This window comes from Pseudarthrobacter sp. B907, from assembly GCF_040137805.1.
Classification (GTDB): domain Bacteria; phylum Actinomycetota; class Actinomycetes; order Actinomycetales; family Micrococcaceae; genus Arthrobacter.
In genome coordinates this window covers 55636-138555 of sequence record NZ_JBEEQE010000010.1, presented here as the reverse complement: position 1 = coordinate 138555, position 82920 = coordinate 55636, and the positions used below count along the sequence as shown (strand labels likewise).

Genomic DNA, 82920 nt, shown 5'->3' with positions numbered 1-82920 from the left:
AAGACAATCTGTCTCACAACAGGCTGACAGAGAGGGGATTCCGGCAGCGTCCGTCCGAAAGCGTAGCGCCGGTCTGAAAGCGCAGCGGCAAGCTACCAGCCGCGGGCGCGCCACTCTTCCAGGTGCGGGCGTTCCGCGCCGAGGGTGGTGGGCTTGCCGTGGCCCGGGTGCACCACAGTGTCGTCCGGGTAAACGTCAAACAGCCGTTCCGTGACATCGCTGAGCAGCTGGGCAAACCTCTCGGGATCCTTTTGCGTGTTGCCTACGCCTCCGGGGAACAGCGAGTCGCCGGAGAAGATGTGCGCGGTGCCCTCCGGGTCCTGGTACACGAAGGCCACCGAGCCCGGGGTGTGGCCGCGCAGGTGCACCGCCGTCACGTCGAAACCGTCGAAGTTGCCGACGTTGCCGTGATCGAGCAAGACATCAACCTTCACCGGTAGCTCGGCGGCGTCATCCGTCCCCGCGGCTGTCTTTGCGCCTGTCGCTTCAACGAGGCCGGGGAGCGCACGGACGTGGTCCCAGTGCTGGTGCGTGGTGGCGATCAGCGTCAGTTTCGGCGTCGCGGCGGTGTCTGCGGCGGCGTCGGCCAGCAGCCCCTGGATCGCGGCCAGGTCATCCGCCGCATCGATCAGCAGCTGCGCGCCGGAGGCCTTGGCCGTGAGCAGGTACACGTTGTTGTCCATCTCGCTGACCGAAATCCGGCGGATGGTGATGTCACGAAGCGTGTGTATGAGCGAGTCCATGGGCTGCAGTCTACAGATTCGTCATTCACGGCCTTCGGACACCCAAGTGGGGTCCGCGGAGCGGGAACCGACGACGGTGTCCGCGGCGGCGTCGAGCCGTTCGAAGTGCGCCGGGGTCAGCTCGAGGGCCAGGGCGCCCAGGTTCTCATCGATCCGGTCCGCCTTGCGCGTGCCGGGGATCGGGACCACGGGCAGCCCGAGCTTCCGGCCCTGCGCAAGCAGCCAGGCCAGCGCCACCTGGGCCGGCGTCGCGGTCTTTCCGGGGCCGCTCAGCTCGGCGGCGACGGACTGGACCGCGGCCACCACGGCCTGGTTGGCGTCCAGGGCTGCGTCGGCGAAGCGCGGGATGTTGCGGCGGAAGTCGTTGCTGCCCAGCTTCGAGGCGTCCACGGTGCCGGTGAGGAATCCCCGGCCCAGCGGCGAATACGGCACAAAACCCACGCCGAGTTCGGCCGCGGCAGGCACGATGTTGCGTTCCACGTCGCGGCTCCAGATGGACCACTCGCTCTGGACTGCGGTGATCGGGTGGACGCTGCTGGCCTCCCGCAGCTCCTCGGCCGTCACCTCGGACAGACCCAGGTGCCGCACCTTGCCGGCCTGCACCAGCCCCGCCATGGCCTCCACGGTTTCCACAATCGGAACGCGGAGGTCACGGCGGTGCATGTAGTACAGGTCGATCGTGTCGGTGCCGAGGCGCTTCAGGCTGCGGTCCACGGACTGCCGCACGTAGGCGGCGTCGCCCCGGATGTCCGAATAGCCGGTGGCCGGCGTCCCCACCAGGCCGAACTTGGTGGCCAGCTGGACCTCGCCGCGGCGATCTTTGAGGAGTTGGGCGATCAGCTCCTCGTTGCTGCCGCCGCCGTAAATGTCCGCGGTGTCGATAAAGCTGACGCCCGCGTCCACCGCATGGTGCAGGGTGGCCAGCGCCTCGGCCGGATCCACCTCCCCGTACACCGGAGTCAGGGCCATGCCGCCGAACCCCAAGGGACTGACGCTGAGGCCGTCGCCGAGCCGGACTGTTGCTGAAGTCATCTTTGGTCTCCTGTCGCTGCGTCAATAGTGCCGTCCCTGCCAAGAACCCCGGCGGGCGCGTGGCTATTCCGGGCTCCGGCGCCACGTTCTCCCCACTTTTCACCGCTGCAGGGCCCCGACGACGGCGCGTTGCGGGGGACACGCCGTCGTACTGCCTTAAGGGTGGGGAGATTCCGCGGATTTCCCGGCCGGCAGCAGCTTTAGGCTGGCCGCGCAGCCGACGATTCCGGCGATAAACAGCAGTTTCAGCGGGCTGGCGGGCTCGACGCCGGTCGCCATGGCCCAGCCGACCGTCAGGGCCGCGCCGATCCCCACCCAGACGGCGTAGGCCGTGCCCAGCGGGATGCGCTTCACGGCCAGGCCCAGCCCCACCATGCTGAGCGTGGCGGTCACGGCGAAGACGAGGGTGGGGAGCGGCCGGGTGAAGCCGTCGGAGAGGCCCAAGGCTGTGGCCCAGACCGCCTCCAGCAAGGCGGAAACGAGCAGGATGAGCCAGGCCAGAGTCGTTGCAGGGGCTGTGGCGGCCGATGTCGGCGTACGCGGCGCTGCCATGGTTATGCCACCAGCTTCAGGCCGGCAACGCACGCGACGATGCCGCCGAGCAGCAGGATCCGCGCCGTCGTCGCGGGTTCCATGCGGGTGGCCATGGCGTAGGCGGAGGTCAGCACCACACCGACGCCCACCCAGACGGCGTAGGCCGTTCCCGTGGGGATGGATTGCATGGCGACGGCGAGCCCGCCGGTGCTGGCCAGGACGGAAACGAGGAAGACGGCGGCCGGCGCAATCCGGCGGCGGCCCGTGGCCTGCGCCGTCCGGTGCAGGGCAGCGGCCCAGACGGCTTCCAGCGAGCCGGAAAGAATGAGAATTAACCACGACATGACTTCTCCTGTGGCCAGTCTTGTCGCGTACCGGGTACTGATCCGTCGTCCGGAGGCCCAGGAAAGGGCCTTGATTCCAGCGTAGCAACGCCCGGGGCGGAAGGGCGAACCGCCGGCGAACTCCCGGTAGGTCCGGTGTGCCAGCATCCGGTCTGGGCTAGTCCGTCACGGGATCGATCGACACAACAGCCAGGAACCCGCGGCCCAGGATCTCGGGGGAGGCGCTGTCCGAACCCACGACGGCGTCATAGCGGTCCAGCGGCTCGGGCCCGGCTTCGGATGCGCTCCCGTCCGCGGTGCCTGGCGTGACGGCGGCCTGGCCCTGGAGCAGGATGCCCAGCTGGCCCTCGAACACGGGGTGCGCCCGTTTCTTCGACAGCTCGATGATGGAGGTGTAGCCCTTGAACGCCCCGCGTCGTGTGATGACGTTCAAATCGCGGACGTCACCCGTCGGCAGGGCCCCGGCGGCGGCCGCGTCGCCGGAGAACCGGAACGGCCGGTATTGCTCCAGCGGGTGCTCGGCACCGTCGACGCTCAGCAGCAACAGTTCGCCCTCGACCACGGTCAGGACGCGGTCCATCCCGGGGAACGCGGAGAACTCGCCGGCCCTGGTCATCTCCGCGATGCTCACCCGCCAATCCCAGCTGCTGTCCCCGGCGCCCTGAGAAGCAGGCTGCGGGAACCGGGCCACCTCGCGGGTCACGCCGCCCCCGTTGCGCCAGGGACGGGGCTTGAGCGCGGCGTAGCGGATGATCTCCATGGACCCAGCCTAGCCGTCAGCCCCGGGAGCCCCGGTAGCGTAACAACTGCGGTGCCGGGGCGGCCTTGCTAACGTCAAAGGACCAAAAGGTTACGAAGGGATCCGCGATGTTCGTCAAAGTGTGCGGCCTCAGCACCGCCGAATCGGTGCGGGCCGCGGTCGACGCCGGGGCGGATGCCGTCGGCTTCGTGCTGACCCCCAGCCCCCGCCAGGTAACCCCGGACCGTGCCCGGGAGCTCCTCTCCGGGGTGCCGGCCCGGCTGCCCGCCGTGGGCGTCTTCCGGCACGAGGAGGCGGCCGACGCCGTCGCGGTGGCCCGGGAAGCCGGCCTGAAATGGGTGCAGTTGCATGGCGAACGCGCCCCGTGGGATGTCCGGACCGTGCACGCGGCGGCCCTGAAGGTCATCCGGGCCATCACCATGGCCGACGCGCCCGAAGCTTTTGCCGACTGGGGAGAGGACCTGCTGCTCATCGACGCTGCCGTGCCCGGCTCCGGCGAGGCCTGGGATTACGCGTCCGTCCGCCGGCTGGGGCTGGAGGGCCGGAAGTGGCTGCTGGCCGGCGGCCTGGACCCGGCAAACGTGGCCGGGGCCGCCGCGGCTGCCGGCGCGTGGGGAGTGGACGTGTCCTCCGGCGTCGAACAGTCCCGAGGCGTCAAGGACCTTGCCAAGATCCGGGCGTTCGTGAAGGCGGCCAAGGCTGCCTGACCGGCACGCGGCGGCGGCCGGGAACGGATTCCCGGCCGCCGCGTGCGCCCTGCAACTAGGAGCGCTTGATGACTACGTCATCGATGTAGCAATCGCCCATCTGGCGGTTGTGTTCGGCCCCCAGTTGGACCTTGGTCAGCCCGCTGCCGGCCATGCTGACCGCGCTGCTGGAGTACTTCAGCACTCCGTCGAACCAGACCTGGATGGTCGACTTCGTGCCGTTGCTGGTGACCCGCATCTGGACCCGGTGCCAGGCGCTGAGGCTGATGCTTCCGGCGATCAGCTTGGTGTAGACGAACGTCCCGTTCGGGGCGGTCACTCGAAGCCACAGCTGGCCGTTGCTGTTGTAGCGGTAAACGTCGGCCACCCGGGTGCTGCCGGAGAAGACGCGGAAATAGGGCACGTCGTTGCCGGCCACTCCGGCCTGGGTGATGTTGAACCAGCCGTCCGCGTAGACGGTTTTGGTTCCGGCGGCCAGGGTCGGTGTGGAGAGGTTTGCCAGCGAACCGGCGTCCGTGGTGACGTGGAGTTTGGCCGAGCACGTCCCTGTCTTGGCCAACGGGCTCGTGACGGCCGCCGTGCCGGTACCGGACACCGTCGGAATGAAGGGTGCGAGGCTGCCGGACTCAAAGTTCGTGGCGACGGCGACGGTGCCGGGGAAGCTGTTCGTGGGCACGGGGGTGCCGGTCCTGCAGGTAGCCGCCGAGCTCGCCTGCGCCGTACCGAAGAGCATGCCCGTGACGAGCAGGCCGGTGGTGGCAATCGTGCCGAGTGCTTTTAGTTTTCTCATTGATCTACTCTCAGGATTTCGTGCGAGCGGTTACTTCATCTGATCCAACGGGTGCGAACCGCCGGCGCTGGTTTTTGGCAGCTCATTCGGCTGCCCGATCAGCGTCACGCCAAGAAAGGGTCATCGCGCCTCCGCCGGGGCGGGCCTGGTTCGCCGGTAGTCCACGGCCAGCAGGCCGAGGGTGACAAGGGCTAGGAGGCAGACCCCGGCCGGAGGGGCCCAGAGCCGCGCGTAGATCATGGCCGTGGCCACGAGCGTGGAGAGGGTGAGGCTGACGGCGACGGCGAGCGCAGTTGCCAGCGGGATCGCGCCGGCGGCCACCGTGGAGCTGGCCGGTCCGAACCGGATCAGGAGGACCAGCGCCGTGCCCGGCCCGGCCAGCAGGAACAGGCCGACGACGGCGAGCCGGAGTGACTCTGGCCCCACGAAAGAGAGCGGTATGGCCGCTACCGCCACGGCTGCCGTTGCGTAGCCCACGTGCGTGCGTTCAATTGCCATTTTTTGCTCCTTCGATGTGGAAGATGACCCCGCCGGCGTTTTCGCTGACCTTTTGCCAGCCCGGGCCGGTGCCGCAGGTGTCGATAAAGTGCTGAAGATCCCCTGCCCGCGTCGTGCCGCGCAGCTCCGCGGCGTGCTGCTGGGATACCGTGACGATCAGGTACGCTCCGGCACGCCTGGCGATCTGGTTTGCCGTGTCGCAGCTCAGCGGTGCAGCGTCGGGCCGGGGTTCGACGGCGGCCAGGGCGCGGTAGTCATAGCTGGCATAGTCCTGGTATTTCCAGGGGGTGTTGCGGATCGCCTCGATCAGCACGGAGCCGGGAGGTGCCGTCGCGTAAAGCCGGTCCACGAGCGCGATTTCGGCGCGTGAGAAGGTCTCCATGCTGTCATTGCCGTACCGCGTGACGAGCGTCGTTGTGGCCAACGCCGCGCCGAGCACTAGCAGTACCACACCGCGAACCAGACCGGGTCCGGCCGGCCGGTCCCACATCAGCGGGAGCACCACCAGGCACGCCGCGAACGGCAGGCTGAACAGGAAAAGCCGCAGCAACAGTTCGCCGCCGTAGGGCTGGACCGAAACCAGCAGGAGCGGAGCGAGGGCGCCAACCGCGGCGGCCAGCCACGGTGTGGCCCTCCGGTGGCCCATAACGGCGCCGATGATCGCCAGGATCCAGATCACCCCGACCTCCGCGATCCGGGTGTAGACCACGGCGAGGTGCGGACCGCTGCCGGAGATCCTGTCGTTCAGTGCCCCGAGCGTGTTCGCGCCAATGTCGCCGAAGGAGCCGAAGAGCTGGTCCTGGTGGCCTTGGAAATAGGCAGAGGCGACAAAAACGAGCCAAAACACCGGCAGGACCAAGGCCAGCAGCGGCAGGAACCGCGAGCGCAGCCGCCCAATCAGCATAAACGCCACGAGGACCGGGACAGCGGCGAACGGGGTGAGCTGGTGCGAAGCCGTCATGGCGAGCAGGATCAGTGCGCAGATTCCCATGAGGATCGCTGAGTCCCGCTGGGAGGGCTGGACCAGGCCCTGCCCCTGCGGCACCGACTTGTCCAGTTTGTCCACGGTCCGGGCGAGCGCCATGGTGAAGCGGTTCCCGCCGGTGGGCCAAGCCCAGCCGCTGAAGGTGCTCAGGAGGCAGGCGAAGAGTGTGACGAGCAGGATAAACGCGTAGGCCTGGGGCGCCAGGTAGTCCTGTCCGACCCAGCTGGTCAGGTAGAAGATCCAGACGCCGGCCCAGGCCTGTCGCCGGTTTGCCGTGAGCCGCGTGGCCAGGGCCAGCAGCGGGGCGAGCAGCAGAAGGTTGATGCCGACCGGTGCCCAGGTCGCGATCGTCATCAGGTCCTTCGCTCCGGTTGCGCCGGAGAGCATGCCCAGCAGGTCGAAGAAGCCCGGCCAGTTGAAATAGGCGTCCAGGTTCGGGTTCAGCTGCCCGGACTGGGCGATGCTGTCGGCAATGCCGAGGTGCCGGTAGCTCGCCTCAAGCCGGGGCAGGCCGTGGATGATCGGATCGGCTCCATGCAGGATGAGCACAGTGACCAGCACCTGGCCGGCAAGCAGCGCCGGGACATATTGCCGAAGGTTCAGGGACGCGACAAAGCCGGTCAGGCTGAGGGCCAGGGCCACGAAGTACACCGGGGGAAGCAGGGCGATGAGCCCGGCCCCGCCGGTCTGGGCCGGGTCGACCTCCCGCAGGCCCCAGATGCCCAGGACCAGGGCCAGGGCCGCGATCCCCGCCAGCGCGCCGATCTGCCAGAGCGGGCTTGACTCCACCCGGTGCTCGGCGGACGGAGGCGTGGCGCCATGTTTTGCGGGGTGTTTAGCCTCATCCCTGGGGCCCTCGTGGCGCCCATGCGCCGGGGGAGCAGCAGGGACAGCGGTAGAAGGTTCGGGTGTCATGATTTCTCGATTCCAGTGGGCTCGTTGAGTGCCGCTGAAGAGACCGGGTCAGGTGCAGCGGGCTTCACTCGGGTCAGAGTGATCAGACGCCAGACGGCGATGAGCGCCGCGGCCGCCTGGGCGGCGGACCAGAGCACGGATACGCCGGTAAGGCCAAATTGCTGGGCAACGGCGGCGGCCGGGATGACCACCAGCACGGCCGTAAGGACCGCGACGAATGTCGATTCCATCAGGCGCCCGCGGGCGCGGCACAGGCCGTAATAGACCTGGGTCACGCAGCTGAGCAGCAGTGCCGGTACCAGGACCGGCAACAGCACCCAGGCGGAGGCGTAGTGCGGACCGAGGAACTGCAGGAGGTAGGGACCCAACAGCAGGAGGATCAGCCCGGCCGCGAGGGTGAGCAGCAGGCTTGCGCGGATGGCGGAGGAAACCAGCCCCGGTCTGGACCGCGTTCCGGCCAGGGCTGTCTGGAGTGAAAACCCGGCCGACTGCGGGACGAAGAAGACCGCAGAGGCCATCATCCACACGATGTACCAGGCGGCGGTCGACCCCGGGCCGAGGGTGGCGGCGACGATCAGCGGCAGGAGGTAGCCCGGCGCCCGGTCCGCCAGCATCAGGGCGTGGTTGGGAAGTCCGGGCTGGAGCAGTCCGAGGGCGGACCGGGGGCGCAGGCCGTGCCGCCAGTCCGGTTCAAGCCGTGCCCGGCGCAGCTGCCGCAGCCCGGCGAGAACGCTGACCAGGGCCCCCGCGGCCACGGCGCCCACCACGACGGAGAGGTCCCGGATCCCGGCGGCGAAGGCCAGGCCGAGGACTCCCAGCTGCACCAGGCTCTGCAGCAGGCTGCGGACCAGGGCACGGTCCGCCCGCTCCTGGGCCACGCCGATGTGGTCCAGCTGGTAGGCCGCGCTGGCGAAGAATGCCGTCGCCAGGAAGATGATGGTGACAACCGGGTTGCGCCAGGCCTCGCCGACGCCGGTGCCCATCGAATAGGTGACCGCCGCGAGCACTCCGCCCACCAGCAACGCGGAAACCCCGACGGTCAGCAGGCTCGTTGCAGTCAGCCTCCGGCCGCCGTCGGGCTCGCCGGGCAGGAGGGTCAGGGTGGCCGGCCCGACGCCGAGCATGCCGAGTTGGACGGTGAGGAGGGCGGCGGACACCACGGCCGACCCGAGCCCGATCTGCTCCGGCGGCAGCAGGAGCGCGGCGAGCGCCCAGAACAGGAACCCCGTCACCATGGGGGCGATCCGGGCCGCCGCGAGCCAGGCCGCGTTGCCTCCGACGGAGAGCGGGCGCGACTGGGGGCGGAGGATCTCGCCGAACATAGCGCGGTAGTTGTAGAGCAGGAAGCCGGCCCAGTAGGGCAGGAAGCGGGGGGCGTGGACCAGGGACAGGCCGACGCCGCGCACGGAGGCCAGCAGCGGCAGGACGGCCAGCCAGCCCGCCCGGCCCGGATGCTTCCGGATGGTCCGGGCCATGCCGGCGCCGTCCTGGAGCCATTGGTCGCGGGCGCAGTCGAAGGTGTCGGCGAAGCGGTGCCGGACCACGGTCGTGGGGGAGACGCCGAGCTTGTAGCCGCCGTCCTCGAGCCGGATCCGCAATTCGATGTCCTCACCGGAACGGAAGTTGTCATCGAAGCCGACGGACAGCAGCACGTCCCGGCGCATCAGCGTGGCGCTGACACCGAACCAGGACCGGACACGGCTGTGGTTGTGGTGCCAGGCCAGGGCGGCGCCCCAGTAGCCCGGGCCGTCGGACTCGCTGGCCAGCCCGAACTGCAGGCCGTCGAAGGCGCCGTCGTCGAATTCGCGCAGCAGCCGCCTCAACGTGCCCGGCGGAAGCACAACGTCGGCGTCGATCAGGGCGACGACCTCGCAGCCCGCGTTTTGGACCCCCAGCATCCGCGCGGCCGGCAGGCCGCGGCCCTCGTCGGAGAGGACGCGGGCCCCGAGGGACCGGGCAATGCTGACAGTGTCGTCCAGCGAACAGCCGTCGACCACGATGATCTCGCGCGGGTGCTGGGCGCGAACCGACTCAAGGCATTCGCCCAGCCAGGCCGCGGCATTCCGCGCCGGAATGATCACCGACACTTCAAGGTCCCCCACTGGTCCGTACCTCACTCATCCAATTTCGAGCGGACCAGGTTGGCCACGTAGTCCGAGGTCCGGTCGGCGGACCAGTCCGCAGGGATCCGCAGGAGCGAGCAGGGCACGTCTTCCAGCGCCCGGCGCACCACCGCGGCCTTTTGCCCGAAATGGTCCTCGAGCGGGACCAGCCCGGTCGCGCCGAGTGCTTCGACCAGCCGGCGGGACACCATGGGCAGTTCGGAGTGGAAGTTGCCGATGATGCGGGAGGTCATCCACTCCCGGCTGCGGGCCTCCAGCCTTGCTTCGGCGCCATCGAACCGTTCGAGGAAGATTGCCAGCCGGGCCGGCGCGGCGGAGGAGATCCGTTCGGCTCCGAACACCTGGTCCGGGTGCACCATCCGGTGCTCGGGGGACCAGCGGCGGGTGAAGGCCGCGGTCTTCGGGTACCGGACGATGACCGGGTGCACGGCCGTCGCCAGGCGCGCGACGGGGTTGGTGAGCCAGCCCGGCGCCAGGGGCTTGCGGGTGCCGTGGAAGAGGTCGGGATAGATGGCGCGGTGGTGCGGCTTGATGAACATCGGCTTGGCGTAGCCCATGAGCATGCCGTCCGCGCCGGTGAAGGCCCAGTCGTCGGCCATAAACCGGACGCCGGGGGTGGCGACCAGCTTGGCGACGGTGCTGGTTTTGCCCACCCCGCCCCAGGCCGGCAACAGGACGCCGGAACCCCGGAAGTCCACGACGGCGGCGTGGATCATGGCGGCGTCCTCGCGGACGCAGAGCCGGTCCAGCAAGGGGATGACGGCAGTCAGGAGTTCCCCCTGGCCCTGGATACGGTAGCCGTCGCGGGTTTCGATGATCTGCACTCGGTCCGCGGGCAGGTACAGCGAATCGCCGGTAAAACGGTAGGCGTCCTCTGCATGCGACTGGCCGGGAACCTCCGACACGGCTCCGCTGATGTGCAGCCGAAGCGGCGCCCGGGAGCCGCGCAGGAAGGGCGCGAGCATGTCGCGCAGCTGGGACTCGCCCGGCGTGCCTGGCTCGACGTCGATGCCGACCAGCCCGTGGACGTCAAAGCTCGCGCCGGCGGCGGCGCCGGCAGGGTTGAGCACGTCCCGCTCCGACTGGCTCATGGTTCGAGCCTCCGGGAACCACGACCGCGGCCGCGGACGCAGTCGCCGGGCCCGCCTACTGAGATCGCTTTCACTGAACTTCCCTCCACAGATCGTCGGGTGCTGGCTGGCGTGTTTCCTGCTGGGCGGGGGCCGGAGGCAGCCGGCGCCCACGGACATACCCCAGGGCGGTCGTGGCGAGCACAGCCATCACCATGGCGGAGCGGCCGAGGCCGGCGAGGTCATTCCCGCGCACCGCGTCACGGATTCCGGCGAAGACGGCGCGCGGCAGGACCTGGCGGACATAGCGCCGTTCGGGGCCGAGCGCCCGCTTGTGCCCAACGAGCCGGCTGACCCGGGCCTTCGAAATGCCCTCGGACCAGGACCGCGCCAGCATGTACTTCAGCGTGCCGCGCTCCCTTGGGACGTGGTGGTGCACCACGGCGGCCGGTTCGTACACCACCCGCGAACCCGGGGCGCCGATCACAGCCCGGATGCACAGCTCCGTTTCTTCGCAGCCGAGGGGCTGCGCGTCCTGCCGGCCAAGCTCCGGGTTGAAGCCCCCGACACGCTTCAGCACGTCGGCCCGGAAGGACATGTTCGCGCCGATCACGTTGCGCACTTCGGCGGCGACTTTGGGCAGGCCGTGGTACGTGCAGCCAACGATCCAGTCCAGTTCCTCGGCGAAGTAGCGCGGCCGGCCGGCATCCCAGGCCGGCTGGACGCTGCCGCCGACTGCCAGCACATCATCGTCGTCGTACATGGCGGCGAGCCGCTCGAGCCAGTCCGGGTCGGCCTCGGCGTCGTCGTCCAGGAAGGCGACGATCTCGGCATTGGCGACGCCGGCGCCGGTGTTCCGGGCACCTGAGAGGCCCTTGGGCCCGGTGTTCTCCACGATCACGACGTCGGGAACGCTGAAGATGAGCCGCTTGTACAGCTCCACGTTGTAGTCGACGACGACGATCGTCTGCTGCGGGCTGTGCGTCTGGGGCCGTAGCGAATCGATGGCGCCGATGAGAAGGTCCCAGCGCTCTTCCGCGTAGGAGCAAATGACGACCGACACGCTCGGCAATCCCGGGATCTGGGACATCCTATTCCCCTACCGCTACGCCGAGCACGCTCCGCGGATCTGTGGGAATGTGCGGGAACGCTTTGTTCGGATACTTGTATTTGACCCGGCGCAGGGCCTCGGGCCGGGCGCCGGCGGTCGGGGCCTCCCAGCTGAGGCGTTCCCGGGCCAGGGTGCGCAGCACGCGCCACCCGTCCCGGAAGGTGTGGAGGTTTGAGTTCCCGGAGATCCGGGCCAGTTCGCGGCTGGGCACCTCGGCGATCCGCAGCCCGGCCCGGGAGGCGCGCACAATCAGCTCCGTTTCGATTTCGAATCCGTCCGACTGGAGTTCCAGCACTTCGACGCATTCCCGGCGCAGGGCGATGTAGCCGTAGCAGAGGTCGGAGAAGTCGCTGCCCAGGACGAGATTGGCCAGCGCGGTGAGCAGCCGGTTGCCGGTGGTCCGCAGCAGAGTGATGTCGTCGGAGCCGCCGCCGGTCACGTAGCGGGATCCCTTGACGAAGTCGTATTCGTGCTGCAGCGGGGCGACCAGCCACCCGATTTCCTGGGGGTCCATGCTGCCGTCCCCGTCCAGCATGACGATGATGTCGCCCGAGGCGGCGGCGAAACCTGCGCGGACGGCGGCACCTTTGCCTGCCCGGTGCTCGTCCACCACCACGATGTCCAGGCGCAGGGCCTTGGCCACCTCGACTGTGCTGTCGAGGGAGCGCCCGTCGACGATGACAACCTCGTCCACGTAGGAAGGCATGCGGCGAAGGACCCAGGGCAGGTTCATGGCCTCGTTTAGGGTGGGGATGACCACGCTGACGGAAGCTGGAATCATGGGCGGCGTCGTCTGAGGGCGCGATTTTGAAGCAAGATTTGGGATGGACATTAGCCTCACCACTCAATGACGTTGTTAGCTTTCGCCCCAACTGCAGTCATTCCCCGGTTGTCAGGAACCAGGATGTAGACCTACGTGCGTACTGCCCGTTGCGGCAACTTCCATGATTTCCCCCTTTCCATAGTCGACTCAGGAACTTGTAAAAACCTTGAGTTAACTTGAACTTTCAAGCTAAATCCGCGGGGTCTGCGGAACCGTTGATTGGCGCCGCCGTCGGTGCCAGACTGGCGCCATGCGGATACCCGGTGAAGGCGGCGCTACCCGACGGGCCAGGGGCCGGAAGCCCGATTTCAGGCGCCTGCTTGTGCCCGCCGTCGTCCTGTTGCTCGCCGGCTGCTCCAGCGGGGGCACGCCGAATCCTGCTCCATCGACGCCGCCGCCCGCACAGGGTGCCCGGTCGACGCCGTCCGCGCCTGCGACCGCGCCTGCCGCCGAGTCGGCGCCGCCCGCCGCTCCCGCCAAGCCGGCCCCGCCGCCAGCGCGCGCCAAGCCGGCCCCGCCGCCAGCCGTACTGTCCGACTTGGAACTGGCGGCAATGCAGAGCCTGCCGGTGGGGGATCTGCCGGGCTGGAAACAGGTCTTCACCGAGGACTTCACCCAGGGGGATGTCCCGCTAGGTGCCTTCCCGGGGCCCGCCTACCAGGGGCGCTGGAGTGCCGGCTACAAAGACGGGACGCCGGATACCGCGGGCCAGGCCAGCGGCGGCAAATCCGGCTACTACCCGAGCAGGGTGCTCAGCGTGAGCAACGGCGTCCTCGACTGGTTCATGCACTCGGAGAACGGGGTGTTCATGGGGGCCGCCCCGACGCCCAGGATTCCGAACGCCAGCACCGCGCCGCCGCGGGCGAACAGCCTGCTCTACGGCCGGGTTTCGGTCCGGTTCAGGGCCGATTCGCTGGCAGGGTACAAGACGGCTTGGCTCTTCTGGCCGGACAGCGGGGTCTGGCCGCGGGACGGCGAGATCGATTTTCCCGAAGGACAGCTGAGTGACATCATCTACGGCGCGGCGCACTATGCCGCACCGCAGGACGGGTTCGACAAGTTCGACTCGACGTCGACGTTCACGTCCTGGCACATCGCCACCACCGAATGGAGCCCGGGGCGGGTGGAGTTCCTGCTCGACGGACGCTCCCTGGGGGCCAGCACCACCCTTGTCCCGAGCACACCTATGCACTACATCCTGCAGACCGAGGCCTGCCTGCCGGCGTGCCCGGCGCCGCAGACCCAAGGGCACGTCCAGCTTGACTGGATCGCCGTCTGGTCACGCCTCTAGCGGACTACTTCCTGCGGATCTCAAAGGCGTCGGTGTGGCTGTAGCCTTCCGCCGGCACCAGCCTCGCGGTGAGGGAATCCCGGCCCGCCGTCACGTCCAGCGTGCCCAGGGTGGCATTGCGGTTCTTGCCTGACCAGCTGGCGAAATAGCCAACTTCCGGATCGTCGTCGTGGACGTTGTAATGTCCGATCCCGCCAATGCCGACGCCCACGAAGACCGTCCCGGCGCCCTGGACCATCGTGTCATCGGTGTCGGCCAGGCACTGGCTCGAGAACGACGCCGGGACCAGACCCGGGCAGCCGCCGGAGAGGCCCAGTTGGTGCGTTCGCTGGTAGACATGGTCGTGGCCGGCGAGGACCAGGTCCACCTTCTTCTCGATCAGCATGTTGGTAAATTCCTCACCGGGCTGGCAGCCGTAATTGCCCAGGCTGAAGCACGGGGCGTGCATCCCCACCACAGTCCACGGGATATTGCGGGACTTGGCCCCGTCCAGTGCCTCCGCGGTCCACCGCCAGCGCTCGCTGCCCCGGGAGTAGTCCAGCGGGTTCCCGCCCCGGAAGTCGATGCCGGGCGAGACCATCACGATCCGCACCACCGGGTCCTGTTGCGGGACATCCACGTACCACTGGGTGCCGTACTCGCCCTGCAGCCCGGGCAGCCTGTTGGGCAGGCACTTGACGATATTGGCGATGTCCCCCTCGTGGCCGTCGCTCTCATGGTTGCCGGTGACGACCTCGTACGGGAAGCCGGCGCCAAGCTTGTCGGTCACGAGGTCGCAGAACTGCTGCTCGATCCCCGCCATGTAGGTGTAATCACCAAGGCCCAGGTTCAGTTGCGGTTTGAGCTGCGCAATCACGTCCAGCACCTTCCGGGCGCCGTTTCCGACGCCGGTGTCCCCCTGGGCGGTGAAATGAACGGAGGAGCCCTCGATGGGCGGGGGCGAGGGCTCCGGCGGGGCCGCCGACGTCGGCTGGCCCGCAGAGCTGGACGGCGGAGGCTGCGGGGTCTCCGGGGTGCACGCTGACAGCATCAGGGCCGCCGTCAGCAGGCCCGCCGCAAGGCCGATCCTGTTCGGTGCGCGGGATGATCGGGCCACGATTCCTCACATCAAGAGTCTGAGCCCGGCCGGCGCGGCCGGGCAGCGACGGACGATTCGGCGACGGACAATTCGGCGGCTGCTAGGCCTAGGGTAAGCCCGGCAGCTCGGCCAAGGCCAGAGGTCTTTGGCCGGTTGGCCGCGGCCGTCGTGGGCGCGGGGCCGGCGGCCGCGGTACCTATCGCCGCCCGGGCTTCCTCGCTAGCATGCTTCTTGGGACTTCCGATTCCCGGCGGGCACGCCCGCCACCGATGCGAAGGAGAAATGGCGATGACCCTGCCCGAAGGATTGACCCCCGGCGTCTGGACCTTGGACATGTCCCACAGCGAGATCGGATTCAGCGTCCGCCACGCCGGAATCAGCAAGGTCCGCGGCCGCTTCAACGAGGCCTCGGCGGAAGCACGTGTGCGGGATTCGCTCGCCGACGCGAGCCTGCACGCCACGATCAAGACCGCCAGCTTTGACTCCGGCGACGCCAACCGGGACGGCCATGTGCGCGGACCCGACTTTTTCGACGTCGAGAACTTCCCCGAGATGACCTTCCGCGCAACCTCCATCAGGGGCGACGGCGAGGACTACGTGCTCACCGGCGACCTCACCATCCGCGGCGTGACCAAGCCCGTGGACCTCGAAGTCGAGTTCACCGGCATCGCGGTGGATCCGTTCGGCGCCACGCGGGCCGGTTTCAGCGCCGAGACGGACATCAGCCGCAAGGAATTCGGCCTGACCTGGAACGCCGCCCTCGAGGCCGGCGGCCTGTTGGTCAGCGACAAGGTCAAGATCAACGTCGAAGCGGCCATGGTCAAGCAGGCCTGATTCAGGGGCCGCTCAGGGCTAACCCCTGATCCGGATCCGCGGCCGGCGGGAGACAATGGTGCCATGAAGACACTGCTCAACATCATCTGGCTGGTTTTCGGCGGCCTCTGGCTGGCGCTGGGATACTTCCTGGCCGGCATCATCTGCTGCCTGCTGATCATCACCATCCCGTGGGGGCTGGCCTCGTTCCGGATCGCGTCCTACACCCTGTGGCCGTTCGGCCGCATGGTGGTGGACAGGCCGGGCGGGAACGGCGTCTTTACCCTGCTCGGAAATGTCATCTGGCTGCTGGTGGCCGGCATCTGGATCGCGATCGGGCATGTGGTCACGGCCTTCGCCATGGCGATCACCATCATCGGCATCCCGCTGGCCATCGCGAACCTCAAGCTCATCCCGGTGTCCCTGATGCCGCTGGGCAAGCAGATCGTTCCCACCGATCGGCCCTTTGTGACCGGCTACCGCTAGGGCCTGTCCGGGCGGACCACCCGGCACCCGAGGGAGAGTGCAATGCCAGAGCCAACGTTTCCGGAAGCGGCGCCCAGCGATGATGAGCTGATGCTGGTCATCACCCGCGAGTTCCAGGTCCCCATCACGGCGGTCTGGTCCGCCCTGACCGATCCGGACCAGGCGCCGGCGTGGTGGGGTCCGCGGGGGTTCCATGCCCCGCGGGAAAGCATTGACGCCGACCTGGAGGTCGGCGGCCTGTACCGGGCCTGCATGGTCCAGGACGCCACCGGGCAGGAGTACTGGTGGAGCGGGGTCCACACGGACATCGAGCCGCCCAGTCTGTTTGTATTCACCCATGCCTGGGACAAGCCGGACGGGACCAGGGGCTTCGAGACCGAGGTGACGTTCCGGCTGGAGGAGATCGACGGCGGCACCCGGATGACCTTCACTCAGGGGCCCTTTGACACGGCGGAGAACCGCGACAGCAACGGCTCCGGCTGGCGGGAGTCCTTCGACCGCCTCGCCGAACACCTCCGCCGCGGCGCATAGGAAAGCCAGGCAACGCGGGGTCACGTAGCGCCCATCCCGAGAGGATTTATGGGCGCTACGTGACCCCGCGTTGGGGTTAAGGCTGCGGTTTCAGGGCCGCGGACTCACGGATTTCGTAGCTGAGGTTCTGCAGGTCCTTATCGGCCTCATTGACCTGGATGCGGTAGCCGTCGGGGTCCAGGACGGTGAAGTACCGCCCGAAGGTTTCATCCATGACGGGCGAGGCCTCGTAGCCGGCCGCGGCCAGCCGCTCCGCCAGCGGCTCAAGCTTCTCATCGCTGATGAACTGCAGGGCCACCGCGCCGGCGTCGTCGTGTGTGCCGGGGTGCCGGGCGATGTGCAGCCCCAGCGAGCCGCCGACCGCGTTAAGGTCGGCCCAGGTGCCGCTGGTCGCCTCGGTCCGCTCGGCAAGCCCCAGCAGCGCGTAGAAGACGCGGGAGGCCTCGACGTCACGGACGAAGCGGATCGGGGTGATTCTCATTCGCGGTGGCCTTTCGTTGTGTCCAGGGTCCGGGCCAGGGCCTCTTCCACGAAGGCGGACAATGAGAGCCCCTCCTCGATGGCGGCGTGCTTGACCCGCTTCACCAGCGGTGCCGGCAGATAGACGTTGAACTGCACTTTCTCTGTCATGGCTAGAATGCTAGCAATCTAGCGTCCTGGCCGCAAGGGGTTTCTCAGCTAAGTTCGCCCTGCAGGTTCCGCCGCGCCGCGTCCTGCCACAGCTCCCGGCCGCGTGCGGTGTGGAAGAGCGGGTCCAGTTCCAGCAACCGGCGGACGACGGCGGCGCGTCCGGCAGCGAAATCGGCGTCGCCGATATGCGCGAAGTCTTCGCGGACGGCGGCGAGGTAGCGGGCGTAGGCCGCCGGCTCTCCGGCCAGGACGGAGAGGTCGGCGTCGCTGAGCAGTGCGGCGGCCCCGTCGTCGGGGTCCGGCCGGTGGTCCGCCGTCATCCTGACCAGCCGCGCGACCTCGTCCACCTCGTCCGCGGGCAGCCCGGCGTGCACCAGCCGCTCCTCGGCGAGCCGGGCCGACTCCTCCTCGTCCTCGCCGGCGATGCCGCGGTAGACAGCGTCGTGGAACCAGGCCGCGAGCAGCACCGTGCGGTCCGGCCGCGCCGGCTCGGCCAGCAGGTCCAGGGCCTCCAGCACGGCGAGCAGGTGGGTGCGGCCGTGGTACTTCCGGTGCTCCTCGCCCCAGCGGTCCAGCAGGTCCAGGAAGAGCGCGTCGTGGCCGAGGAGGACCTCGTTCCAGCGGGTGAGCAGCGGCAGCTTCAGGGACCCGTTGCGCCGCCTCGCCGGAATCCGCAGGCCGCTCGCGATCAGCTTGCGGACCAGGATCCTGCCCTCAACCGGAACGGCTCCGGCGGCCACGAGGGCGCCGTAGCGGGCTTCGGCGACGTCGTAATGGTCGCCGTCGAACGCCCGCTCCGGGATGCCGGCGGCCCGGGCGAAGGCATGCAGTTCCTCGAGCGAGCTGTCCGAGATGAGGTGCGAGAAGCGGGTTCCGTGGGCGGGCCACAGCGGCGGATCAAGGTAGACGGCCATGCAGGCAGTCTACGAGGCGGCCGGCTGGATGTTCTGGTTGCCGCGGAAGACGTTGCCCGGATCGAACTCGCGCTTTACCCGCGCCAGCCGGGCGTAGTTGTCCGCGCCAAAGGCCGCCCGGACGCGGTCCGCGCCCTCGTCCCCGACGAAGTTCAGCCAGACGCCGCCGTTGGCGTAGGGGGCAATGTCCTGGCGGAACTTCTTCACCCAGGCCTTGGCCTCCTGGCCGCCCTCCGGCGTCTCCTCGATGCCGAACGGGTGCGTGACCCACTTGGCGCCCCGGTTCTGCAGCGGGGTCTGGGCCGCCGCCGGTCCCGCGACGGCGCCGCCCCAGCGGGCCACCAACTGCTGGGAGTGCGCCCCCGGAAGGCGCCGCGCGGAGTCCACGATCACGTCCAGGGCGTCGTCTGGCAGTTCGTCGTGGTAGTCCGCGCTCCAGTAGTTGTAGAGGTTGGGCGGGTCGTCGATCATCGACTGGAAGTCGGCGTAGGCCATCTCCCCGACCAGGTCCACGGCCGGGCCCAGCTCACGGAACGGGACTGCGTTTTCCGCCCCTTCGGCGGGGTCACCCGCGAAGAGGTAGGCCAGTCCCACGGCCTGCTTGCCCACCATGTCCTCCGGGACAAAGGGTTCCGGCGGTGCCGTCAGGTACACGAGCGCACTGCCGACGGCGTCCGGCGCCGCCAGCGAGAGCTCCCGGTAGGCCCGGGCGAGGTCCGCGGACGCGGCGCCGGGCCAGAGCATCAGGCCGGCCTGCACCGTGGGCCCGAGTTCGTGCAGCCGGAAGGTGAAGCCGGTGGCGACGCCGAAGTTTCCGCCGCCGCCGTGCAGCGCCCAGAACAGTTCCGGGTTCTCCTGGGCGCTCGCGGTGACGCGCTCGCCGGCCGCCGTCACGAGGTCCACCGAGAGCAGGTTGTCGCAGGCGAAGCCGAACGAGCGTTCCAGCCAGCCCGAGCCGCCGCCGAGGGTGAATCCGGCCACCCCCGTGGTGGACGCCCGGCCGCCGGTGGTGGCGAGGCCGTGTTGCTGGGTGGCGCGGTCGAACTCGCCCCAGGTGACGCCGGCGCCCACCGCCACGGTCCGGTTCTCCGGGTCCACCGTGATGGACTTCATCGGACGGACGTCCACCACCAGGCCGTCGTCGTTGGTGGACATGCCGGCCACGGAATGGCCGCCCGCCCGGACCGCGACGTCGAGGCTGTTGTCCCGGGCGTAGGCCAGGGCGTCTGCCACGTCGGCGGCGTCCGCGCATCGGGCAATGACGGCCGGGTGCCGGTCGATCATCGCGTTGAAGAGTTTTCGAGTGTCGTCATAGTCCGTGCTGTCCGGCCTGACCCATTTCATGGCTGTGCTCCCTAGCCGACCGCGACTCCACCCCACCCCAAAATCCTACGGCGGATGCCCCGGCAGGGCTACAGCGGACGGTATCCCGGGTCTGCAGGCCCCCGGTGCAACAGGTTCCGGAAGATGAGCGCCTGGGACGGTCGTATTGACGCAAATGCGGGATAGAGTGAGCCTATGACTCGTATCCGCGTTTCCGAGGCGGCCCGGTTCCTCGGCGTCAGCGACGACACCGTTCGCCGCTGGACCGAGAACGGCAGCCTCACCCCGCTCAAGGATGAGGCGGGCCGGCTCGCCGTCGACGGCCTGGAACTTGCCACTCTCGCCCGGGACCAGGCGAAACTGCCGGAGGATCCCGCCCGGGCCGGAAGTTCGGCCCGGAACCGGTTCGTCGGGCTCGTCACTGCCATCACCGCGGACACCGTGATGGCCCAGGTGGAACTGCAGTGCGGGCCGTTCAGGGTTGTGTCCCTGATGAGCAGCGAAGCCGTCAGCGAACTCGGCCTGGAACTGGGCTCGGTGGCCACCGCCGTCGTCAAGGCCACCACGGTGATCATCGAAAGTCCGCACGGACGGGCGCTGATATGAGCCGGTTCCGCCGCGCCGCCGCCACAGCGCTGGCGGTGGCCCTGGCCGCCGCGGCCTCCGGCTGTGCCGCCCCGTCCGGCGGGGGCGCACCGGACAAGAACTTGACGGTGTTCGCGGCGGCCTCGCTGAAGGCGCCCTTCACTGCCCTGGCGACGAAGTTTGAGGCCGGCCACCCCGGGACCAGGGTCACGCTCAGCTTCGCCGGCTCCGCCGACCTTTCCACCCAGCTGGGCCAGGGCGCCCCCGCGGACGTCTTCGCCTCCGCGGACCAGAAGAACATGGCTAAAGTCGCCGGCGCCGCCCTGGTGGAGGGTGCACCCCGGGATTTTGCCAGCAACGTCCTGGCCATCGCCGTGCCGCCGGCCAACCCGGCGAACATCGGCTCGTTCGCCGACCTGGCCCGGCCCGGGACCAAGCTGGTGGTCTGCGCGGCCCAGGTTCCCTGCGGCGCCGCGGCCGCGACGATTGCGGCCAGGGCCGGCGTGGCGCTGAAGCCGGTCAGCGAGGAATCCGCCGTCACAGACGTGCTCGGCAAGGTCACCTCGGGGGAGGCCGACGCCGGGCTGGTCTACGTCACCGACGTCAAGGCCGCCGGCGACAAGGTCAAGGGGATCGACTTCCCCGAGTCCGCGTACGCCGTCAACAAGTACCCGATCGCCGCGCTGAAGGACAGCAAGAACAAGGAACTGGCCGCCGCCTTCGTTGCGCTGGTCAGCGGAGCCGAGGGGCAGCAGGTCCTCGCCGACGCGGGCTTCGGACGCCCGTGACGCGGCACGGCTACAGCGGCATCCCGCGCTGGGTGCTGGGCCTCGCCGCCGCCGGGGCACTGTTTGTGCTGCTGCCGCTCGCGGCCATGGTGGCCCGGGTCAATTGGGCCCAGTTCATTCCGCTCGTCAGCTCGGAGGCCTCGCTAACCGCCCTGGGCCTGAGCCTGCGCACGGCGGCGGCGAGCACCGTGCTCTGCGTTGTGCTCGGGGTTCCGCTGGCGCTGGTGCTGGCCCGGGGCGAATTCCGGGGCCAGCGGCTGCTGCGTTCCTTTGTGCTGCTGCCGCTGGTGCTGCCGCCGGTGGTTGGCGGCATCGCGCTGCTGTACACCTTCGGCCGGCAGGGGCTGCTGGGGCGGAGCCTTGAGGTGGCCGGCCTCCAAATCGCGTTCTCGACGACGGCGGTGGTGCTCGCGCAGACCTTCGTGGCGCTGCCGTTCCTCGTGGTCAGCCTCGAAGGGGCGCTCCGCTCGGCCGGCAGCCGGTACGAGGCCGTGGCCGCCACCCTCGGCGCGCGCCCCACCACCGTGCTGCGCCGGGTCACCCTGCCGCTGGTGCTGCCCGGGCTCGCCTCCGGCGCCGTGCTCTCCTTCGCCCGAAGCCTCGGTGAATTCGGCGCCACGCTCACCTTCGCGGGAAGCCTGCAAGGCGTCACCCGCACCCTGCCGCTGGAGATCTACCTGCAGCGGGAGACCGACGCCGACGACGCCGTCGCGCTTTCCCTGCTGCTCGTCGTGGTGGCGGTCGTCGTCGTCGGACTCAGCTACCGGGGTGCGTCGCCCGCCGGCCGTGCGGGCGGCCGAACTGCGGGCAGCCTTGCGGCGGCCGGGCCGGGGCGGGCATGACGTTCACGTTCGACGCCGCCGTCGCCGACCGCGGTTTCGACGTCGCGCTGGAGCTCGGGCCGGCAGAAACGGTGGCGGTCCTCGGACCGAACGGCGCCGGGAAATCCACCCTGCTCTCGGCCGTGGCGGGCCTGCTGCGGCCCGATGCCGGCCGGGCGGAGCTGGACGGGCGCGTCCTCTTCGACCTGGGCCCCGGTCCGCAGGCGTGGATCCCGCCGCACCGCCGCGGCACCGCCCTGCTGGCCCAGGAGCCGCTGCTGTTTCCGCACCTGAGCGCACTCGAAAACGTCGCCTTCGGTCCCCGGAGCGCCGGTGTCCCTCGGACCCAGGCGCGGGAGGCGGCCAGGCACTGGCTGGCGGAGGTCGACGCCTCGGACCTGGCCGGCCGGCGGCCCTCGGAACTCTCCGGCGGCCAGGCGCAGCGGGTGGCGGTGGCCCGGGCGCTGGCGGCCGACCCGGGCCTGCTGCTGCTCGACGAGCCGATGGCCGCCCTGGACGTCCACGCGGCCCCGCTGCTGCGGCGGCTGCTCAAGCGGGTGCTGGCCGGGCGCCGGGCCATCATCGTGACGCACGACGTGCTCGATGCGTACATGCTGGCCGACCGGGTGGTCGTACTGGAGGGCGGCAGGATCACCGAGGAAGGCCCTACCCGGGAGGTGCTTCAACGGCCGCGGAGCCGCTTCGCCGCGGGGCTGGCCGGGCTGAACCTCGTGGCCGGGACCGTCACCACGGACGGGCTCCGGACGGCCTCGGGCCAGGAACTGGCGGGCCGGCACGAGGACCCTCCGGTTGCGGGGCTGGGCGGCGTGGCGGCCTTTCCGCCGTCGGCCGTCTCCGTGTTCCTGGACGAGGCGCACGGCAGTCCGCGGAACTCCTTCCCGGTGACGGTGACCGACCTGGAGCCGCACGGAGACCAGATCCGGGTGCGGGCCGGGGAGCTGTCCGCGGACGTGACCCCCGCGGCGTCGGCGGATCTGGGCCTGGCGCCGGGGGTGCGCGCCTACTTTGTGGTCAAAGCGGCCGCGGTGTCCGTGTACCCGGCGTAGGGCTATTGGGGGCCCTGGTCCTAGGCGTCCCGCGGCTTCTTCCGGACCGGGTGCTGGCTGACGATCGAGACGCGGTTGAAGGCGTTCATGGTGATGGCGAGCCAGCTGACCGCGGAGAACTCGGCGTCGGTGAGGTGCTTGCGTGCCTGGCGGCCCTCGTGCTCGCGTGCGTCGGCGTCGGAGATGTTGGTGATCGCTTCGGCGAGGGTCAGGGCGGCGCGTTCCTTTTCGGTGAAGAGGTCCGTGTCGCGCCAGGCCGGGAGCACCGCCAGGCGCTGGGCTGATTCGCCGTTCGTGACGGCGTCCCCAACATGCAGGTCCAGGCAGAAAGCGCAGCCGTTGATCTGCGAGATGCGCACGTTCAACAGTTCGATCAGCGCCTGGTCCAGGCCCGCCTCGGTGGCGGATTCCTTGACTTTCAGGCCCAAGCCGTTGAGCGCACGCCACGCGGCGGGGTGTTCTTTGTCCAGGAAAACGCTGCGCGGGCCGTGCCCGGGGGCTGAAGTCTCACTCATGCGTCCCAGATTACAGAGGCCGGGGGACACCCCGCCCGCACGGCGTGTGACAAACTTGTCAAATGTATGACAGACTTTACCCGTAGCCGTTACCCGTAGCCGTTATTCGATCCGGTGGTCGGTTCCTTGGGGGAGCCGACCGCCGGATCGCTTCCTTGTGACGGACATGCCCATCCCTCAGCCCCGGTGCCGGGCATGCCCAGCCCCCGCGCTGCCGCCCCGGGGACATGTCCATTCTTCGGCGCGAAGGATGGGCATAGCGGGGATATGTCCATTGGCTGGCGTCAGGGACGGATATGTCCATTCCAAGGGCCAGATGCGGGCCAACCAATCCCCGGGTGCAATGGCCCGGAGACGGACATGCTCATTCCCGGGCGCCAACGACGGGCATGTCCATCCGAGCGTGTCAGCGACGGGCATGTCCGGTGATGCGGGCGAGACGTGTCCCCGCCGCCACCAGAGCGTCCGCGTCGCTGGCCACGATCACGCCCGCGAAGTTCTCCGCATAGTCACCCAGGTCATCATGGACTGAACCGACGACGGCGTACACCGGCGTCGTGCCGCTCCGGGCCAGGATAGCGGCGATGATCTTGCCCTGGCCGGTCTGGGAGTCCAGTCGGCCCTCGCCCACCACCACCGCGCTGCTGGCTGCCGCCTGCGCGTCGAAGTCGAGCAGGTCCAGGACGAGGTCCGCGCCGGAGACCAGCCGGGCCCTGTACTTCGCCCACATGCCGCCAGAGAAGCCGCCGGCGGCCCCGGTGCGCTTCACCGGGCGGGGGTCCCGGCCCAGTTCACGATCAAACCCGTCGGCCAAGGCGTCGAGCCGCCGCGTGAGGGCCTCCACCGTGGCGGGTTCGGCGCCCTTCTGCGGCCCGAAGACCCGGGCGGCGTCGGCGAAGCGGGTGGTCACGTCGCTGAGGACCACCACCTCGGCGCCGTTGAGGCCGCCGCGCTCCTCGATGGCGGCGATGGCGCCGGCCCCGCCGTCGGTGGTGGCGGAGCCCCCGGCGGCCACCAGCAGGCGCCGCGCCCCGAGCCGGACGGCTTCCGCCATCATCACCCCGCTGCCGTAGGTGCTGGCCAGGACGGGGTCCCGGTCCCCGGCTGTGGGCAGGTTCAGTCCGCTGGCGAACGCGAGTTAGACGACGGCGGTCCCGTCCGGGGCCAGCGCAACGACAGTTTCGACGTCGTCGCCCCAGGGGCCCACGGTGCGGACCCGGACCGGACGGGCGTCGAGTCCCCGGACCAGCACCTCGAAGGTCCCCTCGCCGCCGTCGGCCACGGGAAGTTCGACGGCGGACGCGCCGGCAGCCCGGATTCCGGCGGCGATGTGGGCGCTGACCTGCGCGGCCGCGAAGGTGCCCTTGAAGCTGTCCGGGGCAACGAGGATGCTCACGGGCCTAGAATCCCACCTTGTCGCGGCCCTTGAGCTGCAGCATTTCGCGGGCCTCGTCCGGGGTGGCGATCTCGAAGTTCAGCGCCTCCAGGATGGTGCGGATCCGGGTGACCTGCTGGGCGTTGGAGGTGGCGAGCTGGCCCGGGCCGATCCAGAGCGAGTCCTCCAGGCCCACCCGGACGTGCGAGCCCATGGCCGCGCCGATCGTGGCGAGCGGCATCTGGTTCTTGCCGGCGCCCAGGATGGACCACTCGTAGTCGTCGCCCAGCAGCCGGTCCGCGGTGCGGCGCATGTGCATCAGGTCTTCCGGGTGCGCCCCGATGCCGCCGAGCAGGCCGAAGACGGACTGGACGAACAGCGGGCCGCGGGCCAGGCCGCGGGCGTGGAAGTGGGCCAGGTTGTTCAGGTGGGAGATGTCGTAGCACTCGAATTCGAACCGGGTGCCGTTTTCGTTGCCGATGCCGAGAATGGTTTCGATGTCCTGGAAGGTGTTCTTGAAGACCAGGTCCCGGCTCTTCTCAAGGCCCTCGCGCTCCCACTCGTGGCCGAACTCCGTGAACCGGTCCAGCATCGGGTAGAGGCCGAAGTTCATCGACCCCATGTTCAGCGAGGCAAGCTCGGGCTTGAAGAGGGCGGCCGGCTGCATCCGCTCCTCCACGGTCATGTGCGGGGAGCCGCCGGTGGTGATGTTGATGACGGCGTCGGTGTTGCGCTTGAGCTTGTCCAGGATCGGGGCGAAGTGCTCGGGGTCCTGGGAGGGCCGGCCGTCCTTCGGGTCGCGGGCGTGCATGTGCACAATCGCGGCGCCGGCCTCGGCTGCGCCGATCGCGGCGTCGGCGATCTCATCCGGCGACACCGGCAGGTGCGGGGACATCGACGGCGTGTGGATGGCACCGGTGACGGCGCTGGTGATGATGACTTTGCGTGCAGCAGCCATGGGGTTGCTCCTTCGGGGCTCAGTAAAGCTTTTCGGTGTTGCCGTCGACGGCGAGGGCCTGGCCGTTGACGTTGCGGGCCAGGTCGCTCGCGGCGAAGGCGGCCATGTTCGCGATGTCCTCGGCCTCGATCAGCCGGCCCAGGGAGGACTGGTTGTGGTAAAGCTCGGAGACCTGCTCCGCCGGGAGGTCCAGCATCTGCGCCTTGGCGGCGATGACGGCGTCGATCCGGGGGCCGTTGACGGCGCCGGGGCAGATCGCGTTGACCCGGATCCGGTCCGGACCCAGCTCGATCGCGAGGGTCTTGGTCAGGCCGACGACGGCCCACTTGGACGCCGAGTAGGCGCTGCGTCCGGCCATGCCGAGCCGGCCGGCCGCGGAGGAGAGGCTCACGATCGAGGCGCCGGTGCCCTGCCGGAGCAGGGGAAGGGCGTGTTTGATGCAGTAGAACTGGCCGTGGATGTTGACGTCGAAGGTGGCCTTCCAGGCGGCGGCGTCGAGTGTTTCGAGCGGACCGGTGGGCCCGGCGATCCCGGCGTTGTTGACCAGCACGTCCAGGCCGCCCAGTTCCTCGGCCACCGTGGCCATGAGCTCACGGACCTGGGCCTCGTCGGAGACGTCGCTGACCGCGGCCGCGAGGCCGTTCACGCGTGCCTTCTCGACGGCGTCGGCGTCAATGTCGGTGACGAACACGGCGGCGCCAAGTTCCTGGAACTTCTGGGCGATGGCCAGGCCGATGCCGTTGGCGCCGGCGGTGACGAGGACGCGCTTTGCGGTGAAATCCATGGGGGTAGTCCTTGCAGTGGTGGTTCGGGGGTCCGCTCCGCCGGCGCCAGGGCGCCGGCGGAGCCGCAACGGTGGTGCGTTGGGTGGGGCCTTAGTGGGCGGCGGGGACGGCGTCGGGCTTCTCGGTGCCGCGCTTGAGCATCAGGGACAGCAGCGCGCCGATGATGCACATACCTACGATGAACCACAGTCCGGCGAGCTTGGAGCCGGTGGCGTCCTGCATAAAGCCCATGACGTACGGGCCGAGGAAGCCGCCCAGCAGGCCTATGGTGTTGACCAGGGCGATGCCGCCGGCCAGGGAGGCTCCGCTGAGGCGGGTGGCCGGGTAGGTGAAGAGGATCGGCTGCAGGGCGAAGAAGTTGAACGCGGCGAGGCAGAAGCCGATCATGCCGAGCACCGGGCCGCCGACTGCGCCGAGCGCGAAGCCCGCGACGATGCCGATCATGGTGCCGGTGACCAGGAGCCGGGAGCGCCTTCCGTCGGTGGCGAAGCGGGGCACCAGCAGCGCCCCGGCCGCGGAGAAGATCCACGGGATGGAGGTCAGCAGGCCGATCTGGAGCGGGTTGAGCTTGCCGTAGGTGCCGATGATCGAGGGCAGGAAGTAGGACAGGGCGTAGACGGCGATCTGGTGGGTGAAGTAGACGCCCACCACCAGGAGGATCTGCTTGTCCTTGAGCGCGTCGCGCAGGCGGTGGTTGCCGGAGGCCTCGGCGCCCGCCTGCTCTTCGGCTGCGATCCGGGCTTCAAGGTCGGCGGCTTCCTCGGGGCTGAGGAACTTGGCCTGGCTGGGCCGGTCCGGGAGCTTCTTCCAGACGACGTAGGCGAGGATGCAGGCGGGAAGGCCTTCGACCAGGAACATCCACTGCCAGCCGTGCAGTCCGGCCACGCCGTCCAGGGTCAGCAGCAGGCCGCCCAGCGGGGCGCCGACGATGTTGGCGATCGAGACGCCCAGCAGGAACATGCCGTTGGCCTTGGCGCGGTCTTTGACCACAAACCACTGGGTGAGGAAGTACATCACGCCGGGGAAGAGGCCGGCCTCGGCGACGCCCAGCAGCATCCGCATGATGTAGAAGGACCACTCGCCCTGGACGAAGGCCATGCCCGCGGAAATGAGGCCCCACGTGATCATGATCCGCATGATCCAGAAGCGGGCGCCGACCTTGTGCAGGATCAGGTTCGACGGGATTTCGGAGAGGGCGTACGTCAGGAAGAACAGGCCGGCGCCGATGCCGAAGGCGGTGGCGGAAATGCCGAGGTCGATCTGCAGGCGGTCCTTGGCCATACCGATATTGGTGCGGTCCAGGAACGCCATGATGTAGGCGCCGATCAGGAGCGGCATGACTCGGCGGAGGATCACGCCGTTAATTTCCTGCGGTGTGCGCATCTTCGTTGGTGCGGATACAACTGACATGGGTCTTCGTCCTTGAATTGGTGGTCAGGATTGATGGTCAGGGTGGACAGCGGGCAGCACGGCGGAAGCCCTTGACGCAGTGGGTGCGTTTGGTGGTGGTGTTTCGGGTGGTGCGGGGTGTCAGGGAACGGCGGGGGAACAGCCGCAGGTGCGGCCGATATGGAGGCGGTGCCGGCACACCCGGGAGGTGTAGCTGCCGGACGCGGTCTCGATGCGTTTGAGCAGCATGGCAAAGGCCTCGTGGGCCATTTCCTGCTGCGGCTGGACAATGCTGGTCAGGTTGATCAACCGGGAGCGGCTGTGCGGCAGGCCGTCGCAGCCGGCCACGGCCACGTCCTCCGGGATCCGCAGGCCGCGCGCCAGGGCGTACTCCATGACGCCGATGGCGAGCTCATCGCTGCCGCAGACCACTGCCTGCGGCGGTGTCCCCGAAGCGAAGAGGCGTTCCGCAGCCAGCCGGCCGCCCTCGTTGTTGACCCGGGTGCTGATCTTGCGGTCCCCGCTGATTACGACGCCGGCGGCGGCCGCCGTCCGCACGAAGGCCTGTTCCCGGGCCAGCGAGGCAGTGGAGAAGCGGGGGCCGATCACCGTGGCAATCTCGGTGTAGCCGTGGCCGAGCATGTGCTGCATCAGCAGCGTGGCCGCGGCGTCGTCGTCGATCCCCACGAAGTCGGAGTCGAGGAAGTCGGCCCGGCGGGACAGGCAGACGTAGGGGATCCGGGCGGCCCTCAGGGTGCGGAGGGCGCGGGCGTCGTCCCGGAGCGAGGCGGCGAGGATGACGCCGTCCACGTTGCGGTTCGCCAGCGTGGCGGTGACCTGGGCAAGGATTTCCGGGTCGTCCTGGGTGGTGGCGACGAAGACCTCGTAGCCGGAGTCTGCTGCCGCCGAAATGATGCCCTGGGCCCAGCGCGGGAACATCGGGTTGATGATGTTCGGCAGGATCAGGCCGATCACGCGGGTGCGCTGCAGGTCGGTGGACTGGGAGGACTTACGGGGCCTGAAGCCCAGTTCGTTCGCCACGTGGATGATGTGGCGCCGGGTCTCCGGGGAGACGCCGCCTTTGCCGTTGAGGACGTAGGACACGGCCGCGGAGGAGACTCCCGCCGCGCGGGCCACGGCCGCCGCGGAAACTGTGGCAACAGGGCCGTCGGCGGCAACGGTGGTGGCTTGCTCCTGCATTCTGACCCTCCTTCGCGTCGGCTTTTCCTGCTGTGACCTCAGTTACAGTAGGCAGCCCGCGCAGCGTTAAGCAACGTTAAGTGATGTGGTGGTGGGGCGCAGGCTTGCGGTGCCTGGGCCGATGGACATGCCCATCCCGCGGCCGCGGGCTTGGGTTCGGGTGTGGGGGGCCGGCAGGCATGGGCGCGGGTTCGGGGTTTGGCGGGCCGCCGGCAGGGGCGGGCGCGGGTTCGGGTTGGTCGCGGCTCCGCGGGTTCGGGTTGGTCGCGGCCTGGATCGGTCAGCTCAGTGCGGCGTGTGGCCGAATTCCGGCCATGGCTCCGATGGGCATGCCCATCCTCAGGCTCGCCCAGTGGACATATTCGGGTTATGTCCACTCGTCGGCTCGAAGGATGGGCATGCCCGTTAGCCGGAGGGGCTCCCAGCGGGCATGTCCAATGCTGCGCATGAAGGATGGGCATGTCCGTAGTGGCGAAGCGTGGGAGTCGGGCATGCCCAACGCCCTGCGCAAAGGATGGGCATGTCCGTAAGCGCGGGCCGCTCCCCGCGAGGACTCCGGCCCTAGACAGCAGTTTCGCCGTGGGCAAACATGGAGCAAAAGGGGCCGAATCCAAAGTTGAGCGGGTTAGACTCAACTTTGACGCCAGTTTTATCCCGGAAGGAGCTCTCTTTGGACGCCAAATTCACCACCAAGAGCCAGGAGGCTCTTTCGGCAGCCGCCATGAACGCCTCGACGGCCGGCAACCCGCAGCTGGAACCGGCACACCTGCTCAAGGCGCTGATGGACCAGCGCGAGGGGGTCGCCGTCGCGCTCCTGCGCGCCACCGGTACCGATCCGGATGCCGTCAGCGTCCAGGCGAGCTCCGCGATCAAGGCGCTGCCCTCCACCTCCGGCAGTTCGGTGCAGCAGGCCCAGCTCTCCCGCTCGGCGATGAACGCCATCAAGAACGCCCAGAACGAGGCCGAGCGCCTCGGCGACTCCTTCGTCTCCACCGAGCACCTGCTGCTGGGTCTCGCGTCCGGCAACGACGACGTCGCCCGGCTGCTGCGTGACGCCGGCGCCTCCCACGAAGCGCTCCTCGCGGCCCTGCCGGGGGTCCGCGGCGACCGCAAGGTGGATAATGCGGACCCCGAGAACACCTTCCAGGCACTGGAGAAGTTCGGCACCGACCTGACCGCGATCGCACGCTCGGGCAAGCTGGACCCGGTGATCGGGCGCGACGCCGAAATCCGCCGGATCATCCAGGTCCTGAGCCGCCGCACCAAGAACAACCCGGTGATCATCGGCGAGCCCGGCGTGGGCAAGACCGCCGTCGTCGAGGGCCTGGCCCAGCGGATCGTGGCCGGCGACGTCCCGGAGAGCCTGCGCGGCAAAACCCTGATCGCCCTGGACCTCGCCTCGATGGTGGCCGGCGCCAAGTACCGCGGCGAATTCGAGGAGCGGCTCAAGGCCGTGCTCGAGGAAATCAAGAGCTCCGAGGGCCAGATTGTCACCTTCATCGATGAGATCCACACCGTGGTGGGCGCCGGCGCCACCGGCGACAGCTCCATGGACGCCGGCAACATGCTCAAACCCATGCTGGCCCGCGGCGAGCTTCGGCTGATCGGCGCCACCACCCTGGACGAGTACCGCGAGAACATCGAGAAGGACCCGGCTCTGGAACGCCGCTTCCAGCAGGTCTTTGTCGGCGAGCCCAGCGTGGACGACACCATCGGCATCCTGCGCGGGCTCAAGGAGCGCTACGAGGCGCACCACAAGGTGGCCATCGCCGACTCCGCCCTCGTCGCCGCCGCGTCGCTGTCCAACCGGTACATCACCGGCCGGCAGCTGCCCGACAAGGCGATCGACCTCGTGGACGAAGCCGCCTCCCGCCTCCGCATGGAGATCGACTCCGCGCCGGAGGAAATCGACCAGCTGCGGCGCCAGGTGGACCGGCTCACCATGGAGGAACTCGCGCTGGCGGGCGAGACCGACGCCGCCTCGGTGGAACGGCTCGCCGCCCTTCGCGCCGACATGGCCGACAAGAAAGAGGAACTGGCCGGGCTCAACGCCCGCTGGGAGGCGGAAAAGGCCGGCCTGAACCACGTCGGCGACCTCAAGGCCAAGCTGGACGAGCTGCGGTCCGCCGCGGACAAGGCCCAGCGCGAGGGCGACCTGGAAACCGCGTCGCGCGTGCTGTACGGCGAGATCCCCGCCCTGGAGCGCGAACTGAACGCGGCCGCCGAGGCGGAATCCGCCCGGGTGGCCGGCGGCGGCGCCAAGCAGGACCTGATGGTGGCGGACGAGGTCACCGCGGACGACATCGCCGAGGTGATCTCCGCCTGGACCGGCATCCCCGCCGGGCGCATGCTGCAGGGCGAGAGCCAGAAGCTCCTCCAGATGGAGCACGTCCTCGGCGAGCGGCTGATCGGCCAGTCCACGGCCGTCACCGCGGTCTCCGACGNGCGCATGCTGCAGGGCGAGAGCCAGAAGCTCCTCCAGATGGAGCACGTCCTCGGCGAGCGGCTGATCGGCCAGTCCACGGCCGTCACCGCGGTCTCCGACGCCGTGCGCCGCGCCCGCGCCGGCATCAGCGACCCCAACCGGCCCACCGGGTCCTTCCTGTTCCTGGGGCCCACCGGCGTCGGCAAGACCGAACTCGCCAAGTCGCTCGCCGACTTCCTCTTCGACGACGAACGCGCCATGGTCCGGATCGACATGTCCGAGTACTCGGAGAAGCACTCCGTGGCCCGCCTGGTCGGCGCGCCTCCGGGCTACGTGGGCTACGAGGAAGGCGGCCAGCTGACCGAGGCCGTCCGACGTCGTCCGTACTCCGTGCTGCTGCTGGACGAGGTGGAGAAGGCGCACCCGGAGGTCTTTGACATCCTGCTGCAGGTGCTCGACGACGGCCGGCTCACCGACGGCCAGGGCCGCACCGTGGACTTCCGCAACGTGATCCTGGTCCTGACCTCCAACCTGGGCAGCCAGTTCCTCGTGGACCCGAACCTCGACGCCGCCGCCAAGCGGGAGGCCGTGATGGCCACAGTGCACGCCTCGTTCAAGCCCGAGTTCCTGAACCGGCTCGACGAGGTGGTGCTGTTCGACCCGCTGAGCGTGGAGGAGCTGGCCGAGATCGTGGAACTGCAGGTCAAGGAGCTCGGCGAACGGCTCAAGGGCCGTCGGCTCAACCTGGAAGTCACCGAGGGCGCCCGCGCCTGGCTGGCCGTCACCGGCTACGACCCCGCCTACGGCGCCCGGCCGCTGCGCCGCCTCGTCCAGCGGGAGATCGGCGACCGGCTGGCCAAGGCCATCCTGGCCGGCGACATCGCCGACGGCGACACCGTGCTGGTGGACACCGCCCCGGACCTGATGGAGCTCACCATGGGCGGCCCGGACGTGTCCTCGCGGCCCGACGGCGGCGCCTCCACCGGCAGCGGACTCTCGGTGCGCCGCAAGGAGTAGGCACCCCTGCGAAGGGCCGCCACCCGCGTTGTGCGGCTGGCGGCCCTTGTTCTGGGCTGCTTTTAGGCGGGCTGCTGGTCAGTCGAGGCAGAGGCAGAACGGATGGCCGGCCGGGTCCAGGAAGACCCGGAAGGTTGTGCCGGGCTGATGCCCGTGCTTCCTCGCGCCCAGCTCAAGCGCCGCGGCCTCGGCGGCATCGAGGTCGTCAACGACGAAGTCGAGGTGCATCTGCTGCGGGACGTCCTGGCCGGGCCACTGCGGCGGCGTGTAGGACTCGACCCTCTGGAAGCTCAGCGAATCGCCGTAGTCGGCGCGGATGGAGCACCAGCCGTCGTCGTCCTGCTCCATTTTCCAATCGAGCAGCGTGCCGTAAAACTCGGCAAGGGACTTGGGATCAGGGCAGTCCAGTACAACGACCGGGAAGCGTGCGATAGCCATGGCGACACTCTAGGACCAATTCCGGCGGAGCGCACCGGAAAAACTACGGCAGCAGGGATTCCTTGATGACGTTGCCGGTGTCCACGGCGACGTAGCAGTCCACCCGCCGGTCCCCGGTGCCCCAGCTGGAGGAACTCGGGTAGGCCAGCTTGTAGCTGAGCAGGTAGTCGCTGGACTTGTCGGTCAGCAGGGCTGACTTGCAGGCGTCGAGCGCCTTTTGCTTCAGCGGGTCGCGGCCCGGGTAGGCGTCCGAGGCTGCGTACGACTCGATCGCCACCAGCTGCGCAGAATGTCCCGTGTCGCAGGCGACCACCGTGGACGCCGCGGCATTCGGGTCGAAGTCCTTGAAGCAGTCGCCGAGGCGGAAGTCCATCGGGTTGACGCCTTCCAGCGGCAGCGCGCCGCGGGGCGCGGGAGAAGCCGACGACGCGGACCCTGCCGGTGCGGGGGAGGTGCCGGCCGCAGGCTGCTGCTTGGCGGCGCCGAGGGCGGTCAGCCACCAGATCACCAGGCCGAGCACCACAACGGCGGCGAGGGTGGCGCCCACCTTGGCCAAGCCCAGCCGCTGGGCGTGGGCCCACAGGGTGCGGCCCAGCTCTTGGGCCCCGGCTCCCGGCTTCGAGGCCCGCAGTTGCGCCGTCCGGGCCGAAAGGAGCTTGCCGAACTGGGCGGCGCCGGAGGCCGGTTTGCGGTTCGGGCGGACCTGCGGCCTCGGGCGGACCTGCGGCAGGGCCGACGTCGGCGGTGCGGAAGGCCGCGGCGGGATATGGACGGAAGAGGGAAGCCGCGCCGGCGGGGTCGTTGCCGGGCGGTGCCCGGCGTCGTCGGGGTGCGGAACGTCAGGCATTCCTGCATCGCCGAGCCTGGCGTTCTCGCTGCTCTCAGGCCTCTCGGTCACTCGGGAAATCACCTCTTCCATGCGTTGCGCCGGGGCTGGATGTCCGGCTCGGGGCCCCGTCGCCGGGAGCCCATCAAGAGACTCTATCGAAGAAGCGCGCGGGCCCGCATGCAGGCCGGGGTCCGGAGCGGGGCCCGGCGGGCGCGGTGCGACGCGCAGCTTGCACCGTGACGCCGTCCACAGCGGCCGGGGCGGCGAGCAGTACCGGCCGAAAGCATGTAATCTAGGTGTACGACAAATTGACCAAACATTCCGGGGCCTCACCGATCGCCAAATGGTGACCACCTCCGGTCCGAGTACAAAAGGGGGTCACGCCATGGGGCGCGGCCGTCAAAAGGCAAAAGCTACTAAGCAGGCTCGGGATATTAAGTACTATTCCCCGAACACTGACTACTCTGCGCTTCAGCGTGAGCTGAAGAGCTCCGAGGGTCGTGCACCGAGTCGTTTCTCGAGTGAGCCCGTTGAGCCGGACTATTCGGCTTATGTCGATAAGTACGCGGACGATGTGGAAGAGGACGACGACGAGGTAGATTCCCGTCGGATAGGTTAGTCGCCACTTCATTCCGGGATCCCCCGCAGGCAGGGGATCCGGCCATGTTTTCAGGCCCGCCGGCCACACCCCGCCCGGGGCGTGCCCGGCGGGTTTCTTGCGTCCGGCCCTCCCCGCCGTTGCTTGCTGGGGCCTGCGCCGCGGGCTACCTTGGGTGTGCCGGAGCGTCCGGCGTGCTTCCGGAGGGACTGTTCATGGCCATTCGATCGGGTTTCACCGAAGGGGAGGTCTGCTGGACCGACCTCCAGACGTCGGATGTGGCGGCGGCCAAGGACTTCTACGCCGCCCTCTTCGGCTGGAGGTACGAGGACCTGCCCACTCCTGACGGCCGCAGCTACGCCAGGGCGTTCCTGGGCGAGGAGCTGGTGACGGTGATCGCGCCGCAGAACCCCCGCCAGCAGCAGGCCGCAGCGCCGGGGCAGTGGAACGTCTACTTCGCCGTCGACGACGCCGCCGGGCTCGCCGCTGATCTGCCCCACGGCGGCGGGACCCTGGAGTTTGGCCCCGAGGCCGTGGAGGGCACAGGCGTGATGGTCTTCTTCACCCCGCCCGGCGGAGGGACCACCGGGGCGTGGCAGGCCGGCAGCCACTTTGGCACGGCCCGCACCGAGGAGCCGGGGGCCCTGGCATGGGTGGAACTGCTCACGCCCGAGCCGCAGGCCGCCGTCGGGTTCTTCCAGCAGCTGCTGGGCCATGAGGTGACCGAATACCCGCAGGACGACGGCGGAAGCTACACAACTTTGATGGTGGACGGCGCCGAGGTGGCCGGGATCGCCACCGTCCCGGCGGCCGAACGGAACCTGGAGCCGGGCTGGCAGGTGTATTTCGGCGTCGCAAGCGTGGCCGATGCCGTGGCGGCGGCCCGGGCGGCGGGCGGCGTGGTGCTGGTCGGGCCGGAGTCCGGTGACGAGGCCGGCACCATCGCCACCCTGGCGGATCCGCAGGGCGGCGTCTTCAGCGTCCTGGAGGTTTAAGGGGTGGCCCCACGCCGGCGAGGGCCCCGGCCTGAGCTTGCGAAGGCTGGGAGCCGGTGGGGTCTAGGCGTAGGCGTTGACCATCCGGACGGCGCCGCCGTCGACGCCCTTGGCGCCCTGGACGTAATCCGGGCCGGACTTGAGGACCGAGTCGGAGTTTTCCCCGACCGTGCCCATGATCCAGGACGGCAGGCCGCGGGCGTTCAGGTGGTTCACCGCGGCGTCGGCGGCTTCCGGGGAGACGATCGCGACCATGCCGACACCCACGTTGAGGGTGCGTTCGAGGTCGGCCAGCGGGACGTTGCCCAGCTCGGAGACCAGCTTGAAGATCGCCGGCAGTTCCCAGGTGGCGCGGTCCACGGTGGCCAGCAGGCCCTGCGGCAGCACGCGGGCCAGGTTGGCGGCCAGCCCGCCGCCGGTGACGTGGCTGAAGCCGTGCACGGCCTGGCCTGAGGCGGAGCCGTTGACCGGGAAGGTGCGGGCCAGGTCCAGGCAGTCGGCGGCGTACACGCGGGTGGGCTCCAGGAGCTCCTCGCCCAGGGTGCGCTCGAATTCGGAGACGTGCCGGTCCAGGGCCCAGCCGGCGTGGTTGACCACGCGGCGGACCAGAGAGTAGCCGTTGGAGTGCAGGCCGGAGGAGGCCATGCCGATCACGACGTCGCCGGAGCGGACGCGCTCCGGGCCCAGCAGGGAATCGGCCTCGACCACGCCGGTGGCGGCGCCGGCGACGTCGTACTCGTGCTCACCGAGCAGGCCCGGGTGCTCGGCGGTCTCGCCGCCCACCAGGGCGGTACCGGCGACCGAGCAGGCGGCCGCGATGCCCCGCACGATGTCGGCGATCCGTTCCGGGACCACCTTGCCGCAGGCGATGTAGTCGGTCATGTACAGCGGTTCGGCGCCCACCACCACGATGTCGTCCACCACCATGCCCACCAGGTCGAAGCCGATGGTGTCGTGGATGTCCATGGCCTGCGCGATGGCCACCTTGGTGCCCACGCCGTCGGTGGACGTGGCCAGCAGCGGTCGCTTGTAGGTCAACAGCTTCGAGACGTCGTACAGCCCGGCGAACCCGCCCACGCCGCCGATCACCGAGGAGTTGTGGGTCGCCTTAACGGCGTCCTTCATGAGTTCGACGGCGCGGTCGCCCGCTTCGACGTCGACCCCGGCGGAGGCGTAGGTGATGCCGGTGTTCTGGGCGGAGTTCATGTCAGCGGCCGGGGAGGCGGAAGTCATACTGGCTCTTTCTTGTCGGCATCTTGCTTGTCGGCGGGTACGCGGTCGGCGTCCGTGAGCAGTTGTTCGAATTCGGCGTCGGGTCCCGGATCGCAACCGGTGGCGCCGGCCTTCTCGGCCGGATCCTGGTCGGCCGGGATGGCGGCGTCGGACGCGGCGTTGGCGGCGGCATCGGCCGCGGAGATCCCGGCTGCCGGCGTGCCAGCCGGGGTTCCGGCGTCGGACTTGGCGGGCAGGCCGCCCAGATCGGTGCGCTCCAGCAGGTTCTTGCCCAGCTTGTCCGCACCCGGAAGCTCAATCGGGTACTGCCCGGTGAAGCAGGCGGTGCAGAGGCGTTCGCGGGGCTGCCGGGTGGCGCCGATCATGCCGTCCTCGGAGATGTACGCGAGCGAGTCCGCGCCGATGGCCTGGGAGATCTCGTCGATCGTGGCGCCGTTGGCGATCAGTTCGGCGCGGGAAGCGAAGTCGATGCCGTAGAAGCAGGGCCACTTGACCGGCGGGGAGGAGATCTTGATGTGCACGGCGGCGGCGCCGGCCTCGCGGAGCATCCGGACGATGGCGCGCTGGGTGTTGCCGCGGACGATCGAGTCGTCCACCACCACCACGCGCTTGCCGCGGATCACGGATTCCAGGGCGTTGAGCTTGAGCCGGATGCCGAGCTGGCGCAGCGTCTGGGACGGCTGGATGAAGGTGCGGCCCACGTAGGCGTTCTTGACGAAGCCGTGCGCGAACGGGATGCCGGATTCCTCGGCGTAGCCCACAGCCGCGGGGGTGCCGGATTCCGGCACCGGGATGACGATGTCCGCTTCCTGGGTGTTCTCGCGGGCCAGTTGGCGGCCCATTTCCACGCGGGATTCGTAGACCGAGCGGCCGGCGATCGCGGCGTCCGGGCGGGCGAGGTAGACGTACTCGAAGACGCAGCCGGCCGGCGTCGGCTCGGCGAAGCGCTGGGAGCGGACGCCCTGTTCGTCGATGGCGATGAACTCGCCGGGTTCGATTTCCCGGATGAAGCTCGCGCCGACCGTGGCGAGGGCGGACTGTTCGGAGGCGACCACCCAGCCGCGTTCCAGCCGGCCCAGGACCAGCGGGCGGATGCCGTAGGTGTCGCGGGCGGCGTAGAGGGTGCCTTCGTCCATATAGACGAAGCAGAAGCCGCCCTTGATCTTGGGCAGCAGCTCCAGGGAAGTCTGTTCGAGGGACTTGCCCTCCTCGCCCTCCAGCAGGGCGGTGACCAGGGCGGTGTCCGAGGTGTTGCCCTGCTTCATCTCACCGGTCAGCTGGCCGCCGTTGCGGTCCATGATCATGGCCTTGAGCTCGGCGGTGTTGGTGAGGTTGCCGTTGTGCGCCAGGGCGACGGTGCCGGTGGCGGTGGCGCCGAGGGTGGGCTGGGCGTTGGCCCAGTGGCTCGCTCCGGTGGTGGAGTAGCGGCAGTGGCCGACGGCCAGGTGCCCGGTCAGGGTGTTCAGCGTGGTCTCGTCGAAGACCTGGGACACGAGGCCCATGTCCTTGTAGACGTTGATCCGCTTGCCGTCGCTGGTGGCTATACCAGCCGACTCCTGGCCACGGTGCTGCAGCGCGTACAGCCCGTAATAGGTGAGTTTTGCTACCTCTTCGCCGGGAGCCCAGACCCCGAAGACGCCACAAGCGTCCTGCGGGCCTTTTTCGCCAGAGAGAAGATCATGAGAAAGTTTTCCATCGCCGCGTGCCACTGGTCGATTATCTCACGTTGTGCGCTAGGACTTTTCCGGCCGCCGGTTTGTGACCTGCCGGGCCGATGGGCGACCGCTCAGGCGCGGTCCTCGTCGTCGGTGTCCGGCACCGAATCCGGAACGGACTCGACGACGGCGTGCTCGGTGCGGCGGACGCTCAGCCGGTCCAGCACCAAGGCGACGGCGGCGCCCAGGATCGCGCCGCCCGCAGCGCAGAAGGTCAGGAAGAAGCCGAAGACGGAGTTGGCGTCGTAGCCCTCGTCGCCGGGCAGGGCGTAGGCGACGACGGCGGCCACCACAACGCCCAGCAGCCCGCCCAGGATCAGGAACGGGACGTACCTCGGGGCGCGGCGGACGGTGACGGAGCGGCGTTCGGGCGCAGCGGGGGTGTCTTCAGGAGCCATGGCATTAAGCCTACTGCCCCGCGGGCGCCGCTTCTCCGCCGGCGTTTTCGCCCCGATTCCGGACAGCCGCCACGCGGATCCGCGGTGCAGCCGTCCGATCCCGTGGCGGAAATCCGGAACCCTAGCGGGAACGTGGGCGGCGGGGCACACTATGTGGTGGGGGAGGGTGCGGTCCGGACTTTTTAAGGACGCACCATGGCAGTTGCAGCGGACAAGATCCGTGACCGGCAGCGCATTATCTGGGACCAGTTCGCGGCGGGCTGGAAGAAATGGGACGCGGAACTGCTGGACTGGCACGGCCCCTTCGGCGACGCCGTGATCCGGGACGCCAGGCTGGACCCGGACTCCCGTGTGCTCGACGTCGCGGCCGGCTCCGGTGAACCCGGGCTCTCTGCCGCCGCGCTGGTGCCGCACGGCGAGGTGGCGCTGACGGACATCTCGGCCGGCATGCTGCACGTGGCCGAGGAGAAGGCCGCCGCCCGTGCCCTGCCCAACGTGAGCTTCAGGGTCTGCGAGGCCGCGGAGCTGCCGTTCGAGGACGGTACGTTCGACGTCGTGCTGTGCCGGTTCGGTTTTATGTTCTTTCCCGAGGTGCGGGCCGCGCTGCGGGAGATGGTGCGGACGGCCAAACCCGGCGCACGGATCAGCGCCGCGGTCTGGGGCAGGGCCGCCGCCAACCCGTGGGCCAGCCTCATTCTGGGCACGCTCGCGCAGCACACGGAGCTGCCGCGCCCGCCCGCGGACATTCCGGGCCTGTTCCGCTGTTCCGCGCCCGGCCTGATGACCCGGCTGTTCCGGGACGCCGGTCTGCTGGCAGTGGCGGAGCGGACGGTCAGCACCGACCTGGTGCACGATTCGCCGGAGAGCTACTGGGAGTTCATGACCGACATTGCGACCACCGTGGCGACGGGCCTGGCGCAGGCGGATGAGGAGGTGCGGTCGCTGATCCGGTCGGACGTGTTTCAGATGCTGGGCCGCTACGAGCACGGGGGATCACTTCGGCTACGGTCGACCGCGACGATCGTGACCGGCATCCGGGCCTAGGGGTTTCCGCGTGCGGCTCGGTTTCCGCGCCGGTTTCGGACGGATGCGCCCCGGATCCGGGCCGCGCCTGTCCGATTCCGCAGCGGATTCCTGGATCCGGCGCGGAATTAAGTCCGGCAGGCCGGGCGGATCTGCCGCGGGACCCCCTCGGCCGTGAGGAAGGCCGCGAACCTGGCCGGCCCGGCGATCTCCGCCCAGGTCCAGCGGATCACCCGCCGCCCGGTGGACCGGATCCGGTCCTCGCGGCGCTTCTCGTCGATGACCGCCTCCGACGGCGTCCGGCCCTGGAGGTATTCCGCCTTGCGGTACTTGACCAGGCCGTCGAATTCCCCGCAGAGGCGCTCTTCAGGCCACTCAAAGTCGGAGTAACCAGCCAGACCGCGGGCATCGCGGATCTCGGCCTGCAGTTCCGGGGGCTTGAAGCCCAGCCGGTGCATCAGTGCCCTGCTCGCCGATTCGCCGGGAGATCCCGACGCCGGGTCTGCGAAGGCGATCGCAGCCCGGATTCTGCGCGCCGCGGCCGCGGTGTAGCTGGCGCCGATGCCGGCGTCGAGCTCCTCCTTGCTCAAGGCTGGCAGCCCGGGCTGCGGCTTCAGCACATGGTCGAGCGCGGCCGTGGCCTGTTCGAAGGACTCGAAGGCGGCCAGGTCCAGTACCGTCCGGATCCGGGTCGTGACCAGCAGCCCCCGGCGCTCCTCGACCTGCAGCGAGGCCGGGTCGGCGAAGTGACGTCGGACGCCCGCCCGCGAACGCCCGCCGCCGTCGTCGGACGTGCAGGCGTGCACCAGCGTTGCCGGGCCCAGCAGGGGCACGTCCCACAGTGCAGCGGAGGACTGTCGGCAGAACACCGTCCTGCTTTGCAGCGTCGACGCCGCCGCCTGGATCAGGAGCGGGTAGCGGTCCCAGCCGGCCAGCGCATCCCACGCCGCGGCGGGAACGTAGACGCCCTGCCGGATGCGGCGCAGTTCGCCGGAGGCCGCCCGGCGGCCCAGTTCACGGGAGTCCCGGCCGAGCCGTGCCGAGTCGCTGCTGACGATGAGGCGGGGGAGGTCCATGCCCCGATGCTGGTTCCGCAGGAGGTGCACCGGCAACGGGGCCGACGCCGGATGTGGACAACTTCTGCTGCGGTGGCGGGTTTGAGCTGCGCTTTCGGGCAGGCGCACGCCGGGCCCGGGGCGCAGCCGTCCGGATCCGCAGCGGATTCCCGGAACCGGCGCGGGCGGCCCCTTAGACGCCGAGCTCGTCCTTCAGGGCGGCGACGTGGCCCTCGGCCTTGACCTGGTACTGCGCCAGCTTCACCTTGCCCTCGGGATCGAGGACCACGGTGGAGCGGACAATGCCCTCGGTGATCTCGCCGCGGACCAGCTTTTCGCCCCAGGCACCGTATGCCAGGGCCACGGCGTGGTCCTCGTCGGCGAGCAGCGGGAAGGTCAGCGCGAAGTCGCCGGTGAAGTGGGCCAGGGCCTCGGGGGCGTCCGGGGAAATGCCCAGCACCTCATAGCCCGAGCCCTGCAGGGAGGAGAGGCTGTCGCGGAAGTCGCAGGCCTCGGTGGTGCAGCCCGGGGTGGCGGCCTGCGGGTAGAAGTACACAATGACGTTCTTCCCGCGGTAGTCGGCCAGGGACACCGGCTTGCCCTCGGCGTCGGGCAGGGTGAAGTCGGGGGCCGGGGTTCCGGGCTGCAGCTTGACGGTGACGTTCTGGCTCATGGGAGTCCTTCGCTGGGAGGGCGGTGGGAAATTGGTCTGTGGTGCACAACACTAGAGGCGGAACCGGTATTCCGGCGGCTCAGGAGCGGGTTCGACGACGCCGACTCAGCGCCGACTCAGCGGGCGGTGCGCTGGCGGAGGGCCCAGTCGAAGGCGGTTGCCGCCGGGGCCTTGTACTCGAGGCCAACGTACCCTTCATAACCGAGCTCGTGGCTGCGGGTGATCCAGCGCTCCAGCGGCAGGTCCCCGGTCCCGGGCGCCCCGCGGCCGGGGGCGTCGGCGATCTGGACGTGGCCGAAGTCCGGGGCGTGCCTCTCGATGACAGCTTCGACGTCGTCGCCGTTGACCGCCAGGTGGTAGAAGTCTGCGAGCACCTTGATGTTCTCCACACCGCTTTCCTGCGCCACCCGGGCGATGACGCTCAGGGCGTCGTTGGCGGTGAGGAGCGGGTAGCGGGGCGCGCCGCTGAGCGGTTCGAGCAGCACGGTTCCGCCGATCCGAGCCACCGCGCCGGCGGCGGCTGCGAGGTTCTGGACCGCCAGTTCGTCCTGCGCCTCCGGGGTGTGCCCGTCCTGCCGGTTGCCGTACAGGGCGTTGAACGACGTGCAGCCGAGCCGCGCGCCGATGCCGGCCACGACGTCGATGTTGTCCCGGAACTCGGAGGTGCGGCCGATCCAGGACACGAGGCCGCGGTCGCCGGCAGGCATGTCGCCGGCGTCGAAGTTCAGGCCGGTAAGCCGGACGCCGGCGTCCGTGATCGCCCGCTCGAAGCGGCCGAGCTCCGCGTCCCCGGGGACGGAGCTTGCGAACGGCCACCAGAACTCGACGGCGTCGAACCCCGCAGCCTTCGCCGCGGCGGGACGCTCGAGCAGCGGCAGCTCGGTCAACAGGATGGAGCAGTTCACGGAAAACGTCACGGTGCGCTCTTTCTGGAGTCGTTCTGGTCCGGGCGGGTCCGGGAAGGGCTAGCGGCGCTTCCGGGGGTCCTTCCGGGCGGCCAGGCCCACCAGCGCCCCGATGCCAAGGCCGATCAGCAGCCCGGTAAAGGGCTTGTCAACGGTGGCCACGCCAATGGAAAAGCCAAGGGCGGCGCCAACGAGCATTCCGATCCACAGGGACTGGTAGTTCACAGGCTCAGGCTAGCAAGTCCTGCCGCGGGTGCGGCGTGCGGTCAAGCGGCCCCAACCGTGACAGAGCCTGTAACAGAGCCGGAGGCCTATAGTCGGAGGGTGGAACACAGCATCCCGGGCCAACCTGGCCGGGCGTCCGAGATCGATGGGTTTGTGGACCGGCTGGCGTCGGTGGAAACCGGGCCCGGCTGCGCCAACTTCTTCGATGACACCGTGCCCGCGAACGCACTTCGCCGGCGGAACCCGGCGAGCTACCTGCGGGAAATGCGGGAGCGCTGCCCGAAGGTGCTGCTGGTGGGGGAAGCCCCGGGCTTCCGGGGCATGAGGATCACGGGCGTTCCGTTCACCAGCCGCACCATCCTCGAGGGACCGGCCAACGGGTTCGGCCTGTTCGGGCCCGGAAAGGGATACGTGCTGCCGCCGGAAGCGCGCGGTGTTGCGGCGGAGCCGACGGCGACGGTGATGTGGGAGGTGCTGGCGGAGCTGGATTTCCTGCCGCTGCTCTGGAGCGCGTGCCCCTGGCATACCCATGTGCCGGGCAGGCCGCTTTCCAACCGAACCCCGACGGCCGCCGAAGCTGCGCTGGGGAGCAGGTTTTGGCAGGAGCTGGCCGGGATTTTCGCGATCGAGACCGTGGTGCCCGTGGGAAATGTTGCACACCGCAGCCTGCACCGGAATGGCGTCGAGGCACCGAAAATCAGGCATCCCGCCCACGGCGGCCGGTCCGGCTTCAAGCGGGGGCTGGAGGAACTGATCGCGGGCGGCGGCGGGGACGGCAACGCCTAGCTTTTGATCGTGCTGGCTTGGTGACAGCTGGTTCATAGCTTTTCCATAGCCGGTGTGGCTAACTTAGCGAACTATGGAAGAGCGCACGACCCGGCAGTCCGGTTACCGTCCCACCGGCAGTGGGAGCTCCCGACGTCGCTTGCGGGCGTTCCGCCGTCGTCGGGCGGTGCTGATGGCAGTGTGCGCCACCCTGCTGGCTGCGGCGCTGGGTGCGGTCGTCCACCCGGCTGCCCAGGCCGGCTCCACGGCGTCCGTCCGGACAGGCAGCGTCACGGGTGCCGCCCCGGCCACTTCGGCGCCGGCCCCGGGCGCGGCGGTCGCCCCGGCCGCCGTGGGGGGCTTGGGCCCGGCTTTGGATGCCAGGATCAACGACATTGTCGCCGCCAATCCGGAGTATCAGATCGGGGTGGCCCTGCTTGATGTATCTGACGGCGCGGCAGCCTCCGGCGAGGTCCGCCAGTACGGGGTGGAGTCAGTATTCGTCGCGGCCAGCACCGCCAAGGTCCTGGCGGCGGAGGCGTTTTACCATCTTGTGGAAACCGGGGCCGCATCGCTCGATGACCCCCTGGGCGACTACACCGCGGAATTCCAGCTGCAGGCCATGATCCAGCAGAGCGACAATGACTCGTGGTCGCTGATCATGGACTCCGTGGGCCACGCGGAGCTGACGGACTACGCGGCCTCGATCGGCGTGGACTACAGCCCCGAAAGCAACACGCTCACGCCCGCGGACATGGCCCGCATCCTGGCCGGCCTCTACACCGGAACGCTGCTGACACCCGCGGACACCGCCCAGTTGCTGGCCTTCATGCAGAACACCAACTACGAAACGCTCATCCCGGCCGCCGTACCGGCCGGCGTCGCCGTCTTCCACAAGTACGGGCTGCTCGGCGGGGAATTGCACGACGCCGCCATCCTCGCCGAGGGCGGCCGCGCCTACGCCCTTGTCGCCTATACCAAGGGCGATGACTTGGACAGTGTCCCCGAACGGACGGAAGTCATCCATCAAGTGACGCAGGCCGTGGCGGACACCTTGTTCTAGGGGCCGGGTTCCGGGGGACACGTTCCGTCCGGGCCGCTGCGGGCTGCGGTCCGGGGGCACATTGCCGCCCGCCGGCGTCGTAATGGCCGACGCCGGCCCGGCGTTTCGTGTCAAAGTGCCCCCGCAAGGCCGCGTGGCTCAGCGCGGCGCGTAATCAGCAGCTACTTCGCCAGGAACCCCAGCAGCGCCTCGTTGACCTCGGCGGCATGGGTCCAGAGCATCCCGTGCGGGGCGCCGTCGATCTCCACATAGTCCGCAGTCGGGAGGGCCTTGGCAAAGCGCCGGCCGGTGACATCGATCGGCAGGATCCGGTCCGCGGTGCCGTGCACAATCAGGGCCGGGACGTCGATCTTCGGGATGTCCCCGCGGAAGTCGGTGAGCCAGGTGGGCTGCGCGGCCACGGACGCCGTCGGGCCGCCCGCGGTGGCGAGGTTCCAGCCCGCCCGCAGGACTTCCTCGCTGAGCCGGGGTGTGCCCAGGAACGTATCGCTGTTGTAGAAGTTCTTGAAGAAGTCGGTGAAGAAGGCGTAGCGGTCCGCCGTGACCGCTTCGAGCAGGCCGTCGAACACGGACTGCGGGACGCCGTCGGGGTTGTCCTCGGTCTGGAGCACGTAGGGCTCCAGCGACCCGAGGAACACGGCCTTGGCCACCCGGGCGGAGCCGTAGCTGCCGAGGTAGCGGCCAACCTCGCCGGTGCCCATCGAGAAGCCCACCAGCACGGCGTCGTTCAGGTCCAGCGTGGTCATCAGGGTGTTGAGGTCGGCGGCGAAGGTGTCGTAGTCGTAACCCTCGGTGGGCTTGCTGGACTTGCCGAAGCCGCGCCGGTCGTAGGTGATCACCCGGTAGCCGGCGGCCAGGAGCGCGGCGGCCTGCTTTTCCCAGGAGGAGCCGTCCAGCGGGTAGCCGTGGATCAGGACCACCGCCTGCCCGGTCCCGTGGTCCTCGTAGTAGAGCTCGACGTCGGTGCTGTTTTCGGTTCCAACCTTGATGTATGCCATGAAGCGATCCTCTCGGTACGGTCTGAAGTCAATCCGTGCGTCCCGCAGCGGGTCCCACTGTAGGGAACCAACGTGCTGCCCGGCTAGGGTGTTCCGCGAATTTGCGTAAAATACCCCCCGGGGTATAGTGGAACCACTAGACCTACCACTGAGGAGACACCAGATGTGCCGACAGGTTGCATGCAAAAAGTGCGGTAAGACCACGTGGGCCGGCTGCGGCCAGCACGTTGACCAGGTTATGCGCGGCGTCAAGACCGCGGACCGCTGCAAGGGCCACGAGAACGAGCCCAAGACCGGCTTCTTCGCCAAGCTCTTCGGCCGCTGACGTAGGCGTTGAACCGGCCGCGGGTGGCCCCCAGGGCCTCCGCGGTCGACACGACTTGGCAAAGGACCCGGTTTCCCTAACCTCGCTTGCGAAGCTGGACAGGAGCGGGCTCATAGCCTGACGTGAGCGGAATGTGCGCGGCACGTTCGCCGAGCACAGCCAGGGCCCTGGCCGAGCGATTGGGAAACGGGGAACAGGCCAGCCGCAGCCAGACGCCGTCGGAATAAGCATGGAACCGGTCCGGGCTGACGTGCAAATCTTCCGCGGCAGCTATGATCCGCGTGTGGGCCGCCATGTACCGGTCCGGCGAAATGCACGGTATGCGGGCACTCAGTTCCAAGTGAACGTCCAGGTTGGCCAGATCCAGTGCGGCCTCGGCCTGGGCGGTATCGTCGAAATCCAGCAGACCCAGCGGCGAGGCGCCGTCGGCGAGGATTTGCTTGTCGTGGAGGTCGCCATGCGCCCAGACCAACGGGTCCGGCGAAGTCCGCAGCAGATTCCGCATCACGTCCTCGGCCCGTGCGGTTAGGGTGGCGCGTTGGGATGCGGCTTCCTGAATGTCGTTGTAGTGCCGCAGCCAGCGGTTCACCCAGCGCCGCAGATCCGCGACCTCCGCCTCCGGGGAATGGACGGGCAGCGCGGCCAGGGCTGCGTGCCCGGCGGAGCTAGTCACCTGGGTGGTCCAGGCGCCCTGCCACCTCTCCCACAGCCGGTCGAACTCTTCATCACTGAGACCGGCGGTGTCGTCGGCCAAATCCCCCAGGGGTTGGCCGGGAACGACGCTGAAGACGATGACGTCCGGAGAGTTCCGCAGCACCCGGGGTGCGGTGAAGGTCCCGGGGGCGAGGAGGAGCTCGGTCTCCGCACAGCGCTGCGCGGGGACGATTGCACCGCCGGGCGGGAAGACCTTGATGTAGCCAGCATCGGTCCGGACGACGGCACGCAGGTGCGGCCGGTAGGACACCAGTTCCCCGCGCCGGGCTTCGGCCCGCAGGGACGGCAGCCCCGGATCGTCCGTGGGCAACAGCTCGAACGCTCCGCCGCATAGCACGCCTCCCCGGACGCCGGCCTGCCCCGGCGCAACGACCTCCAGGATGTAGTCCCCGACCGTTCTGTCCGGCCACACCCGGTGGATCTTCCAGGTTTGCCCGGAAGAGTCGACGGCGGACCGCGGGACCTGCGAGTGCCAGCTCATGCGATCAACTCCGTCGATCGGTGGATATGCCAGTCCGGCGGCCCGTGTCCCTGCAGTGCCATGCTCATTTCGGCACCTTGAACAGTTCACCCGGTTCTGCGGTCTGCTGCCGATGGACCCAGCCGGCAAAGCGGGAGTCCGGATCGACCAGCAATGACTGCGGCGCCCCATCTTCGAGAATTTCGCCGTCTTCGAGCCAGATCACCCGGTCGCACGATTGGGCCGAGTTGACGTCGTGGGTAATGGTGATGGAGGTCCGGCCCTCGGTGAGTGTGTCCAGGGCGTCGAGGACCGAATCCCGGGAGGCCGGATCAAGCCCGGCCGTCGCCTCGTCCAGGATCACGATGGGGGCCTTCCGGAGCATGGCGCGGGCTACGGCCAGCCGTTGACGCTGTCCCCCGGAAAGGTCGTTGGCCGCCTCGCCGAGGACAGTTTCGTATCCCTCGGGCAGTGCGCGGATGAAACCGTCGGCTTGTGCAAGGACTGCCACGGCTTCGATCTCCTCATCGGTGGCGTCGAGGTGGCCGAACCTGATGTTTTCCCGGACCGAAGTTCCGAACAGCACGGAGTCCTGGAGCAGGATTGAGACATGGGAACGCACGGAAGCGATGGTCAGGCCGCGCAGGTCCTCCCCTCCGAGGCTGACACTCCCCTCCCAGGGGTCCACCATCCGAAGGATCATGCTTGCCAGCGTGGACTTCCCGGCCCCGGAGGGCCCCAAAACGGCGCAGTGCTGACCCGCCGGTATGGTCAGGGTGATTCCCTTGAGCACCGAAGCCCCGTCGAAGTGGCCGGCCCAGACGTTGTCGAACACGACGTCCGGGTGGGGGCTCTTGAGCGCGACGGCGTTAGGTGACTCGGGGACGTCACTCTGGGCGTCGAGCAGGTCGGCCACCCGTTCCCCGGAGGCCGTCGCGCGGGCGATGCGGCTGGTGTACCTGGCCACATCCTTGAGCGGCCTCATCCCGGTTTTCAGGTAAAACAGGAAAACGGTCAGATCCCCTGGGGTCATCGCATGTTGCATCACCCTCCATCCGCCGGCGGCGAGGACCACCCCCGTGGCGATTCCGGTCAGGACGTCGGTCTTCCGTTGCAGGCTGGCGGACAGCCTCAGCGTGGCCACCCCCGAGCCAGACGCTGCCTGGTTGCTCTTGCCGAAGCCCGAGCTGAGGGTGTCTTCGAGTCCATACGCCTGGACTTCGCGCATTGCGCCCAGGGTTTGTGCGGCTGTGGTGGCCAGGGCACTTTCGCCCTTGCGTGATGTGCGGGCCGCGGTGGTAATCGATCCCGAACTCTTACGGGAAAACAAAATGAATATCCCGATGGACACGAACGTCACCAAAGCGATAAAAGGATCGAGCCAGAGCATGATGATCATCATGGCGATCAGGGACACTACGTTGCCGATGAGGGGGAGCCCTGCTGTGACTGCCACGTCCTGCAGCCGGGATACGTCCGCGACGAGCCGTTGGACCGTGTCGCCGGTGGAGGCGTGGCTGTGGTGGCGCATCGACAGGCTCTGGAGGTGGCGGAAGGTTCGGGCGCGCAATTCGGAGGAAACGCGGGTGCCCACGAGGGCAAACGAGATCGCGGACAGGTAGCTTGCCACGGCCCGGATTAGGCTGATGACAACTATTGCGCCGGCGCAGAGAAGCAGCACCTCGGCGCTTGCCTCCACGCTGAGCGGGGACCTGCGCAGATTGGCGCCGAGTGAGTGTGAGACGGAGTCGAGGACGATCTTCACCGGCCACGGTTCAAGTAGCCGGAAGAGGATTTCCACGGCCATGGCAATGAATCCGCAGGTGATCAGCAACCTGTGCCCGCGCAGATGCGGGCGGATGCACCGCAAGGTCCGCTGCATCGGAGTGGGTTCGGCGGGCGCGTTGGTGCCGGTCCTTCGCCACAGTGTTCGCCAGCTACGGGGGTGCGAATGCCTGGCAGCGGTGGTCATTGCGTGGCCAGTCTGCGGGCAGGCGGCAGGGCCCCGGTGATCCGGGACAGTACTCCGCTCCAGCTGAACCTCTGCACCGCGTCGCTGCGGGCCTCGAGCCCGAGCCTCTCCCGCAGGTTCGGGTCTTCGCCGAGCCGGATGAGGGCATTCGCCAAGGCGGCCGGCTCCCCGGGCGGGACGAGGATTCCGGTGCGGCCGTCCTGGATGATGGACGGAATCTGGCCCACGGCGCTCGCGATCACGGGCAGCGCGGCCGCCATGTACTCAAAGACCTTCAGCGGTGAGAAGTAATCGTCCTCGCCCGGGGCGTCCGGGGGATAGGGGGCAGCGGCGGCGTCGAATTCTGCCATGAGCCCGGGCACGGCGGCCGGCGCAACGGCGCCCGTGAACACCGTTGGCACGCCCAGAGACTCTGCGAGGCGTTCGAGATCCGCCCGCCCGGGCCCGTCACCGACCACCTGGACCTGCCAGCGCAGGCGCGGGTCAAGGGTCTGCTGGTTGGCCAGGGCCACACCGTGCAGCAGGCCGGGGACGCCATGCCAAGGCTTCAGCGTTCCCACAAACCCGACCGTGAGGTGGTCCGGGTTCCGGCGCCCGGGGCGGCGGGCCGAAATCCGGTCGACGTTCACGCCGTTCGCTGCCAGCACGGTTCTGGCGGCCGGCACCCGCGCCCGCACCCAGTGCACCACGGGATCCGAGACGCAGGCCACGACGTCGGCCGTTGCCGCGTTGCGGCGGAACACCGTCTCGGCCTTCTTCACATCCAGCAACTGGCGGTACCGCTGCTGCTCCTCGATGAGGGGGGCGTTGACCTCCAGTACTGACGGCACGTCCAAAATGCGGGCCACCACGGACAGTGCCGGGCTGAACAGCGAATAGCGCTCGTAGAACAGCCCGCAGCCGTTGCGCAGGACCTCGTCCGCCAGGCCCAAAGCGGCGTCCTGTACGGCCCGTTCCCGGGCGGGGCCCGGGGCGGATTCCGGCCTGACTTCGACGACGTCGAGATCGGCAAGATCGCTGGGCCGCTCGGTGCCGATCTGGGTGCAGTAGACCGTAACGGCGGCGCCGGTCCCGCGCCACGCCCGGACGATTTCTTGGACGTGCACCGAGGAGCCCTTGGTGCCGAAAACAGGCACGCCGGGGTCGGCGCAGAGGTATGCCACGCATGTCATGCGACTCTCCTTTCCGAACGGGAGAGGGACCTCAGGAGCTCGGCCTGGCGGTGGACGTCGTAGTCCTCCTCGATCAGGGCGCGGGCATTGCGGGACATGGCAACCCTGTCCGTAGCGGGGGAGCGCAGGGTGAGGATCCCGCGGGCCACGGCGTGCGGGTTGCCCGGCCGGACCAGGACTCCGGTGGAGCCGTTCCGGACCACCTCGGGAATCCCGGTGACGGATGTGCTGACGCAGGGGACGCCGGTGGCCATGGCCTCGAGCAGGACCGTGGGCATGCCGTCCGCGTTGCCGTCGGCGCCGATCACGCAGGGCGCCACGAAGATATCGGCGGAGTGGAGCAGTTCGTGGACCTCGTCCTGGGTCTGGGGGCCGAGGAGGCGGACGTGCCCGCGGAGGCGGAGCTGATCGATGCTGGCCTCCAGTTCCTCGGCCATGGGCCCCGTCCCGGCGATCCGGAGGTCCATTTTGACGCCCTGGTCCAGGAGTTCCGCGGCCGCGGGCAGCAGGTGCTGGAAGCCTTTCTTCTCCACCAGGCGGCCGATGGCGGCGATCCGCAGGGTGGTTCCGAGGGGGTGGGGCTCCCGGTAGGGGAAGCGTTCCAGCTCCAGTCCGTTGCGCACCAGATGGAGCCGGGACGTCGAGCCCGGGAAGCGGCGGCGCAGGTAGCGCATGTTGTACTGGCTGATGGTCACGGCGTGGTGGGCCTGCTCCAGCTTGAGCCGCAGATCCTCGTCCTGGACTGACTCATGGAAGATATCCACCGCGTGGGCCGTGAAGGAGAAGGGGATGCCGGTAATGAAGGACGCCAGCCGGGCGACCGTTGTGGCGCCCGAAGCGAAGTGGACGTGCATGTGGCGGATGTTCCGGCCGTTCAAGGCGGTGGCCAGGTTGATGGCTTGGACGGCTTCGTCCGCCGTCACAGCGGCGAGTTTGGCGAAGTTCAAGCCAAGGGCGGCCGTGAGCCCCGCCTCCTCGGCCAACTGGAGGGCCTCCCACAGGGCGACCGTCTTGATGGGGCGGTCAATGTAGGTCACCGGTGCCTGGACCCGGGCGAGGTCGGGGTGGAATCGGGCGTCGTTGGTGGGCAGGAGCGAGAAGATCTCGATCCGGTCCCCCGCAGCTTCGCGGGCCAGGATTTCCGCAACGATGAACGTTTCGGAGAACCGCGGATACATCTTGAGGACGTAGGCGGTCCCCGGCTCAGACGGCGACACGGCTGGCACGCTCCTTCGGATCGAGGGCCGGAACGCTGGACTTCGGACGGAAGAGGGGCTGGAGCAACTCGGCCGCCAGTTGCGGCACCCGGATGAGCCCGTCAAGCACCGCCCGACGCCGGTCCACCGCGGCGCCGAGCCTCGCCGCGAGCCATCCGCCGAAGACCTCGGGGGTCAGGGTGCCGATGTCCTGGTGTTCCAAATACCCGGCGGCGGCCAGGGACACCGCCCGGATGCGCTGCTCTTCCCGCGCCTCGGTCCGCGGAACGATCAGGGCGGGCACGGTGGTGCTCATGATCTCGCACACCGTGTTGTAGCCGCCCATCGAAACGACGGCGGCCGCGTGGCGGAGGTGGTAGGGCAGGTCGTCCACTGCGGGGACAACCTTGACGCCGGGGCCGGCTTGGCGCCGCAAGTCGTTGAGCTGCTCCACGGGCATCTGGGGACCCGCCACGATCAGATGGCCCAGCCCCTCCGGCACGGGTGCGGCGACGGCCACGCGGGCCAGGGCGTGGCCGTCCGAGCCACCTCCGACCGTCGTCAGGCAGTAGGGCCCGGGCATGCAGCTCGTTCCGGAGCCGGGGGGCCGTCCGGCGGCAAGGTAGCCGGTGAAGTGGATGAGATTCCGGAGCGAGAAGGGAATCTCACCGGCGGCAACGGGATCGTGGACGGCGGGGTCTCCGTAGATCCAGATCTGATCGAAGAGGGCCTTGACCAGCCGTGGACCGCCGATGCTGGCCCACTCCGCGGAGGCCACGTCCGGGGAATCCAGGACTTCCCGGAGACCCAGCACCACCCGCACCTGGCACCCGGAACGGGCGCGCCGCAGGGCGGATTCAAGTTCGCGGTTCACCCCGGTGGCGTGGCGGTCCACCACCACCAGATGCGGGCGGAACCCGGCCAGGACCGCTTTGAGGAGCCTCGCCCGCATGGACACAAGGTCGTCCATCGGCATGGTGAGGTTCCTCGGCAGGTAGCCGCCGGGGCTCTTGCCCACCCCGGGAAGCAGCACCCAGTCCCAGCCGTCCGGCGCCGGGAACGCGGGCGCCAGCGCGGTGCCGGTGATGAGGATGCCGGTGACCGGGCGGCCGGTCAGGCCCGGAATCTGGTTGTTCAGGGCGTGGGCCAGCGCCAGATTCCGGCGCATATGCCCCAGGCCCACTGAATCGTGTGAGTAGAGCACTATCCGCATGGGCTCCATTGCGATCCTCCCCGTACCCCACAGCTCAGGGGGTGTTCCTTGCCGGCGGTGGTTGCCGTTAAGACCAGCCTGCAACGCCAGGGTGAGGAGCGGATGAGGGGACGATTAAGGAGTCTTCATGAAGGGGTGTGCCGGCCGCCGCCCGGTCAGAGGTGCACGCGCGCGGCCTCCAGCGGAATCCTGATCAGGAACCGTGATCCCTGGCCATAGGTTGATTCCACGGTGGCTGTGCCGCCGTGGGCCTCGGCGATGGCGGTGACAATGGCCAGGCCAAGGCCGGATCCTTCCTCCCCCCGGCCCTGGCGGGCCCGGCCGAAACGCTCAAAGATCCGCTGCTGGTCCTTGGCCTCGATGCCGGCGCCGGTGTCACGCACCCACAGCAGCAGCTCGTCGGCGCCGGGCCGTTCGGTGCCGTCCGGCGCCGTCGGGCGTTCAATTCTGCTGCCCAAGGCGATCGTTGAGGACTGCCCGGTGTACTTGACGGCGTTGGCCGCGAGCTGCACAAAGGCCTGGGTGAGGCGCTGCGGGTCGGCCTCCACGGTGCAGTCGGCGCATTCATCGATCAGCCAGCGGCGGTCCGCGAGGACACGGATCTTCTCCATCACCTGGTGGAGGAAGTCGGCGATCCGGACGGGCGCCTTCCTGACGAAGTCAGGGTGGCCGGCATTGGCGAGCAGGAGTAGGTCGTCCACCAGGCGCTGCATCCGGTCCACCTCTTCCAGCAGCACCTCCCTGGTGGCGGTTACATCGGCAGGGTCGTCGACGGACACCAGTTCCAGGTGCCCGCGGAGAATCGTGAGGGGGGTCCTCAGTTCGTGGCCGGCGTCGTCGAGGAACTGTTGCTGCTGCCGCGCGCCTTCGTCGAGTCGTTCCAGCATGGTGTTGAACGTCTTCGCGAGAAGCGTTACATCGTCCTCCCCGTCACGGACTTCCACCCTCCGCGTGAGGTCCTCATGGCTGACCACGCGGGTGGCTTCGCGCAGGCGCCGGAGCGGATCCAGCAGGCGCCCCGCCACCAGGGCACCGATCAGGGCGGCGGCGAGCAGCGTGCCGGCGGCCACCAGGGAGTAGGTCTGGACTGAGGCGAGATTGTGGTCCCTTTGGTCGGCGGCGTCCCGGCCGAGCAGCAGATACGTCCCGGTGTTTTCGCCTGCCGTGCCCGGCACCGGCAGGGCCACCGTCCGGAGCGGGCGGCGGCCTGCGTCGAACGCGCCGAAGGAGGCGGCCCAGCGGTTGGGAAGCTTGGTGACGGAGGACTGCAGGGTGGCGTCAAGCAGCGGCTCCTTCGGGTTCCCCTCTTTGATCCAGGCGATGCGCCCGTCGACGATTCCGGCCATCACTTCGTTGCTGCGGGGTTCGATGTCCTCGGCGGCCTCATGGAGCCTGCTGCCGTAGGAATCGCCGTTGGCGGCGCTGTTGGTCCCGACCAGTTTGACCACCGAATTGCCCTTGTCCAGGATGGCCTGGTCCACGCGGGCGTCGGAGTCCTGGAACTGGACGATGAAGGCTATGAGGCCCGCGGTTACCAGCCCGGCGAGCATCATGCCCAGCATTGCGGCGATGACCCGGAAACGCACCGAGTGGAACTTCGCGCTCCACCCGGACGGGTCCGGGGCGGGAGCTCCGCCGGAACGCGTGACGGATGGTTTGGCGCCGGCCGGTTTGGTCACGGCCGGCGTCCCGGGCGCCCGTCGGCCGCTTGGAAGCAGCCGGTCCAACATGGAGGTCACGGTTCCCCTTCCCCGGTCAGCCGGTAGCCGGCCCCGCGCGTGGTAACGATGTGGTCCGCGCCGATTTTTTGTCGTAACTGGCGGACATAGACGTCCACCACGTTGGACGTCCCGTCAAAGTCGTAGCCCCAGATATGGCTGAGAAGCTGTTGCCGGCTGAGGACCTGTCCCGGGTGGAGCAGGAACATCTCCACCAGCGCAAATTCGCGGGCCGAGAGTTCCACCGTCCTGTCCCCGACGCTGACCGAGCGGGTGTGGAGGTTCAGCTCCAGGACGCCGTGCCGGATGATGTGGTCCGCGGGAGGGTCGTTGTTCTCGCCCGGGCGGACCCGGCGCCGGATCCGGGCGACAAGTTCCTCGAAGCGGAACGGCTTGGTGATGTAGTCATCCGCGCCGCCGTCCAGCCCTGCGACGGTGTCCGCGGCAGAGGCCCGCGCGGTGAGGATGATGACGGGGAGATCCACGCCGCTTTTTCGGAGCACGCTCAGGACAGTGAAGCCGTCGAGGCGGGGAAGCCCGACGTCCAGGAGCAGGAGATCAAACTGGCCGCTGGACGCATAGTCCACGGCCGTCACGCCGTCGGTCACCACGGTGGGGACGAAACCGGCAGCCCGCAGGCCCTTCTCGATGAACCGGGAGATGCGTTCTTCGTCTTCGGCGATGAGTATGCGGATCACTGCGACCCCAAGGAGTTCGAGCCGGCTCGAAAACTGTGGCGTCTCCTGCATTTGAGCTGGGAGGAACGTCAGGAGCCCCAGCAGCCCCGATCGGCCCGGAGTACGGGCGAAAACCCGGACACGGTCAGTGTCCGTGCGCAAAGCTCCGGCCTCCACGATTGGCTTGGGATCCGGTTTCCTCCCATCCTGCCCCTGCAGCCGGGCCTGCGCCACCCCCTCGCGGTACGCATTTTCCGCACGGCGACTTATCGCGACGCCGTCGGCGACCGCCCGCTAGGCTGGCAGCTATGCCGAAGAAGATTACCGTCAGCCTGCCCGACGCGACCCTGCGTGAATACCTCCAGCCGCACCCGGACGTCACCGTCCTCGAGTGGGACCTGTCCGGCGAACCGCCGCAGCCGCGCCTGGACATCGTGGTCCCGCCGTACATGGGCGGCACCAAGGTGCTGCGCGGGCTCGAAGGCGTCGAGACCGCCCTGGTGCAGAGCCAGTCGATCGGCTACGACGGCGTCGAGGAGTTCCTGCCGGCCGGGCGGGTGTTCGCCAACGCGGCCAGCGTCCACGAAACGTCCACCGCCGAGCTGGCGCTGGCCCTGATCCTGGCCAGCCAGCGCGAGCTCCCGCGCGTGCTGCAGAACCAGCGGGAGGGCCGCTGGGAGAGCCGGCCCACGGCCAGCCTCGCGGACCAGCGTGTGCTGATCGTCGGCTACGGCGGCGTCGGCAAGGCGATCGAGGACCGGCTGCTGCCGTTCGAAACCACGGTGACCCGGGTGGCCAGCCGGGCGCGGACCGATGACCGCGGCCACGTCCACGGCATTGACGAACTTCCGGCCCTGCTGCCGGAGCACGACGTCGTCATTGTGGGGGTGCCGCTCAGCGACTCCACCCGCCACCTGATCGATGACGCGTTCCTCGCGGCGATGCCCGACGGCGCGCTGGTGGTCAACGTGGCCCGGGGACCGGTCGCGGACACCGAGGCGCTGGTCAAGCACACCTCCGCCGGCCGGATCCGCGCCGCCCTGGACGTCACCGATCCCGAGCCGCTGCCGCAGGACCACCCGTTGTGGGGGATCCCCGGCGTCATCGTCAGCCCGCACGTGGGCGGGGCGAGCGCGGCCATGCGGCCGCGGATGGGGAAGCTGGTCCAGCGGCAGATCGAGCTCATGCTGGCGGGCGAACCGCCGGTGAACGTGGTGCTGGGCGGCTGAGCCGGCCCGGGGGCGCTATTCGGGCGCCCCGGACTGCGCCTTTTCGGCGAGCCGCTGCAGCTGCCATCGATGCACGTCGGGCAGCCACTCCAGCGGGGCCGAGGGGCCGACCCGCGCGTCGTCGGGAACACCGCCGTCGTGCAGGGCCTGCACGTACGCGCGGTCCTGGTTGATCCGTGCCCGCAACTGGTCCGCTCCGCCGACCGAGCCGTGGCCGGGGATGACGGCATCGACGCGGTCGGCCACGCCCTCGAAGAGCCGCAGCGCCGCGAGGTAGTCTTCGAGCGGATTCTCGGCCCCCAGATCGAGGAATGGCATCAGGGTTTCGGAGAGCATGTCGCCCGCGACGAGGACGCCACGGTCCTCGATCAGCAGCGCGGCATGGCCTGCAGCATGGGCCCGATGCTCGATGATCCGGACGGTGGGGCCGTCCCAGGGAAGCTCTGCCGAGTCCGAGGGCAGGCCGGTAATCAGGCCGAGCAGCTCCAGGGGGATGTCCTCGGCCAGGTCCGGCGGAAGCACGCCGGCCACGCGGGCCCGCCAGTCCGGGGTCGACAGCAGTTCCTGCATCGCAGCTGCGCAGCGGGCTGTCCCGTAACGCGGCGCGTCACCAAAGGCCGCGTGCCAGAGGACATGGTCCCAATGGGGATGGGTGGCGAAGCCCGCGACGACGGGCTGGCCGAGCTCGCGAAGGTCGTGGGCGAGGCCTGCCAGTTCGGCGCGCGTTATGCCGGGGTCGACGAGCAGCACCCCGTCCCTGCCCTGCACGATCACGGAATTGCTCTGGATGAACCCGCTCTCGTGGACTAGAACGCCCTCGGCGACTTGCCTCAGCATGGGATGCCCTCCGCTCGTGGTTTCCCGGCTGTGTCCACCACGCAGAACCTGTTGCCCTCCGGGTCGGCCAGGATCACGTAGTCCGCGTCCGCCGGCCGTTTGCTCCACTCCACCCGGGTGGCGCCGAGCGCCAGGAGCCGCCGTACTTCGGCCTCTTGTTTGTCGGTATACAGGTCCAGGTGGAGCCGCGGCGGGATCTGGAGGGCCGCGGGAACGCGGTCCAGCGAGATGCAGGTGCCTCCTCCGCCCGGCGGCTGCAGGATGACAAAGTCGTCGCCGGGCTCGTGCCGCGGCTCGTAGCCCAGGGCGGCCTGCCAGAAAGCCATCTGGCGTTCGAGGTTGTCCACCCGGATCACGATCGAACCAATGCTCAGCATCCGGCTAAGGTACACCCGGCCGGCGCAAGGGTGCACCGGCCGCCTGACTCCGCGGGCCGGCGGCCAGCCCGCCACCATATAATTCGAGGATGCCGATCACGCGCCTTGACCGAGGCAACCTCGCCCAGCCGTCCGCCCCCAAACAGGACGGACGCGGGCTGTGAGCGGCGGCCTGGTCGCCCTGCTGGACGACATCGCAGCCCTGGCCAAGATCGCCGCCGCCTCGGTGGACGACGTCGCCGCCGGAGCGGCCAAAGCGGGGGCCAAGGCTGCAGGCGTGGTCATCGACGACGCCGCCGTCACCCCGCAGTACGTGTCCGGGGCGGACCCGTCCCGCGAGCTGCCGATGATCAAGAAGATCTTCTGGGGCTCGCTGCGGAACAAGCTGTTGATCATCCTGCCGGCTCTGCTGCTCATCAGCGCCTTCATCCCGGGGGTAATCCCGTTCATCCTCATGCTGGGCGGCACCTACCTCTGCTACGAGGGCGCCGAGAAGGTCTGGCACAAATTCTTCGGCCACCACACCGCCGAAGAAGACACACCCGCCGTGGACAGGGGCCCGGAGGCGGAGGCCAAGGTCACCAAGGGCGCCATCACCACCGACTTCATCCTCTCCTGCGAGATTATGGTCATCGCCATGAACGAGGTGGCCGCCGAGACCCTGTGGGTCCGGGCGGCCATCTTGGTGGCGGTGGCGCTCGTGATCACGGTGGCCGTGTACGGCGCCGTCGCACTCATCGTCAAAATGGACGACATCGGCCTGCACCTGGCGGCCAAGGACTCCGCCGGCGCCCAGCGCTTCGGCGAGCTGCTCGTCAGGGGGATGCCCGCCGTGCTGGCCGCGATCACCCTGATCGGGACGATTGCCATGCTGTGGGTGGGCGGGCACATCATGCTGCAGGGGGCCCACGACCTCGGCTGGCACCTGCCGTACGACCTGGTCCACGTCCTCGAGGCACCGTTCGCGGGGATTCCGGTGGTGGGCAGCTTCCTGGCCTGGCTGGTCAACACCCTGTGCTCGGCCGTCCTCGGCCTCGCCTGGGGCCTGGTGGTCATGGCGATCCTGCAGCCGCTGCTCAAAGTGCTGCCGTTTGGCAAGAAAAAGAGCGGTCACGAAGAGGACGCCGCCCGCTCCGCCGCCGAGGGCCGTCAGCCGGCAACGCACGACGCCGCTCCCAACCCCTAGTTCGGACCGGTCAGGCAGGACGCAGGCACGCGCTCAGCACGCTTCGGCAGGCGTGCCCGCGGAGCGGGAACGACAAAGCCCTCGGTGGGGTTCCGAGGGCTTTGTGCTTTTCTGTGGCTTCCACCGAATGGGGGCGGACACCTGGCGCCGAATGCGCCCGGTCCGGCTCCGAGAGCCGGTCCGGGCGCCCGGGGTCAGGAGCGGTGCGCGCCGTTGCCCGCAGGCCGGTCAGCGGGCAGGTGCTCCCGCGCGGCGTCTTTGAGCTGCTCGGAGGCCGGGCGTGCGTTCTGGGCCTCGGCCTTGATCCGCGGCGCTTCTTCCTCGGCCTTGTTCAGGTAGTGCTCCCAGCGGGCGGACATGGGCTTGATCAGGCCGCCGCCAACGCCGACGACAACGACGCCGACGATGGCAGCCAGGACGGCGATCAGGATCGGGGTCGTGACGGTGGTGGCGATGTCCACCTGGTTCAGGGCCGCGATGATGCCGATGCCCAGGATGAAGATGCTGGCGATATTGGCAAGGGTCTTGCCGTATGAGAGCCCGCCGAGGGAGCCCTGAATCAGGGTCTTGACGGCGGCCGCGATGGCTGCGCTGATGATCACGATAATGATCGCAACGACGACCTTGGGCAGGAATGCGATGATCGCGGCCAGCAGGGTGCTCACCGGGTTCGGACCGAAGACGCCGAAGGCGAATTGCAGCACGAAGAGTACGAGGGCGTAATAGATGATCTTGGAAATGATGTCGCTGGCGTCCAGCGCGGAGTTGGCCAGGGCCTTCTTGACGCCGCCGCGCTCCACAGCCCGGTCGAAACCGACCTTGTGCAGCAGCTTGGACAGCGCCTTTGCGATAGCTTTGGCGATCAGCAGCCCGATGATCAGGATGACCAGGAACAGCGCCAGCTTAGGAACGAATTCCACAACGGTGGCCAGGCCGGCCTTGAGTGTATCTTCCATTCTTTATTCCTCCAGAACTTTGGGGATGCGGGTAAATGATGCGGTCCGTGGATTTTTTGTCCGGTTTCACTAAACACCGCAGAAACCCCAAAAAGCAAGCAAGCTTAGTAATTTTGGTACACAACCCATCTGTTTGGTGCCCGGCAACGAAGTCATGTGGGGGCGTGTATTCTCAGCAGCTTGGCCGGGCCGACGTCGGTGGATCCTCCCTGCCCCCCGGGACCCCAACCGCTCCCAGCCGCCGGACGTAAACTGGCGTTCGAGTCATCGTGCGTGAAGCAGCGTGAAAGTGGAGACCGGATGCTCTGGAAACTGCTCGTCGAATACCTGAGGCCGCAGCGGCGGCTGCTGCTCGCCGTCGTCGTATTCCAGCTGGCCGCCTCTATCGCCTCGCTGTACCTGCCCACCCTGAACGCGGACATCATCGACCAGGGTGTGGCGCGGGGGGACACGGACTACATCCTGCGCGTCGGCGGGGTGATGCTGATGGTCACGCTGCTGCAGATCGCCTGTACCATCGCCGCCGTCTTCTTCGGCGCGAAGGCCGCGATGGCGCTGGGCCGGGACATGCGCGGGGCGATCTTCACCCGGGTGGCGGAGTTCTCCGAGCAGGAGGTGACTCGGTTCGGCGCGCCCAGCCTGATCACCCGCTCCACCAACGACGTCCAGCAGGTCCAGCAGCTGGTCCTGATGTCCGCCACGCTGATGGTCACCGCGCCCATGCTGAGCATCGGCGGCGTCATCATGGCGGTCCGGCAGGACGTGCAGCTGTCCTGGCTGATCGCCGTCAGCGTCCCGGTGCTCCTCATCGCCGTGGGCCTGATTGTCACCCGGATGGTGCCGCTGTTCCGGCTGATGCAGACCCGGATCGACACGGTCAACCGGGTGCTGCGCGAACAGCTCACCGGCATCCGCGTGGTCCGCGCCTTTGTCCGCGAAGGCGTCGAGACCGCCCGCTTCGGCCGCGCCAATGAGGACGTCACGGACACCGCGCTGCGCGCCGGCCGGCTGATGGCGCTCGCGTTCCCCACGGTGATGCTGGTGCTCAACGTCTCGTCGGTGGCCGTGATCTGGTTCGGCGCGTTCCGGATCGAGGACGGGTCCATGCAGGTGGGGACCATGATCGCATTCCTGAGCTACCTCATGCAGATCCTGATGTCCGTCATGATGGCCACCTTTATGGCGATCATGATCCCGCGCGCCGCCGTCTCCGCGGATCGGATCGGCGCGGTGCTGGGCACCGAATCCAGCGTCCGGCCGCCGGAGCGCCCGGTCAGCCTCGCCGGTGCAGCCCGCGGCGAGCTGGAAATGCGCGACGTCGGATTCGCCTACCCGGGTGCCGAGGCGCCGGTCCTCTCGGACGTGGACTTCACCGCCCGCGCCGGCCAGACGACGGCGATTATCGGCTCGACCGGTTCGGGCAAGACCACCCTGGTGAACCTGATGCCGCGGCTCTTCGACGCCACCTCCGGCTCGGTCCGGATCGACGGCGTGGACGTGCGCGAGCTGCACCCGGACCTGCTCTGGGGGCACATCGGCTTGGTCCCGCAGAAGCCCTACCTATTCTCCGGCACGGTCCGCAGCAACCTGCTCTACGGCAAGCCCGACGCCACCGAGGACGAGCTCTGGCGCGCGCTGTCCATCGCGCAGGCGGAAGACTTTGTCCGCGAGATGGAGGGCGGGCTGGACGCGCCCATCTCGCAGGGCGGCACCAACGTCTCTGGCGGGCAGCGGCAGCGGCTCGCGATCGCCCGGGCGCTGGTGAAACGGCCCGAGCTCTACATCTTTGACGACTCGTTCTCCTCGCTGGACACCGCCACGGATGCCCGGCTGCGACAGGCGCTCCGGCAGCACACCGCCGGTGCGACGCTGGTGATCATCGCCCAGCGGGTGTCCAGCATCGCCGACGCGGACCAGATCTTGGTGCTCGACGACGGCCGGATCGTCGCGCACGGAAAACACGAGGAGCTGCTGGAGAGTTCGCCGACGTACCAGGAGATCGTGAACTCCCAGCTCGCGGCGGAGGAGGCGGTATGAGCAAGGTCGAGTCCCAGCGGGCGGGTGGCCCGGGTGGTGCGGGTGGCGGCGGTGTCGCGGGTGGCACCGGCGCATCCGGGGGCGGCGCTGCCAAGGAGGCCCCGCTGCGGATTCCGCGTCCGGCCGGCGGTCCCGGCCGCGGCGGACCGTTCGCCGGGATGAACATCCCGGCGGAGAAGGCGATGAACTTCGGCCCGTCCGCCCGCCGGCTGCTGGGCGAACTCCGCCCCGAGCGGATCTGGCTGACGCTGGTACTGGCCCTCGCCGTCGTGAGCGTGACGCTGTCAGTGATCGGGCCGCGGCTGCTGGGCGAGGGCACCAACCTGATCTTCGCTGGCGTTGTGTCCAAGCAGCTGCCCGCCGGGGTGAGCAAGACGCAACTGATCGCGCAGCTGCGGGCCGCGGGGGAGAACCAAAAGGCGGACATGCTCAGCGCCATGGCGCTGACGCCCGGCACCGGGATCGACTTCGCCGCCCTGTCCTCGGTGCTGCTGTGGGCTCTGGTGCTGTACGTGCTGGCGTCGGCGTTTATGTGGATGCAGGCATATATCCTCAACGGCGTGGTACAGCGGACCGTGTACCGGCTGCGCGAGCGGATCGAGGCGAAGATCAACCGGCTGCCGCTGCGCTACTTCGACACCGTGCAGCGCGGCGAGCTCCTCAGCCGGGTGACTAACGACGTGGACAACATCTCCCAGAGCCTGCAGCAGTCCATCAGCCAGGCGGTGACCTCGGTGTTGACCGTGGCCGGGGTGCTGGTGATGATGGTGATCCTCTCGCCGACGCTGGCCATCATCGCCCTGGTGACGATTCCGCTGACCCTGGTGACGACGGCGGTGATCGCCAAGCGCTCGCAGAAGCTGTTCGTGGCGCAGTGGAAAAACACCGGCGAGTTGAACGGCCAGATCGAGGAGACGTACACGGGGCACGCGCTGGTGAAGGTGTTCGGCCGGCAGCGCGAGGTGGAGGAGCGGTTCCGGCAGAAGAACGTGGAGCTGTACCAGGCCAGCTTCGGTGCTCAGTTCATTTCCGGGCTGATCATGCCGGCCATGACATTCATCGGGAATCTGGTCTATGTGGGAATTGCGGTGGTGGGCGGGCTGCAGGTGGCGTCCGGGGCGATGCAGCTGGGCGATGTGCAGGCGTTCATCCAGTACTCGCGGCAGTTCACCCAGCCGCTGGCTCAGCTGGGCTCGATGGCGAACCTGCTGCAGTCCGGCGTGGCGTCGGCCGAGCGGGTGTTCGAGTTGCTGGACACGGAAGAGCAGTCGGCGGATCCGTCTCCGGCGGAAGCGCCCGACGGCGGGCGGGGGCGGCTGGTGTTCGAGGACGTGTCCTTCGCGTATTCGCCGGACAAGCCGCTGATTTCCAACTTGAGCCTGGCGGCGGAGCCCGGGCAGACCGTGGCGATTGTCGGCCCGACCGGCGCGGGGAAGACCACGCTGGTGAACCTGATGATGCGCTTCTACGAGCTCGACGCCGGGCGGATCACGCTGGACGGCGTGGACGTCGCCGCGATGTCCCGGCACGAGCTGCGCTCGCGGATGGGCATGGTGCTGCAGGACACCTGGCTCTTCGGCGGGACCATCCGGGACAACATCGCCTACGGCCGGCCGGATGCTTCGGATGCGGAGATCCTGGAGGCCGCGAAGGCGACCTACGTGGACCGGTTCGTGAAGTCCCTGCCGCAGGGCTACGACACCGTGCTCGACGACGAGGGCGCCAACGTCTCGGCGGGGGAGAAGCAGCTGCTGACCATCGCCCGGGCGTTCCTGGCCCGGCCGTCGGTGCTGATCCTGGACGAGGCAACATCGTCTGTGGACACCCGGACCGAGGTGCTGGTGCAGAAGGCGATGAGCGCTTTGCGCTCGGACCGGACGTCGTTTGTCATTGCCCACCGACTCTCCACCATCCGCGACGCCGACCTCATCCTGGTGATGGAGGCCGGCCAGATCGTGGAGCAGGGGACTCATGCTTCACTGCTGGAGGCCGGCGGGGCGTACGCGGCACTGTATGCGGCCCAGTTCGCGGCACCTGTGGCGGAGGTTTAGGGCGCGGCTGAAACTCAGTCGTGCCGCTCATTCCACTGTTGCAGGTGACAACCGCAACCGGAGGAATCCGCGAATCGGATGGACATCCGTGCGAGGTCTGCGACTTCCTTGTCCGTATGCGACAACTCGCTAGAAGGATTCCCGAGGAGACAACGAGACATCTATATATTCATCCTGATCGTAAAATCGTACGATATAGGGTTAAAAAGTAGCCCGCTGGATGAATTGGGGATGCGGTGCTGCAGCGAATAGATAATATAAATGGAATAGGGCTGTTCAATGAGGCCTTCGGAAGTCCGCACACCCTGAAGCGGGTTGCCCTAATATTTGGGGATAATGGTAGAGGGAAATCAACGCTAAGTAGTGTTCTGCGATCAGTTTCCTCAAATGACGCGAGCATTATTTTGGAGCGCAAGACGGTCGATGGAAATAAAGATCCCTATGTGAAACTTCGTTTCGACGCCGGACACCAGGTGCGATTTGAGGACGGTGCTTGGACTTCTCAACGCAGCGAAATTGTCGTCTTCGACACCGACTTCATCGAGCGCAATGTGTATTCTGGTGGAGAAGTAACAACAGAACATAGAAAGAATCTTCTGTCTTTTGCTCTCGGAGACAAGGCCGTCAATGCAAAGACGAGGCTCGAAAAGGCTACGACTGATGAAGCTTCTATCGCAGACGCCTTAAGTACCAAAAAACGCGAGCTCGCGGGCCATCACGGCGAAATGCCTCTGTCGATTTTTGAAACGCTCCCACCGCTTTCTGAGATTGATAATCTTATCGCGAGGATGGATAAAAGGTTGGTTTCGGCCAGGGATGCGGGGAAGCTACTCCAGCGATCCTTGCCTGGACAGATTGAGGTTCTGGACCTTCCTGTCGATAATTGGTTCGAAAAATTGCAGATATCCCTTGACGACCTTCACGAACAAGCCGAGTCGGTGATAAACCAACATTTGGGTAGTCTTTCCCATTCCGGAGCTGAAGTGTGGCTTGCTGAGGGCCAGAAGTTCGATGACGGAATTAGTTGTCCGTACTGTGGCCAGGCGACACATTCTTTGGACATCATCGGTGCATATCGTAGCCACTTCAATACCGCTTACATCGAGTTGAAGTCCACATTGGAACTGCTCGAAAGGGTAGTAGATGAGGCCACCTCGAGTGACGTCGTACGCAAAATAGCATCCGATGCCGAGACTGCTAACCGACTCATAGAGTCATGGTCGGATGTGATCGAGCTTCCACGCGTGAGTCTGCCCCTCGAATCCGTTGCCGCTGCGGTCGCGAATGTGCGGGAACCACTGCTGAGAATGATCGCCATGAAGCGAGCGGATCTAGCGGACTCGGTGGGGACTGAATCAGATCTTCAAGACTTGGAAAAGAGCGCTCTTTACTTGGTCGATCTTATTAATGCTCAAAACGACGTTCTGATTGCTAACGAGCAAGCGATCGTAAAGTATAAGTCGGAGCTAATGACGGAGGATGTGACGCAGCTCTTGACAGAGCGAAATAAGTTACGCTTGACAATGTCTCGTTACAGTTCTGTGGTTATCGATTTGTTTGTTGACCTGAAAAAAATTAGTGATCAGCTCAAGACAGCCGAGCTGGCAAAGAAGTATGCACGCCAGCAGTTGACTGATGTTATGCGCGCCACCCTCAGCCAGTACCGAACCGACATCAACAAAAATCTTCGGAGTCTTGGCGCAAGTTTCGAGATTGATGAGTTCCAGACGAATTTCCGGGGATTAGAGCCGCGGACGGATTATGGGATTAATCTGCGAGGGAAATCGGTTAAGCTTGCTGGGGGATCGCCTTCATTTTCCACTGCTCTTAGTGAGGGTGATAAGCGGACGTTGGCCTTTGCCTTCTTTGCATCGATGATCGCTGCGGATCCCGATATTGCAAAGAAGGTCATTGTTGTTGATGATCCGGTCAGCAGTTTGGATCGCTCGCGGCGCAATAACACGCAGAAGATACTTACCGGAATTAGCGATGCTTGCAACCAGTTGATTGTCCTGGGTCATGATGCAAACTTTATCCGCGATCTGAGGAATGTTTTTGAAAAACACCTAAAATCAGGAAGCGATATTTCTATTCACCAGATATCAAGATCTCAAAATCGCTACTCTAGTTTTGATTCGATCGACATCGATAAGGAGTGCGAGTCCCCGTATCACCGGAATTACCGATTGGTTTATGAATTTGTGAACGGAAGCCAGGGGAATGCGCGGGATTCGGCAATTGCTATACGACCGCTTCTTGAGGGCTATCTGCACCGGCGTTTCCCGGGGGGTCTGCTCCCGGCTAGGGCGACCCTCGGTGCGGTTCTTCTACATATCAAAGACCAAGTAGCTCCCAGTCCTCTGGTGCACATTCACCACCTTCTGCCGGAGCTAAACGAGATCAACAATTACGCTTCGCGTTTCCATCACGATACGGCGAGCGATTGCGATGCTGAAGTGGCTGACGCCCAAGAGGTCGAAGCCTACGGGACCCGAACACTCAAAGTGATCTACGGAGCGAACATCTAGTACTGGTGTTCTCGCGTCCCAGGGTCGTCTCAGACCATTCGCAAGGTTGGATGTTTTCAGTTGCCACCACCGGGGTGCGACGCCCGGTTTACAACCGCTGAGGGTCCTCGGCATACATCTGCAGCCGAATTTGCAGGGCTTCCGTCATGTGGCGGGCGGCAATGTCGCCCGCCACAGTCGCGTCGCCGGCCTCGATCGCCGCAACCAGCGCCTCGTAGTCGGCCAGCACCGCTTCCCAGCGGCCCGGGTGGGTGAGGGTGGTGAGGGTGTAGCGGCGGACCTGCTGGTCCAGGCCGGTCAGCAGCCGCATCAGCGACGGGCTGTGGGCCGCTGTCCAGATCAGGCCGTGGAATTCCCGGTTCGCCTCGGCCAGAGCCGACCCGTCGGCCGGATCCAGCGCGCGCATGACCTGGTACTTGGCCCGCAGCAGCCGGACGTCCAGGTCCGTCCGCTTCCGCGCCGCCTTGGCCGCGGCGGCCTCCTCCAGCACGATCCTGGATTCGTAGATGTCCACGATTTCCTCGGCCGTGTGGGTCCGAACCGCCAGGACCTTGCCGCGGCGCTCCAGCAGCCCGTCCTGCTCCAGCCGCTGCAGCGCCTCGCGGACCGGGGTGCGGGAGGCGCCATACCGCTCCGTCAGCTTGACCTCGGTGAGAGTCTCCTCCGGCGTGATCGCCGAGCTCAGGATGTCCTCCCGCAGACGGCTGTAGACCGACTTCTCCAACACCACGCACGCTCCTCACCGGGCCCGGAAGTGACGTCCGCGGGCAACCATCCGGGTTCCCATCACCCAGCTCGCAGTATACATTTGCATTCAATCGCGCCGCCGGAGCCGCGGCCTCCCCACCCAGTTCCGCCGAAGGAGCGTTCATGGCCGCTGAGATCCTGTTGGTGCACGGAAGTATGCTCGGCGCCCGGTGCTGGGAGGACACCATCGCCGAACTCGCCGCCCTCGGCGCGCAGGCCGCCGCGTTCGACCTCCCCGGCCACGGGAACGACGCCACCCCGAGAGGTTTGGTGACGGTGGCCGACTACGTCGCCGCCGTCGTCGAACGCCTGGACGCCGCCCCGGAACCCGTGGTCCTCGTCGGGCACAGCATGGCCGGGTACCCGATCGCCGCCGCGGCCCTGCAGCGCCCCGACAAGGTCCGGCACCTGGTCTACTTCAGCGCCCAGGCCTGCAAGCCCGGCCAGTCCTGGGCGGACACCCTGGACCCCGCCATCCGCGAGACCTACGAGCGGGAAGCCGCCGAGCGCGGGGACGGCAGCTGCGTGGTGCCCGCCGAGGTGGTGGCTTCCCGCTGGCTCTCCTCGCTGGACCCGGAGGATCCCGCGGTCCAGGCCGTCCGGTTCCGCCTCACCCCGCAACCTGCCGGAGCGCTCTTCGAGCCGTGGACCGTGCCCGCCGGCTCCCTGGACGGCGTCCCCGTGACCTACATCTGGCCCAAGGAGGACCGGCAGAATACCGAGCGGCGGATGCGGATGTCCCTGTCCAACCTGCCGGCCGCCACCCGGCTGGTCACCATGGGCGGGGACCACTGCGCCATGCTGACCGACCCGGCGGGCACCGCCGCGGCCCTGCACGCCGTCGTCGACGGGTAAGAAAGCACACGAAGGCAGGAACCGAAAAGGACTTAGGCGACGGAGCCGGCCCGCCGGCCGAACACCGCACCGGCCGCCAGACCGCTGCCGCCCGGGTAGTTGCCGCTGAACAGCCCGCCGAGCGCCTCGCCGCAGGCCAGCAGGCCCGGGATGGGGGCGCCGTCGTTATCCAGCACCCGGCCGTAGGTGTCCGTCTTCAGCCCGCCGAACGTGAACGTCACGCCGCAGGTAACGGGGAAGGCGTAGAAGGGGGCGGTCTCCAGCGCCAGCGCCCAGTTGCTCTTGGGCGGCACCACGGCGGCCGCGCGCCCGTCCTTGACGTTCGGGTCGAATGCGCGGCCGGTGTCGATGCCGGCGTTGAACTCGGCCACCGTGCGTTCCAGCCCAGCCGGGTCGATGCCCGCCCGCTCGGCCAGGGTGGCCAGGTCATCGGCTTCGATGACCGAGACACCGGGCATCTCGTATTCCTCGGCGCGGAGCATGGGCCGGGTGGTGGCGTCGAACAGCTGGTACGCCACGGCTCCGGGCTGCTGCAGGATGTCCCGGCCGTAGCGAGCGTAGGTGTAGTTGCGGAAGTCCGCGCCCTCATCCACGAAACGCGCGCCGTCGCGGTTCACCACGATGCCCAGCGGGTATCCGCCGCGGGTCAGCTGGTTAGTCAGCTCAAAATTGCTCTCATTCTCGGCAAAGCCGGCATCCCAGGCGACGCTGTGGCAGGTGGACCAGTCCCCACCCTGCGCCGCGCCCGCGTCGAGTGCGGCGCGGATCATCTCGCCGGTGTTCCCAGGGGTGCCGCGAACTTTCGCGTTCTGCCAGCCCTCGCCCAGGTAGCGGCGCCGCATCTCCGGGTTCGCCTCGAAGCCGCCGGAGGCCAGAATGACGGAATCCGCGCGTACCTCTTTCTCCGCGCCGTCGCCGTCGCGGAACCTCGCGCCCACCACGCGCGCATCCTCGACGATCAGCTCGGTGACGGCGTGGCCGTAGCGGACGTCGACGCCGGCGCGTCCGGCCGCCGACGCGTGGTCCGCCATGAGGCCCTTGCCGCCGCCCACGTTGCCGATGTGCAGGCCGCCCCAGAACAGGAACGAGCCGTCCGGCCGGCTGAAGGCCTGGCGTTCGTACATCAGCCGGTACTTCAGTCCCTGCCGCTGCAGCCAGCGCAGCGTCCCGTGGCTCTCCTCCACCAGTACCCGGGACAGTTCGGGATCGTTCCGTCCACCCGAGACTTTCTCCAGGTCCGCGAGGTAGTCCTCCTGCGTGTACGGCGGGACCTCCGTGACGGCGTGGCGCTCGTCGGGCTCGACGACGTCGGCCAGATCTTCCAGCCCGCCGTGCGGGATGCGGGTGGCGCCCGCGGTGTAATAGCTGTTGCCGCCAGCGCGGTCCTTCTCCGCCTTCTCCAGCAGCAGCACCGAACGGCCGTTCTCCGCCGCAGCCAGCGCCGCCGTAAACCCGGCGTTGCCGCCGCCTACCACCAGAACGTCCACGTTCTCCACCATTGTCCTGTCTCCCATCTCGATTTTGAATACGAATGTATACAACAGAATGCAATGAGGCAAGAGGTGATCAAAAAGTGTTGCGGGGGAGAGGGGCCGGCACCAGGAACGCAGCAGGGAGCCCGACCGTATCCGGCCGAGCTCCCTGCTGATCCCGCCGCACCGCCGCTACGGGCGCGCTGTGGTCAGTTGGTTTTGGCGATGAAGACGTCGCACGGTGCGTTGTGGGCGACCGTGTTGGCCACGCTGCCCAGAACCCTTCCCAGGCCCTGCATCCGGCGGTTTCCTACGACGATGACCTTGGCTTCGAGTCGTTCGGCCTCGCTGATGAGGACCTCGTGCGGCTTCCCATGCGCGGCGGTGTAGGTGGTGGAGACGCCCGATGCACCCAGTAGCAACGCCACGCGCTGCGCCACCTTGGTCGCCTGCTCGGCGTCGGAGACGGTCCAGTCCTCGCCCGCGATTTCCACTACTTCGGTCTTGTCGCTCGCGTACGCGGTGACGACATTGAGGGTTGCGCCCATGGCCGAGGCCAGGTCCGCAGCGGTACGCGCGGCCCGCATGGCTGTTTCTGATCCGTCGACGCCAACGATGACGATGCCTGACACTGGTCGATCTCCTTCTTTAGTCACTCATGGCGGTGCTCCCGGACGCCCTGCGGGCACCGGGTGACCTGCAGGGGTCTTACGGCGCAGGGATCTCCTGTGCGTCGATGTACATCTCGATCCGGATGTTCTTGGCAACTTCCAGGTGGGCACTGGCGATCTTGCCGGCCCGCTCCGCGTCGCGGTCGCGGATGGCGGCCACCAGTTCCTCGTGTTCCTTCAGCACCTGATTCCAGCGAGCCGGCGTGGCCAGGGTGGTGCCGGGGTAGCGGATGAAGTGGACCAGGATGCGGTCGAGCAGATCCAGCAGCGCGGCGCTGTGGCTCGCCGCCCAGATGCGTTCGTGGAAGGTGCGGTTCACGGCGGCCAACTGGGCCGCAGTGGCCTCCTCGAACTTCAGGTCCACCATGCTCTGGTGGGCGCGCTCGATCAGCATGAGGTCCATGTCCGTGTGCCGCAGAGCTGCCGTCTTGGCGGCGGCTTCCTCCAGGAAAGAGCGCACTTCGTAGAGGTCCAGCATCTCCTCGGGCCGGTACTCCCGGACCTGCATGCGGGACCCGATCCGCTCCACGAGGCCCTCGGTTTCCAGGCGGCGAAGGGCTTCCCGGATAGGGGTGCGGGACACGTTGTACTTCTTGGCGAGCGCGGTCTCCACCAACTGGGCCTTAGGCGGGAACTCCTGGGCAATGATCGCGTTGCGAATCATCAGGTACGGACTCATGAGTACCGGATTGCTCATCACTGGTCTCCTCCTTGTGGCAGCAGCTGTTGTGAACATCAGGCGGTCCTGATTCAACTCAACATACAGTCGCAGGCCATTTTAACACACGGTATACATTCTCCGCGTTCGGTCGACATGGAAGGAGCGCCGTCCCCGACTTTATGTCACGGCTTGGTAATGAGTGTGTGCCAACACACATTTTTGTTGCTCGCTTCTCTCAAACGGTATACATTCGATCGAAAGCGAGGACAGTTTCCCAAAACTGTACCGAAAGTGCTTCAAAGATCGACCGGTACCAACGACGGTACGCAGGCACCATTGAGGAGACACCATGACCAGCCCCACCGGCACGGTCCAACTGGGGGAATCGGACCCCCCGCGAATGTCAGTCATTCAGGTCCCGGCCGCCCTGGTCCGCGGCGGGACGAGCAAGTGCTGGATCTTCCGCCAGAGCGACCTGCCGGCGGACACCGCGGACATCGAACGCCTGCTGATCCGCACCTTCGGCTCACCGGACCTCCGCCAGATCGACGGCGTCGGCGGCGCATCCTCCACCACCAGCAAGGCGATCATCGTCGATGACCTCGGCTCGGCCGACGGCGTCGTGAACTACCGCTTCGCCCAGGTGGCAATCGACAACCCCTCGGTGGAATGGGACAGCAACTGCGGCAACTGCGCCACGGGCCTGGGCCTGTACGCGCTGCACGCCCGGCTGGCGACACCGGCCGACGGCGTCTCCCGGGTCACGATCGTCAACACGGTCACCGGACTCAGCCTGGTCTGCGAGGTTCCCACCCCGGGCGGCGAGGTCCCCACCTACGGCGCCCGGCAGATCCCGGGGCAGTATTACCCGGGCGTCCCGGTGGACATCATCTTCGAGAGCAGCAGCTGGACCAGCTTCGAGACGGAGCTGCCCACCGGCCACGTCGTCGACGAGGTCACCGTCCAGGGCCGCACCTTCCACGCCACCCTGATCGACGCCGGGGCCCCGGCGGCGCTCTTCGATCCACAGGACTTTGGCTTCACCGGCCGGGAGAGCGCGGAAGAACTCGAGCAGCTGGTGGCCCTCGCACCGGAACTGCGGGCCGCCGCCGCCAAGGTCATGGGCATCCCCAGCCACCTGACCTCCATTCCCAAGGTTGGCATCGTCGGGCCGCCGCCGGCAGGGGAGACGGGCGTCTCCGCACGGATGATCTCCATGGGCGCCCTCCACCCGGCCATCGGCCTCACCAGCGCCGTCGCCATCGCCGCCGCCTCCGGCCGCGCCGGCTCCGTCGTCGCGAACGCCGCGTTTGCCCAGCCGGACCATAACGGCGGCGACACCCTGGCGATCCACCTCCTCAACGGCGCGACCAGGACGGCACTGGACGCAGCGGTTCCCACCAAAGTCGCATTCCAACGGTCCGCCAGGGTCATCAGCGAAGGAACAGTGCTCGTCCCCGGCGACTGACCGGGCGGCAGGCTTACATTCACAAGGACGTGTCATGAAAATCAGCATCCAGAATTTGCAGCTCAAGTACGGCGATTTCGTCGCCATCGAGAACCTCAACCTAGACATCGGCGACGGCGAGGCCCTGGTTCTCCTGGGCCAGTCCGGCTGCGGCAAGACCAGCACCATGCGCTGCCTTGCCGGCCTGGAGGAACCCAGCTCCGGCCGGATCATCATCGACGACGTCGTGGTGTTCGATTCGGAAAAGGGCATCAACCTGCCGCCGAACAAGCGCAACGTCGGCATGGTCTTCCAGTCCTACGCGGTGTGGCCGCACATGACGGTCTTCCAGAACGTCGCGTACTCCCTGAAGCTGCAGCGGCTCTCCAAAGCCGAAACGCAGGAACGGGTGATGGAAGTGCTCACCATGGTGGGCCTGGAGAAGTTCGCCGACCGGGGCGCCAGCCTCCTCAGCGGCGGCCAGATGCAGCGCGTGGCCCTGGCCCGCAGCCTGGTGATGCGCCCCAGCGTGCTGATGCTTGACGAGCCGCTGTCCAACCTGGACGCCCGGCTCCGCGACCGCCTCCGCGTCGAACTCCGCGAAATCCAGCTGCGCCTCGGCCTGACCTGCGTCTACGTCACCCACGACCAGCACGAGGCCTTCGCCCTGGCGGACCGCATCGCCCTCCTGCAGGGCGGCAAGATCGTCCAGATCGGCGGCCCGCGGGAAATGTACGAGACCCCGGCCAGCGCCTCGATCGCCCACTTCCTGGGCGTCTCCAACGTCATGGACTGCGAGGCCGTGCCGGCGGCGGACGGCTCCGCCACCGCCAAGGTTGCCGGGCACGACCTCACCGTCCACTCCGCCCAGCGCGCCGCCACGGCCCCGCAGCGGATGAAGGTCTGCATGCGCGCCGAAGACCTCCAGATCAGCTCCCGGCCCACGACGGCGCCCAACGCCTGGCAGGGCAAGGTCATGGTGGCCGGCTTCCAGGGCAACGACGTGCGCTACGCCGTCGAACTGGAGGGCGGCCTGGAACTGGACGCCCTGGGCACCATCAAGCGGGGCGAACAGCACGAGGTGGGCGACTCGGTCTGGGTCAGCATCGACCCGTCGCAGGTCCAGATCCTCCCGGCGGAGGTGCTGGTATGAGCCTCAAGACGCCCCTGGCGGACCCCGTCATCACGGCCAGCCCCGCCCCCGTCGCCTACCGCGGGACCAAGGCTCTGGGGAACCTGCGCAAAAGCACCCCCGCCATGATCATCATCGCGATCCTGGCCGTCCTGGTGCTCCTGCCGCTGGCGCTGGTGCTGCTCGCGGCGTTTTCCGACGCCGTTCCCCGCCCGGGCAACATCTCCCTGGGCGGGCTGACGCTGGACAACCTGATCCTTCTGGCCAGCCCCGAAGCCCTGGGGGCGCTCGGCAACTCGCTCATGGTGGGCGCCGGATCGGCCGTGGTGGCACTGGTCATCGGGGCGTTCCTGGCCTTCGTCTGTGCCCGCACCGACGCGCCGCTGCGGAAGTTCATCTTCTTCATCGGCATGGCCCCGATGTTCATCCCCGCCCTGGTCGGCGCCCTGGCCTGGTCGCTGCTGTCCTCCCCGAGCGCCGGCTACCTGAACATCCTGCTCCGCGACCTCGGCATCGACTTCATCATCAACATCTACAGCCTGCCGGGGCTGATCTTCGTACTCGGGATCTTCTACGCCCCGTACGCCTTCCTGCTGATGCACAGCTCGCTGTCCATGATGAACGCCGACCTCGAAGAGGCGGCCACGGTCCACGGGGCCACCCTGAAGACCATGCTGCGCACCGTCACGCTGCCGCTGGCACTGCCTGCCGTCCTCGGGTCCGCGATCCTGGTCTTCGCCCTGACCATGGAAAATTTCCCCGTCGCCCAGGTGATCGGAAACCCGGCCGGCATCGACACCCTGCCCACCTACATCTACCGCCTGATGAGCGCGACGCCGGCCAAGAGCAACCAGGCGGCCAGCATCGCGATCGTCCTGACGGCCGCCCTGCTGATCATCACCGTGATCCAGCAGCGCATCATCAACAAGCGCAAGTTCACCACGGTGACCGGCAAGGGCAACCGGCCGCGCCAGGTCCCGCTGCGGAAGCTGCGCTGGCCGTTCACCATCATCGCGCTCGCCTATTTCGCCGTCGCCGTCGTCCTCCCGATGCTCGCGCTGCTCGCAGCGTCCATGCAGGCCACCCCGTTCGTGGCCTCCATCTCCCAGCTCTTCGAGACCGGGGCGACGAGCTTCGCGAAGCTCGCGGACGTGCTGGGCTCCCACGACTTCCAGCTGGCCCTGCGCAACAGCGTGATGGTGGCCCTCCTGGCTGCCATCGCCGGCACCACGCTGAGCTTCATCGCCTCCTACGTCCGCTACCGGACCAAGTCGCGCCTCGGCCAGCTGATCGAGCTGATCGCCATGACGCCGCTGGCGGTTCCCGCCATCGTTATGGGCATCGGCCTCCTCTGGACCTGGCTGCTGCTCCCGGTTCCGGTCTACGGGACGCTGGCCATCCTGGCGATCGCCTGCGTGGCGGTCTTCCTGCCGCAGGGTTACCGGGGCATCTCGGCGTCGATGCTGCAGATGGACCAGGACCTGGAGGACAGCGCCGTTATGCTCGGGGCCCGGCGGGCCAAGGCGATCGTCTCGGTCACCCTCCCGCTGATGCGCGTCGGCATCACGTCCTCGTTCCTGCTGTTCCTCATGCTCTCCATGCGTGAGCTCAGCGCCTCGATCTTCCTCTTCACCTCCAACACCCGGATCCTCTCGATCCTCGTGTTCGACAACTTCGACAACGGGCAGAGCCAGGCCGCAGCGGCCGTCAGCGTTCTGTACATCGTCGTGATCGCCGTGCTGGCGGTGATCGCCCAGAAGGTGGGCGCCGACCGCAAGCTCGGCGCCAAGTAACGCTTCCCAAACCACACCATTTGAAAGGGTCTAAACAATGAAGTTAGCGTCCAAAATCCCCCTTCTCGGCCTCGGCGTCGTCCTCTCGCTGAGCATGGCCGCCTGCGGCGGCTCCGCCCAGGGCACCAGCGTTGTCACCGCCACGGCGGAGGTAAAGACCGACGACGGCCTGGTCATCAACGGCGAAAACATCGCCGACAAGGCCACCTATGACAAGGCCAAGACCCAGACGCTGAGCCTGTATTCGGGCTACACGGAGTCCTCCGAGAGCGCCCTGGTGGCGGCCTTCACCAAGGACACCGGTATTAAGGTCAACGTGGTGCGCCTGACGCCGAACAAGCTCGCCGAGCGCGTCCAGTCCGAGCAGGGCGCCGGCAAGCTGGGGGCGGACGTCATCCGCACGTCCGACTACCGCATCGCCAAGACCCTGGAGGACGCAAAGGTCTGGAAGGCCTATGACGTGCCGGGTGCGGCGCAGTTCAAGGACGTCTCGATCGACGGCGGCCAGTTCACCCGCATGTTCAACTCCGTCTACACGCTCGGCTACAACACCCAGCTGGTCAAGGAAGCGGACGCCCCGAAGTCCTGGGCCGACGCCGTCAGCGGCAAGTGGCAGGGGAAGCTGGGCATCGTACAGGGCGGCTCCGGCGGCAGCACCGCCTCCTTGAGCCGGTTCATGGAAACGAAGATGGGCTCGGACTACTTCGCCAAGTACGCGGCGCAGAAGCCCACCATCTACGACTCCCTGGGCGCCGAGGCCACTGCGCTGGCCCGCGGCGAGGTGGCGGTGGGAACCGTGACCATCAGCGGCACCAACATCTCGGCCGTGCAGGACAAGGCCCCGGTGAAGTTCATCGTTCCGGATGAGGGGCTCGTGGCCTATGACTACTACCTGGGCATGGCCGGGTCCGCCACGAACGTTGAGGCGGCCAAGGTGTTCATGAACTACAACCTGTCCAAGCAGGGCCAGAAGGTTTTCGCACAGCTGGGCGAATACCCGGCCCGCACCGACGTCGAGCCGCCCACCATCATGGGTATCAAGCTGCCGGCCGCCGACTCCGGCAAGGTCTACCGGATGGCGAACTCTGACGCGACCACCTTCGGCAAGGACGACCTGGCCAAGTGGAACAAGGTCTTCGGCTACAGCAAGTAACCCGCAAGCTGCCCGGGCCCTGAGGGCCCGGGCAACGGACCGCAGCGGGGCGGCGAATGATGATCACCGGGATCATCGCCAATTCGCAACGTGCGCCGCCCCGCTGCACCTACCCGATCCCTGAGCGTCCGGCCCGTAACTAATCCGCGCAGACTCCCAGCGCCGGATATGCTCTACCAAGCCGCTGCAGTCACGCCCCGTCGGCGAGCAAGGGCTCCGGGTCCGCCCGTGCGGGAGCCGGCCGACGACAGCGCTGTAAGCGGCTGTGTCGGTGTAGCCGTTCTCAAGGAGGAGACCAAGGTGACTAAGACCGCGCAGCGCACTGCTGCTCCTGTGGGCGACAGCCCCGGCAAACGTCCGCAGCGTACTGCCCCTCGGCGCCTTATCCTGCTGATGGCTGCGAGCGTGCTCGCCGTCCTGGCTCTGGTTTGCCTCCTGCTCGGCGGAGGCAGCTTCCAGCCTGCGTCCGCCGTGAAACCGGAGGGGACCATGACCGCCGTCCAGATCATTCCCCTCGTCATCCTCGTCGTGATGTTTGTCGTCGCTACTAAGTGGCCGTTGAACATCGGCGTCATGGGGCTGGTTGCATCCTTTGGCGTCGGGTACTTCCTGCTCGGCATGACCGACAAGGAGATCCTGGCGGAGTTCCCCGCCAGCATTGTCCTGACGATCATCGGGGTGACCTATTTCTTCAGCATGGCCCAGCGGAACGGCACCATCGACATCATCGTGCAAAGCTGCGTGCGCCTCGTCCGGGGCAAGACCATGCTCTTGCCGTGGGTGTTCTTCCTGATTGCTGCCACGTTGACGTCGCTGGGTACTTTCTCTCCGGCCGCTGTCGCGCTGCTGGCACCGGCAGCCCTGGGCTTCGCCTACGAATCACGCATCCATCCCGTGCTGATGGGGGCGTTCATCATCAACGGAGCCCATGCTGGCGGCTTTTCCCCGTTGTCCGTGGCCGGCGTGCTGGTCCACGACGTCGCGCTGAAGAACGGCTTCCCTATTTCCCAGGGGGCACTCTTCACGGCGAGCTTCGCCCTCAACCTCATTCTCTCCGCCCTCACCATTGCCGTCTTCGCCCTGCTGGGCAGGCTGCGCGATGGTGAGAACGGCCAACATGCGGATCTCGACACAACCCGTACCGCTCGTCCCCACGGCCAGCAGATCCTTACCCTCACGCTGATCGCCGCGATTCTGGTGTGCACCCTTGGGTTCCATCTGCCGATCGGCTTTGTCGCCCTTTCTGCCGGCCTCCTGCTGGCCTTAGTCAACATCAGGGAACACCAGACGTTCATCGGCGGCATCTCCTGGTCCACGGTTCTCCTCGTGGCCGGCATGATCACCTATGTCTCCCTGCTCCAGCACGTGGGCGTCATCGACACCCTTGCCAAGCAGGCCTTGGCACTCGGCGCGCCATTGCTGGTCGCCCTGGTCCTCTGCTACGTGATCGGCGTCAGCTCAGCCTTCGCCTCCTCCACGGCACTGCTGACAGCGTTCATCCCCGTTGCCGGTCCGCTCCTGGCCACCAGTTCGTTGAGCGCTTCCGGAGCAGTTGCGGCGCTGGCTATTGCCGCCACCGTTGTGGATGTCTCCCCGTTCTCCACTGACGGTGCGCTGGTGGTGGCCAACGCAAGCGAGAGCGACCGGCACCGCGTCTACCGCCAGCTCATGATCTACGCAGGCGGCGTCGTGCTGGTCGGCCCGGCGCTTGCCTGGGCCCTTCTCGTACCGACCGGCATTATGTGATCGTTCCTCCGGATCCCAGGTATGCGGTTTAGGAGCTGGACGCCGAGCCAGACGACGAGGCCGCCCACCCCGCACGTCACGCCTGCAGCTCCTGCCGCCTAAATTCAGCGGCCGTTTCCAGCAACTGCGCGGACAGTCGCTTGGCATCCTGCCGGGCGAACCGGGTCATCGGCATCGCGATGCTCAGCGCCGCGTGCTGGCCGTCCACCACGCCCAGGGACACGCCCAGGGCCGCGACGGCATCCTCGCTCTCCTCGAAGTTCATGCCAATCCCTGTCCGGCGGGTCTGGTCAACATCCCGGTACAGCTTAGGGAAGTCGATGCCTGCGTTGGCATCGGCAGCTGAGTCATCCAGGATGCCGTAGCGCCGTTCGATGTCTTCCCGCGGCAGGTCCGCGAGGATGGCCTTCCCGGAGGATGTCACGTGGGCCGGCAGGATGACCCCCGTGCGCAGGCCAAAACGCAGGGCGTGCGTGGTGGCCTCGATGCCGTCCAGGTGGTGGATGTCCGTGCCGATCAGCGCGGCAAGGTGGCTCGTCTCGCCGACCCGCGCAAACAGCCGCTCGAGGTATGGGCGGGCGCGCACGATGAGGGACGGCGGTGTGTTGTCGATGACCGCCTTCCGGTATTCGCGGCCCGGTACGTACCTCCGCTGCGCCGCCTGCTCGGCGAACCCGTCTCCCACGAGGGTAGCCAGCAGCCGCTGCGCCGTGGACGGGTTGACGTCCAGGATGCCGGAGGCCTCCGTCACGCTGATCGAGCCCTGCCGGGACATGTGTTTGAGCAAAACCAGTGCGCGGTGCACGGATTCGACCCTCGGTGCGTCATCTTTGCGTATCACGCAATAAAATCTAGCAGTAATTGCGTCACATGCGAAGACGTGGCTAGTGTCACATCACCGGATGACCCCACCTCCAGAACCTGCTTCGGCTAGGTCCCACCCGAGGTTGCGAACCTAAACACCCCACCGCGGTGCACCTGCCCGCCCTGCTCACCCGACAAAGGAGTCCTGATGAGTCTGTCCCACCCCACCCGAGCGGTAAAGCGGCCGCTCAAGCCCACACTGCCCGCCTCCCGCCAAGCCAAGCGCGCAGTCCTCAGCGGTACCTTCGGGTCCGCCCTCGAATGGTTCGACTTCGCCGTCTACGGCGCCATGGCCGCCACTGTCTTCCCCAAGTTGTTCTTCAATGACATGAATCCCACCATCGCGCTGCTGGCGTCCTTCGCCACGTTCGGCGTCGGCTTCGTGGCACGGCCGCTCGGCGGAATCGTGTTCGGCCACTTGGGGGACCGGCTGGGACGGCGCAAGATCCTCCTCACCACCTTCATCACGATGGGCGTCGGGTCGATGGTCATCGGCCTGCTTCCGCCGCAGTCGGCGATCGGCGTCGCCGCCCCGGTGCTGCTGGTCCTCATGCGCTTCGTGCAGGGCATCGCGCTGGGCGGCGAGGCAACGGGCGCCCAGCTGATGACCATGGAACACGCACCCTCGGACCGCCGCGCCTTCTACGGCGGGCTTATGGCAATGGGTTCCCCCATCAGCCAGGTGGCCGCCAACCTCATGCTCGCCGTCCTCTCCGGCGTACTGAGCCCGGAAGCCTTCCTCTCCTGGGGCTGGCGCGTACCGTTCCTGCTGAGCATCCTGCTGGTGGCCGTGGGAATCTACATCCGGCTCAAGGTGGAGGAAACGCCGGTGTTCAAGGAAGGTATGCAGGAACTCGCGCAGGAAGCCACCAACCCGGCCACCGTGATCAAGACCCACGGCGTCACCATCCTGCGGCTCATCCTGGCCTTCGCCCCGATTGTCGTGACGTTCTACATCGTCTCCGTGTTCGGCATCAGCTACCTCACGAGCCATGGCTTTACCCAGAGCCAGACGTTCACGATCATCATGATCTCCAACTTCCTCTCCGTGATCGCGATCTGGTGGGGCGGCCGGCTCGCGGACGTCTACGGCCGTCGTCGGATCCTGACGATCGGATCGGCAGGCACCCTGCTCGCCGCGGTCCTGTTCTTCCCCGTGGTGAACCTGGGCAGCTTCCCTCTGACGCTCGGCATGGTGGCGTTCTCCCTGGTGACTGCGCAGTTCGGAAACGCGGGCCAAGGCGCTCTCTTCGCCGAGGCGTTCCCCACCCACATGCGCTACACCGGATCCGCACTCGCCCTGACCGGTTCTAACCTCATTTTCGCCGCGCCCGCACCGTTCCTGGCTTCCTGGCTGATGAGCATCAGCGGCGGCAGCACAGTCTCCATCACCATCGCCTGGATCGTGATCATCGTTGCGGCCCTGATCAACCTGGTGCTCATGGGCGACGGGAAGACCCTCGAAGGAGGCCAGCACCGCTTCGGCCGGTACGTTTCCGCCGAGGAGACGACGACGGCGCCCGCTGCCACCGGACTGGTCGGCGCCGCCGCCACCCGAGAGGCAATGTGACGCCATGATCGTCGAACAGCGCACCTACGTCCTGCATACGGCCGCCCGGCTCAATGAGTACCTCGACGCCTACGAAAACATCGGCCTGCCCGCGCAGAAGCCGATTCTGGGAGGCTTCCTCGGCTACTTCGTCACCGAATTCGGGCGGCAAAACGAGCTCAACCACTTCTGGGCCTACGAGAACCTGGAAGAGCGCCGGGACCGCCGCGCCGAGCTCGCCAAGAGCGGCAAATGGCAGGAATGCCTGGCCATCATCAGGCCGATGATCATGACGATGGAAAACCGGATCATGTACCCGACGTCCTTCTCCCCGATCCGCAGCCTGCCCGTTGCCGTCACCGACCCGCATACGGCGTTCAGCCTGAACCAGGAGCACGGCCATGACCAGTAACCCCACCTTTATGCTCGATCCGGAAACGCGTAAGCATCCGGTCCTGCTGCAGACGGCGATCGTGACCGGCGGCGCCGGCGGCATCGGCCAGACGATCAGCCGGCGCCTCGCGAAGGAAGGCTACGCCGTCGTCGTCGCCGATCTCGACCAGGACGCCGCTGACCGGACGGCCGCGTCGCTCCCCGAGGTGGGCTGGGCCGAACACCGCGGCTTCGCCGGCAACCTGGCCGACGGCGCGACCAACAAGGCACTTGCCGCGTTCGCGGCCGAGACCGGCCCGGTGGGGGTGGTGGTCAACGCCGTCGGCATCTCGCCCAAGCGCAACGGCGGCAAGATCCGCTTCTTTGAACTCAGCGACGACGAGTGGAACAGCGTCATGGCGGTCAATGTCGCGGCACCGTTCTTCCTGGTGCGCGAGGTCTACCGGCACATGCCCAGGGATGGTTCCGCGAGCATCGTGAACCTGCTGTCTATCACCGCCAAGACCGGCACGGGCGGCGGCCCGGACGCGGCGTTCGGCCCCTTCCTGCCCAGCTCCGTGGTTTACGGGGCATCGAAAGCGGCGCTGCAGAACCTGACAGCCAGCCTGGCCCACGAACTGGCGGATTTCCGGATCCGCGTGAACGGCGTGGCACCGGGCTTCGTGCAGACCCCCATGATGGGCGATGTTCCCCAGGACGCCAGGCTTCTGGGCCAGGTGCCGATGAAGCGTTTCGCGACGCCTGAGGAGATCGCCGACGCGGTGGCCTTCCTCACCGGGAACCAGTCCACCTACATCACCGGCACCAGCCTGGACGTCAACGGCGGATTCCTCACCTGCTGACAAGCGCCCGGCGCGAGCCCCACCGCTTCCCTCACGGACGCGGCAGCACCAATGACAAGACCCTTGAAAGGGACAGCACCATGACCATGCCCCAGTACGACTACGATGTGGTGGTCCTCGGATCCGGCATCGCGGGACAGTCCGCAGCCACCAGCGCGGCGCAAGCCGGCCTCAAAGTGGCGCTCCTGGAAAAGACCGGCAAGCTCGGCGGATCCTCGGCCATGAGCGGCGGATTCTTCGCCTTCTCCGGAACCGAGGAGCAGGCGGCCGAAGGCGTCCAGGACTCCGCGGACCTCTTCCTGCAGGACCTGCTCTCCACCGGCGGCGGCGTCAACGACCGCGCCCTGGTGGATGCCTACCTTGACCGCCAGGACGAGACCTACCGCTGGCTGAAGGAGCAAGGCGCCAAGTTCCGTGCCCTGGAAATCAGCTCCGGGCAGTCCGCACCGCGCAGCCACAACACGGTGATCACCGAACTGCTCGCCAAGCTGCACCGGTCCTTCACCGAACACGGCGGGGAAACCCGGCTGGGACACCGCGCGGTCCGGCTGGTACGCGGCCACGAAGGCGTGGTTACCGGCGTCGTCGTCGAAGCTGACGGAAGCGAGGCGCTGTTCAATGCACGCGCCGGGGTGATCCTGGCGACGGGCGGGTTCAGCCGGAGCACCGAGCTGCTGCGGACCTTTGCGCCTGAGCAGCTTGCGGCGATTCCCTACGGCGGGGCGGGCAACACCGGTGATGGCCTCAAGATGGCCTGGAAGCTGGGCGCCGGCGTGGCGGACATGTCCTACATCACCGCCACCTACGGTTCCCACCCGGACACTGGCGAGGAATTCCACGAACTGCTTACCGCGTATTACATGGGCGCGATCATCGTGAACCAGGACGGCCGGCGGTTCGTGGACGAGTCCAAGTCCTACAAGACCCTGGGCCGCGAGGTGCTCAAGCAGCCGGAAGGCCTCGGCTTCGAGATCTTCGACGCCAAGGTCCGGGCCAAATCGCACCCCGGCATCCCGCTCAATGATATTGGCATGATCGAGGACCTCGGCCATCTCTTCAAGGCCGATTCGCTCGAGAAACTGGCCGAGGCCGCCGGCATCGACCCCGCCGCCCTGGTGGCGACCGTGGCCCGCTACAACAGCTCGGTTGCCGGCCGCGACGAGGACGAGGTAGGCCGCACCCACCTGTGCAACGGCGTCGGCGAACTCCTGCCGCTGGACCAGGGACCGTTCTACGCTTACCCGGCCAAGGCGCTGATGACCACCACTTACTGCGGCGTGACCATCAACCCCAGCGCGGAGGTGGTGGACGTCGACGGCGACGTGATCCCGGGGCTCTATGCCATCGGCGAGCTCACCGGCGGATTCCACGGCGCCGCCTACATGACCGGCACCTCGCTGGGCAAGGGCGTCGTCTTCGGCCGGATCGCCGCCGAGCACGCCGCCGCGAAGCTGGCAACGAGCGTGGCGCCATGAGCACGGCCACGCAGCAGGACGCTCTGGCCTCGCACCATGGCGTGGACGCGGCACCCGGCGCGCACGAGGTCCGCCGGGTGGACGTCGTCGTCGTCGGATCCGGGGTCAGCGGATCCACCGCCGCCATGACCGC

General features: G+C 67.9%; 78 protein-coding genes, 3 pseudogenes and 1 riboswitch (1 of these 82 only partly in view). Of the genes and pseudogenes, 33 read left to right on the top strand and 48 right to left on the bottom strand.

Translation table 11 applies throughout. The features are described from left to right. Positions 1-92 precede the first annotated feature (92 nt). The 5 genes from ABLI39_RS10875 to ABLI39_RS10855 all read right to left on the bottom strand — a co-directional run bounded on the left by ABLI39_RS10875 (position 93) and on the right by ABLI39_RS10855 (position 3413). The gene (locus tag ABLI39_RS10875; RefSeq protein WP_349413434.1) at positions 93-743 is read right to left on the bottom strand and encodes an MBL fold metallo-hydrolase; all 651 of its coding nucleotides are present in this window, start codon (positions 741-743) and stop codon (positions 93-95) included. Positions 744-764: 21 nt separating this feature from the next. Next, positions 765-1775, bottom strand: a complete 1011-nt coding sequence (locus tag ABLI39_RS10870; RefSeq protein ID WP_349413433.1) for an aldo/keto reductase — start codon at positions 1773-1775, stop codon at positions 765-767. Between the two features lie 156 nt (positions 1776-1931). Beyond that, complete coding sequence (locus tag ABLI39_RS10865; protein ID WP_349413432.1) at positions 1932-2327, bottom strand: DMT family transporter; 396 nt, start codon at positions 2325-2327, stop codon at positions 1932-1934. Positions 2328-2329: 2 nt separating this feature from the next. Then, on the bottom strand, positions 2330-2653 hold the full coding sequence (locus tag ABLI39_RS10860; protein ID WP_349413431.1) for a DMT family transporter: 324 nt from the start codon (positions 2651-2653) through the stop codon (positions 2330-2332). 9 nt (positions 2654-2662) lie between these two features. Continuing rightward, positions 2663-2727, bottom strand: a riboswitch (guanidine-III (ykkC-III) riboswitch). Between the two features lie 83 nt (positions 2728-2810). Then, complete coding sequence (locus tag ABLI39_RS10855) at positions 2811-3413, bottom strand: HutD/Ves family protein (protein WP_349413430.1); 603 nt, start codon at positions 3411-3413, stop codon at positions 2811-2813. A gap of 107 nt (positions 3414-3520) precedes the next feature. Between ABLI39_RS10855 and ABLI39_RS10850 the strand changes: the two genes are divergently transcribed. Continuing rightward, positions 3521-4120: a phosphoribosylanthranilate isomerase gene (locus ABLI39_RS10850; RefSeq protein ID WP_349413429.1), complete on the top strand. Its 600-nt coding sequence runs from the start codon at positions 3521-3523 to the stop codon at positions 4118-4120. Between the two features lie 55 nt (positions 4121-4175). Here the strand turns inward: ABLI39_RS10850 and ABLI39_RS10845 are convergent, their stop codons facing one another. The 7 genes from ABLI39_RS10845 to ABLI39_RS10815 all read right to left on the bottom strand — a co-directional run bounded on the left by ABLI39_RS10845 (position 4176) and on the right by ABLI39_RS10815 (position 12393). Next, positions 4176-4910 carry a polysaccharide lyase family protein gene (locus ABLI39_RS10845; protein ID WP_349413428.1) on the bottom strand — a complete coding sequence of 245 codons (735 nt, stop codon included), beginning with the start codon at positions 4908-4910 and terminating at the stop codon, positions 4176-4178. 120 nt (positions 4911-5030) lie between these two features. After that, positions 5031-5408 (bottom strand): hypothetical protein, encoded by a 378-nt coding sequence (locus ABLI39_RS10840; protein WP_349413427.1) that lies wholly within the window; start codon positions 5406-5408, stop codon positions 5031-5033. Beyond that, positions 5398-7182, bottom strand: coding sequence for a hypothetical protein (locus tag ABLI39_RS10835; RefSeq protein WP_349413426.1), 1785 nt, complete (start codon positions 7180-7182; stop codon positions 5398-5400). The genes ABLI39_RS10840 and ABLI39_RS10835 overlap by 11 nt, the downstream gene beginning before the upstream one ends. Before the next feature lie 122 nt (positions 7183-7304). Beyond that, entirely contained in the window at positions 7305-9425 is a 2121-nt protein-coding gene (locus tag ABLI39_RS10830; protein ID WP_349413425.1) for a glycosyltransferase, read from the bottom strand. Then, a complete protein-coding gene (locus tag ABLI39_RS10825) occupies positions 9422-10522 on the bottom strand; it encodes a hypothetical protein (protein ID WP_349413424.1) in 1101 nt (366 codons plus the stop codon). Before ABLI39_RS10825 ends, ABLI39_RS10830 begins: the two co-directional genes overlap by 4 nt. 70 nt (positions 10523-10592) lie before the next feature. After that, positions 10593-11591 carry a glycosyltransferase family 2 protein gene (locus ABLI39_RS10820; protein ID WP_349413423.1) on the bottom strand — a complete coding sequence of 333 codons (999 nt, stop codon included), beginning with the start codon at positions 11589-11591 and terminating at the stop codon, positions 10593-10595. Position 11592: 1 nt separating this feature from the next. Next, positions 11593-12393, bottom strand: a complete 801-nt coding sequence (locus tag ABLI39_RS10815) for a glycosyltransferase family 2 protein (RefSeq protein WP_349413422.1) — start codon at positions 12391-12393, stop codon at positions 11593-11595. Between the two features lie 595 nt (positions 12394-12988). Here ABLI39_RS10815 and ABLI39_RS10810 point away from each other — a divergent pair. After that, complete coding sequence (locus ABLI39_RS10810) at positions 12989-13726, top strand: glycoside hydrolase family 16 protein (protein WP_349413421.1); 738 nt, start codon at positions 12989-12991, stop codon at positions 13724-13726. A 4-nt stretch (positions 13727-13730) separates the two neighbouring features. Here the strand turns inward: ABLI39_RS10810 and ABLI39_RS10805 are convergent, their stop codons facing one another. Further along, complete coding sequence (locus ABLI39_RS10805; RefSeq protein WP_349413420.1) at positions 13731-14822, bottom strand: metallophosphoesterase; 1092 nt, start codon at positions 14820-14822, stop codon at positions 13731-13733. A 270-nt stretch (positions 14823-15092) separates the two neighbouring features. On the opposite strand from ABLI39_RS10805, the gene ABLI39_RS10800 reads away from it, so the two are divergent. The 3 genes from ABLI39_RS10800 to ABLI39_RS10790 all read left to right on the top strand — a co-directional run bounded on the left by ABLI39_RS10800 (position 15093) and on the right by ABLI39_RS10790 (position 16634). Then, on the top strand, positions 15093-15638 hold the full coding sequence (locus ABLI39_RS10800; protein WP_349413419.1) for a YceI family protein: 546 nt from the start codon (positions 15093-15095) through the stop codon (positions 15636-15638). A gap of 63 nt (positions 15639-15701) precedes the next feature. Further along, the gene (locus ABLI39_RS10795; protein ID WP_349413418.1) at positions 15702-16103 is read left to right on the top strand and encodes a YccF domain-containing protein; all 402 of its coding nucleotides are present in this window, start codon (positions 15702-15704) and stop codon (positions 16101-16103) included. A 42-nt stretch (positions 16104-16145) separates the two neighbouring features. Then, a complete protein-coding gene (locus ABLI39_RS10790) occupies positions 16146-16634 on the top strand; it encodes an SRPBCC family protein (protein ID WP_349413417.1) in 489 nt (162 codons plus the stop codon). 76 nt (positions 16635-16710) lie between these two features. Here the strand turns inward: ABLI39_RS10790 and ABLI39_RS10785 are convergent, their stop codons facing one another. From ABLI39_RS10785 to ABLI39_RS10770, 4 genes are read right to left on the bottom strand one after another with little or no spacing between them, the layout of a single operon-like run. Continuing rightward, complete coding sequence (locus tag ABLI39_RS10785) at positions 16711-17115, bottom strand: VOC family protein (RefSeq protein WP_349413416.1); 405 nt, start codon at positions 17113-17115, stop codon at positions 16711-16713. Then, positions 17112-17264: a ribbon-helix-helix domain-containing protein gene (locus tag ABLI39_RS10780; RefSeq protein WP_349413415.1), complete on the bottom strand. Its 153-nt coding sequence runs from the start codon at positions 17262-17264 to the stop codon at positions 17112-17114. The genes ABLI39_RS10785 and ABLI39_RS10780 overlap by 4 nt, the downstream gene beginning before the upstream one ends. A gap of 44 nt (positions 17265-17308) precedes the next feature. Beyond that, on the bottom strand, positions 17309-18178 hold the full coding sequence (locus ABLI39_RS10775; protein WP_349413414.1) for a DUF4031 domain-containing protein: 870 nt from the start codon (positions 18176-18178) through the stop codon (positions 17309-17311). A 9-nt stretch (positions 18179-18187) separates the two neighbouring features. Then, positions 18188-19522: an FAD-binding oxidoreductase gene (locus ABLI39_RS10770; protein WP_349413413.1), complete on the bottom strand. Its 1335-nt coding sequence runs from the start codon at positions 19520-19522 to the stop codon at positions 18188-18190. 174 nt (positions 19523-19696) lie between these two features. Here ABLI39_RS10770 and ABLI39_RS10765 point away from each other — a divergent pair, with 174 nt between their 5' ends. From ABLI39_RS10765 to ABLI39_RS10750, 4 genes are read left to right on the top strand one after another with little or no spacing between them, the layout of a single operon-like run. Then, complete coding sequence (locus ABLI39_RS10765) at positions 19697-20107, top strand: TOBE domain-containing protein (protein WP_349413412.1); 411 nt, start codon at positions 19697-19699, stop codon at positions 20105-20107. Then, complete coding sequence (gene modA, locus ABLI39_RS10760) at positions 20104-20874, top strand: molybdate ABC transporter substrate-binding protein (RefSeq protein ID WP_349413411.1); 771 nt, start codon at positions 20104-20106, stop codon at positions 20872-20874. Before ABLI39_RS10765 ends, modA begins: the two co-directional genes overlap by 4 nt. Further along, positions 20871-21716, top strand: coding sequence for an ABC transporter permease (locus tag ABLI39_RS10755; protein ID WP_349413410.1), 846 nt, complete (start codon positions 20871-20873; stop codon positions 21714-21716). Before modA ends, ABLI39_RS10755 begins: the two co-directional genes overlap by 4 nt. Further along, positions 21713-22762 (top strand): sulfate/molybdate ABC transporter ATP-binding protein, encoded by a 1050-nt coding sequence (locus ABLI39_RS10750; RefSeq protein ID WP_349413409.1) that lies wholly within the window; start codon positions 21713-21715, stop codon positions 22760-22762. The genes ABLI39_RS10755 and ABLI39_RS10750 overlap by 4 nt, the downstream gene beginning before the upstream one ends. Positions 22763-22782: 20 nt before the next feature. Here ABLI39_RS10750 and ABLI39_RS10745 read toward each other — a convergent pair whose 3' ends face one another. The 6 genes and pseudogenes from ABLI39_RS10745 to ABLI39_RS10720 all read right to left on the bottom strand — a co-directional run bounded on the left by ABLI39_RS10745 (position 22783) and on the right by ABLI39_RS10720 (position 28984). Next, positions 22783-23277 (bottom strand): carboxymuconolactone decarboxylase family protein, encoded by a 495-nt coding sequence (locus ABLI39_RS10745; RefSeq protein WP_349413408.1) that lies wholly within the window; start codon positions 23275-23277, stop codon positions 22783-22785. A gap of 406 nt (positions 23278-23683) precedes the next feature. Continuing rightward, positions 23684-24673 (bottom strand): annotated as a pseudogene (locus ABLI39_RS10740) (glycerate kinase). Positions 24674-24677: 4 nt separating this feature from the next. Continuing rightward, on the bottom strand, positions 24678-25610 hold the full coding sequence (gene kce, locus ABLI39_RS10735; RefSeq protein ID WP_138768164.1) for a 3,5-dioxohexanoate:acetyl-CoA acetone transferase: 933 nt from the start codon (positions 25608-25610) through the stop codon (positions 24678-24680). Between the two features lie 19 nt (positions 25611-25629). Then, complete coding sequence (locus ABLI39_RS10730) at positions 25630-26394, bottom strand: SDR family oxidoreductase (protein WP_349413407.1); 765 nt, start codon at positions 26392-26394, stop codon at positions 25630-25632. A 91-nt stretch (positions 26395-26485) separates the two neighbouring features. Next, the gene (locus ABLI39_RS10725) at positions 26486-27805 is read right to left on the bottom strand and encodes an MFS transporter (RefSeq protein ID WP_349413406.1); all 1320 of its coding nucleotides are present in this window, start codon (positions 27803-27805) and stop codon (positions 26486-26488) included. Between the two features lie 120 nt (positions 27806-27925). After that, a complete protein-coding gene (locus tag ABLI39_RS10720) occupies positions 27926-28984 on the bottom strand; it encodes a LacI family DNA-binding transcriptional regulator (protein WP_349413405.1) in 1059 nt (352 codons plus the stop codon). A gap of 670 nt (positions 28985-29654) precedes the next feature. Here ABLI39_RS10720 and ABLI39_RS17450 point away from each other — a divergent pair. After that, positions 29655-31346, top strand: a pseudogene (locus tag ABLI39_RS17450) (ATP-dependent Clp protease ATP-binding subunit); the annotation flags it as partial. 84 nt (positions 31347-31430) lie between these two features. Continuing rightward, positions 31431-32426 (top strand): annotated as a pseudogene (locus tag ABLI39_RS17445) (AAA family ATPase); the annotation flags it as partial. A 78-nt stretch (positions 32427-32504) separates the two neighbouring features. Here the strand turns inward: ABLI39_RS17445 and ABLI39_RS10710 are convergent. After that, on the bottom strand, positions 32505-32864 hold the full coding sequence (locus ABLI39_RS10710; RefSeq protein WP_349413403.1) for a VOC family protein: 360 nt from the start codon (positions 32862-32864) through the stop codon (positions 32505-32507). A 43-nt stretch (positions 32865-32907) separates the two neighbouring features. Beyond that, positions 32908-33762 (bottom strand): septum formation family protein, encoded by an 855-nt coding sequence (locus ABLI39_RS10705; protein ID WP_349413402.1) that lies wholly within the window; start codon positions 33760-33762, stop codon positions 32908-32910. Between the two features lie 316 nt (positions 33763-34078). Here ABLI39_RS10705 and ABLI39_RS10700 point away from each other — a divergent pair, with 316 nt between their 5' ends. Continuing rightward, on the top strand, positions 34079-34312 hold the full coding sequence (locus ABLI39_RS10700; protein WP_082492711.1) for a DUF3073 domain-containing protein: 234 nt from the start codon (positions 34079-34081) through the stop codon (positions 34310-34312). Positions 34313-34506: 194 nt separating this feature from the next. Continuing rightward, positions 34507-35286, top strand: a complete 780-nt coding sequence (locus ABLI39_RS10695) for a VOC family protein (protein WP_349413401.1) — start codon at positions 34507-34509, stop codon at positions 35284-35286. 63 nt (positions 35287-35349) lie between these two features. On the opposite strand, the gene purM is transcribed toward ABLI39_RS10695, so the two are convergent. From purM to ABLI39_RS10680, 3 genes are all read right to left on the bottom strand, one after another. After that, complete coding sequence (gene purM / locus ABLI39_RS10690; RefSeq protein ID WP_349413400.1) at positions 35350-36519, bottom strand: phosphoribosylformylglycinamidine cyclo-ligase; 1170 nt, start codon at positions 36517-36519, stop codon at positions 35350-35352. After that, positions 36516-38228 (bottom strand): amidophosphoribosyltransferase, encoded by a 1713-nt coding sequence (gene purF / locus ABLI39_RS10685; protein WP_349413399.1) that lies wholly within the window; start codon positions 38226-38228, stop codon positions 36516-36518. The genes purM and purF overlap by 4 nt, the downstream gene beginning before the upstream one ends. Positions 38229-38305: 77 nt before the next feature. Further along, positions 38306-38632 (bottom strand): hypothetical protein, encoded by a 327-nt coding sequence (locus tag ABLI39_RS10680; protein ID WP_349413398.1) that lies wholly within the window; start codon positions 38630-38632, stop codon positions 38306-38308. Positions 38633-38827: 195 nt separating this feature from the next. Here ABLI39_RS10680 and ABLI39_RS10675 point away from each other — a divergent pair, with 195 nt between their 5' ends. After that, on the top strand, positions 38828-39676 hold the full coding sequence (locus tag ABLI39_RS10675) for a class I SAM-dependent methyltransferase (protein WP_349413397.1): 849 nt from the start codon (positions 38828-38830) through the stop codon (positions 39674-39676). A gap of 107 nt (positions 39677-39783) precedes the next feature. Here ABLI39_RS10675 and ABLI39_RS10670 read toward each other — a convergent pair whose 3' ends face one another. From ABLI39_RS10670 to ABLI39_RS10655, 4 genes are all read right to left on the bottom strand, one after another. Then, on the bottom strand, positions 39784-40731 hold the full coding sequence (locus tag ABLI39_RS10670; protein ID WP_349413396.1) for a hypothetical protein: 948 nt from the start codon (positions 40729-40731) through the stop codon (positions 39784-39786). 172 nt (positions 40732-40903) lie between these two features. Next, positions 40904-41383, bottom strand: a complete 480-nt coding sequence (gene bcp / locus ABLI39_RS10665; protein WP_349413395.1) for a thioredoxin-dependent thiol peroxidase — start codon at positions 41381-41383, stop codon at positions 40904-40906. A gap of 116 nt (positions 41384-41499) precedes the next feature. Continuing rightward, positions 41500-42300 (bottom strand): hydroxypyruvate isomerase family protein, encoded by an 801-nt coding sequence (locus ABLI39_RS10660; protein WP_349413394.1) that lies wholly within the window; start codon positions 42298-42300, stop codon positions 41500-41502. A gap of 48 nt (positions 42301-42348) precedes the next feature. Next, a complete protein-coding gene (locus ABLI39_RS10655; RefSeq protein WP_349413393.1) occupies positions 42349-42513 on the bottom strand; it encodes a hypothetical protein in 165 nt (54 codons plus the stop codon). Between the two features lie 99 nt (positions 42514-42612). Between ABLI39_RS10655 and ABLI39_RS10650 the strand changes: the two genes are divergently transcribed. Both ABLI39_RS10650 and ABLI39_RS10645 read left to right on the top strand, forming a co-directional pair. After that, the gene (locus tag ABLI39_RS10650; protein ID WP_349413392.1) at positions 42613-43299 is read left to right on the top strand and encodes a uracil-DNA glycosylase; all 687 of its coding nucleotides are present in this window, start codon (positions 42613-42615) and stop codon (positions 43297-43299) included. Positions 43300-43372: 73 nt separating this feature from the next. Beyond that, positions 43373-44341: a serine hydrolase gene (locus ABLI39_RS10645; protein ID WP_349413391.1), complete on the top strand. Its 969-nt coding sequence runs from the start codon at positions 43373-43375 to the stop codon at positions 44339-44341. Positions 44342-44502: 161 nt separating this feature from the next. Here ABLI39_RS10645 and ABLI39_RS10640 read toward each other — a convergent pair whose 3' ends face one another. Next, a complete protein-coding gene (locus ABLI39_RS10640; RefSeq protein ID WP_349413390.1) occupies positions 44503-45339 on the bottom strand; it encodes an alpha/beta fold hydrolase in 837 nt (278 codons plus the stop codon). A gap of 163 nt (positions 45340-45502) precedes the next feature. Between ABLI39_RS10640 and ABLI39_RS10635 the strand changes: the two genes are divergently transcribed. After that, on the top strand, positions 45503-45664 hold the full coding sequence (locus ABLI39_RS10635; RefSeq protein ID WP_349413389.1) for a DUF8730 family Cys-rich protein: 162 nt from the start codon (positions 45503-45505) through the stop codon (positions 45662-45664). Between the two features lie 76 nt (positions 45665-45740). Here ABLI39_RS10635 and ABLI39_RS10630 read toward each other — a convergent pair whose 3' ends face one another. From ABLI39_RS10630 to ABLI39_RS10600, 7 genes are all read right to left on the bottom strand, one after another. After that, positions 45741-46859 carry a hypothetical protein gene (locus tag ABLI39_RS10630; RefSeq protein ID WP_349413388.1) on the bottom strand — a complete coding sequence of 373 codons (1119 nt, stop codon included), beginning with the start codon at positions 46857-46859 and terminating at the stop codon, positions 45741-45743. Between the two features lie 64 nt (positions 46860-46923). Next, positions 46924-48720 (bottom strand): ABC transporter ATP-binding protein, encoded by a 1797-nt coding sequence (locus ABLI39_RS10625; protein WP_349413387.1) that lies wholly within the window; start codon positions 48718-48720, stop codon positions 46924-46926. A gap of 86 nt (positions 48721-48806) precedes the next feature. Then, positions 48807-49982 (bottom strand): glycosyltransferase family 4 protein, encoded by a 1176-nt coding sequence (locus ABLI39_RS10620; protein WP_349413386.1) that lies wholly within the window; start codon positions 49980-49982, stop codon positions 48807-48809. Continuing rightward, complete coding sequence (locus tag ABLI39_RS10615; RefSeq protein WP_349413385.1) at positions 49979-51199, bottom strand: glycosyltransferase; 1221 nt, start codon at positions 51197-51199, stop codon at positions 49979-49981. Before ABLI39_RS10615 ends, ABLI39_RS10620 begins: the two co-directional genes overlap by 4 nt. After that, on the bottom strand, positions 51186-52391 hold the full coding sequence (locus ABLI39_RS10610) for a glycosyltransferase family protein (protein WP_349413384.1): 1206 nt from the start codon (positions 52389-52391) through the stop codon (positions 51186-51188). Before ABLI39_RS10610 ends, ABLI39_RS10615 begins: the two co-directional genes overlap by 14 nt. Before the next feature lie 155 nt (positions 52392-52546). Continuing rightward, on the bottom strand, positions 52547-54121 hold the full coding sequence (locus ABLI39_RS10605; protein ID WP_349413438.1) for a sensor histidine kinase: 1575 nt from the start codon (positions 54119-54121) through the stop codon (positions 52547-52549). Between the two features lie 5 nt (positions 54122-54126). Continuing rightward, positions 54127-54807 carry a response regulator transcription factor gene (locus ABLI39_RS10600; protein ID WP_349413383.1) on the bottom strand — a complete coding sequence of 227 codons (681 nt, stop codon included), beginning with the start codon at positions 54805-54807 and terminating at the stop codon, positions 54127-54129. A 287-nt stretch (positions 54808-55094) separates the two neighbouring features. Between ABLI39_RS10600 and ABLI39_RS10595 the strand changes: the two genes are divergently transcribed. Next, positions 55095-56015: a 2-hydroxyacid dehydrogenase gene (locus tag ABLI39_RS10595; protein WP_349413382.1), complete on the top strand. Its 921-nt coding sequence runs from the start codon at positions 55095-55097 to the stop codon at positions 56013-56015. 15 nt (positions 56016-56030) lie between these two features. Here the strand turns inward: ABLI39_RS10595 and ABLI39_RS10590 are convergent, their stop codons facing one another. After that, complete coding sequence (locus ABLI39_RS10590; protein WP_349413381.1) at positions 56031-56852, bottom strand: MBL fold metallo-hydrolase; 822 nt, start codon at positions 56850-56852, stop codon at positions 56031-56033. Next, positions 56846-57229, bottom strand: coding sequence for a VOC family protein (locus tag ABLI39_RS10585; protein ID WP_349413380.1), 384 nt, complete (start codon positions 57227-57229; stop codon positions 56846-56848). Before ABLI39_RS10585 ends, ABLI39_RS10590 begins: the two co-directional genes overlap by 7 nt. Positions 57230-57389: 160 nt before the next feature. Between ABLI39_RS10585 and ABLI39_RS10580 the strand changes: the two genes are divergently transcribed. Next, entirely contained in the window at positions 57390-58415 is a 1026-nt protein-coding gene (locus ABLI39_RS10580; RefSeq protein ID WP_349413379.1) for a DUF808 domain-containing protein, read from the top strand. Between the two features lie 194 nt (positions 58416-58609). On the opposite strand, the gene ABLI39_RS10575 is transcribed toward ABLI39_RS10580, so the two are convergent. Next, positions 58610-59371 carry a mechanosensitive ion channel family protein gene (locus tag ABLI39_RS10575; RefSeq protein ID WP_349413378.1) on the bottom strand — a complete coding sequence of 254 codons (762 nt, stop codon included), beginning with the start codon at positions 59369-59371 and terminating at the stop codon, positions 58610-58612. Between the two features lie 300 nt (positions 59372-59671). Between ABLI39_RS10575 and ABLI39_RS10570 the strand changes: the two genes are divergently transcribed. The 3 genes from ABLI39_RS10570 to ABLI39_RS10560 all read left to right on the top strand — a co-directional run bounded on the left by ABLI39_RS10570 (position 59672) and on the right by ABLI39_RS10560 (position 65987). Next, positions 59672-61408: an ABC transporter ATP-binding protein gene (locus tag ABLI39_RS10570; protein ID WP_349413377.1), complete on the top strand. Its 1737-nt coding sequence runs from the start codon at positions 59672-59674 to the stop codon at positions 61406-61408. After that, entirely contained in the window at positions 61405-63459 is a 2055-nt protein-coding gene (locus tag ABLI39_RS10565; protein ID WP_349413376.1) for an ABC transporter ATP-binding protein, read from the top strand. Before ABLI39_RS10570 ends, ABLI39_RS10565 begins: the two co-directional genes overlap by 4 nt. Positions 63460-63695: 236 nt before the next feature. Beyond that, positions 63696-65987 carry an AAA family ATPase gene (locus ABLI39_RS10560; RefSeq protein WP_349413375.1) on the top strand — a complete coding sequence of 764 codons (2292 nt, stop codon included), beginning with the start codon at positions 63696-63698 and terminating at the stop codon, positions 65985-65987. A gap of 88 nt (positions 65988-66075) precedes the next feature. Here ABLI39_RS10560 and ABLI39_RS10555 read toward each other — a convergent pair whose 3' ends face one another. Next, complete coding sequence (locus ABLI39_RS10555) at positions 66076-66717, bottom strand: GntR family transcriptional regulator (RefSeq protein ID WP_349413374.1); 642 nt, start codon at positions 66715-66717, stop codon at positions 66076-66078. Between the two features lie 140 nt (positions 66718-66857). Between ABLI39_RS10555 and ABLI39_RS10550 the strand changes: the two genes are divergently transcribed. Further along, positions 66858-67589: an alpha/beta fold hydrolase gene (locus ABLI39_RS10550; protein ID WP_349413373.1), complete on the top strand. Its 732-nt coding sequence runs from the start codon at positions 66858-66860 to the stop codon at positions 67587-67589. A 32-nt stretch (positions 67590-67621) separates the two neighbouring features. Here ABLI39_RS10550 and tcuA read toward each other — a convergent pair whose 3' ends face one another. The 3 genes from tcuA to ABLI39_RS10535 all read right to left on the bottom strand — a co-directional run bounded on the left by tcuA (position 67622) and on the right by ABLI39_RS10535 (position 70429). Further along, entirely contained in the window at positions 67622-69103 is a 1482-nt protein-coding gene (gene tcuA / locus ABLI39_RS10545; RefSeq protein ID WP_349413372.1) for an FAD-dependent tricarballylate dehydrogenase TcuA, read from the bottom strand. Positions 69104-69270: 167 nt separating this feature from the next. Next, the gene (locus ABLI39_RS10540) at positions 69271-69693 is read right to left on the bottom strand and encodes a universal stress protein (protein WP_349413371.1); all 423 of its coding nucleotides are present in this window, start codon (positions 69691-69693) and stop codon (positions 69271-69273) included. 76 nt (positions 69694-69769) lie between these two features. Continuing rightward, entirely contained in the window at positions 69770-70429 is a 660-nt protein-coding gene (locus ABLI39_RS10535) for a GntR family transcriptional regulator (RefSeq protein ID WP_349413370.1), read from the bottom strand. 313 nt (positions 70430-70742) lie between these two features. Here ABLI39_RS10535 and ABLI39_RS10530 point away from each other — a divergent pair, with 313 nt between their 5' ends. The 5 genes from ABLI39_RS10530 to ABLI39_RS10510 all read left to right on the top strand — a co-directional run bounded on the left by ABLI39_RS10530 (position 70743) and on the right by ABLI39_RS10510 (position 77664). Further along, a complete protein-coding gene (locus ABLI39_RS10530; protein WP_349413369.1) occupies positions 70743-71861 on the top strand; it encodes a PrpF domain-containing protein in 1119 nt (372 codons plus the stop codon). 34 nt (positions 71862-71895) lie between these two features. Further along, a complete protein-coding gene (locus ABLI39_RS10525; RefSeq protein WP_349413368.1) occupies positions 71896-72993 on the top strand; it encodes an ABC transporter ATP-binding protein in 1098 nt (365 codons plus the stop codon). Then, positions 72990-74765, top strand: a complete 1776-nt coding sequence (locus ABLI39_RS10520) for an ABC transporter permease (RefSeq protein WP_349413367.1) — start codon at positions 72990-72992, stop codon at positions 74763-74765. Before ABLI39_RS10525 ends, ABLI39_RS10520 begins: the two co-directional genes overlap by 4 nt. A 37-nt stretch (positions 74766-74802) precedes the next feature. Beyond that, positions 74803-75918, top strand: coding sequence for an ABC transporter substrate-binding protein (locus ABLI39_RS10515; RefSeq protein WP_349413366.1), 1116 nt, complete (start codon positions 74803-74805; stop codon positions 75916-75918). Between the two features lie 300 nt (positions 75919-76218). Continuing rightward, positions 76219-77664, top strand: a complete 1446-nt coding sequence (locus ABLI39_RS10510) for an SLC13 family permease (protein ID WP_502935221.1) — start codon at positions 76219-76221, stop codon at positions 77662-77664. Between the two features lie 76 nt (positions 77665-77740). On the opposite strand, the gene ABLI39_RS10505 is transcribed toward ABLI39_RS10510, so the two are convergent. Next, positions 77741-78505 (bottom strand): IclR family transcriptional regulator, encoded by a 765-nt coding sequence (locus tag ABLI39_RS10505; protein WP_349413365.1) that lies wholly within the window; start codon positions 78503-78505, stop codon positions 77741-77743. Between the two features lie 171 nt (positions 78506-78676). Between ABLI39_RS10505 and ABLI39_RS10500 the strand changes: the two genes are divergently transcribed. From ABLI39_RS10500 to ABLI39_RS10480, 5 genes are all read left to right on the top strand, one after another. After that, on the top strand, positions 78677-80098 hold the full coding sequence (locus ABLI39_RS10500) for an MFS transporter (RefSeq protein WP_349413364.1): 1422 nt from the start codon (positions 78677-78679) through the stop codon (positions 80096-80098). A gap of 4 nt (positions 80099-80102) precedes the next feature. Then, complete coding sequence (locus ABLI39_RS10495; protein WP_349413363.1) at positions 80103-80489, top strand: NIPSNAP family protein; 387 nt, start codon at positions 80103-80105, stop codon at positions 80487-80489. After that, the gene (locus tag ABLI39_RS10490) at positions 80479-81312 is read left to right on the top strand and encodes an SDR family NAD(P)-dependent oxidoreductase (RefSeq protein WP_349413362.1); all 834 of its coding nucleotides are present in this window, start codon (positions 80479-80481) and stop codon (positions 81310-81312) included. The genes ABLI39_RS10495 and ABLI39_RS10490 overlap by 11 nt, the downstream gene beginning before the upstream one ends. Positions 81313-81392: 80 nt before the next feature. Next, the gene (locus ABLI39_RS10485) at positions 81393-82787 is read left to right on the top strand and encodes an FAD-dependent oxidoreductase (RefSeq protein WP_349413361.1); all 1395 of its coding nucleotides are present in this window, start codon (positions 81393-81395) and stop codon (positions 82785-82787) included. Continuing rightward, a protein-coding gene (locus ABLI39_RS10480) for an FAD-dependent oxidoreductase (RefSeq protein WP_349413360.1) crosses the window boundary here: on the top strand, positions 82784-82920 show its 5' end (the start). It continues 1345 nt past the right edge of the window; the window shows 137 of its 1482 coding nt (coding positions 1-137); the start codon lies at positions 82784-82786; the stop codon falls past the right edge of the window. The genes ABLI39_RS10485 and ABLI39_RS10480 overlap by 4 nt, the downstream gene beginning before the upstream one ends.

What these genes read in the sequence shown, in the direction of transcription:
- ABLI39_RS10765 (WP_349413412.1), top strand. Translation starts at nt 19,697, where the DNA reads ATGACTCGTATCCGCGTTTCCGAGGCGGCCCGGTTCCTCGGCGTCAGC.
- ABLI39_RS10720 (WP_349413405.1), bottom strand. Translation starts at nt 28,984, where the DNA reads ATGCAGGAGCAAGCCACCACCGTTGCCGCCGACGGCCCTGTTGCCACA.
- ABLI39_RS10875 (WP_349413434.1), bottom strand. Translation starts at nt 743, where the DNA reads ATGGACTCGCTCATACACACGCTTCGTGACATCACCATCCGCCGGATT.
- ABLI39_RS10845 (WP_349413428.1), bottom strand. Translation starts at nt 4,910, where the DNA reads ATGAGAAAACTAAAAGCACTCGGCACGATTGCCACCACCGGCCTGCTC.
- ABLI39_RS10485 (WP_349413361.1), top strand. Translation starts at nt 81,393, where the DNA reads ATGACCATGCCCCAGTACGACTACGATGTGGTGGTCCTCGGATCCGGC.
- ABLI39_RS10550 (WP_349413373.1), top strand. Translation starts at nt 66,858, where the DNA reads ATGGCCGCTGAGATCCTGTTGGTGCACGGAAGTATGCTCGGCGCCCGG.
- ABLI39_RS10670 (WP_349413396.1), bottom strand. Translation starts at nt 40,731, where the DNA reads ATGGACCTCCCCCGCCTCATCGTCAGCAGCGACTCGGCACGGCTCGGC.
- ABLI39_RS10515 (WP_349413366.1), top strand. Translation starts at nt 74,803, where the DNA reads ATGAAGTTAGCGTCCAAAATCCCCCTTCTCGGCCTCGGCGTCGTCCTC.
- ABLI39_RS10640 (WP_349413390.1), bottom strand. Translation starts at nt 45,339, where the DNA reads ATGGCATACATCAAGGTTGGAACCGAAAACAGCACCGACGTCGAGCTC.
- ABLI39_RS10785 (WP_349413416.1), bottom strand. Translation starts at nt 17,115, where the DNA reads ATGAGAATCACCCCGATCCGCTTCGTCCGTGACGTCGAGGCCTCCCGC.
- ABLI39_RS10700 (WP_082492711.1), top strand. Translation starts at nt 34,079, where the DNA reads ATGGGGCGCGGCCGTCAAAAGGCAAAAGCTACTAAGCAGGCTCGGGAT.
- ABLI39_RS10800 (WP_349413419.1), top strand. Translation starts at nt 15,093, where the DNA reads ATGACCCTGCCCGAAGGATTGACCCCCGGCGTCTGGACCTTGGACATG.
- ABLI39_RS10570 (WP_349413377.1), top strand. Translation starts at nt 59,672, where the DNA reads ATGCTCTGGAAACTGCTCGTCGAATACCTGAGGCCGCAGCGGCGGCTG.
- ABLI39_RS10530 (WP_349413369.1), top strand. Translation starts at nt 70,743, where the DNA reads ATGACCAGCCCCACCGGCACGGTCCAACTGGGGGAATCGGACCCCCCG.
- ABLI39_RS10775 (WP_349413414.1), bottom strand. Translation starts at nt 18,178, where the DNA reads ATGGCCGTCTACCTTGATCCGCCGCTGTGGCCCGCCCACGGAACCCGC.
- ABLI39_RS10630 (WP_349413388.1), bottom strand. Translation starts at nt 46,859, where the DNA reads ATGAGCTGGCACTCGCAGGTCCCGCGGTCCGCCGTCGACTCTTCCGGG.
- ABLI39_RS10770 (WP_349413413.1), bottom strand. Translation starts at nt 19,522, where the DNA reads ATGAAATGGGTCAGGCCGGACAGCACGGACTATGACGACACTCGAAAA.
- ABLI39_RS10860 (WP_349413431.1), bottom strand. Translation starts at nt 2,653, where the DNA reads ATGTCGTGGTTAATTCTCATTCTTTCCGGCTCGCTGGAAGCCGTCTGG.
- ABLI39_RS10605 (WP_349413438.1), bottom strand. Translation starts at nt 54,121, where the DNA reads ATGTTGGACCGGCTGCTTCCAAGCGGCCGACGGGCGCCCGGGACGCCG.
- ABLI39_RS10695 (WP_349413401.1), top strand. Translation starts at nt 34,507, where the DNA reads ATGGCCATTCGATCGGGTTTCACCGAAGGGGAGGTCTGCTGGACCGAC.
- ABLI39_RS10490 (WP_349413362.1), top strand. Translation starts at nt 80,479, where the DNA reads ATGACCAGTAACCCCACCTTTATGCTCGATCCGGAAACGCGTAAGCAT.
- ABLI39_RS10520 (WP_349413367.1), top strand. Translation starts at nt 72,990, where the DNA reads ATGAGCCTCAAGACGCCCCTGGCGGACCCCGTCATCACGGCCAGCCCC.
- ABLI39_RS10725 (WP_349413406.1), bottom strand. Translation starts at nt 27,805, where the DNA reads ATGTCAGTTGTATCCGCACCAACGAAGATGCGCACACCGCAGGAAATT.
- ABLI39_RS10495 (WP_349413363.1), top strand. Translation starts at nt 80,103, where the DNA reads ATGATCGTCGAACAGCGCACCTACGTCCTGCATACGGCCGCCCGGCTC.
- ABLI39_RS10500 (WP_349413364.1), top strand. Translation starts at nt 78,677, where the DNA reads ATGAGTCTGTCCCACCCCACCCGAGCGGTAAAGCGGCCGCTCAAGCCC.
- ABLI39_RS10780 (WP_349413415.1), bottom strand. Translation starts at nt 17,264, where the DNA reads ATGACAGAGAAAGTGCAGTTCAACGTCTATCTGCCGGCACCGCTGGTG.
- ABLI39_RS10585 (WP_349413380.1), bottom strand. Translation starts at nt 57,229, where the DNA reads ATGCTGAGCATTGGTTCGATCGTGATCCGGGTGGACAACCTCGAACGC.
- ABLI39_RS10750 (WP_349413409.1), top strand. Translation starts at nt 21,713, where the DNA reads ATGACGTTCACGTTCGACGCCGCCGTCGCCGACCGCGGTTTCGACGTC.
- bcp (WP_349413395.1), bottom strand. Translation starts at nt 41,383, where the DNA reads ATGAGCCAGAACGTCACCGTCAAGCTGCAGCCCGGAACCCCGGCCCCC.
- ABLI39_RS10870 (WP_349413433.1), bottom strand. Translation starts at nt 1,775, where the DNA reads ATGACTTCAGCAACAGTCCGGCTCGGCGACGGCCTCAGCGTCAGTCCC.
- ABLI39_RS10590 (WP_349413381.1), bottom strand. Translation starts at nt 56,852, where the DNA reads ATGCTGAGGCAAGTCGCCGAGGGCGTTCTAGTCCACGAGAGCGGGTTC.
- ABLI39_RS10850 (WP_349413429.1), top strand. Translation starts at nt 3,521, where the DNA reads ATGTTCGTCAAAGTGTGCGGCCTCAGCACCGCCGAATCGGTGCGGGCC.
- ABLI39_RS10745 (WP_349413408.1), bottom strand. Translation starts at nt 23,277, where the DNA reads ATGAGTGAGACTTCAGCCCCCGGGCACGGCCCGCGCAGCGTTTTCCTG.
- ABLI39_RS10710 (WP_349413403.1), bottom strand. Translation starts at nt 32,864, where the DNA reads ATGGCTATCGCACGCTTCCCGGTCGTTGTACTGGACTGCCCTGATCCC.
- ABLI39_RS10645 (WP_349413391.1), top strand. Translation starts at nt 43,373, where the DNA reads ATGGAAGAGCGCACGACCCGGCAGTCCGGTTACCGTCCCACCGGCAGT.
- ABLI39_RS10815 (WP_349413422.1), bottom strand. Translation starts at nt 12,393, where the DNA reads ATGATTCCAGCTTCCGTCAGCGTGGTCATCCCCACCCTAAACGAGGCC.
- ABLI39_RS10635 (WP_349413389.1), top strand. Translation starts at nt 45,503, where the DNA reads ATGTGCCGACAGGTTGCATGCAAAAAGTGCGGTAAGACCACGTGGGCC.
- ABLI39_RS10620 (WP_349413386.1), bottom strand. Translation starts at nt 49,982, where the DNA reads ATGACATGCGTGGCATACCTCTGCGCCGACCCCGGCGTGCCTGTTTTC.
- ABLI39_RS10865 (WP_349413432.1), bottom strand. Translation starts at nt 2,327, where the DNA reads ATGGCAGCGCCGCGTACGCCGACATCGGCCGCCACAGCCCCTGCAACG.
- ABLI39_RS10855 (WP_349413430.1), bottom strand. Translation starts at nt 3,413, where the DNA reads ATGGAGATCATCCGCTACGCCGCGCTCAAGCCCCGTCCCTGGCGCAAC.
- kce (WP_138768164.1), bottom strand. Translation starts at nt 25,610, where the DNA reads ATGGCTGCTGCACGCAAAGTCATCATCACCAGCGCCGTCACCGGTGCC.
- ABLI39_RS10840 (WP_349413427.1), bottom strand. Translation starts at nt 5,408, where the DNA reads ATGGCAATTGAACGCACGCACGTGGGCTACGCAACGGCAGCCGTGGCG.
- ABLI39_RS10525 (WP_349413368.1), top strand. Translation starts at nt 71,896, where the DNA reads ATGAAAATCAGCATCCAGAATTTGCAGCTCAAGTACGGCGATTTCGTC.
- ABLI39_RS10730 (WP_349413407.1), bottom strand. Translation starts at nt 26,394, where the DNA reads ATGGATTTCACCGCAAAGCGCGTCCTCGTCACCGCCGGCGCCAACGGC.
- ABLI39_RS10790 (WP_349413417.1), top strand. Translation starts at nt 16,146, where the DNA reads ATGCCAGAGCCAACGTTTCCGGAAGCGGCGCCCAGCGATGATGAGCTG.
- ABLI39_RS10535 (WP_349413370.1), bottom strand. Translation starts at nt 70,429, where the DNA reads ATGAGCAATCCGGTACTCATGAGTCCGTACCTGATGATTCGCAACGCG.
- ABLI39_RS10565 (WP_349413376.1), top strand. Translation starts at nt 61,405, where the DNA reads ATGAGCAAGGTCGAGTCCCAGCGGGCGGGTGGCCCGGGTGGTGCGGGT.
- modA (WP_349413411.1), top strand. Translation starts at nt 20,104, where the DNA reads ATGAGCCGGTTCCGCCGCGCCGCCGCCACAGCGCTGGCGGTGGCCCTG.
- ABLI39_RS10575 (WP_349413378.1), bottom strand. Translation starts at nt 59,371, where the DNA reads ATGGAAGATACACTCAAGGCCGGCCTGGCCACCGTTGTGGAATTCGTT.
- ABLI39_RS10810 (WP_349413421.1), top strand. Translation starts at nt 12,989, where the DNA reads ATGCAGAGCCTGCCGGTGGGGGATCTGCCGGGCTGGAAACAGGTCTTC.
- ABLI39_RS10795 (WP_349413418.1), top strand. Translation starts at nt 15,702, where the DNA reads ATGAAGACACTGCTCAACATCATCTGGCTGGTTTTCGGCGGCCTCTGG.
- ABLI39_RS10610 (WP_349413384.1), bottom strand. Translation starts at nt 52,391, where the DNA reads ATGCGGATAGTGCTCTACTCACACGATTCAGTGGGCCTGGGGCATATG.
- tcuA (WP_349413372.1), bottom strand. Translation starts at nt 69,103, where the DNA reads ATGGGAGACAGGACAATGGTGGAGAACGTGGACGTTCTGGTGGTAGGC.
- ABLI39_RS10680 (WP_349413398.1), bottom strand. Translation starts at nt 38,632, where the DNA reads ATGGCTCCTGAAGACACCCCCGCTGCGCCCGAACGCCGCTCCGTCACC.
- purM (WP_349413400.1), bottom strand. Translation starts at nt 36,519, where the DNA reads ATGACTTCCGCCTCCCCGGCCGCTGACATGAACTCCGCCCAGAACACC.
- ABLI39_RS10820 (WP_349413423.1), bottom strand. Translation starts at nt 11,591, where the DNA reads ATGTCCCAGATCCCGGGATTGCCGAGCGTGTCGGTCGTCATTTGCTCC.
- ABLI39_RS10625 (WP_349413387.1), bottom strand. Translation starts at nt 48,720, where the DNA reads ATGCAGCGGACCTTGCGGTGCATCCGCCCGCATCTGCGCGGGCACAGG.
- ABLI39_RS10595 (WP_349413382.1), top strand. Translation starts at nt 55,095, where the DNA reads ATGCCGAAGAAGATTACCGTCAGCCTGCCCGACGCGACCCTGCGTGAA.
- ABLI39_RS10825 (WP_349413424.1), bottom strand. Translation starts at nt 10,522, where the DNA reads ATGAGCCAGTCGGAGCGGGACGTGCTCAACCCTGCCGGCGCCGCCGCC.
- ABLI39_RS10675 (WP_349413397.1), top strand. Translation starts at nt 38,828, where the DNA reads ATGGCAGTTGCAGCGGACAAGATCCGTGACCGGCAGCGCATTATCTGG.